This is a genomic window from Streptomyces sp. NPDC042100, from assembly GCF_055582325.1.
The window spans coordinates 1-115,343 of sequence record NZ_JBVJDK010000017.1 but is presented as its reverse complement, the minus strand read 5'-3'; the positions used below and the strand labels follow the sequence as shown (position 1 = coordinate 115,343).

Here is a 115,343-nt window from a genome sequence, read left to right as displayed (position 1 = left end):
CGGACCCGGCGCAGACCTGGTGGTTCACCCCCGGCGGCGGCCTGGAGGGCGACGAGACCAGGGAGCAGGCCGCGCTGCGCGAGCTCGCCGAGGAGACCGGCATCACCGAGGTCGAGCTGGGGCCCGTGCTCTGGCGGCGCTTCTGCTCCTTCCCCTTCGACGGACGGCGCTGGAACCAGGACGAGTGGTACTACCTCGCCCGCACCGCGCGGACCGCCACCCACCTCGCCGGGCTCACCGCGCTGGAGGCCCGCAGCGTCGCGGGCCTGAGGTGGTGGACTTCCGCCGAACTGTCGGCGGCCCGTGAGACGGTGTACCCCGACAGACTGGCCGAGCTGCTGCGCACGCTGCTCGACGAAGGACCTCCCAGCGCGCCGCTCGATCTCGCCCCGGAAATCGTTCAGGGGCTCGTGTGACCGGCGCGCAAGAGGGGGACGCACGGCTGAAGGGGAACATGCCATGAGTGCCGAGGACCTCGAGAAGTACGAGACCGAGATGGAGCTCAAGCTCTACCGGGAGTACCGCGATGTCGTCGGGCTGTTCAAATTCGTGATCGAGACCGAGCGGCGCTTCTACCTCACCAACGACTACGAGATGCAGGTGCACTCGGTCCAGGGCGAGGTGTTCTTCGAGGTCTCGATGGCCGACGCCTGGGTCTGGGACATGTACCGGCCGGCCAGGTTCGTCAAGCAGGTCCGCGTCCTGACCTTCAAGGACGTGAACATCGAGGAGCTCAACAAGAGCGACCTGGAGCTCCCCGGCAGCTGACGGTCCACCAACCCGCTCACCCTCACGAGTGAGCGGGTTGTCCACAGCGGGCCCCTCGTCCACAGCCCCGCACACGGGTCGTGGCCGGTGCGTCACAGTCGGTGCCGGAGGTGGTACCGAATGAACGCGACCCGAGCACTCGGGCGGTACGGGGAAGAGCTCGCCGCCCGCCGGCTGTCCGACACCGGCCTGCGCGTCCTCGCCAGGAACTGGCGCTGCGGCCGGACCGGAGAGATCGACATCGTCGCCCGCCAGGACGACACCCTCGTCGTCTGCGAGGTGAAGACCCGCCGCGAAGGGGTCTTCGAACACCCGATGGCCGCGGTGACCCCGCGCAAGGCCGAGCGGCTGCGGCGGCTCGCCGCCTGCTGGCTCGACCGGCACGGCGGCCCGCCCGGCGGCGGCGTCCGCATCGACCTCGTCGGCGTCCTGCTGCCCCGCCGGGGCGCCCCCGTCCTCACCCACGCGCGGGGGGTGGCCTGATGGGATTCGCCCGCACCTGCTCCGTCGCCCTGGTCGGCGTCGAAGGCGTCGTCGTCGAGGTCCAGGCCGACCTCGAAGCCGGGGTCGCCGCCTTCACCCTCGTCGGACTGCCCGACAAGAGCCTCGTCGAGAGCCGCGACCGGGTCCGCGCCGCCATCGTCAACTCCCAGGCCGAATGGCCCCAGAAGAAGCTCACCGTCGGCCTCAGCCCCGCCTCGGTCCCCAAGGGAGGCTCGGGATTCGACTTGGCCGTGGCGGCCGCGGTCCTCGGCGCCGCCGAGCGCATCGACCCGCGCAGCATCGCCGACCTCGTCCTCATCGGCGAGCTCGGACTCGACGGACGGGTCCGCCCCGTCCGAGGCGTGCTGCCCGCCGTCCTCGCCGCCGCCGAGGCCGGCTACCGGCAGGTCGTCGTCCCCGAACGGACCGCGGGCGAGGCCGCCCTGGTCCCCGGCGTCTCCGTCCTCGGCGTCCGCAGCCTGCGCCAGCTCATCGCCGTCCTAGCCGACGAACCCGTCCCCGACGAGGAGCCGCTGGAGGCCGGCCGGCCCGACCCCATGCTCGCCGGGCTCCTCGTCCCCGGCGCCGGCGTCGGCACCGGACTCGCCGCCGACCCCGCCGACGGCCCCGACCTCGCCGACGTCGCCGGACAGCACCCGGCTCGCCGCGCCCTGGAGATCGCCGCCGCCGGCCGCCACCACCTGCTGCTCTCCGGACCGCCCGGCGCGGGCAAGACCATGCTCGCCGAGCGGCTCCCCGGCATCCTGCCGCCGCTCACCCGCCGGGAATCCCTCGAAGTCACCGCCGTCCACTCGGTCGCCGGGATCCTTCCGCCCGGCGAACCCCTCGTCCACCGCCCGCCCTACTGCGCGCCCCACCACTCCGCGACCATGCAGTCCCTCGTCGGCGGAGGCAACGGACTGCCCCGCCCCGGCGCGGTCTCGCTCGCCCACCGCGGCGTGCTCTTCATGGACGAAGCGCCCGAATTCTCCGCGAAGGCCCTCGACGCCCTGCGCCAGCCCCTGGAGTCCGGGCACGTCGTCGTCGCCCGCGCCGCCGGAGTCGTCCGGCTTCCCGCGCGCTTCCTCCTCGCCCTCGCCGCCAACCCCTGCCCCTGCGGCCGGCACACCCTCCACGGGGCCGGCTGCGAATGCCCCGCATCCGCCGTCCGCCGCTACCAGGCCCGGCTCTCCGGCCCCCTGCTCGACCGCGTCGACCTGCGCGTCGAGGTCGAGCCCGTCACCCGCTCCGACCTCCTCGGCCAAGGCGGCCGGGGTGAGACCAGCGACGCCGTCGCCGACCGCGTCCGCGAGGCCAGGGCCCGCGCCGCCACCCGGCTCGCCGGCACCCCCTGGACCGTCAACAGCGAGGTCCCCGGCCAGGAGCTCCGCACCCGCTACGTCACCGAGCCCGGCGCCCTCGCCGCCGCCGAACGCGACGTCGAGCGGGGCCTGCTCACCGCCCGAGGGCTCGACCGGGTCCTCCGCGTCGCCTGGACCGTCGCCGACCTCGCGGGCCACGACCGGCCCCGCGCCGACGACCTCGCCCTCGCCCTCGAACTGCGCACCGGCATCGCCCGGGGCGTCCCCGCCGGAGCGGGGGAGCGGCGGTGACCGCGCCGCCGGGCGACCGGCTCACCCGCGCCGCCCTCAGCCGGATCGTCGAGCCGGGCGACGAGCACGCCGGCCGCGCCCTGCGCCGCCACGGGCCCGCCGGACTCCTCGGGCTGCTGCGGGCGCCCGGCGGGGCCGGACCCGACGCCTTCCCCGGCACCGGGCCCCGGCGCGTCGAGGGCTGGCGGCACCGGGCCCGCACCGCCGACCCCAGCCGGGACCTCGACCTCGTCGCCCGGATCGGCGGACGCTTCCTCGTCCCCGGCGACCCCGAGTGGCCCCGGCAGCTCGACGACCTGGAGGACGCCCGCCCCGTCGGCCTCTGGGTGCGCGGACCCGCCGACCTGCGCGGCTGGGCGCTGCGCTCCGTCGCCGTCGTCGGCGCCCGCGCCTGCACCCCCTACGGGGCGCACGCCGCCGCCGTCCTCGCCGCCGGGCTCGCCGAGCGCGGCTGGGTCGTCGTCTCCGGAGCGGCGTTCGGCGTGGACGGCGCCGCCCACCGAGGCGCCCTCGGCTCCGGCGGCGCCACCGTCGCCGTCCTCGCCTGCGGCGTCGACGTGCCCTACCCCCGGGGCCACGCCGGACTCATCGGACGCATCGCCGAACAGGGCCTCGTCATCGGCGAGCTCCCGCCCGGCGCCCACCCCACCCGTCCCCGCTTCGTACTGCGCAACCGCGTGATCGCCGCCCTCACCCGCGGCACCGTGGTCGTCGAGGCCGAGTACCGCAGCGGCTCCCTGGTCACCGCCCGCGTCGCGGCCCGGCTCGGCCGGCACACCATGGGCGTCCCGGGACCCGTCACCAGCGGACTCTCCGCCGGGGTCCACGAACTCCTGCGCGGCGAGGCCACCCTGGTCACCGACGCCGCCGAGGTCGTCGAGCTGGTCGGCGCCGTCGGCCAGCTCGCCCCGCCGCGCCGGGGCCCCGTGCTGCCCCGCGACCTGCTCGCCCCCGGTACCGCCCGGGTCCTGGAGGCGCTCCCCGGCCGAAGTCCCGCGGCCCTGTCGGAGATCGCCGTCCGCGCCGGCGCCCACCCCGACCACGCCCTCGCCAAGCTGTACGAACTCCACTCCCTGGGCTTCGTCGAACGGTGTGGGGACGACTGGCAGTTGACGAACACGCGGGGAGAAGGCTCGAACACCCGGCATGGCGGTACTTGACCTGGAGCATTCGGGTGAAAGGGTGCTGAGGATGAGCAATCGAGTTCTCTCGGTCACACCCGAGGGGCCGACGCGCGCCACGGCCCCCGTTCGAAGGTGTGGCCGACGGTGCCCACCCGGACCGGCGCGATCCGCCGACGTTCGCTCACCGCGACAGCCCACTCACGCTACGCTCACGAGGATCCCCCTCCCGACAGACGGAACCGCTCCCCACCCGACAGCAGCGACAGCAGAACGGCTCAAGGCGACCCATGCCCCAGCACACCTCCGGGTCTGACCGCGCTGCGGTGCCCCCAGCAGCCCGGGGCACCGTGCGACCGCCCGCACCGACCTCGCTCGACGAGCTGTGGCGCTCGTACAAGGACACCGGCGACGAGCGGCTGCGGGAGCAGCTGATCCTGCACTACTCGCCCCTCGTGAAGTACGTCGCCGGGCGCGTCAGCGTCGGCCTGCCGTCCAACGTCGAGCAGGCGGACTTCGTCTCCTCCGGGGTCTTCGGACTCATCGACGCGATCGAGAAGTTCGACGTCGAACGGGCCATCAAGTTCGAGACGTACGCCATCACCCGCATCCGCGGCGCGATGATCGACGAGCTCCGGGCCCTGGACTGGATCCCCCGCTCCGTGCGCCAGAAGGCCCGCAACGTCGAACGGGCCTACGCCACGCTGGAGGCGCAGCTGCGGCGCACCCCCACCGAGCCCGAGGTCGCCGCCGAGATGGGCGTCACCCTGGAGGAACTGCACTCGGTCTTCAGCCAGTTGTCCCTGGCCAACGTGGTCGCCCTGGAGGAGCTGCTGCACGTCGGCGGCGAGGGCGGCGACCGGCTCTCCCTCATGGACACCCTGGAGGACACCGCCGCCGACAATCCCGTCGAGGTCGCCGAGGACCGCGAGCTGCGCCGGCTGCTGGCGCGGGCGATCAACACCCTCCCCGAGCGGGAGAAGACCGTCGTCACGCTCTACTACTACGAGGGCCTCACCCTGGCCGAGATCGGACACGTCCTCGGCGTCACCGAGAGCCGGGTCAGCCAGATCCACACCAAGTCCGTCCTCCAGCTCCGCGCCAAGCTGGCCGACGTGGGCCGCTGACCGGGCGGGCCGTTCCCGCCGTACAGTGGGTCCGTGCCAAGGATTCGAGCGGCCTCCGTGGCCGAGCACCGGACGATGCAGCGCGGCGCCCTGCTGGACGCCGCGCGCTCCCTGCTGTCCGAAGGCGGGACGGAGGCGCTGACCTTCCCCGCCCTCGCCGAGCGCACGGGCCTGGCCCGCTCCTCGGTCTACGAGTACTTCCGCTCCCGCGCCGCGGTGGTCGAGGAGCTGTGCGCGGTCGACTTCCCGGTCTGGGCCGCCGAGGTCGAGGCCGCCATGGCCGGCGCCGCGACCGCCGAGGGCAAGGTCGAGGCCTATGTCCGCAGCCAGCTCGACCTGGTCGGCGACCGGCGGCACCGCGCGGTGGTCGCGATCTCCGCGAGCGAGCTGGACGACGGCGCCCGCGAGAAGATCCGCGCCGCGCACGGCGGCCTCGTCACCATGATCGTCGACGCCCTGACCGCCCTGGGCCGCCCGCAGCCCCGGCTGGAGGCCATGCTCCTCCAGGGCGTGGTGGACGCGGCGGTCCGCCGGATCGAGCTCGGCGCGGCCGAGGAGCCCGGCGCCATCGCCGACGCGGCGGTCTCCATGGCGCTGGGCGGCGTCCGGGGCGTCTGAGCCCCCCGGCCGGGAGCGGCGGGCACCGGCAGCAGCCGGGAGCGGCCGCCGCGCAGCAGCCGCAGCGGGTCCAGATAGGCCCCGCCGCGCAGCAGCCCCCAGTGCAGACACGAGCGCGGACAGTGCCCGCCGGGCGCGACCCGCGCCACCACCTGGCCGGCCCGGACCTCCGCGCCCGCCCGGACCAGCGGCTCCACCGGCCCGAACGTCGTGCGCAGCGCGGGCGGGCCCGTCCCCGCCAGGGTGATCGTGAGGACGCCCCGGCCGCCGACCGGGCCCGCGAAGGCCACCGTGCCCGCCCCGGGCGCCCGCACCGGGGTGCCCGGCGGGGCCGCCAGGTCGACGCCGCGGTGACCGGCCGCGTACGGCCCGGGCGGCGGTGCGAAGCCGCGCAGCAGCTCGGGCCGGGGCGGTCCGACCGGCCAGACCGCCGTGAGCAGCGAGAGCAGGGGAAGCAGCAGGAGCGTGACAGGGCGCATGGCGACAGGCTGCCCGCCCCCGCGCCGCCGTGCCGGGGCCCGGCCGGATCTGTGGACAACCGTCCGGTTGTGGACAGGCCCGTCACCCGCCGCCTCCGGGGTCCCGTACACTTTCCATGGCGACCCGGGTCACCGGGTCGACTTCGCACGCCCCGCCATCGGTCTCCGTGACGGATGGCAGCGCCTTTCGGTCCCTCGTGGCACGGCGCGTCCGGGGCGTCAGGAAAACAACCGAGAAACCACAAGGAGATGGCCATGGCCGTCGTCACGATGCGGGAGCTGCTGGAGAGCGGCGTCCACTTCGGTCACCAGACCCGTCGCTGGAACCCGAAGATGAAGCGCTTCATCTTCACCGAGCGCAACGGCATCTACATCATCGACCTGCTCCAGTCGCTGTCGTACATCGACCGCGCCTACGAGTTCGTCAAGGAGACCGTCGCGCACGGCGGCTCCATCATGTTCGTCGGCACGAAGAAGCAGGCGCAGGAGGCGATCGCCGAGCAGGCGACGCGCGTGGGCATGCCCTACGTCAACCAGCGCTGGCTCGGCGGCATGCTGACCAACTTCTCCACCGTCTACAAGCGCCTCCAGCGCCTGAAGGAGCTGGAGCTCATCGACTTCGAGGACGTGGCCGCGTCGGGCCTCACCAAGAAGGAGCTCCTGGTCCTCTCGCGCGAGAAGGCCAAGCTGGAGAAGACCCTCGGCGGTATCCGCGAGATGTCGAAGGTCCCCAGCGCCGTCTGGATCGTCGACACCAAGAAGGAGCACATCGCCGTCGGTGAGGCGCGCAAGCTCCGCATCCCGGTCGTCGCGATCCTCGACACCAACTGCGACCCCGACGAGGTCGACTACAAGATCCCGGGCAACGACGACGCGATCCGCTCCGTCACCCTGCTCACCCGCGTGATCGCCGACGCCGTCGCCGAGGGCCTCATCGCCCGCTCCGGCGCCGCGACCGGCGACTCGAAGCCGGGCGAGAAGGCCGCCGGCGAGCCCCTCGCCGAGTGGGAGCGCGACCTGCTGACGGGTGAGAAGAAGGCCGACGAGGCCGAGGTCCAGACCTCCGCCGAGACCGAGAAGGTCGCGGACGCCGAGGCTGCCGACGCCGCCGCCGAGGTCGAGGCCCCCGCCGCCGAGGCCCCGGCCGCCGAGCAGGCCTGACCCTTCAGGAACCTGAGGACCTTCGGGTGACGACGGCGGGGGCCCACGAAGCCCCCGCCGTCCACCCGTGGACCCGCCCGATCTTTCAGACTTCGAGAGAGAAACAGACTCATGGCGAACTACACCGCCGCTGACGTCAAGAAGCTCCGCGAGCTCACCGGCGCCGGCATGATGGACTGCAAGAAGGCCCTGGACGAGGCCGACGGCGACGTCGACAAGGCCGTCGAGGCGCTCCGTATCAAGGGCCAGAAGGGCGTCGCCAAGCGCGAGGGCCGCTCTGCCGAGAACGGCGCCGTGGTCTCCCTCATCGCCGAGGACCACACCTCGGGCACCCTCGTCGAGCTGAAGTGCGAGACGGACTTCGTCGCCAAGGGTGACAAGTTCCAGGCCGTCGCCGCCGAGCTCGCCAAGCACGTCGCCGCCACCGCCCCGGCGGACCTCGACGCCCTGCTCGCCTCCGAGATCGAGGCCGGCAAGACCGTCCAGGCGTACGTCGACGAGGCCAACGCCAACCTCGGCGAGAAGATCGTCCTCGACCGCTTCGCGCAGTACGCCGACGGCTTCGTCTACGCGTACATGCACCGCACGATGCCCGACCTGCCCCCGCAGATCGGTGTCCTCGTCGAGTTCGACAAGGCCGACGCCGAGGTCGCCAAGGGTGTCGCGCAGCACATCGCCGCGTTCGCCCCGAAGTACCTCACCAAGGAAGACGTGCCGGCCGAGGTCGTCGAGACCGAGCGTCGCGTCGCCGAGGAGACCACCCGCGCCGAGGGCAAGCCCGAGGCCGCGATCGCCAAGATCGTCGAGGGTCGCGTCAACGGCTTCTTCAAGGACGCCACGCTGCTCGGCCAGCCGTACGCCCTGGACAACAAGAAGTCCGTCCAGAAGGTCCTGGACGAGGCCGGTGTCACCCTGAAGCGCTTCACCCGCATCAAGGTCGGCATCTGAGTCCGTCAGCAACGGACACCGGACCCCGGTAGGGTCTGAAGCAGCCGCTCGCGCTCGCGCGGGACGGCCGCAGATCTGACGAGGAGGCCATTGCCGTACGGGAAGCCGCAAGGACCCCAGGCAATGGCCTTCTTCGTATGTGCACGAGGAGACCTCCATGAATCAGGGCGCCGCACAGGGCGACGACAACATCGGCAAGAAGACCGGCCGCTACATGCTGAAGCTGTCCGGGGAAGCCTTCTCCGGCGGCACCGGGCTTGGGGTCGACCCGGACGTCGTGCACGCCATCGCGCGTGAGATCGCCGCCGTGGTCCGCGACGGCGCGGAGATCGCCATCGTCATCGGCGGTGGCAACTTCTTCCGTGGTGCCGAGCTCCAGCAGCGCGGCATGGACCGGGCCCGTTCGGACTACATGGGCATGCTCGGCACCGTGATGAACTGCCTCGCCCTCCAGGACTTCCTGGAGAAGGAGGGCATCGACTCCCGCGTGCAGACCGCCATCACCATGGGCCAGGTCGCGGAGCCGTACATCCCGCTGCGCGCCGTGCGCCACCTGGAGAAGGGCCGTGTGGTCATCTTCGGCGCCGGCATGGGAATGCCGTACTTCTCCACCGACACCACCGCCGCGCAGCGCGCGCTGGAGATCGACGCCGAGGCCCTGCTCATGGGCAAGAACGGTGTCGACGGGGTCTACGACTCCGACCCGAAGACCAACCCCGACGCGGTCAAGTTCGACGCGCTGGAGTACGGCGAGGTGCTCTCCCGCGACCTCAAGGTCGCCGATGCCACCGCCATCACGCTCTGCCGGGACAACAACCTCCCGATCCTCGTCTTCGAACTGCTCGCCGAGGGCAATATCGCGCGCGCGGTGAAGGGTGAGAAGATCGGCACTCTCGTGAGCGACCAGGGCACCCGGGCCTGACCCGAACCGGGAACCGCCCCGCGAGGGGATGGACAGAGCCCTGCCGGTCGTACAGCCGTGCAGGACACAACGCGACGACACGCAGGAGCAAGTGGTGATCGAAGAGACCCTCCTCGAGGCCGAGGAGAAGATGGAGAAGGCCGTCGTGGTCGCCAAGGAGGACTTCGCCGCGATCCGCACCGGCCGTGCGCACCCGGCGATGTTCAACAAGATCGTGGCGGACTACTACGGAGCCATCACCCCGATCAATCAGCTGGCGTCGTTCTCGGTGCCGGAGCCGCGCATGGCCGTGGTGACCCCGTTCGACAAGACCGCGCTGCGCAACATCGAGCAGGCCATCCGCGACTCGGACCTGGGCGTCAACCCCAGCAACGACGGCAACATCATCCGTGTGACGTTCCCGGAGCTGACCGAGGAGCGCCGCCGCGAGTACATCAAGGTCGCCCGCGGCAAGGCCGAGGACTCCAAGGTCTCCATCCGCGCCGTGCGCCGCAAGGCCAAGGACGCCCTCGACAAGCTCGTGAAGGACAAGGAGGCCGGCGAGGACGACGTGCGCCGCGCCGAGAAGGAGCTCGACGACCTCACCGCGAAGTACGTCGCGCAGGTGGACGAGCTGCTGAAGCACAAGGAAGCCGAGCTCCTCGAGGTCTGATGAACGACTCTTCCTGGGGGGCCCCGGCCACAACCGGCTTCGGGGGACCCGACCAGGGGCCTGCCCCGGCGGGTCCCGCCTACGAAGGGCGGCGGGCGGCGCAGACTCGGCCCATGCCCATCGTGTCCGACGACGTTCCCGCCGACGGCAACCAGGACGATCACGATCGGGGGGCCGCCCAGCAGGGCGGTCCCCCGTTCCGTGACGTGACGCCGCACGAGCACCCGCAGGAGCCCATGTCCAGCCCGTCCCAGCCCGCGTCCGCGCCTTCGCCCCGGCAGCAGCCGCGGCAGAAGAAGAGCGCGGGGCGAGACCTGGGCGCTGCCATAGGGGTCGGGGTCGGGCTCGGCGCCGTCGTCATCGCGTCGTTGTTCGTCTGGAAGCCCGCGTTCGTCGGCGTGATAGCGGTCGCCGTGGTCGTCGGCCTGTGGGAGCTCACCTCCCGCCTGCAGGAGCGGAAGGGCATCAAGGCCCCGCTGGTCCCGCTCGCGGTCGGCGGCGCCGCCATGGTCGTCGCCGGATACGTGCGCGGCGCGGAGGGCGCCTGGGTCGCGATGGCCCTGACCGCGCTCGCCGTGCTCGTCTGGCGGATGACCGAGCCGCCGGAGGGCTATCTCAAGGACGTCACCGCGGGGGTCTTCGCCGCGTTCTACGTGCCGTTCCTCGCGACCTTCGTCGCGATGCTGCTGACCGCCGCCGACGGCCCGCAGCGGGTGCTGACCTTCCTGATCCTCACGGTGGTCAGCGACACCGGCGCGTACGCCGTGGGCTGGCGCTTCGGCAAGCACAAGCTCGCCCCGCGGATCAGCCCCGGGAAGACCCGCGAGGGGCTCTTCGGCGCGGTGGCCTTCGCCATGGCGGCCGGCGCGCTGTGCATGGAGTTCCTGATCGACGGCGGAACCTGGTGGCAGGGCCTGCTGCTCGGCCTCGCGGTCGCGGCCAGCGCCACCCTGGGCGACCTGGGCGAGTCGATGATCAAGCGCGATCTCGGCATCAAGGACATGGGCACCCTGCTGCCCGGTCACGGCGGCATCATGGACCGGCTGGACTCCCTGCTGCCGACGGCGCCGGTGGTCTGGCTGCTGCTCGTGCTGTTCGTGGGCAGCGGCTGAGCCCCGCCACCCGCCCGTGAGGGCCCGCCGCCGACACCGGTGGCGGGCCCTTCGCCGTTGCGCCGGACGGGGGACCTGGGCGCGGGGCGCAGGGACCGCACGGCCCGCGCGGGCAGGATCCCGGCATGACGAAGGCTCGCTCGGCCGGGAAGCCCCCGGGTTCGCTGACCGTCCTGCTGACCCTCGCGTCGGGGCAGTTCCTGATGGCGCTCGACAGCTCCGTCATGAACGTGTCCATCGCGACCGTCGCCGACGACGTCGGCACCACGGTCACCGGCATCCAGGGCGCCATCACCGCGTACACGCTGGTCATGGCGATGTTCATGATCCCCGGCGGCAAGGTCGGGGTGCTGATCGGCCGCAAGCGCGCCTTCATGGTCGGCTGCTGCGTCTACGGGATCGGCTCGCTCACCACCGCCCTGGCGCCCAGCCTCCCGGTGCTGCTGCTGGGCTGGTCCTTCCTCGAAGGCATCGGGGCGGCGCTCATCATGCCCGCGATCGTGGCCCTGGTCGCCGGGAACTTCCCCACCGATCGGCGCCCCTACGCGTACGGCGTCGTGGCCGCCGCCGGAGCCGTCGCCATCGCGCTCGGCCCGCTCATCGGCGGCGTCGCCACCACCTACTTCTCCTGGCGCTGGGTCTTCGCCGGGGAGGTCCTGCTGGTCCTCGTCATCCTCGTGTGCGCCCGCTCCATCGCCGACGCCGCCGCCGAGGAGCGCCCGCGCATCGACCTCGTCGGCGCGCTGCTGTCCGCCGCCGGGCTGGGGATCTTCGTGTACGGGGTGCTGCGCTCCGACGAGTGGGGCTGGGTCCGGCCCAAGACCGGCGCGCCCGCCTGGCTCGGCGTGTCCCTGGTCGTGTGGACGGCGCTTGCGGGGCTGCTCCTGCTCTGGCTCTTCCTGCGCTGGGAGTCCCGGCTCGCCGCGCGCGGCAAGGAACCGCTCGTCGATCCGGCGATGCTGCGCAACCGGCGGCTCACCGGCGGTCTGACGATGTTCTTCTTCCAGTACCTCGTCCAGATGGGTGTCTTCTTCGTCGTCCCGCTCTACCTGTCCGTCGCCCTCGGCCTGTCCGCGCTGGCCACCGGCGCGCGCATCCTGCCGCTGTCGCTGACCCTGCTGGCCGCCGCGCTGCTGATCCCGCGCTTCCTTCCGGACGTCTCCCCGCGCCGGGTGGTGCGCTGCGGGGTGCTCGCGCTGCTCGCCGGCGCGGTCGTCCTGATGGCCGCGCTCGACGCCGACGCGGGCGCCGAGATCGTCACCCTGCCGCTGCTGCTCATCGGGCTCGGCATGGGCGCGCTCGCCTCCCAGCTGGGCGCGGTCACCGTCTCCGCCGTGCCGGACCGGCAGAGCGCGGAGGTCGGCGGCATCCAGAACGCCGTCACCAACCTCGGCGCCTCCATCGGCACGGCCCTGGCCGGCTCACTGATGATCGCGGCGCTCACCACCTCGTTCCTGACCGCCGTCGAGCAGAACCCGGCCGTCCCGACCGAGGTCAAGAGCACCGCCTCGGTCGAGCTGGCCGGCGGCGTCCCGTTCCTCTCCGACGCCCAGCTCACCACCGCCCTCGACCAGGCGGGAGTCGCCCCGGAGGTGACCGACGCCGCCCTGGAGGCCAACGCCGCCGCCCGGCTCGACGGCCTGCGCGCCGCCCTCGCGATCCTGGCCGGCGCCTCGGTCGTGGCCCTGTTCTTCACCTCCCGCGTCCCCGGCACCCAGCCGGGCGCGGCGGCCCGCTGACCCGGGCGGCCCGCGCATCGGGCGCACCGGCCCGCGTCTGCGACACTGGTAGGACCATGCCCAAGCCCGGAGAACTCACTTTCGTCGCCCCGCGCGGAGCCAAGCAGCCCCCGCGGCACCTCGCCGACCTCACGCCCGCCGAGCGCAAGGAGGCGGTCGCCGCGATCGGCGAGAAGCCGTTTCGCGCCAAGCAGCTGTCCACGCACTACTTCGCGCGCTACGCGCACGACCCGGCGGAGTGGACCGACATCCCCGCCGCCTCGCGCGAGAAGCTGGCGGGGGAGCTGCTGCCCGATCTGATGTCGGTCGTGCGGCACATCTCCTGTGACGACGACACCACCCGCAAGACGCTGTGGCGGCTGCACGACGGCACGCTCGTCGAGTCGGTGCTCATGCGCTACCCGGACCGGGTGACCATGTGCATCTCCTCGCAGGCGGGCTGCGGGATGAACTGCCCGTTCTGCGCCACCGGCCAGGCGGGGCTCGACCGCAACCTGTCCACCGCCGAGATCGTGCACCAGATCGTCGACGGGATGCGCGCCCTGCGCGACGGCGAGGTGCCCGGCGGGCCGGCCCGGCTCTCCAACATCGTCTTCATGGGCATGGGCGAGCCGCTCGCCAACTACAAGCGGGTCGTCGGCGCCATCCGCCGGCTCACCGACCCCGAGCCCGACGGCCTCGGCCTGTCCCAGCGCGGCATCACCGTCTCCACCGTCGGGCTCGTCCCGGCGATGCTGCGGTTCGCCGACGAGGGCTTCAAGTGCCGCCTCGCGGTCTCGTTGCACGCCCCCGACGACGAGCTGCGCGACACCCTGGTCCCCGTGAACACCCGGTGGAAGGTCCGCGAGGTCCTCGACGCCGCCTGGGAGTACGCGGAGAAGTCCGGCCGCCGGGTCTCCATCGAGTACGCGCTGATCCGGGACATCAACGACCAGGCCTGGCGCGGCGACCTGCTCGGCAAGCTGCTCAAGGGCAAGCGGGTGCACGTCAACCTGATCCCGCTGAACCCGACGCCCGGCTCCAAGTGGACCGCGTCCCGTCCCGAGGACGAGAAGGCGTTCGTCGAGGCCATCGCGCGCCACGGCGTGCCCGTCACCGTCCGCGACACCCGGGGCCAGGAGATCGACGGTGCCTGTGGACAGCTGGCCGCCGCCGAGCGCTGACCTTGTAGTCTGAGGTCGAACACATCTTCATATTCCGACAGGGGAGCGCCACAGCGCTGAGAGTGCGGCACCGTCAGGCCGCAGACCCTCTGAACCTCGCCCAGGTCATTCTGGGTAGGAAGTTCGGTCGTAACTCAAGCTGTTGCGCCCTGCCCGCGTCCGGTGTCCCCGGCCGCGGGCGGGGCCGCGTCTCTTCCTGGACACCCCCAGGAGGACATCCACGTGAACACCAAGAAGGCGGCCGCCGCCGCGCTCGTCGCGGCGCTCGGCGTCACCACCCTCGCCGCCTGCGGCGGCGGGGACACCGGCAAGGACAAGGCCACCGGCACCCCCGCGCCGAAGACCGTCACGCTCGTCAGCCACGACTCCTTCAACGCCTCCAAGGAGGTGCTGGCGGACTTCACCAAGCAGACCGGCTTCACGGTCAAGGTCCTCAAGAGCGGCGACGCCGGCGCGGCCGTCAACAAGGAGATCCTGACCAAGGGCTCCCCCCAGGGCGACGTCTTCTTCGGCGTCGACAACACCCTGCTCTCCCGCGCCCTCGACAACGGCATCTTCACCCCGTACGAGGCCAAGGGCCTGGACCGGGTCCCCGCCGCGCTCCAGCTCGACAAGGAGCACCGGGTCACCCCGATCGACTCCGGCGACATCTGCGTCAACTACGACAAGCAGTACTTCGCCGACAAGAAGCTCGCCCCGCCGGTGACCTTCGACGACCTGGCGAAGCCCGCGTACAAGGACCTCCTCGTCGTGGAGAACCCCGAGCGGTCCTCCCCGGGCCTCGGCTTCCTGCTCGGCACCGCCGCGAAGTACGGTGACGGCGGCTGGCAGGACTACTGGAAGAAGCTCAAGGACAACGGCGTCAAGACCGTCGACAGCTGGGAGCTCGCCTACAACCAGGAGTTCTCCGGCTCCGCCGGCGGCAAGAAGGCCAAGGGAGACCGCCCGCTCGTCGTCTCCTACGCCTCCAGCCCCCCGGTCGAGGTGCTCTACGCCGAGCCCCAGCCGAAGGCGGCCCCCACCGGCGTCTCCACCGGCACCTGCTTCCGCCAGACCGAGTTCGCCGGCCTGCTGAACGGGGCGAAGAACCCCGAGGGCGGCAAGGCGCTGATCGACTTCCTGATCTCCAAGAAGTTCCAGGACGACATGCCGCTCCAGATGTTCGTCAACCCGGTGACGAACGACGCCACCCTCCCCGAGCTCTTCACCAAGCACGGCGTGGTCGTCGACAAGCCGGAGACCATGGCGCCCGACAAGATCGCCGCCCACCGTGACCAGTGGATCCAGCAGTGGACCTCGCTCGTCGTGAAGTAGCCGCGCCGGCCCGCCAGGGCCGCCCCGGCCGTACGGGGAACGCGGCGCGGCTCGCCCTCATGGCGCTGCCCGCCGCGTTCTTCGCGGTCTTCTTCGCCTGGCCCGTCGTCTCCATCGTCGAGCGCGGGCTGCGGCCGGACGGGCACTGGGAGCTCGGCCGCTTCACCGAGACGCTCGGCAGCCCCGAGATCCTCGACGTGCTGTGGTTCACGCTGTGGCAGGCGCTCGCCTCCACCGCGCTCACCCTGCTGATCGCCCTCCCCGGCGCGTACGTCTTCGCCCGCCTCGACTTCCCCGGCAAGGGCGTCCTGCGGGCCGTCGTCACCGTGCCCTTCGTGCTGCCCACGGTCATGGTCGGCACCGCCTTCCTCGCCCTCGTCGGGCGCCGCGGACTCCTCGACGAGCTGTGGGGCGTCCGGCTCGACACCGGCGTCTGGGCCATCCTCATCGCCCACGTCTTCTTCAACTACGCGGTCGTCGTCCGCACCGTCGGCGGCCTCTGGGCACAGCTCGACCCGCGCCAGGAGGAGGCCGCCCGGGTGCTCGGCGCCTCCCGGTGGCGCGCCTTCCGCACGGTGACCCTGCCCGCCCTCGGGCCGTCCGTCGCCGCCGCCGCGCTCATGGTCTTCCTCTTCACCGCGAGCTCCTTCGGCATCGTGCAGATCCTCGGCGGCCCCGCGTACTCCACCCTGGAGACCGAGATCTACCGGCAGACCGCCGACCGGCTCCAGCTCTCCACCGCCGCCGTCCTCACGATCGTGCAGTTCCTCGCCGTCGGCGCGATCCTCGCCGTGCACGCCCGGATGGTCCGCCGCCGCGAGACCGCGCTGCGGCTGGTCCCCGCCGAGCGGACCGCCGCCCGCCCGCGCGGCGCGGGGCAGTGGCTGTTGCTCGCCGCCGTCCTGCTGTCGATCGGGCTGCTCATCCTCGCGCCGCTCGGCGTCCTCGTCGAACGCTCCCTCGCCACCCCCACCGGCTACGGCCTCGACTACTACCGGGCGCTCCAGACCGTCGACGAGACCGGCACCTTCCTCGTGCCGATGACCGACACCATCGTCAACTCCCTCCAGTACGCGCTCGCCGCCACCGCCATCGCCCTCGTCATCGGCGGGCTCGCCGCCGCCGCGCTCACCCGGCGGGCCGGGCGGCTGGTCCGCGGCTTCGACGCGCTGCTCATGCTGCCGCTCGGGGTGTCCGCCGTCACCGTCGGCTTCGGCTTCCTCATCACCCTCGACGAACCGCCGCTCGACCTGCGCGCGAGCTGGATCCTCGTGCCGCTCGCCCAGGCACTGGTCGGCGTCCCCTTCGTCGTACGGACCATGCTGCCCGTGCTCCGCGCGGTCGACGAACGGCTCCGCGAGGCCGCCGCCGTCCTCGGCGCCTCCCCGTGGCGCGCCTGGCGCGAGGTCGACCTGCCGCTCGTGCGACGGGCGCTGCTCATCGCCGCCGGCTTCGCCTTCGCCGTCTCGCTCGGCGAGTTCGGCGCCACGGTCTTCATCGCCCGCCCCGACAACCCGACCCTCCCGGTGGCCGTGGCCCGCCTGATCGGCCGGCCCGGCGAGCTCAACTACGGCCAGGCCATGGCCCTCTCGACGATCCTCATGGTGGTGTGCGCGGTGTCCCTGCTGCTCCTCGAACGGCTTCGCACCGACCGGACCTCGGGGGAGTTCTGATGCTGACGCTCCACGACGCCACCGTACGGTTCGGGGACCGCGCGGTGCTCGACGCGGTGGACCTCGCGGTCGCCGAGCACGAGACCGTGTGCGTGCTCGGCCCCAGCGGCAGCGGCAAGTCCACCCTGCTGCGGGCCGTCGCCGGACTCCAGCCGCTCACCGCGGGCCGGGTGCTCCTCGGCGGCGCCGACCAGACCGGGGTGCCCGCGCACCGGCGCGGGGTCGGCCTGATGTTCCAGGACCACCAGCTCTTCCCGCAGCGGGACGTCGCCGGGAACGTGGCCTTCGGGCTGCGGATGCACGGCGTGCCCCGCGCGGAGCAGGGCCCGCGCGTCGAGGAGCTGCTCGACCTGGTCGGGCTGCCCGGCGCGGGCCGCCGCGCGGTCTCCGCGCTCTCCGGCGGCGAACAGCAGCGGGTCGCCCTCGCGCGCGCCCTCGCCCCCCGCCCCCGGCTGCTCATGCTCGACGAGCCGCTCGGCCAGCTCGACCGGGGGCTGCGCGAACGGCTCGTGGTCGAACTCCGCGACCTCTTCGCCCGCCTCGGCACCACCGTGCTCGCCGTCACCCACGACCAGGGCGAGGCCTTCGCGCTCGCCGACCGGGTCGTCGTCATGCGGGACGGGCGGATCGCCCAGACCGGCACGCCCCTGGACGTCTGGCGGCGGCCCGCCTCCGAGTTCGTCGCCCGCTTCCTCGGCTTCGACAACGTGGTCGCCGCCACCGTCACGGGCACCTCCGCCGCCACCGTCTGGGGCCCGGTCCCCGTCCCGGGCGGCTCCCCCCAGGGGGCCGCGCGCCTCCTCGTCCGCCCCGGCGGCGTCCGCCTCGTCGCCCCCGGCGAGGGCCTGAGCTGCCGCGTCGCCTCCCGCACCTTCCGGGGCAACCATGTCGCCGTCCGCCTCGCCCCGGCCGAGGGCCCGCCCCTGGAGGCGGAGTTCCCGCTGCGGGACGCGCCGGACGAGGGCGCCGAGACGGGGGTCGCGTTCCGCGCGGAGGACGTGGTGGTCCTCCCGGAGTGAGCCGGGGGCGGCCCCGGCCGCTCAGCCCCGCAGGGGTACGGCCGCCAGTTCGCCGACCGTCCAGGTCAGCGGCACGAAGACGGCCAGCAGGACGCCCGCGCGCAGCAGGGCCGCCGAGCGCAGGGCGGTCGGCGGGGCGCCGATCCGCAGCAGCGCCTCGGTGGTGCGGGCCCGGGACTGGCGCGACTCCAGGGCCGCCGTCAGGAGCGTCGCGGACGTGCAGCCCACCACCAGCGCGGCGCCCAGGCCGGCCAGCGGCCCGAAGCCGGTGCCGAGGGCGAGCGCCGCCACCGCGCCGGAGCCGACCGCGCAGACCACGCCCAGGGGGCGCCCGATCCGGCGCGCCTCGTTCATCAGGACCCGGCCGGCGAGCAGCCGCACGGCGCCGGGGCGGACGAGCTGGAGCAGCCGCCCGCAGGCGTGGGTCAGGCCGGGGCCGGCCATCGCGAGGCCCGCCGCGGTGAGGATCCAGCCGGCCAGGACCCCGCCGCCGCCCTCGCGGCCCGCGTACGTCTCCAGGGCGAGGCCGATGGCGAGGAGGGACACGCCCCAGGGGAGCCCGGAGGGCGGCGCGGAGGCGCGCGGCGCGGGGGCGGGCGTGGCGCGGGGGCGCAGCGAGAGCCCGGCGGCGGTGGCGGCGACGACGGGCAGCACCGCCAGCAGGGTGAGCGCGGCGGGCACCGGCATCGGCTGGTCGGCGGCGAGCAGTTCGGCCGCCGCCCCGTCGAAGGGGAGTCCGGTGATGTCGCCGCGCAGGTGGAGGTAGAACAGCAGCGCCACGGCCGAGCCGAGGGTGCAGGCGACCGCCGTGGAGGCGGCGGCGAGCGCGGTGAGCCGGGCGGGGCCGAGGCCGACGGCGTCGAGGCCCTGCCGGGGCCGGGTGCTGGGGTCGGTGCGGGCGACGGCGACCGCGAACTGCGCCGTCGCGGCGAGCGGCAGCACGCACCACAGCAGGCGGACGGCGGAGGCGGCGGAGCGGTCGGGGTGGCCGACCGCGTAGCCGAGGGCGCACAGCAGGAGGAAGCCCACCCCGGCGGCGGCCGCCGCCACCGCGAGGCGGCGGAGCTGGACGAGGGGGTGGGTGCCGCGGACTAGACGGAGAGCGAGCACGCGGCGACGCCCTCCGCCCCGGTGGCCGGCGGTACGGAGCCGACGCGGCGTCCGTCGAGGAGGGCGACCGAACGGTCGGCGAGGGCGGCGACCTCGGGGTCGTGGGTCGCGAGCAGCACGGTGATCCGGTGCGAGCGGGCGGCGGCGGTGAGGGTGCGCAGCACCTGGGCGCCGTCGGCGCGGTGCAGGGTGGCGGTCGGCTCGTCGGCGAAGAGCACCGAGGGGGTGGTGACGAGTGCGCGGGCGATGGCGATCCGCTGCCGCTGGGAGTGGTTGAGGGCGCCGGGGCGGCGGCGCGCGGCGGCGCCGATGTCGAGGCGGTCGAGCCATTCCAGGGCGCTGGTCTTGGCGGCCCGGTGCGAGATGCCGCGCAGCAGCAGCGGCAGGGCCGCGTTCTCCCAGCCGGTGAGCTCGGGGACCAGGCCGGGCTCGGGGTCGATCCAGCCGAAGCGCTCGCGGCGGACCCGTTCGCGCCGGGCGGCGCCGAGGGTGTGCAGGGGTGCGCTGTTGAACCAGACCTCGCCCTGCTGGGCCACGGTCTGGCCGGAGAGGCAGCGCATCAGGGTGGTCTTGCCGCTGCCGCGCGGTCCGGTGAGGGCGAGGATCTCGCCCTCGCGCACGCCGAGGGAGACGCCGGTCAGGACGTCGGTGCCGCCCAGGGTGCAGTGCAGGGAACGCGCCCAGAGCACGTCGTTGTCCGGTGGGGCCATCGCGTACACCTCGATGCTGAATCCGACGGGGTCCGTTCCCCCGTCCGGGGGAACGAGGGGAGGGGCCTGTCGGTCACCGTAAGGATTCAGATCAGCTTGTACGGACAGCACGCGGCCCGGGGCGCCGCCATCCACTCGGATGGCCGCACACCCGGGCCGGGGTCACGCCGTGAGGGCGGCGTGGCGCACGTCGAGACTTACAGCTTCGCCCAGGCCTCGGTGAGGGTGGTCCGGAGGATCTGCTCGATCTCGTCGAACGTGGACTGGTCCGCGATCAGCGGCGGAGCCAGCTGGATGACCGGGTCGCCACGGTCGTCGGCGCGGCAGTAGAGGCCGTTCTCGTACAGCGCCTTGGAGAGGTAGCCGTAGAGGACGCGCTCCACCTCCTCGTCGTTGAAGGACTCCTTGGTGACCTTGTCCTTGACGAGCTCGATGCCGTAGAAGAAGCCGTTGCCGCGGACGTCGCCGACGATCGGCAGGTCGTGCAGCTTCCGCAGCGTCGAGAAGAAGTTGCCCTCCTGGTCCAGCACGTGCTGGTTCAGGCCCTCCTTGTCGAAGATGTCGAGGTTCGCCAGGGCCACGGCGGAGGACACCGGGTGGCCGCCGAAGGTGTAGCCGTGCAGGAAGGTGTTGTCGCCCTTGTAGAACGGCTCCGCGATGCGGTCCGAGACGATGCAGGCGCCGATCGGGGAGTAGCCCGAGGTCATGCCCTTGGCGCAGGTGATCATGTCCGGCACGTAGCCGAACTTGTCACAGGCGAACATCGTGCCGAGGCGGCCGAAGGCGCAGATCGTCTCGTCGGAGACGAGCAGCACGTCGTACTGGTCGCAGATCTCGCGGACGCGCTGGAAGTAGCCGGGCGGCGGCGGGAAGCAGCCGCCGGCGTTCTGCACCGGCTCCAGGAAGACGGCCGCGACGGTGTCGGGGCCCTCGAAGAGGATCTGCTGCTCGATCTGGTCGGCGGCCCAGCGGCCGAAGGCCTCGGGGTCGTCGCCGTGGATCGGGGCGCGGTAGATGTTGGTGTTCGGCACCTTGTGCGCGCCGGGGACCAGCGGCTCGAAGGGGGCCTTCAGGGCCGGCAGACCGGTGATGGACAGGGCGCCCTGCGGGGTGCCGTGGTAGGCGACCGCACGCGAGATGACCTTGTACTTGGTGTGCTTGCCCTGCAGCTTGAAGTACTGCTTGGCGAGCTTCCAGGCGGTCTCGACGGCCTCGCCGCCACCGGTGGTGAAGAAGACCTTGTTCAGGTCGCCGGGCGCGTAGTCCGCCAGACGCTCGGCGAGCTCGACGGCCTTGGGGTGCGCGTACGACCACACGGGGAAGAACGCGAGCTCCTGGGCCTGCTTGTACGCGACCTCGGCCAGCTCCTTGCGGCCGTGACCGGCGTTCACCACGAACAGGCCGGCGAGGCCGTCGAGGTAGCGCTTGCCCTTGTCGTCGAAGATGTAGGTGCCCTCACCGCGGACGATGGTGGGGACGGGGTTGTTCTCGTACGACGACATGCGGGTGAAGTGCATCCACAGGTGGTCGTAGGCGGTTTTCGAGAGGTCCTGGCTCACGGCTATCGGGTTCCCCACATATAGGTCTGCTTCTTGAGCTTCAGGTAGACGAAGCTCTCGGTGGAGCGCACCCCGGGGAGGGTGCGGATGCGCTTGTTGATCACATCCAGGAGGTGGTCGTCGTCCTCGCAGACGACTTCCACCATCAGGTCGAACGAGCCCGCGGTCATCACCACGTACTCACATTCGGCCATGGCGGTCAGCGCCTCCGCCACCGGATCCAGGTCACCCTCGACGTTGATGCCGACCATCGCCTGGCGCCGGAAGCCCACGGTGAGCGGGTCGGTGACGGCGACGATCTGCATGACGCCCTGGTCGAGCAGCTTCTGGACGCGCTGCCGTACGGCGGCTTCGGAGAGGCCGACGGCCTTGCCGATGGCGGCGTAGGGACGGCGACCGTCCTCCTGGAGCTGTTCGATGATCGCCAGGGAGACGGCATCGATCGTCGGGGACGAACCGGTTCCGGTTCTGGAGTCTGTGCTTCGACTGGCCACCACCTCACTGTGCACCGAACCTCGTCGTTCTGGCAACCCCAGACCGATGAAATTCGTTGTCCAAGGGTCCTTACTGAACGGAATCCGAAGTTGACGGGGGGTAGGTCTATTGAAAACGGAAGCAAACCGACTAGGCTGAAGTGTCTCGTCCACCGGGACGCCGCACGATGGAGTGCGGGAACAGAACGTGACAGGAGGGGTGGCACGTGACCACCGAGCTGCGGCGGCTGCGCAACTACATCAACGGGGAGTTCCGGGACGCGGCCGACGGCCGCACCATCGACGTGATCAACCCTGCCACCGGTGAGGCGTACGCGACCTCCCCGCTGTCCGGCCAGGCCGACGTCGACGCCGCCATGGAGGCCGCCGCGGCGGCCTTCCCCGCCTGGCGCGACACCACGCCGTCCGAGCGTCAGAAGGTCCTGCTCAAGATCGCGGACGCCTTCGAGGAGCGGGCCGAGGACCTGATCGCCGCCGAGGTCGAGAACACCGGCAAGCCGATCGCCCTCACCGCGAGCGACGAGATCCCGCCGATGGTGGACCAGATCCGCTTCTTCGCGGGTGCCGCCCGGCTGCTGGAGGGCCGCTCGGCCGGCGAGTACATGGAGGGCATGACCTCCATCATCCGCCGCGAGCCGGTCGGCGTCTGCGCCCAGGTCGCGCCGTGGAACTACCCGATGATGATGGCCGTGTGGAAGTTCGCCCCGGCCCTCGCCGCGGGCAACACGGTCGTCCTCAAGCCTTCCGACACGACCCCCGCGTCGACCGTCCTGATGGCCGAGATCATCGGCCAGATCGTCCCCAAGGGCGTCTTCAACGTCGTCTGCGGCGACCGCGAGACCGGCAAGGCCATGGTCGAGCACCCGACCCCGGCGATGGCCTCCATCACCGGCTCCGTGCGCGCCGGCATGCAGGTCGCCGAGTCCGCCGCCAAGGACGTCAAGCGCGTCCACCTGGAGCTGGGCGGCAAGGCTCCGGTCGTCGTCTTCGAGGACACCGACATCGAGAAGGCCGTCGAGGACATCTCCGTCGCCGGCTTCTTCAACGCTGGCCAGGACTGCACCGCCGCCACCCGCGTGCTGGTCCACGAGTCCATCCACGACGAGTTCGTCGCCGCGCTCGCCAAGGCCGCCAGCGAGACCAAGACCGGTCAGCCGGACGACGAGGACGTGCTCTACGGCCCGCTGAACAACGCCAACCAGCTGAAGCAGGTCAGCGGCTTCATCGACCGCCTGCCGGCGCACGCCAAGGTCGAGGCGGGCGGCCACCGGGTCGGCGACAAGGGCTACTTCTACGCCCCGACCGTCGTCTCCGGCCTCAAGCAGGACGACGAGATCATCCAGAACGAGGTCTTCGGCCCGGTCATCACGGTCCAGTCCTTCACGGACGAGGCCCAGGCGCTGGAGTTCGCCAACGGCGTCGAGTTCGCCCTGGCCTCCTCGGTCTGGACGAAGGACCACGCCCGCGCCATGCGCATGTCGCGCTCGCTCGACTTCGGCTGCGTGTGGATCAACACCCACATCCCGCTGGTCGCCGAGATGCCGCACGGCGGCTTCAAGAAGTCCGGCTACGGCAAGGACCTGTCGGCGTACGGCTTCGAGGACTACACGCGCATCAAGCACGTCATGACCTCCCTGGGCTGACCGAACCCGCTCCACCGGCCCCGGCACCCCGGCCGCCTGCGCGTCAGGTGATCGACAAGGTGTCGGGGCCGCGCCGTCCCGGTCGACGTACCGTCCATTGCCGCTGGTCGCCCCGGGCGACCATGCTGTCCGGGTGAGAGCCAGAGCATTCGACCCCGCCCGCCTGAACCCGACCCGCCGCGCCCTGCTGCGGGGCCTCGGCGGCGCCGGCGCCGCCGCGCTCCTCGCCGGATGCGGGGTGCCCGCCGCCTACGTCGACCCGGAGGACCGGGCCGGGCGGGACCTGTCCGACCGGGACCGGGTGCTGCACTTCGCGAACTGGCCGCTCTACATCGACACCGATGACGACGACAAGTCGAAGCGGCCCACCCTGGACGCCTTCCGGAAGCGGACCGGGATCTCCGTGCGCTACACGGAGGAGATCAACGACAACGACGAGTTCTTCGGCAAGGTCGGCCCGGCCCTGATGAACCACCAGGAGACCGGCCGGGACCTCATCGTGATCAGCGACTGGATGGCCGCCCGCTACGTGCGCCTCGGCTGGGTCCAGGAGATGGACCGGGCCGCGCAGCCCCACGTCGCGAAGAACCTCGACCCGCTGCTGCGCAACCCCGCCTTCGACCAGGGCCGGCTGCACTCGGTGCCCTGGCAGTCCGGGATCACCGGCATCGCGTACAACCGCAAGAAGCTCGGCCGCGAGATCCGCTCCACCAAGGAGCTGTGGGCCGACGACCTGCGCGGCAAGGTCACCCTGCTGTCCGGGCTCGACGAGTCCTTCTCGCTGCTCATGCAGGGCATGGGCGTCGACGTGACCCGCTGGACCGCCGACGACTTCCACGCGCTGTGCGAGCAGATCGAGGGCCTGGTCCGCCGCAAGCACATCCGCCGCTTCACCGGCAACGACTACATCAAGGACCTGTCCACCGGCGACGTGCTCGCCTGCCAGGCGTACTCCGGCGACATCATCCAGCTCCAGGCCGACAACCCGGACATCGAGTTCGTCGTGCCCGAGGAGGGCGCCGAGCTCTGGGCCGAGTCCCTGATGATCCCCAACCTGGCCCAGCACAAGCGCAGCGCCGAGAAGCTCGTCGACTACTACTACGAGCCCGAGGTCGCCGCCGAGCTCGCCGCCTGGGTCAACTACGTCTGCCCGGTCCCCGCGGCCCAGGCCGTCCTCGCCGACTCCGGCGACGAGGAGCGGGCGGCGCTCGCCGAGGACCCGCTGATCTTCCCGGACGACGCGATGCGGGCGCGGCTCGCCATCGCGCGGGACATCAACGCGGACGAGCGGGCCGAGTTCACCAAGCGCTGGAACGCGATCGTCGGCCTGTGAGGACGGGACCCACTTTTTGAACATGTTCATGAGGGGCGTACGCTGCCCCCATGAGCGACACGAACGGGCCCAGAGCCCTTCTCGCGCGTATCCGCGTCTGGCTGGTCGTCTTCATCGTCTGCCTGGTGCTCAGCGGCGCCACGGCCTTCCCGCTCGTCACCGAACTCCGCCTGCTCGACGAGGCCCTGGGCTCCTGGGCCGCCCCCGTCGCCGACGCCCTCCCCGGCCTCGCCGAGTGGATCTCCCGCGTCCGCGACGGCGTCGAGGGCGCCGACACGACGGCCCCGTACCTCCTCTACGGCACCGACTGGCTGGCCTTCGCCCACCTCGTCATCGCCGTCGCCTTCTACGGGCCCTACCGCGACCCGGTCCGCAACATCTGGGTCGTCGAGTTCGGCATGATCGCCTGCGCCGGCGTCATCCCGCTCGCCCTCGTCTGCGGACCGGTCCGGGGCATCCCCTTCTGGTGGTCCGTCATCGACATGTCGTTCGGCGTCATCGGCGTCCTGCCGCTCCTCGCCGTCCGCCGGCTCATCAAGCGGCTGGAAGCCCTCCAGCAGGCCGCGCCGGTGCTCACTTCGACGGCGGGCCGTACGTCGCCAGCATGAGGTTCAGCGCCGTCCGGTTCATGTCCTGGCCCTTGGCGTCCGTCGCGTTGACGCTGTACACCAGCGTGCGGGCGCCGTCCCGGGTCGAGGCGATCGCGGTGGTGTAGCCCCAGCGGCTGCCCGTCTTGCCCCACACCTCGCGGCCGCCCAGCCGCATCATCGACAGGCCGACCGAATACGCCGCCGGGGCGCCGGAGGCGGCGTCCGCGACCTTCGGCAGGGTGAACATCTCCTCCAGCAGCGGCCCGCGCACCACCCGGCCCGCGAACAGGGCCTTCGTGAAGCGCTCCAGATCCGCCGTGGTGGAGATCAGGTCCCCGGCCGCCCAGCCCTCCGTCGGCCCCCACTCCGTCACGTCCCGCAGCTCTGTCGTCCCGTCCGCCCGCGTCATCACCTGGTAGCCGTGGTTGTGCCGGCCCTCGATCCGGGGGCTCCGGCCCGGCAGATACGTGTCGCGCAGCCCCAGCGGGCGCAGGATCCGGGAGCTCACCTGGTGCTCGTACGAGTCGCCCGTCACCCGCTCGACGACCAGACCCGCGATCGTGTAGCCGATGTTCAGGTAGTGCTGCTTCTCGCCCGGCGCGAACTCCCTCGGCCGCGCGGTCGCCGAGCGGACCAGGTCCCTCGGGTCGTGCCGCACGAAGCGGTTCGCGTACCACTCCTCGACCGTCTCGCCGGGCAGCTCCGCCGCCGGGATGCCGTGCGTGTGGTCGAGCAGCTGGCGCACCGTCACCTCGCCGTACGCCGCCGGGATCAGCTCCGGCAGATACGAGCGGGCCGTCCGGTCCAGATCGAGGCGGCCCTCGGCCGCCAGCTGCAGCGCCACCGCCGCCGTGAACACCTTCGTCACCGAACCCGCCCGGAAGCGGGCCCCCGGGTCCGCCGGACGGTTCGTCACCAGGTCGTGCACGCCCGCGGTGCCCTGCCAGGCGCCCTCCGTGCCGCCGACCCGGACCAGCGCCGCCGTCGAGTCCTTCGACGGGAGGGCGGTGATGGCCCGCTCCAGGGCGGCGGTGTCCAGGGGTGTGGTGGCAGCTGTCCTCGTCTGCGTCTGCGTCCGCGTCTGCGCCGGTGCCGCCGTCGCCGGGAGGACCGACGGGCCCGCCGCCACTCCCAGGACCAGCGCGGCGGCCAGCAGCGTGCGAGTGGTGTTCCTCATGGTCAACTCCGGTGGTGTGAGCCGTTGTTCTCGATGGCTCCATCCTGCTGACCAGCGGCGATTCACGGATCGCCCGTGGTGGGGGTTCCTTCGCCCCGGCTTCCTCGCCGGTGCGGGGGAGTCAGGTCCGCCGCGGCTCCCCCGCACGGGGGAGGCCCGCCGCCACCAGACCCGTCTCGTACGCGCAGATCACCGCCTGCACCCGGTCCCGCAGCCCCAGCTTCGCCAGCACGTTCCCCACGTGCGTCTTCACCGTGTGGTCGCTCACCACCAGCTCCGCCGCGATCTCCGCGTTCGACAGGCCCCGCGCGAGCAGCAGCAGCGTCTCCCGCTCCCGGCCCGTCAACGCGTCCAGGCGCCCGTCGGCCGGCGCGTCCGGGCGGCGCCCCGGGCCCGCCGTGTACTGCTCCACCAGCCGCCGCGCCACCGACGGCGCCAGCAGCGCCTCGCCCGCCGCCACCACCCGCACCGCGTGCACCAGATCGTCCCGGCGCACGTCCTTCAGCAGGAAGCCGCTCGCGCCCGCGTGCAGCGCCTCGTACACGTACTCGTCCGCGTCGAAGGTCGTCAGGATCACCGTCCGGCACGCCGACTCCGCGCTGATCACCCGGCACGCCTCGATCCCGTCCATCACCGGCATCCGGATGTCCAGCAGCGCCACGTCCGGCCGCAGCCGCCGCACCGCCTCCACCGCCGCCGCCCCGTCGCCGACCTCCGCGACCACCTCGATGTCCTCCTGCACGTCCAGGATCAGCGCGAAACCGCTCCGCACCAGCTCCTGGTCGTCCGCGACCACCACCCGCAGCGTCATCCCCGTACTCCCCGTGCTCCCCGTACTCCCCGTGCCTCTCGTGCTCCTTGTGCCCCTCGCGCCTCCAGCGGGAGCACCGCCCGCAGTTCGAAGCCGCGCCCGCCCGGGCCCGGGCCCGCCGACGCCGTGCCCCCGTGCGCCGCCGCCCGCTCCCGGACGCCGACCAGGCCGTGCCCGCCCGGACCCCCGGGACGCGGGCCCCGGCCGTCGTCCGTCACCCGGACCTGCACCTCGTCCCTCCCGTACCCCAGGCACACCGACACCGTCGACGCCCCCGCGTGCTTCACCACGTTCGTCAGCGCCTCCTGCACGATCCGGAAGACCGTCGCCCCCGTCGCCGCCGGCAGCGGGCGCACCGTGCCGTCCGTCGCGTACCGCACGTCCAGGCCCCCGCCCCGCACCCGCGCGACCAGCTCCGGCAGCCGGTCCAGACCCGGCTGCGGGTCCCTCGGCGCCGGGCCGCCGTCACCGTCGTCCTCCCGCAGCACGCCCAGCATCCCGCGCAGTTGCCGCATCGCGTCCCGGCCCGTCTCCGAGATCGCCTCGAACGCCGCCTCCGCCCGCTCCGGCGCCCGGCGCACCGCCAGCGGGCCCGCCTCCGCCTGCACCACCATCAGGCTCACCGCGTGCGACAGGATGTCGTGCATCTCCCGCGCGATCCTGGCCCGTTCGCGCGCCGCCGCCTGCTCCGCCTCCACCCGGTTCGCCCGCTGCCGCGCGTCCGTCAGGCGCCCGAACGCGTACGCCGCGCCGAACACGAAGAGCGAGAAGGTCAGTTCGCGCGCCGACTGGGTGTTCAGCCACACCGACACCGGCACCGCCACGAACAGCAGCACCCCCGTCACCAGCCGCTTCCACGGCGCCGACAGGACCGCCACCGAGTAGACCGACACCAGCCCCTGGTACGGCAGCGGCTGTCCCGGGCCCTCCAGCGCCAGCTTGTACAGCGCGCTCGTCGCCAGGACCGCGAGCAGCACCGCCATCGGCGCCCGGCGGCGCCACACCAGCGGCACCACCGTCAGCGTCGTCAGCCCGTACGCCGGCCAGGTCGCCGGCTCCAGCTCCGGACCGCGCGGCACGACGAACGGCATCGTCATCGCCGCCTGCACCAGCAGCGCCAGGGCGATGTCCACCGCCCACGGGTTCGCCGTCGCCCAGGTCCTGAGGCGCTCGCCGTTGTCCCGGATGTCCATCGTCTTCGGTTCCCCCCCCGTGCTTCCCTCTTTTCAGTTCTTGCGGGCCACCGCCCCGTACTGCGCCACCTCCGGCGCCTGGGGCGCCCGCCACCGCGCGCACGACACGATGCCCGGCTCCAGCGGCTCCAGACCCTCCAGGAACGAGGCGAACTCCGCCCGGCTCCGCGCGGTGATCGGCGGCGTCGCGTGCGCGTTCCAGAACTCCATCGCCGCCACGTTCGCCTCGCCGCCCAGCTCCGCGTCGTACGTCGGATGCGTCAGCACCAGATGGCTCCCGGGCGGCAGCGCCCCCATCACCGTGCGCACGATCCGCCGGGCCTCTTCCGTGTCCAGCACGAAGTTCAGGATCCCCAGCATCAGCACCGCCACCGGGCGCCCGAAGTCCAGCGTCCGGCCCGCCGCCGCCAGGATCTCCTCCGGGTCGTGCGCGTCCGCGTCCACGTACTCCGTCACGCCGCCCGGCGCGCTCGTCAGCAGCGCCCGCGCGTGCGTCAGCACGATCGGGTCGTTGTCGACGTAGACCACCCGGGCGTCCGGCGCCACCCGCTGCGCCACCTCGTGCGTGTTGTCCGCCGTCGGCAGCCCCGTGCCGATGTCCAGGAACTGGCGGACCCCCGCCTCCGCCGCCAGATACGTGACCGCCCGGCCCAGGAACGCCCGGTCCGCGCGCGCCACTTCACCGATGCCCGGGTGGAAGGACGTCACCCGGTCGCCGACCTCGCGGTCCACCGGGTAGTTGTCCTTGCCGCCCAGCCAGTAGTTCCACACGCGCGCGTTGTGGGCGATGTCGGTGCGGATCCTGTCGTTCATTCACGGCCCTTTCGCAGCACGCCCGCGAGGGTGTCGATCCGGTTGGTCGTGATCGAGTCCACCCCAGCGCGGATCAGCTTACGCATCGACCGCGCGGTGTCCGGCGTCCAGGCCGACATCAGGAGGCCGTCCTTGTGCACCCGCTCCACCAGCTCCGGGCCCGCCAGGCCGAAGCGGTAGTTGAGCCAGCGCGGGCGCACCGCCTCCAGCAGCGTCCGCCGGGGCGGGACCAGCGTGTTCCACGTCAGCGCGATCTCCGCCGCCGGGTCCGCCGCCCGCACGTGGAGCATCGCGACCGCGCCCGCGCAGTAGTACACCCGCTCGCCCGCGCCCGACTCGCGGACCGTGCCCACGATCCTGCGCACCGAGCGCTCGTTCCCGCCCGGCAGGTCCAGCATCAGGCGGTGCGGTCCCGCCGCGATCAGCGCCTCCCGCAGGGTCGGGACGCCGCCCTCCGTGAGCTCCTCCACGTCCGTCGCCGTCAGCGAGGACAGTGGCTGGTCGACGCCCCACAGGCGCTTCAGGGTGTCGTCGTGGAGGAGGACCGGGACGTCGTCCCGGGTGAGCCGGACATCGATCTCCACCGCGTCCGCGCCCCGCTCGATCGCCGAGACGATCGAGGGGACGGTGTTCTCGCGGACGCGGTACGGGTCGCCGCGGTGGCCTACGACAGTGACGGGGTTCATGCCGTCCATTCTGCTCGGGCCCCCGGCCGGCTCATGGGTCAGCGCGCCAGCCACTGCTCCGTGTACGCGTCGATCTCCTCGGTGATCCGCGCCTTGCCGGCCTCGTCCAGGAACGAGGCCTCCACCGCGTTCTTCGCGAGGGCCGCGACGCCGCGCTCGTCCAGGTCGAGCAGACGGGCCGCGACCGCGTACTCGTTGTTCAGGTCCGTGCCGAACATCGGCGGGTCGTCGCTGTTGATCGTGACCAGCACGCCCGCCTCCACCATCCGCTTGACCGGGTGGTCCTCCAGGCGCTCCACGGCCCGGGTGGCGATGTTCGAGGTCGGGCAGACCTCCAGCGCGATCCGGTGCTCGGCCAGGTGCTTCAGGAGCTCCGGGTCCTGCACCGAGCTCGTGCCATGGCCGATGCGCTCGGCGCCCAGGTCGTTCAGGGCGTCCCAGACCGTCTGCGGGCCCGTCGTCTCGCCCGCGTGCGGGACCGAGCGCAGGCCGGCCTCGCGGGCGCGGTCGAAGTACGGCTTGAACTGCGGGCGCGGCACGCCGATCTCCGGGCCGCCGAGGCCGAAGGAGACCAGGCCCTCCGGGCGCAGCTCGACCGCCAGGCGCGCGGTCTCCTCCGCCGCCTCCAGGCCCGCCTCGCCGGGGATGTCGAAGCACCAGCGGAGGATCACGCCGAGCTCGCTCTCGGCGGCCTTGCGGGCGTCCTCGATCGCGGCCATGAACGCGTGCTCGTCGATGCCGCGGCGGGTGGAGCTGTACGGGGTGATCGTCAGCTCCGCGTAGCGGATGTTCTGCCGGGCCATGTCCCGGGCGACCTCGAAGGTCAGCAGGCGCACGTCCTCCGGGGTGCGGACCAGGTCCACCACCGACAGGTACACGTCGATGAAGTGCGCGAAGTCCGTGAAGACGAAGTAGTCGCTCAGCGCCTCCGGGTCCGTGGGGACCTTGGAGTCCGGGTGGCGGGCGGCCAGCTCGGCGACGATGCGGGGCGACGCGGAGCCGACGTGGTGGACGTGGAGCTCGGCCTTGGGGAGGCCGGCGATGAAGGGAAGCAGGTCGGTCATCAGGTCATCGTAGGCCGGGGCGGTCCACCGGAAGAGGGAGGTCGTAGCATGGATTGACCACGACGGGGGAGGCCCTATGTCCGAAAACAGCGATCAGCCGGTGGACCCGTGGGCTCCGCCCGGCCCGGACGGCGTGCGGTTCGGCAAGTCCGCGACGCCCCCGGTCCATGACCAGAACACCGTGATCTCGATGCCTGGCGCCGGTGTCGGCGCCGGCGAGGTCGCGCCGCCGCCGGTGGCGCCCGGTGGCGCCTTCGGGTATCCGGCGCCTCCCGCGCCGCCCTCGTACGGCTATCCGCCCTCCTCGCCCTACCCGGCGTACGGGCAGCCCGGCTGGCAGCAGGCGCCCGCCAACGGGATGGGCACCACCGCGATGGTGCTCGGCATCGTCGCCGTCGTCGGCTTCTGCTTCTACGGGCTCGGGGTCGTGCTGGGCGTCCTGGCGCTGGTCTTCGGCATCATCGGGCTGAAGAAGGCGAACCGGGGCGAGGCGAACAACCGGGGGATGGCCATCGCCGGGATCGTGCTCGGGGCCGTGGGCGTGGTCGTGAGCGCCGTCTTCCTCGGGTTCATCATCTGGGCCATCGCCACGGATTCCGGGTCCATGGAGGGCGCCGACGATCCCTTCGCCACCTCGCTCGTCGTGGACGGACTGGGGCGGTAACCCCGCCTTGCCTTGAGCCGGCTGCCTGTGGGGGGCGCGGGGGACGGGCCGGGGCCGCGTTCCTGACCGCGTGAGGTGCGGCGCGGGCCGGTTCGTCGCGGCGGCTCCCCCTGTTCCGCGCCGCACATCACGCTTCACGTCTGGAACGCGGCCCCCGCCCGTCCCCCCGCTCCTGTCAGCGCAGGCGCTCCCTCGCCGCCATCAGGGCGAAGCCCAGGAGGTTCTCGCCGCGCCAGCGGGCCGGGTCCTGCGCCCTCGGGTCGTCCGCCGTCAGGCCGATGCCCCATACGCGGTCCATCGGGCTCGCCTCCACCAGGACGCGGTCGCCTGTGCCCAGGAGGTAGGTGCGCAGGGCGTGTGTGGAGGAGAACTTGTGCACGCTGCCGGTCGTGACGATCTCCAGGCGGCTCTCTTCCCAGACCCGCTCGTCGAAGTTCCGGACCAGGCGGCCCGCGTTCTTCGCCTCCGCGGGGGTGCGGGCGGAGAGGATTGCCGCCTCGGCCGTCGCGTCGCCGAACAGGCGGGCCTTCTCCGCCATCATCCAGTGCTCCGCCGTCGCGTAGGGTATTTCGCCGATCACGAAAGGCGACGGCCACCATTGGCTCAGACAGCTTGCCGAGAGCCGTCCCGTGGGGTGCGGACGGTGGCCCCAGAAGTGCAGCCACTTGACCCGCTCACCCCTTCTGACCTGGTCAATCAGGTCCTCCAGATCCTTCATGCATGTCACCCTTTCACCCGCCACTGACACTCCGTACGGCAATTTCCTGTTGTTCTCGACACATGGTCGACCGATTCCGTCGCGTAACCAAAAGGCAACAACGGAATCACTTGTTGCACCCGTATGTCTCTGTCAGGATCGGCACTCAATTCGAGCTGGAACTACGGAGAGCGTCATGGGCAACCGCTTCCAGGTGTCGGACCGTTTCGCGGACGGCGCGCAGTACATCGGGGGGCGGCTCCGCCCCGGAACCTCAGGGCAGGAGCACAGCGTCATCGACCCCGCCACGGGGGAGAGTGTCTTCACGTACGAGCTGGCCTCGGTGGGGGACGTGGACCTCGCCGTCGCCGCCGCCAAGGCCGCCTTTCCGGGCTGGGCCGCCACCACTCCGGGGGAGCGCTCCGAGGCGCTGCACCGGTTCGCCGGTGTCCTCGCCGCGCGGGCCGAGGAGTTCGCCCTCGTGGAGTCCCTCCAGTGCGGCAAGCCCGTCAAGCTGACCACCGAGTTCGACGTGCCCGGCACGATCGACAACACCGCCTTCTTCGCCGGTGCCGCCCGCCATCTCCAGGGGCAGTCCGCCGCCGAGTACGACGGTGACCACACGTCCTACATCCGGCGTGAGCCGATCGGGGTCGTCGGGTCCATCGCGCCCTGGAACTATCCGCTTCAGATGGCCGCCTGGAAGATCCTCCCGGCGGTCGCCGCGGGCAACACCATCGTCCTCAAGCCGGCCGAGCTCACCCCGCTGACCTCCCTGATGTTCGCCCAGGCCGCCACCGAGGCCGGGATCCCCGACGGGGTCATCAACGTCGTCAACGGGGCCGGGCGGGTCGTCGGCGAGCACCTGGTGGGGCATCCGGATGTCGTGATGACCTCGTTCACCGGGTCCACGCCCGTGGGCAAGCGGGTCGCCGAGGTCGCCACCGCCACCGTCAAGCGGCTCCACCTGGAGCTCGGCGGCAAGGCCCCCTTCGTCGTCTTCGACGACGCCGACCTGGAGGCCGCCGCGCACGGCGCCGTCGCCGCCTCGCTCATCAACAGCGGGCAGGACTGCACCGCCGCCACCCGCGCCTATGTGCAGCGGCCCCTCTTCGACGCCTTCGTGGCGCGGGTCGCCGAGCTCATGGAGAGCGTGCGGCTCGGGGATCCGTTCGACTCGTCGACCGACCTCGGGCCGCTCATCAGCCATGCGCAGCGGGACCGGGTCGCCGGGTTCGTCGAGCGGGCGCGGGCGTACGCCACCGTCGTCACCGGCGGCGAAGCCCCCGGTGGCGTGCTGAAGGACGGGGCGTACTATCGGCCCACCCTGATCACCGGCGCGGCGCAGGACAGCGAGGTCGTGCAGTCGGAGATCTTCGGGCCGGTTCTGGTGGCCCTGCCCTTCGACAGCGACGACGAGGGCATCCGGCTCGCCAACGACACCCCCTACGGCCTCGCCGCCTCCGCCTGGAGCCGTGACGTGTACCGGGCCAACCGGGCCACCCGCGAGATCAAGGCCGGCTGCGTGTGGGTCAACGACCACATCCCGATCATCAGCGAGATGCCCCACGGCGGCACCAAGGCCTCCGGGTACGGAAAGGACATGTCGGCGTACTCCTTCGAGGAGTACACGCAGGTCAAGCACGTGATGTTCGACAACACCGCGGTCGCCGCGAAGGACTGGCACCGCACGATCTTCGGGGACCGATAGCAGTCAGCCGTCCGACCAGCGGCGAACCCATCCCGAAAGGGCACAGCGCATGGAGCAGTACCAGCCCGACCCCCTGTCCGCCGCGCAGATCGCGGCGATGCGGCGCAGTCTGACCAGCGGCCGGGCCGCGCTCACCCGCCGTTCGGTGCTGCGGGCGGGTGGCGTGGGAGCGCTCACGGTCGGCGGGCTCGCCGGCCTGAGCGCCTGCGGCATCCCGCCGGCCAAGCGGGAGGGGCAGGGGCCGGCGGCCGCGGACTTCTCGGCCAAGGAGAAGAGCCTGAACTTCTCCAACTGGACCGAGTACATGGACGTCAGCGAGGACGAGAAGTCCCGGCCCACCCTGGAGGCCTTCGCCAAGCGCACCGGGATCAAGGTCAAGTACACCGAGGACATCAACGACAACGTCGAGTTCTTCGGGAAGATCAAGCCGCAGCTCGCCGCCGGGCAGGACACCGGGCGTGACCTGATCTGCGTGACGGACTGGCTCGCCGCCCGGATGATCCGGCTCGGGTGGGCGCAGCGGCTGGACGCCTCCAACCTGCCGAACGCCTACGCCAACCTGTCCGCGCAGTTCCGGCGGCCCGACTGGGATCCGGGGCGGGCCTACTCGTACCCCTGGACCGGCATCTCCACCGTCATCGCGTACAACTCCAAGGCGACCGGCGGCAAGAAGGTCGACTCCGTCAGCCAGCTCCTCGACGACCCCTCGCTGAAGGGGCGGGTCGGCTTCCTGACGGAGATGCGCGACTCGGTCGGCATGACCCTGCTCGACCTCGGCAAGGACCCCGGCTCCTTCACCGACGCCGACTACGACGCGGCCATCGGGCGGATCCAGAAGGGCGTCGACAAGAAGCAGATCCGGCGCTTCACCGGCAACGACTACACGTCCGACCTCTCCAAGGGCGACCTGGCCGCCTGCCTCGCCTGGGCCGGTGACGTCATCCAGCTCCAGGCCGACAACCCGGACATCAGGTTCGCCATCCCGGCGGCCGGCTACATCACCTCCAGCGACAACCTGATGGTCCCCGCCCAGGCCCGGCACAAGACCAACGCCGAGAAGCTCATCGACTACTACTACGAGCTTCCGGTGGCCGCGCAGCTCGCCGCGTACATCAACTACGTCTGTCCGGTCGACGGGGTGAAGGACGAGCTCGCCAAGATCGACCCCGAGCTGGCGAACAACACGCTGATCGTCCCCGACAAGGCGATGGCCCGGAAGTCGCACGCCTTCCGCTCGCTGAGCAGCGCTGAGGAGACGGCGTACGAGGAGAAGTTCGCCAAGCTCATCGGTGCCTGACCGCCGCCCCTTTCCTTACGACCCTCCGGGACCGCAACCCATGACTGACAAGACTGCTCACACCGCACAGAACGCCGGCGGCGGCGACGTCCGTCTCTCCGGCATCAGCAAGACCTACGGCTCCTTCCACGCCGTCCGCCCGCTCGACCTGACGATCCCGCAGGGCTCCTTCTTCGCCCTCCTCGGCGCCTCGGGCTGTGGCAAGACCACCACGCTGCGCATGATCGCCGGCCTGGAGGACCCGACCACGGGCACCGTCTTCCTCGGCGACCGCGACGTCACCGACCTCCCCCCGTACAAACGGCCCGTCAACACGGTCTTCCAGTCCTACGCGCTCTTCCCGCACATGACCATCTCCGAGAACATCGCCTTCGGTCTGCGCCGGCGCGGCGTCAAGACCGTGAAGCCGCAGGTGGACGAGATGATCGAGCTGGTGCAGCTCGGCGAGCACGCCCACAAGAAGCCGCACCAGCTCTCCGGCGGCCAGCAGCAGCGCGTCGCCGTGGCCCGCGCGCTCATCAACCACCCGCAGGTCCTGCTGCTCGACGAGCCGCTGGGCGCGCTCGACCTCAAGCTGCGCCGGCAGATGCAGCTGGAGCTGAAGCGCATCCAGACCGAGGTCGGCATCACCTTCGTGCACGTCACCCACGACCAGGAGGAGGCCATGACCATGGCCGACCAGGTCGCGGTCATGAACGGCGGCCGGGTCGAGCAGCTCGGCGCCCCCGCCGACCTGTACGAGAACCCGCGGACCACCTTCGTCGCCAACTTCCTCGGCACCTCCAACCTGATCGAGGCCGAGGTCGTCGAGGCGGCCGGCGCGGACGTCCTGGCCACGGCCGGCGGCGGCAAGCTCCGGGTGCCCCGCGAGCGCTGTACGGACGCCGTCCGCACCGGCGGCAAGGTCCTCGTCGGCGTGCGGCCGGAGAAGATCTCGATCGCCCACGCGGACGACGCGGGCACCCTCGCCGACGGCCGCAACCGGGTCACCGGGCGGATCGTCGACTCCTCCTTCATCGGCGTCTCCACCCAGTTCGTGGTGAACTCGCCGGCCGGTGCCGGGCTCCAGGTCTACGAGCAGAACATCGAGCGCGACGCGCGTCTGGTCCCCGGGGCCGAGGTCGTCCTGCACTGGAACCCCGCCCACACCTTCGGGCTCGACGCGGCCCAGGACATCGACGCCGGCGTGGAGACGGTGGAGGACGCCGCGTGAGCACCGCCACCCTCGTCAAGGAGGAGACGGCCCCGCCGGAGCCGCGCAAGCCCTCCACCCGCAAGCGGCTCGTCCCGTACTGGCTGCTGCTGCCCGGCATCGTCTGGCTGCTCGTCTTCTTCGCGCTGCCGATGGTCTACCAGGCCTCCACCTCGGTGCAGACCGGCTCCCTGGAGAAGGGCTTCGAGGTCACCTGGCACTTCCAGACCTACTGGGACGCCTTCCAGGAGTACTGGCCGCAGTTCGTCCGCTCGCTGCTGTACGCGGGCACCGCGACCCTGCTGTGCCTGCTGCTCGGCTACCCGCTGGCGTATCTGATCGCCTTCAAGGCCGGACGCTGGCGCAACGTGCTGCTGGTGCTGGTCATCGCCCCGTTCTTCACCAGCTTCCTCATCCGTACGCTGGCCTGGAAGACGATCCTCGCCGACGACAGCCTCGTCGTGGACGTGCTGAACGCGCTGCACGTCCTCGACGTGACGAGCTGGCTCGGCTGGACCGAGGGCAGCCGCGTGCTCGCCACGCCGATGGCGGTCGTGTGCGGTCTCACGTACAACTTCCTGCCCTTCATGATCCTGCCGCTCTACACCTCGCTGGAGCGCATCGACGGGCGGCTGCACGAGGCGGCGCAGGACCTGTACGCCTCGCCGGCGACCACCTTCCGCAAGGTGACCTTCCCGCTCTCCATGCCGGGCGTCGTCTCCGGCACCCTGCTCACCTTCATCCCGGCGAGCGGCGACTACGTCAACGCCGAGCTGCTCGGCTCGACCGACACCAAGATGGTCGGCAACGTCATCCAGTCGCAGTTCCTGCGCGTGCTCGACTACCCGACGGCCGCCGCGCTGTCCTTCATCCTCATGGCGATCGTGCTGCTCATGGTCACCGTCTACATCCGCAAGGCGGGAACGGAGGACCTGGTCTGATGCGTTGGATACGACGGAATCTTGTCGTCATCGCGGGGCTGCTGACGCTCGCGTACATGATCCTGCCGAACGTCGTCGTGATGGTGTTCTCGTTCAACAAGCCGAACGGGCGCTTCAACTACGCGTGGCAGCGGTTCTCCCTGGACGCCTGGAAGGACCCCTGCGGCGTCGCCGACATGTGCGGCTCGCTCTCCCTCTCGCTCCAGCTCGCCGCGTGGGCCACGGTCGGCGCGGTCGTCCTCGGCACGATGATCGCCTTCGCGCTGGTCCGCTACCGCTTCCGGGCGCGCGGCGCGATCAACTCGCTGATCTTCCTGCCGATGGCGATGCCCGAGGTCGTCATGGCCGCCTCGCTGCTCACCCTGTTCCTGAACATGGGCGCCGAGCTGGGCTTCTGGACGGTCCTGATCGCCCACATCATGTTCTGTCTGTCGTTCGTCGTGACGGCGGTCAAGGCGCGCGTGATGTCCATGGACCCGCGCCTGGAGGAGGCCGCCCGCGACCTCTACGCGGGGCCGGTGCAGACCTTCCTGCGGGTGACGCTGCCGATCGCGGCGCCCGGCATCGCGGCCGGCGCGCTGCTCGCCTTCGCCCTGTCGTTCGACGACTTCATCATCACCAACTTCAACGCGGGCTCGACCGTGACCTTCCCCATGTTCGTCTGGGGCTCGGCTCAGCGCGGTACGCCCGTCCAGATCAACGTCATCGGTACGGCGATGTTCGTCATCGCGGTCCTGGTGGTAGTGGCCGGTCAGATCGTCACCAACCGGCGCAAGAAGACAGCAACAGCCTGACCGAAAGCCGGTCAGGCACCGAAGGAGTTGGAAACCATGGCCCCAGTCGCCATGCGTCTCGCTGCACAATCTCTCTCCGACGCCCAGCCCGTCCCCTTCTGGCTGGAAGACCCCGGCAAGCCGGGAGCACTGCCCGCACTCACCGGCAGTGAGCGCTGCGACCTGCTGGTCGTGGGCGGCGGCTACAGCGGTCTGTGGACCGCGCTGATCGCCAAGGAGCGCGACCCCTCCCGGGACGTCGTGCTCATCGAAGGCCGCGAGGTGGGCTGGGCCGCCTCGGGCCGCAACGGCGGCTTCTGCGCCGCGTCCCTCACGCACGGCCTGGGCAACGGGCTGGCCCGCTGGCCGGGCGAGCTCGCCACCCTGGAGCGGATGGGCGAGCGGAACCTCGACGCCATCGAGGAGGCCGTCGGCCGCTACTCCCTGGACTGCGACTTCGAGCGCACCGGCGAGATCGACGTGGCCACCGAGGCCTACCAGGTGGACGAGCTCCACGAGCTGTACGAGGAGGCCGCGCGGCTCGGTCTCGCCGAGGGCCTGGAGCTCCTCGACGGGGAGGCCGTCCGGGCCGAGGTCGCCTCGCCGACCTTCAAGGGCGGCCTGTGGGACCGCCGGGGCGTCGCCATGCTGCACCCGGCCAAGCTGGCCTGGGGGCTCAAGCGGGCCTGTCTCGACCTGGGCGTGCGGATCTTCGAGAACACCCCGGCGCTCGACCTGGTCTCGGCGGGCGGCGCGGGCGGCGGCATGACCGTGCGCACCCCGTACGGCCGGGTCGCGGCCCGCCGGGTCGCCCTCGGCACCAACGTCTTCCCCTCGCTGGTCAAGCGGCTGCGGCACTACACCGTCCCGGTCTACGACTACGCGCTGATGACCGAGCCGCTCTCCGCCGAGCAGCTCGCCTCCATCGGCTGGAAGAACCGCCAGGGCCTGGGCGACAGCGCCAACCAGTTCCACTACTTCCGGATCACCGCGGACAACCGCATCCTGTGGGGCGGCTACGACGCCATCTACCAGTTCGGCGGCAAGGTGACCGCCGAGATGGACCACCGGCCGGAGACCTACCTGAAGCTGGCCGAGCACTTCTTCACCTGCTTCCCGCAGCTGGAGGGACTCCGCTTCAGCCACGCCTGGGGCGGCGCGATCGACACCTGCACCCGCTTCTCGGCCTTCTTCGGCACCTCGCACCAGGGCAAGGTGGCGTACGCGCAGGGCTACACGGGCCTCGGCGTCGGCGCCACGCGCTTCGGCGCGGACGTGATGCTGGACCTGCTGGCGGGGGAGCGGACCGAGCGCACCCGGCTGGAGATGGTGCGGTCCAAGCCGCTGCCGTTCCCGCCGGAGCCGATCGCCTGGGCGGGCATCGGCGTGACCAAGTGGTCGCTCGCCCGCGCCGACGAGAACGGCGGCCGGCGGAACCTGTGGCTGAAGACCATGGACAGGCTGGGGCTCGGCTTCGACAGCTGACCCTGACCCGGCCCACCCTCCCCTGCCTGTGATCCAAATCACAACTCGCGAGTAGGGAACCCGCGTAAGAGCGGGGCCGGAGCGCGCTCTCTCCGTACGACACCGCGACCGCGGTGCCCGTAGGGAGAGAGGGGATCGTCGCGATGACTGGTTCGGGGGCCGCTGGGGCCAGGACCGCCGTGGAGTGGCTGGCCTCGGTCGCGCCGGATCCCGACGCCTGCCGGTGGGAGTGGGAGCGCAACCCGCACGGGATCGCCCTGCTGCCCGCCGGCCGGCGCTGGGACGTGCTGATCCTGCCGGCCGGGCTCGGCTATCCGACGCTCGACGTGCTGAGCCGTCTGGTGGACCGGCCGGGCCCGGTGCTCGCCGACTTCGGCGACACCCGGATGGGCTTCTTCGTGCCGCCGGGCACCGCCGCCCGCTGGCTCGGCACCGGGGTGCGCGGCGCGGGCCGGGGTACCTGGATCGTCGTCCCGTATCCCGGCCGGGTGACCGGCGGGGTGCGCTGGCTGGTGGCCCCGGACGCGGCCGGCACGCTCACGGACGCCGCGCTGCTGGAGCTCGCGATGCACGAGGCCGCGGGCCGGCTGGCCAGGGGGGAGCGGGAGCCGGGGGGAGGGTGAGGCGCCTTGGCGGTGAGGTCTGACGCCGTGTCATGCCGGACAGAGGTCTTGACCACTCAATTGGTCTGGACCATGCTGTGGCGCGCTCCACCTCGATTCCCCCCACTCCCGGAGGCAGTTGTGGACCGCAGAAGACCCCTGACCCTGCTCCTGGCGGGCGCCCTCGCCGCCGGCGGCCTCGCGGCGCTCACCCCGCTCGCACACGCCGCCGACACCGAACTCGCCCGCAACGGCGGTTTCGAGGCCGGCCTGGACGGGTGGAGTTGCACGGCCGGCAGCGGGGCCGCCGTCTCCGCGCCCGTCCACGGCGGGACCAAGGCCCTCCAGGCCACGCCCGCCGGCAGCGACAACGCCAAGTGCTCCCAGACCGTCACCGTCAAGCCGAACTCCACCTACCAGCTCAGCGGCTGGGTCCGCGGCAGCTACGTCTACCTCGGCGCCTCCGGCACCGGCACCACCGACGTCTCCGCCTGGACCCAGTCCGCCCCCGACTGGCAGCGGCTCGCCACCACCTTCACCACCGGCGCCTCGACGACCTCCGTCACCGTCTACACCCACGGCTGGTACGGCACCGGCGCCTACCTCGCCGACGACCTGTCCCTGCTCGGCCCCGGCGGCGACCCGGTCCAGATCCCCGCCACCCCGACCGGCCTCACCGCGGGCGGCGCCACCGCCTCCTCGGTCACCCTGAGCTGGCCCGCCGTCTCCGGCGCCACCTCCTACAAGGTCTACAAGGACGGCGTCCTCCTCGCGACCGCCGCCGGCACCTCGTACACCGCGACCGGCCTCGCCGCCGCCACCTCGTACAGCTTCCAGGTCACCGCCGTGAACAGCGCCGGCGAGTCGGCCCGGTCCACCGCCGTCACCGGCACCACCACCAGCGGGGGCGGCGGCAACCCCGGCGGGCAGCTCCCCGCCCACGCCCTCGTCGGCTACCTCCACGCCAGCTTCGCCAACGGCTCCGGCTACACGCGGATGGCCGACGTCCCCGACTCCTGGGACGTCATCAACCTCGCCTTCGGCGAGCCGACCTCCGTCACCTCCGGCGACATCCGCTTCAGCCTCTGCCCCGCGACCGAGTGCCCGGGCGTCGAGTCCGTCGCCGACTTCAAGACCGCCATCAAGGCCAAGCAGGCCGCCGGCAAGAAGGTCCTGATCTCCATCGGCGGCCAGAACGGGCAGGTCCAGCTCTCCACCACCGCCGCCCGCGACACCTTCGTCTCCTCCGTCTCGAAGATCATCGACGAGTACGGGCTCGACGGCCTCGACATCGACTTCGAGGGCCACTCCCTCTCGCTCCAGACCGGCGACACCGACTTCCGCAACCCGACCAGCCCGGTCATCGTCAACCTGATCTCGGCGGTCAAGACCCTCAAGGCCAGGTACGGCGCCAAGTTCGTCCTCACCATGGCCCCCGAGACCTTCTTCGTCCAGCTCGGCTACCAGTACTACGGCTCCGGCCCCTGGGGCGGCCAGGACCCGCGCGCCGGCGCCTACCTCCCGGTCATCCACGCCCTGCGCGACGACCTGACCCTGCTGCACGTCCAGGACTACAACTCGGGCTCGATCATGGGCCTCGACAACCAGTACCACTCCATGGGCGGCGCCGACTTCCACATCGCCATGACCGACATGCTCCTCACCGGCTTCCCCGTCGCGGGCAACACGGACCGCGTCTTCCCGGCCCTCCGCCCCGACCAGGTCGCCATCGGCCTGCCCGCCTCCACCCAGGCCGGCAACGGGCACACCACGCCGGCCGAGGTGAACAAGGCCCTGGACTGCCTCACCAGGAAGCAGAACTGCGGCTCCTACCAGACCCACGGCACCTGGCCCGGCCTGCGCGGCCTGATGACCTGGTCCATCAACTGGGACCGCTACAACCAGTGGGAGTTCAGCCGCAACTTCGACGCCTACAACTGGAGCTGACGCACCGCCGCGTCGAACGCCGAGTCGCGGTCCGCCGCGAACTCCTCCTCCGTGAAGACCGGGGTCCACACGTGCGGCGGGATCCCGGTCCCGTCGAAGGTCCGGCCCGAAGGGGTCAGGAACTCCTCGTTCGGCAGCCACACCTCCATCCCGCCGGGGAGCCCGCGCGTCAGGGTGTCCGAGAAGACCCCCTGGGTGGGCTGCCCGATCCGCACCGCGCCGCCGGGCCGGTCGATCAGCGCCTGGGTGAACGACTCGCCCGCGCTGAACGTCGTCCCGGCGGTGAGCACGGCGACCGGACCGGCGTACCGCGCCGCACCCCGCTGCGGGACCACCCGCACCGGCTCCGGCGCGGTGTACCGGGTCCGCTTGCGGTAGGCCGTGTACGGGCGGTCCGTGAGCCGCCCGGCCACCCGCAGGCCCAGCGCGTCCGAGCCGCCGCCGTTGATCCGCACGTCGATCACCAGCCCCCGCAGCGAGGCCGCCCGCTCCGGCGTGAGGACCGCGTCCAGCGCCCGGTCCAGCTCCGCGAGCTGCGCGGCGTACGAGGGGTCCCGCCGGTCGTAGCCGGCGAAGCCCGAGATCCGCAGGTAGCCCAGTCCGTCCGGCAGGTCCGCGTAGCCGATCCGCCCGTTCGCGAACTCCGTGAGCGGCCGCCCGCCCAGGTCCCGGCGCACGACGTGGGCCTTGGCGCGGGCGTCGAGCTCCGGCCCCGGCGCCGTCGTCCCGGGCCGCACCCCGGCGAAGTAGCGGTCGCCTTCGAACACGGCCACATGGGCGTCGTGCAGCGGCCGCACCATGTCGGAGAAGATCCCGAACAGCTCGTCGCGGCTCGTCCCCGCGTGCACCCGGGGCCGGTACGCGTCCCGCACCGCGTGCCAGTCGATCCCCTTGGCGGCGAAGAAGGGGTAGTTCTCCTCGAACGACTGCCAGAACACGTCGAAGGCCGTCAGCGGATCCGCCGGCAGCGGGTGCCGGCAGGCCTCCGGCAGTCCGGGCAGCCGCCGCAGCTCCCGCGTGCCGGCCGACCCGGCGACCGTCAGCCGCCCGTCGGGGCGCAGCGTGAACACGGTGCCGTCGTCCGTGCGGTAGGCCCCGGGCGCCGTCCGCCGGGCCGTGAAACCCGGCACGCACCCGGCGGCCGAGGTCTGGTACTCCCGCAGCACGCCGTCGGCCGCCGAGAGCACCGTCCCGTACCCCGTCACCCGCCAGACGCCGCCCTCGGCGCCGCTGCCCCGCTCCCGCGCCGCGGCGCCGGGCGCCAGGGCCCCGCCCGCGAGCAGCAGCGCCAGCGCGACGACCGTGACCTTCGATCCTCTGTGGAACACCCGTCCGTCCTTCCCCGTAGCACGGCGGTACCGCTCGTACCGCTCGTACCGCTCGTATCCTCACTGGTAACGATCATGGGCGCGGCGAGCGGCCGGGACCATCCGGCGAACCGGTGGTACGGGGCGGGGGACAGCCCCCGTGACCTGCCCCGGGGACAGTCCCGTGACCTCCCCCGTGACCTGCCCGTCGTCTACGGAGCGGGCCGGTCCCGTCCGAAGCGCGCGGCCAGGACCGGCCAGCGCAGCAGCGGCACGCACAGGGCCACCGAGGCCAGCACGTCCAGCGGCCAGTGGAAGCCGCGCAGGACCAGTCCGGCCGCCGTGAGCGCGGTGAGCAGCGCGGCGAGGGGGAGGAGGCGCCGGGACACCAGGAGGGCGGCGCTCGTGTAGGCGATCAACGCGGTGGCCGTGTGGCCCGAGGGGTAGTAGCCGGTGGCCCACGGCTCCAGCGGGCCGGGCCGGGCGGTCCACGCCTTCAGGGAGACCACCAGGAGCGGCACGGCGGCCATCGCGAGGCCCGCGCAGACGGCCTGGGCGCGGCGGCCCCGCCACAGGGCGTACGCCATGGCGAGGAGGAGCACCGGGAGCGCGACGGTCAGGTTGCCGAGGTCGGAGGCGGCTTCGCTCAGCCCGCGCGGGACGGTGTCGACCAGGGCGTGGGAGAGGCGTTCGTCGAGGCGGGCCAGGGGGCCGTGGACGAGGACCTGCCAGGTGGTCGCGGTGAGGACGACCAGGGCCCAGAAGACAGCCGGCCGCCCCGGAACAGGGGGGGTTGTTCCGGGGCGGCCGCCTGGACCGGGCTGCCGCGCGCCCCGGGGGGTGTGGGGCGGGCGGCCATCCGATCGGTGAGGAGTTCCGGAGCCCAGGGCTCCAGCGGTGTGCGCCAGGGCGCGGTGTGGGCGGGGCTGGGGAGGCTCCGCCCGGGGTGTTTCTCTCATCTGCGGAAACCGTACGGCACGAAAAGGGGGACCGACAGCCGGATCTCCATCCCGCCATCGGCCCCCCACAGCTTCTTCACACCGGGTGCCGGAAGCCTCAGATCTGGGCGAACGCGCTCTCGATGACGTCCAGGCCCTCGTTCAGGAGGTCCTCGCCGATCACCAGCGGCGGCAGGAAGCGCAGCACGTTGCCGTAGGTGCCACAGGTCAGGACGAGGACGCCCTCGTTGTGGCAGAACTTGGCGAGCGCGGCGGCGGCCTCCGGGTTCGGCTCCTTGGTCGCCTGGTCCTTGACCAGCTCGATCGCGATCATCGCGCCGCGGCCGCGGATGTCGCCGATGGCCGGGAACTTCTCCTGCATGGCCGTCAGGCGGGCCTTCATGACCGACTCGATCTTCTTCGCCGCGGCGTTGAGGTCGAGCTCCTTCATGGTCTCGATGGCGCCGAGGGCACCGGCGCACGCGACCGGGTTGCCGCCGTAGGTGCCGCCGAGGCCGCCGCCGTGGACGGAGTCCATGATCTCGGCGCGGCCGGTGACGGCGGCGAGCGGCAGACCGCCCGCGATGCCCTTGGCGGTGGTGATGAGGTCGGGGACGATGCCCTCGTCCTCACAGGCGAACCACTGGCCGGTGCGGCAGAAGCCGGACTGGATCTCGTCGGCGACGAAGACGATGCCGTTGTCGTTCGCGAACTTCACGATCGCCGGCAGGAAGCCCTTGGCCGGCTCGATGAAACCGCCCTCGCCGAGGACCGGCTCGATGATGATCGCGGCGACGTTGTCGGCGCCGATCTGCTTGGTGATCTGGTCGATGGCCTGGGCGGCGGCCTCGGGGCCGCAGTTCTCCGGGCCGGTGGGCCAGCGGTAGCCGTAGGCGACCGGCACGCGGTAGACCTCGGGCGCGAACGGGCCGAAGCCCTGCTTGTACGGCATGTTCTTGGCGGTGAGCGCCATCGTCAGGTTCGTACGCCCGTGGTAGCCGTGGTCGAAGACGACGACGGCCTGGCGCTTGGTGTACGAGCGGGCGATCTTCACCGCGTTCTCGACGGCCTCGGCGCCCGAGTTGAACAGCGCGGACTTCTTGGCGTGGTCGCCCGGGGTCAGCTCGGACAGCGCCTCGCAGACCTCGACGTACCCCTCGTACGGCGTGACCATGAAGCAGGTGTGGGTGAAGTCGGCGAGCTGCGCGGAGGCGCGCCGCACGACGGCCTCGGCGGAGGCGCCCACGGAGGTCACGGCGATGCCGGAGCCGAAGTCGATGAGCTGGTTGCCGTCGACGTCCTCGATGATGCCGCCACCGGCCCGCTTGGTGAACACCGGAAGCGTGGAGCCCACGCCACCGGCGACCGCGTCGAGACGGCGGGCCTGAAGCTCCTGCGACTTCGGGCCGGGGATGGCGGTGACGACGCGCCGCTCCTGCGGGACAGCGTTCATGCGGGGCTCCTGGGGTGTTCTGGACGCACGTGCGGGGTTTCCTCCGCAGGCTAGGTGCGGGGGCGGGCCGGAGGCATGTGCCGATAGGGAGTGTTGCGGGGCGTGTCGTTGTCCGCGTTGGACATGACGGCACGGCTTTCGTCCGGCCGGGCGAAACGGCTCGGCCGGGGCGGATCACCACTAGATTGACGCTTGCACGGATGCGGCGACCTGGCTGGTCAGGGGGCAGGGGTTCATGGACACCGAAGGCACGTACGAGTCACGCGACCGGACGAGCGGCCCACCCGCACGCGACCCCGCCGCCCGGCCACCACTCCCACGCCCGTCCGGCCCCCCGCCCCAGCCCCCGACGGCCCCGTCACCCCCCCCTCCGACGGCCACCCCCCTCGTCCCGCCCCCGCCCCCCGCCACCCCACCCCGGCCGGGGCACGTCCCGGCCGCCCGGCATCCCGTGGCGGAGTGGCTGGACGCGCCGAGGCCGGAGGCGGGGCTGGGGATCTGGCGGCTGCGGTACGTGGCGGCGGCCGGGCCGGCCGAGCGGCTGGCGCCGGTGACGATCATCGGGATGCTGCTGCCGCTGGCCATCGGGCTGGTCGTCTGGTCCGTCTGGACCGCGGGCTACTTCCCGTACAAGACCGAGATCGTGTGGGTACTGACACCGGACGACTGGTTCTGGCCGGGCACCACCCAGTCGGTCGACTGGCACGGCGACGCGGCGCGGGTGATCGTCGACGGCCTGTTCTTCGCCCTGCTCGTGGCGTTGCTGGGATTCCTCGGCTCCTGGCGGAGGATCACCCTGTACTACATGGGCCGGCTGGCTGCGGCTCCGCGGGCGTTCCTCGCCGCCGTGATGGCACTCGGCGCCCTCATGCTCGTCTGGCCGGACTGGTTCGGCCTCGGCTGGGTGCCGCTGCCCCTGGCGCGGCCCCTGTTCTCGCTCATCGCGCTGATCACCGGCGGGTTCGAGGTGTTCACGTCGACCCTGCTCGTCTACACCGTCTATGTGCTGATCACGCTTCTCGTCGTCTGGCCGTTCGCCAGGCTCGGCGACTGGAGAGGAATCCTCCGCGACCGTCGCCGCCGCGCGGCCCCCGCCGCGCAGCCCGATCCCGTCGCCGCCGTGGTGCCGCCCTCCCAGTGGCCCGAACTCCGCGCCGCCGGTGAGCACCGCGCCGCCGACGTCCTCACCGGCGAGGTCGCCGCAGGGCGCATGAACGACCTGGACATCGCGCGGGTGCGACGTGCCTGGGCGGAGTCCGAACGGGACGGGACGCGCCGGGCCGCGTGCGCCGGCGCGATCGTCGAGCAGGGCGCGGCGGCGGGCACACACCCGTCCGGTGCCCGTGACCTGCCGCGCCGTTCGGCCCCGCACGACCTGCTGGCCGGCCAGGTCCGGGTCGGGACCTATCCGGTCGCCGACGGCACCCCGCACGCCTACCACGGCGCCGGGTTCGCCCTCGACGCCGGACTCCTCGCCACCTCCCTCCTCGCGGTGGGCCCGTCCGGGCAGGGCAAGAGCCGGACCCTCGTCGGCCCCGTCGTCGAGTCGCTCACCCTCCACGCCCTGACCGGCGCCTGCGCCGTCGTCGCCGTCGGCACGCCCGGCGCCCCGCTCGGCCCCGACGACGCCTACGACGTCGTCGTCCGGCTCGGCGACCGCACCTCGCCCTACGACCTGGATCTGTACGGCGGAGCCACCGACCCCGACGAGGCCGCCGCCGTCCTCGCCGAGGGCCTGGTGGGAGACATGGAGGGGGTGGAGACCCGGCGGGCCGCCACCGCCCTCGCCCAGCTCATCGGCCCCTACCGGACCGCGCACGGGCGCTTCCCGCACGTGCCCGTCCTCCGCGAACTGCTGGAGGGCCACCCCGACACCCTGCGGGCCGTGCTCGACCGCCTGCCGGCCGACGGCGCGCAGGCCATGCGGCGCGAGCTGGACTCGCGGATGCGCCAGGTCGGCACCCCGTCCGACGTCGGGCCGCTACTCGCCGACCGGCTCGCCGCCCTCGACCGGCCCGCCTTCGCCGAGTTCTTCGGCGGCGGGAGCGACGTGCGGCCCTTCTCGCTGCGCGCGGTCGCCCAGCATCCGATGCGGGTGCGGATCAGCCTGCCCGAGGGCGGCCACGAGGAGGCGGGCCGCCTGCTCAACCGGCTCGTGCTCGCCCAGTTCCAGGCCGTCACACGGAACCGGCCCGCTCCCGCCCCCTTCGCCTGCCTGGTCCTCGACGACGCCTCCGGCGCGCTCACCTCCGGGACCGTACGGGGCCTCCAGCGGCTGCGCTCGCAGAACGCCGGTGTCGTGCTCGCCCTGCGGACCTTCGCGGAGGTCGCCGAACCGCTGACGGGGCCGCTGCTCGCGGCCGTCGGGTGCCGTATGGCGTTCTCCGGCATCTCCACCTGGGACGGGCGGGCGTTCGCCGAGACCTGGGGCATCGAACGGGTCGAGGTCACCGAAGTGGCCCACCACACCGTCTTCGCCGACCAGCCGATGACCCGGGCCATCCACGCGGTGCGCAAGAAGATCACGGGCAAGGCCGTCACCACCGAAGCCGTCACCGTCCGAGAAGTCGAGCGCGAACGCTGGTCCGCCTCCGACCTCGCCCACTCCGTCCCCCCGGGCCACGCCGTCGTCTCCCTCACCCACGTGCACGGCGAGCAGACGCCCCCGCTCCTCGTGGACCTGCGCGGCTGAGCCCCGCCCGCGCCGAAGGCGCCCCCCTCGGCGGGCTGGCACAATCGGGAGGCGCCGCCCGACGGGCAGCGCCTCCCCTCCCCCCGAAGGTCCACCGGTCGCCAATGCCGCCCACCCTCGCCTCGCTCGTCCAGCACTCGGCGCTCAAACTCACCGTCCGAGCCGGTGAGGACCGCCTCGACACCCCGGTGCGCTGGGCGCACGTCAGCGAGCTCGCCGACCCCGTCCCCTACATGGAGGGCGGCGAGCTGCTGCTCACCACCGCGCTCACCCTCGACGCCGAGGACCCGGAGGCCATGCGCCGCTACGTCCGACGGCTGCTCGGCGCGGGCGTCGTCGGGCTCGGCTTCGCCGTCGGCGTCAACTACGAGGCGATCCCGCAGGGCCTCCTCGACGCCGCCCGCGAGGAGGCCCTGCCGCTCCTCGAAGTCCCGCGCCGCACCCCCTTCCTCGCCATCAGCAAGGCGGTGTCCGCGGCCATCGCCGCCGACCAGTACCGCGCCGTCACCGCCGGCTTCGAGGCCCAGCGCGAGCTGACCCGGGCCGCGCTCGCCGAGGGCCCCGACGCCGTCGTCGCCCGGCTCGCCGCGCACGTCGACGGCTGGGCCGCGCTCTACGACACCTCCGGCCGTGTCGTCGCCGTCTCGCCCGAGTGGGCCGCCCGCCGCGCCGCCCGGCTCACCGCCGACATCGAGCGCCTCCGCGAGCGCCCCGCGCCCGCCAGCGCCGTCGTCGGCGGCACCGACGACCGCGTCGAGCTCCAGTCCCTCGGCACCGGGCGCCGGGTCCGCGGCGCCCTCGCCGTGGGCACCGGGGCCCCGCTGGGCACGGCCGAGCGGTACGCCGTGCACTCGGCCATCGCCCTGCTCACCCTCACCACCGAACGCTCCCGCTCCCTCCAGGCAGCCGAACAGCGGCTCGGCGCGGCGGTGCTGCGGATGCTCCTCGCCGGGCAGCCCGACCACGCCCGCGCCGTCGCCGGCGACCTGTACGGCGGGCTGCTCGACGCGCCCTTCCGGCTGCTCATCGCCGAGCCCGCCACCGCCACAGCCACCGCCACAGCCACTGCCTCCGCTGCCGCCGAGCCGTCCGCCCCGGGCGAGTCGCCGCTGGCCGTGCTCGCCGAGTCCCTGGAGGCCGCCGCGGCCCGGGCCGGCGAGTCGGTCCTGACCGTGCCCGACGGCGAGGAGCGGCTGATCGTCCTCGCCGGGGACGGCGGCGCCGTCGTCACCGCCTGCGAGGGGTACGCCTCCCGCGAGGCCGAGGACGCCGGGATCGTCGTCGGGCTGTCCGCCCCGACCGGGCCCATCGCTGCCGCCGCGGCCTACAAGCAGGCCGAACAGGCGCTGTCGGTGGCCCGCCGCCGGGGCAGGGCGCTGGTCGAGCACGAGGAGCTGGCCGCCGGGTCCGTCCTGCCGCTGCTCGCCGACGACGCGGTGCGCGCCTTCGCCGACGGGCTGCTGCGCGCGCTGTACGAGCACGACGCGACCGGGCGCGGCGACCTCGTCGCCTCCCTGCGCGCCTGGCTCTCCCGGCACGGCCAGTGGGACGCGGCCGCCGCCGACCTGGGCGTCCACCGGCACACCCTGCGCTACCGGATGCGCCGCGTGGAGGAGATCCTCGGGCGCTCGCTCGACGACGCGGACGTCCGGATGGAGCTGTGGCTGGCGCTGAAGGCCACGGGGGACGGGACGGCGGGCGGGGCGGCGGGCGGGGCGGGGGCGTCGTCGGCCGGGAGCGGCCGGGGGGTCGGCCGAAGGGGCGGCCGAGAGGGTGAGTGAGGAGCCGTCCGAGGAACCGTCCGGGGAACAGTCCGAGGAACCGCCCGGGCGGTTCCCCGGGGTCGGTTCACCGCTCTGACCTGCCCGTTTCCGGGCAGAATCCATGGCGTTCGGTCCGATCGCCACCTAACCTCCTGCACATGACAACGCCCGCCGTCGATCCGGCACCCGAGCTCTCCTCTTCCTCCTCCGGCGCCGGTCACCCCCTGCCCGGTGCCGCCCCCGGCACGCGGCGGATACCCGTCGCCGTCTGGGCCGCGCTCGGGATCGTGTACGTCGTGTGGGGGTCCACGTACCTCGGGATCCGGATCGTCGTCGAGACCCTGCCGCCCTTCCTCTCCGCCGGCGCCCGCTTCGTCACCGCCGGGCTGCTGCTCGCCGGGATCATCGCCTGGCGCCAGGGGCCCGCCGCGCTCAAGGTCACGCCCCGGCAGCTCGGCTCCGCCGCCGGCGTCGGACTGCTGCTGATCCTCGGCGGCAACGGGCTCGTCGTGCTCGCCGAGACCTCCATCCCGTCCGGGCTCGCCGCGCTGCTCATCGCCGTCGTCCCCGCCTGGGTCGTGATCCTCAAGGCGCTCGCCGGGGACCGGCCGACCCGGGGCGGGCTCGCGGGCGTGCTGCTCGGGCTCGTCGGGCTCGGCGTGCTGACCCTGCCGGGGCTCAGCGGCGAGGTGCGGGTCGGCGGGGTCGTCCTCGTCGTCGCCGCGACGCTCTGCTGGTCGGTCGGCTCGTTCTCCTCGTCCCGGCTGCCGCTGCCCGGCAACCCGTTCACGGCCAGCGCGTACGAGATGGTCGCGGGCGGGCTCGCGGGGATCGGGGTGGGGCTGGTCCGGGGCGAGCGGCACGGGCTGGACCTGTCCGCCGTCTCCGGGCGCTCCTGGGGCGCCCTCGCGTACCTGATCGTCTTCGGTTCGCTGCTCGCCTTCACCGCGTACGCCTGGCTGCTCCAGGCCGCCCCGCTCTCGCTGGTCGCCACCTACGCGTACGTGAACCCCGTCGTCGCCGTCGCGCTCGGCGCGCTCGTCCTGGACGAGGCCCTGAGCTGGCCGATCGTGCTCGGCGGCCTGATCGTCGTGGGCGGGGTCTGCCTCATCGTCTCCACGGAGCGGCGGTCGAAGGGGTAGGCCGCCCCGCCCCGGTGACACGGCGTGGCCCGGGGCCAGTGCCCTCCGCCCCGGCTGCCCGCCGACCTGGCCGCCCGCCGACCTGGCTGCCTGGCCGCCCGGCCGCCCGTCGGGCCCGGCCGCCCGTCGGGCCCGGCCGCCCGTCGGGCCCGGCCGCCCGTCGGGCCCTGCCGCCCGCCGGGCCCGGCCGCCCGTCGGGCCCGGCCGTCCGTCGGGCCCGCCGCCCCGCCGCCCCCCCCGCTCCGCCTCGTTTCCCGTCCTGTCCGCCAAAGCGGACAGGATCCCCCGGCCATCACTCCGCCACGGACAAGCCCACGCGCGGCCCCTCGGCCCTAACGTGTCCCGAGAGCGATCGCTCGCACCCCCGATACGGAAAGGGCCGGGACGCTATGACGACCACCCACGGCTTCTGGCTCGCCGGCCGCGAGGCCACCGGCGAGGCCACCTTCGACGTCACGAACTCCTTCGACGGGCGTCTGGTCGGCAAGGTCAGCGTGCCCACCGAGGCCCAGGTCGAGGAGGCCGTCGCCGCCGCGCACGCCGTCGTCGACGAGTTCGCCGCCACCCCGGCGCACGTCCGCGCCGCCGCGCTCGACCACGTGTCGAAGCGGCTCGCCGAGCGCACCGAGGAGATCGCCCAGCTGATCTCCGCCGAGAACGGCAAGCCGATCAAGTGGGCACGCGGCGAGGTCGGCCGTGCCGTGTCGGTGTTCCGCTTCGCGGCCGAGGAGGCCCGTCGCTTCAACGGCGGCGAGGCCACCCGCCTCGACACCGAGGCCGGCGGCGTGGGGCGGCTCGCGCTGACCCGCCGTATCCCCAAGGGCGTCGTCCTCGGCATCGCGCCGTTCAACTTCCCGCTGAACCTGAGCGCCCACAAGGTCGCCCCGGCCATCGCCGTCGGCGCCCCGATCATCCTCAAGCCGGCTCCGTCGACGCCGATCTCCTCCCTGGTCCTGGGCGAGATCCTGGCCGAGACCGACCTGCCGGCCGGCTCCTGGTCGATCCTCACCGTGCCGAACGACCGGATGCCCGCCCTGGTCAAGGACGAGCGCCTCCCGGTCATCTCCTTCACCGGCTCCGACACCGTCGGCTACGCCATCCAGGAGTCCGTGCCGCACAAGCACTGCACCCTGGAGCTCGGCGGCAACGCCGCCGCCGTCGTGCTGCCCGACTGGTCCTCCGAGGCCGACCTGGACTGGGCGGCGGGCCGCATCGCCACCTTCTCCAACTACCAGGGCGGCCAGTCCTGCATCTCCGTGCAGCGCGTGATCGCCGACGCCTCCCTCTACGAGCGCCTGGTCCCGAAGATCGTCGCCGCCGTCGAGGCGCAGGTCACCGGTGACCCGGCGGACGACGCCACCGACGTCGGCCCGCTCGTCGACGAGAACGCCGCCAAGCGCGTCGAGGCCTGGGTGGACGAGGCCGTCGCGGCCGGCGCGAAGCTGCTCGCGGGCGGCAAGCGCGAGGGCGCGACCTACGCCCCGACCGTCCTCACCGAGCTCCCGGCCGACGTCACCCTGGCCCGCGCCGAGGTCTTCGGCCCGGTCCTGACCATCGCCAAGGCCGACGGCGAGGCCGAGGCGTTCGCCGCGGTCAACGACTCGGACTTCGGTCTCCAGGCGGGTGTCTTCACCCACGACCTGCAGGCCGCCTTCCGCGCCCACCGCGCCCTGGAGGTCGGCGGCGTGATCGTCGGCGACGTCCCGTCCTACCGCGCCGACCAGATGCCGTACGGCGGCGCCAAGCGCTCCGGCGTCGGCCGCGAGGGCGTCAAGTACGCGATGGACGACTACACGTACGAGCGGGTCCTGGTCCTCACGGGCCTGGCGCTGTAACCCGAACGTACGCGTCACGGACCGACGGCCGGAGCCCACTGTGCGGGGGCTCCGGCCGTCCCCGTTCCGCGTCCGCGGTCCGCCCGTACGGTCCGGCCGTCTTTCCGAACCCGCCGATATCGGGTACGACGGACAGACAGCCACTCAAGGCCCCCGACGAGCGGCGAGGTGAGCTCCTCATGTCCGCACCCACCCAGCGTCCGCCCAAGGTCTCCGAGCGCGAGGCACGGCAGGTCGCCGAGGCCGCGCGCCAGCAGGACTGGCACAAGCCGAGCTTCGCCAAGGAGCTCTTCCTGGGGCGCTTCCGCCTCGACCTGATCCATCCGCATCCGCTCCCCGCCGACGAGGACGTCCGGCGCGGCGAGGCGTTCCTGGCCAAGCTGCGGGAGTTCTGCGCCACCCGCGTGGACGGCGCCCGCATCGAGCGCGAGGCCCGGATCCCCGACGAGACGGTGACCGGGCTCAAGGAGCTCGGCGCGCTCGGCATGAAGATCGACCCCAGGTACGGCGGTCTCGGTCTCACGCAGCTGTACTACAACCGGGCGCTCGCCCTGGTCGGCTCGGTCAGTCCCGCGCTCGGCGCGCTGCTCTCCGCCCACCAGTCGATCGGGGTGCCGCAGCCGCTGAAGCTGTTCGGCACCCAGGAGCAGAAGGACGCCTTCCTGCCCCGGCTGGCCCGGGACGCGATCTCCGCCTTCCTGCTGACCGAGCCCGACGTCGGCTCCGACCCGGCGCGGCTCGCCACCACCGCCGTGCCCGACGGGGACGACGCGTACGTCCTCGACGGCGTGAAACTGTGGACCACCAACGGCGTCGTCGCCGACCTGCTCGTCGTGATGGCCCGGGTGCCCGCCTCCGAGGGCCACAAGGGCGGCATCACCGCCTTCGTCGTCGAGGCGGACTCGCCCGGCATCACCGTGGAGCACCGCAACGCGTTCATGGGGCTGCGCGGGCTGGAGAACGGCGTCACCCGCTTCCACCGGGTGCGGGTCCCCGCCGCGCACCGGATCGGGCCGGAGGGCGCCGGGCTGAAGATCGCCCTCACGACGCTGAACACCGGGCGGCTCTCGCTCCCCGCCGCCTGCGCGGGTGCCGGCAAGTGGTGCCTGAAGATCGCCCGCGAGTGGGCGGCGGAGCGGGAGCAGTGGGGCAAGCCGGTCGCCCGGCACGAGGCCGTCGGGACGAAGATCTCCTTCCTCGCCGCCACCGCCTTCGCGCTGGAGGCGGTCGTGGACCTGGCCTCGCAGATGGCCGACGAGGACCGCAACGACATCCGCATCGAGGCCGCCCTCGCCAAGCTGTACGGCTCCGAGATGGCCTGGCTGATGGCCGACGAGCTGGTCCAGATCCGCGGCGGCCGGGGGTACGAGACGGCCGGCTCGCTGGCCGCCCGGGGCGAGCGCGCGGTGCCCGCCGAGCAGCTCCTGCGCGACCTGCGGATCAACCGGATCTTCGAGGGCTCGACCGAGATCATGCACCTGCTGATCGCCCGCGAGGCCGTCGACGCCCACCTCGCCGTCGCCGGCGACATCATCGACCCCGACAAGAGCGTGGGCGACAAGGCGAAGGCGGGCGCCCGCGCGGGCGGCTTCTACGCCCGCTGGCTGCCGAAGCTCGTCGCCGGACCGGGGCAGCTGCCGGGCGCGTACGGGGAGTTCCGCGAGCTCGCGACGCACCTCAGGTTCGTCGAGCGGACCTCCCGCAAGCTGGCCCGCTCGACCTTCTACGCCATGTCCCGGTGGCAGGGGCGGATGGAGCTCAAGCAGGCCTTCCTCGGCCGGATCGTCGACATCGGCGCCGAGCTGTTCGCGATGAGCGCCGTCTGCGTGCGGGCCGAGCTGCTGCGGACCACCACGGACCACGGGCGCGAGGCGCACCAGCTCGCCGACGCGTTCTGCCGGCAGGCGCGGCTGCGGGTGGACGAGCTTTTCGGCCGACTCTGGGCCAACACCGACGACCTCGACGGCAGGGTCGTCGACGGCGTCCTCGCCGGCTCGTACACCTGGCTGGAGGAGGGCATCCTCGACCCGAGCGACGACGGGCCCTGGATCGCCGACGCCACGCCGGGGCCGTCGGCCGAGGAGAACGTGCACCGGAAGATCCCGTAGCACCGGTCCGCCTGCTCCCGCCCCGCGCGGAAGCCCGTCGTCCACTGGCCGAAACGGTCCGCCCCCCGTCCGCCCGCCACGGCAGACTGGGGGCCGTGACCGTCATAGACATCCCCGGTTCCAAGTCCGTCACCGCCCGCGCGCTCTTCCTCGCCGCCGCGGCCGAGGGCACCACCACGCTGCTGCGGCCGCTGCGCTCCGACGACACGGAGGGCTTCGCCGAGGGGCTGAAGGCCCTCGGCTACGCCGTCCGGCAGGAGCCCGGCGCCTGGCACATCGAGGGGCGGCCCGCCGGCCCCGGCGCGGAGGAGGCCGACGTGTACTGCCGCGACGGCGCCACCACCGCCCGCTTCCTGCCCGCCCTCGCCGCCGCCGGCCACGGCACCTTCCGCTTCGACGCCTCGCCCCAGATGCGCCGCCGCCCGCTCGGCCCGCTGACCACCGCCCTGCGCGAGCTCGGCGTGGAGCTGGCGCACGGCGAGCGCGAGGGGCACCACCCGCTCACCGTCACCGGCCGAGGCATCAAGGGCGGCGCGCTCCGCCTCGACGCCGGGCAGTCCTCCCAGTACCTGACCGCGCTGCTGATGCTCGGCCCGCTCACCGCCGACGGGCTCGCGATCACGGTGACGGACCTGGTCTCCGAGCCGTACGTGGAGATCACGCTGGCGATGATGCGGGCCTTCGGCGCCGAGATCGCCCGCGAGGACGGCCCCGAGGGCCGCACCTACACCGTCGCCCCCACCGGCTACCGGGCCACCACCTACGCCATCGAGCCCGACGCCTCCACCTCCAGCTACTTCTTCGCCGCCGCCGCGCTCACCCCGGGCGCCGAGGTCACCGTCCCCGGGCTCGGCGAAGGCGCCCTCCAGGGCGACCTCGGCTTCGTCGACGTGCTGCGCCGGATGGGGGCCGAGGTGACGGTCGCGGCGGACCGCACCACCGTCCGCAACACGGGCCCGCTGCGCGGCCTCACCGTCAACATGCGGGACATCTCGGACACCATGCCGACCCTCGCCGCGATCGCCCCCTTCGCCGACGGGCCGGTCCGCATCGAGGACGTCGCCAACACCCGGGTCAAGGAGTGCGACCGCCTCGACGCCTGCGCCGAGAACCTGCGCGCCCTCGGCGTCACCGTGGCGACCGGGCCCGACTGGATCGAGATCCACCCCGGCACCCCCGCCGGGCCCGTCGAGATCGCCACCCACGGCGACCACCGGATCGTCATGTCGTTCGCGGTCGCCGCGCTGCGCACGCCCGGCGTCACGTTCGACGACCCAGGCTGCGTACGGAAGACGTTCCCGGACTTCCACACCGTTTTCGAGGCGTTCGCCCGGGGGCTGTGAGGAGCCCACAGTCTTTGCGGCAAGAATGGGGGGCATGAGCGACCGCCCCTCTCCTCTCGCCGACCCGCACATCGCCTTCGACGTGTCCACCGGACGCCGCGACATCGTCGTGCTCGGCTCCACCGGGTCCATCGGCACCCAGGCCATCGACCTGGTCCTGCGCAACCCCGACCGGTTCCGGGTCACCGCCCTCGCCGCGTCCGGCGGCCGGATCGGGCTGCTCGCCGAGCAGGCGTTCCGGCTGCGGGCCGGCACGGTCGCGGTGGCCCGCGAGGAGGCGCTGCCCGAGCTGCGCGCGGCGCTGAAGGCGCTGTACGGCACGGAGCCGCTGCCCGAGCTCCTCGCGGGCCCCGACGCCGCCACGCGGCTCGCGGCCTCGCCGTGCCACACGGTGCTCAACGGCATCACCGGCTCCATCGGTCTGGCGCCCACGCTGGCCGCCCTGGAGGCCGGCCGGACCCTGGCGCTCGCCAACAAGGAGTCGCTGATCGTCGGCGGCCCGCTGGTGAAGGCGCTGGCGAAGCCGGGCCAGATCATCCCGGTCGACTCCGAGCACGCGGCGCTCTTCCAGGCGCTGGCCGCCGGCACCCGCGACGACGTCCGCAAGCTGGTCGTCACCGCCTCCGGCGGGCCCTTCCGGGGCCGGACCCGCGCCGAGCTGGAGGGCGTGACCCGCGAGGACGCGCTGGCCCACCCGACCTGGGCGATGGGCCCGGTGATCACGGTCAACAGCGCGACCCTGGTCAACAAGGGCCTGGAGGTCATCGAGGCCCACCTGCTCTACGACATCCCGTTCGACCGCATCGAGGTCGTCGTCCACCCCCAGTCGTACGTCCACTCGATGGTCGAGTTCACGGACGGCTCCACGCTCGCCCAGGCCACCCCGCCGGACATGGGCGGCCCCATCGCGATCGGCATCGGCTGGCCCGAGCGGGTCCCGGACGCGGCCCCCGCCTTCGACTGGACCAAGGCCTCCACCTGGGAGTTCTTCCCCCTCGACAACGAGGCCTTCCCCTCGGTGAACCTGGCCCGGCACGTCGGCGAGCTCGGCGGCACCGCCCCCGCCGTCTTCAACGCCGCCAACGAGGAGTGCGTGGACGCCTTCCTGGCCGGCCGGCTGCCGTTCAACGGAATCATGGATACCGTCACCCGAGTCGTCACCGAGCACGGCACCCCCGACCGGGGAACCCCGCTCACGGTGTCCGACGTCCTTGAAGCGGAGACCTGGGCCAGGGCCCGGGCCCGGGAACTCGCGGCGAAGGCAATCGCGGAGGCGCGCGCATGACCGTTTTCCTGTACGTACTCGGCCTGGTGCTGTTCGCCTTCGGCCTGCTCGTCTCCATCGCCTGGCACGAGCTCGGCCACCTCTCCACGGCCAAGCTCTTCGGCATCCGCGTGCCCCAGTACATGGTCGGCTTCGGCCCCACGATCTGGTCGCGCAAGAAGGGCGAGACCGAGTACGGCATCAAGGCGATCCCCGCGGGCGGCTACATCCGCATGATCGGCATGTTCCCGCCCGGCAAGGACGGGAAGATCGAGGCCCGCTCGACCTCCCCCTGGCGCTCCATGATCGAGGACGCCCGCGAGGCCTCCTTCGAGGAGCTCCAGCCCGGCGACGAGGACCGCCTCTTCTACACGCGCAAGCCGTGGAAGCGCGTCATCGTCATGTTCGCCGGGCCCTTCATGAACCTGGTCCTCGCCGTGCTGCTCTTCTTCGGCAGCGCCATGGCCATCGGCTTCGAGGCCCAGACCACCAAGGTCGCCGGCGTCCAGAAGTGCGTCATCCCGCAGTCCACCAAGCGCGAGGCCTGCCAGAGCGGCGACCCGGTCTCGCCCGCGTACGCCGCGGGACTGCGCCAGGGCGACAAGATCGTCGCCTTCAACGGCACCCCGGTCGAGGACTGGAACACCCTCTCCGACCACATCCGCGACACCATCGGCCCCGCCACCATCACCGTCCAGCGCGGCGACCAGCGGCTCGACCTCCACCCCACGCTCATCAAGAACGAGGTCTACAAGAAGGACGCCGACGGCCGGGTCGTCCAGCCGCTCCAGACCGTCCCCGCCGGCTACCTGGGCTTCGCCTCCAAGACCGAGGTCACCCCGCTCACCTTCGGCCAGTCCGTGACCCGCATGTCCGACCAGCTCCAGGCCGGCGTCGAGTCCGTGATCGCGCTGCCCGGCAAGATCCCCGCCCTCGCGGACGCCGCCTTCGGCGGCGGCGAGCGCGCCCAGGACTCCCCGGTCGGCGTCGTCGGCGCCGCCCGCATCAGCGGCGAGCTGATGACCCTGGAGGCGCCGCCGCAGACGATCCTGGTCTGGTTCATGAACCTGCTGGTCATGTTCAACGTGTCGCTGTTCCTGTTCAACATGCTCCCGCTGCTCCCGCTCGACGGCGGCCACATCGCCGGCGCCCTGTGGGAGTCCGTCCGCCGCAACGCCGCGCGGATCTTCAAGCGCCCCGACCCGGGCCCGTTCGACGTCGCCAAGCTGATGCCGGCGGCCTACGTGGTGGCGGGCGTGTTCGTCTGCTTCACCCTGCTCGTCCTCGTCGCCGACATCGTCAATCCGGTGAAGCTGACCTGAGCCGCCAGCGGCCGGATTCCGTACGGTGTCCGGCCGCCCGCCCGCGGGGCGGTAATCTCGAAGACCTGAGCCCGATGAACCACACCTTGGGGTTGTACAGCTGATGACCGCCATCTCTCTCGGAATGCCGTCCGTCCCGGCCAAGCTCGCTGAGCGGCGCAAGAGCCGCCAGATCCAGGTCGGATCGGTGGCCGTCGGCGGCGACGCCCCCGTGTCCGTGCAGTCGATGACCACCACCCGCACCTCGGACATCGGCGCCACGCTCCAGCAGATCGCCGAGCTCACCGCCTCCGGCTGCCAGATCGTCCGCGTGGCCTGCCCGACCCAGGACGACGCCGACGCCCTCGCGACCATCGCGAAGAAGTCGCAGATCCCCGTCATCGCCGACATCCACTTCCAGCCGAAGTACGTGTTCGCCGCGATCGACGCCGGCTGCGCCGCGGTCCGGGTCAACCCGGGGAACATCAAGCAGTTCGACGACAAGGTCAAGGAGATCGCCAAGGCGGCCGCCGAGACCCGCACCCCGATCCGCATCGGCGTGAACGCCGGCTCGCTCGACGCCCGCCTGCTCGCCAAGTACGGCAAGGCCACCCCCGAGGCGCTCGTCGAGTCCGCCCTCTGGGAGGCCTCCCTCTTCGAGGAGCACGGCTTCGGCGACATCAAGATCTCGGTCAAGCACAACGACCCGGTCGTCATGGTCAACGCCTACCGCCAGCTCGCCGCCGCCTGTGACTACCCGCTGCACCTCGGCGTCACCGAGGCCGGCCCCGCCTTCCAGGGCACCATCAAGTCCGCCGTCGCCTTCGGCGCGCTGCTCTCCGAGGGCATCGGCGACACCATCCGCGTCTCCCTCTCGGCCCCGCCGGTCGAGGAGGTCAAGGTCGGCAACCAGATCCTGGAGTCGCTGAACCTCAAGCCCCGCCGCCTGGAGATCGTCTCCTGCCCGTCCTGCGGACGGGCCCAGGTCGACGTCTACAAGCTGGCCGAGGAGGTCACCGCCGGCCTGGAGGGCATGGAGGTCCCGCTGCGCGTCGCCGTCATGGGCTGCGTCGTCAACGGCCCCGGCGAGGCCCGCGAGGCCGACCTGGGCGTCGCCTCCGGCAACGGCAAGGGCCAGATCTTCGTCAAGGGCGAGGTCATCAAGACCGTCCCCGAGTCGAAGATCGTGGAGACCCTCATCGAGGAGGCACTGAAGATCGCCGAGCAGATGGAGAAGGACGGCGTCGCCAGCGGCGAGCCGACCGTAGCCATCGGCGTCTGACCCCCGCGCGCCCGAAGCGGCGCGGGAAGCCGCCGCCGAAGCCCCTCCGCCCCTCCCGGGACGGAGGGGCTTCGCGCGCCCCGGGCGGCGGGGGACAGGGGTAAAGTGCGGAGACCAGCAGAAACCGCACGGTGAGGCCCCCTCGTGTTGACGCAGAATTCCACCCGGGTCCTCGAACCCGCCGACCTCGGCGCCGCGCTCGCCGTCCTGGACAGCGCCCCCGTCGAGAACGCCTTCGTGACCGCCCGCGTCCAGATGGCCGGGCTCGACCCCTGGCGCCTGGGCGGCGAGATGTGGGGCTGGTACGCCGACGGGCGGCTGCGCTCGCTCTGCTACTCCGGCGCCAACCTGGTCCCCATCTGCGCGACCCCCGAGGCCGTCCGCGCCTTCGCCGAGCGGGCCCGCCGGGTCGGCCGCCGCTGCTCCTCGATCGTCGGCCCCGCCGGGCCCACCGCCCGGCTCTGGGAGCTCCTGGAGCCCGGCTGGGGCCCCGCCCGCGACGTCCGCGCCCACCAGCCGCTGATGGTCGCCGACGGCCCCTCCGTCACCGTCGCCCCCGACCCGCTGGTCCGCCGGGTCCGCAAGGACGAGATGGAGGTGATCATGCCCGCCTGCGTGGCCATGTTCACCGAGGAGGTCGGCGTCTCCCCGATGGCCGGCGACGGCGGGCTCCTCTACCAGGCCCGGGTCGCCGAGCTGGTCGGCTCCGGCCGCTCCTTCGCCCGCATCGAGGACGGCAAGGTCGTCTTCAAGGCCGAGATCGGCGCCGCCACCCGCCAGGCCTGCCAGATCCAGGGCGTCTGGGTCGCCCCCGAGCACCGCGGCCGGGGCCTGTCCGAGACCGGCATGGCCGCCGTCCTCCAGTACGCGCTCGCCGACGTCGCGCCCCTCGTCAGCCTGTACGTGAACGACTACAACACCCCCGCCAGGGCCGCGTACCGCAGGGTCGGCTTCGACGAGGTCGGCGCCTTCATGAGCGTGCTGTTCTGAAGCGGGTTCGGAAGCCCCCGTACGGCTTGTAGGGTGCGGCGCATGGATGACACGAAGGTCGAGATCGGGCCCGTCAATCTCGCCGCGCGCGTGGACGAGGCGCTCGACGTGCAGGCCCGGGCCTTCGGGCTGGAGGCGGACGAGATCGCCGTGCGCCGCCACATCGTGCTGCGCCACCTGCTCAACCCCGGCGCCCGCGCGTACGGCGCGACCACCCCCGACGGGCGCCTGGCCGGCTTCGTGTACGGGATGCCCAACGACCGCGGCCACTGGTGGTCCACCATCGTCGAGCCCTGTCTGCGCGCCACCGGCAGCGAGGGCTGGCTGACCGACTCCTTCGTCATCACCGAGCTGCACGTCGACCCGGCCTTCCAGGGCCGGGGCATCGGCCGCGCGCTGATCACCACCATCACCGACGGCTCCGAGCTGCCCCGCTCCATCCTGTCGGCCATCGACACCGACAGCCCCGCCCGCGGCCTGTACGCCTCCCTCGGCTACCGGGACCTGGCGCGCCAGGTGCACTTCCCGAGCGCCCCCCGCCCGTACGCCGTGATGGGCGCTCCGCTGCCGCTCAGACGCGGGAACTGATTTCTCCGAGCCGCCCCCGCACGGCTAACCTCCTAGCCATCACCCTTACCCGGCAGGAGTACGAGAACCATGGCCAAGGCACAGGTCCAGCGCATGTCGAAGTTGATGGCGAAGACGCTGCGCGACGACCCGGCGGACGCCGAGGTCCTCAGCCACAAGCTGCTGGTCCGCGCCGGCTACGTGCGCCGCACCGCCGCCGGCATCTGGAGCTGGCTGCCGCTGGGCAAGAAGGTCCTCGCCAACGTCGAGCGCGTGGTGCGCGAGGAGATGGACGCCATCGGCGCCCAGGAGGTCCTGCTGCCGGCCCTGCTGCCCCGTGAGCCCTACGAGGCCACCGGCCGCTGGGAGGAGTACGGCGCCGAGCTGTTCCGCCTCCACGACCGCAAGGGCGGCGACTACCTCCTCGGCCCGACCCACGAGGAGATCTTCACCCTCCTGGTGAAGGACCAGGCGTCCTCCTACAAGGACCTGCCGGTCATCCTCTACCAGATCCAGACGAAGTTCCGCGACGAGGCCCGCCCCCGCGCCGGCATCCTGCGGGGCCGCGAGTTCCTGATGAAGGACTCGTACTCCTTCGACACCGAGGACGAGGGCCTGGCGCAGTCGTACGGCCTGCACCGCCAGGCCTACCAGCGCATCTTCGAGCGCCTGGGCCTCGACTACCGCATCTGCGCCGCCACCGCGGGCGCGATGGGCGGCTCGAAGTCCGAGGAGTTCCTGGCCCCGGCCGAGGCCGGCGAGGACACCTTCGCCGACTGCCCGAACTGCGACTTCGCCGCCAACACCGAGGCCGTCTACCAGGCCGTGAAGCCGGTCGACGCCACCGGCGTGCCGGCCGCCGAGGAGATCCCGACCCCCGACACGCCGACCATCGAGACGCTGGCCGCCTCGCTGGGCGTGCCGGCCTCCGCCACGCTGAAGAACCTGCTGGTCAAGGTCGACGGCGAGATCGTCGCCGTCGGCGTCCCCGGCGACCGCGAGGTCGACATGGACAAGGTCGAGGCGCACTTCGGCCCGGCCGCCACGGTCGAGCTGGTGACCGAGGAGGACTTCGCCGAGCGCGCCGACCTGGTCCGCGGCTACGTGGGTCCGCAGGGCCTGGAGAAGGTCACGTACCTCGCCGACCCGCGCGTCGCGCCGGGCACGGCGTGGATCACCGGCGCCAACAAGCCGGGCGTCCACACCAAGAACGTCGTCGCGGGCCGCGACTTCGAGGTCGAGGCGTACGTGGACGTCGTCGTCGTCGAGGACGGCGACCCGTGCCCGAAGTGCGGCACCGGCCTCAAGCTGGACCGCGCGATCGAGATCGGCCACATCTTCCAGCTCGGCCGCAAGTACGCGGACGCGCTCAAGCTGGACGTCCTCGGCCAGAACGGCAAGCCGGTCCGCGTGACCATGGGCTCGTACGGTGTCGGCGTCTCCCGCGCGGTCGCGGCCCTGGCCGAGCAGACCGCCGACGAGAAGGGCCTGTGCTGGCCCGCCGAGATCGCCCCGGCCGACGTGCACGTCGTCGCCGCCGGCAAGGCGCAGCAGATCGAGCTGGCCCTGGAGGTCTCCGAGCGGCTGTCCGCCGCGGGCCTGCGGGTCCTGGTCGACGACCGCGCGGGCGTCTCCCCGGGCGTGAAGTTCACGGACGCCGAGCTCATGGGCGTCCCGAAGATCCTGGTCGCCGGCCGGCGCGCCGCCGAGGGTGTCGTGGAGCTGAAGGACCGCCGCACCGGCGAGCGCGAGGAGCTCCCGGTGGACGAGGCGATCGCCCGCCTCTCCGCCTGACGCCGTCCACGTGTGCCCCCTCCCGGCGCCTTCGGGCGCCGGGAGGGGGCACACGCGTTCAGTCCCGGTCGGGCCGGTCGCCTCGGACGATCGGGACGAGGCTGCGCATCGCGAGTCCGGCGGCGATCAGGGTCGTGGCGGCCACGATGAGGCCGAGGACGGCGAGCGGGCTCAGCCCCGCTCCGGTGGCGGCGAGGCTCGCGCCCGTGCCGCCCACGGCGCTGGCTCCGATGGGTTTTCCGTACATGGGGGTTCCTTTCGGATCAGGTGGCGACCCAGCGCTCCTTGCGGCGCAGGACGAGGTCGACCAGGGACCGGGCGAAGACGAGCTGCCGGAACACGTCGTAGAGGAGCTCCGGGACGAGCGGCAGGGCCAGCAGTACGGCCCGGCGGCCCTGCCGGCGCACGGTGAGGGTGCGTTCCAGGACGAAGACGAGCGTGATCGCGCCCCAGAACAGCGAGAAGCCCTGCCAGCCGACGGTGGTCAGGACGAGCACGCTGAAGAGGGCGAACAGCGCCAGTGCCAGGGCGCCGAGGCCGAGCATGAGCTGCTGCCCGAAGTACGGCAGGGTGACCCTGGTCAGGCCGTAGTCGCGCAGGTTCTCCAGGGCGCCGCGCTGCCAGCGCATCCGCTGGTGCCAGAGCTTGGGCAGGGTCGGCATGACCTCGGTGACGAGCCAGCAGCCGTCGGGGGAGACGGTGCGGTGGCCGAGCGTCTTGACGGCCTTGGTGATCTCGTCGTCCTCGGTGAGCGAGGCGAGGCTGTAGTAGGAGTCCCCGCCGCCGATCCGGCCGGCGCGGCGGGCGTCGCGGACCTCGCGCAGCACACGTGAGCGGAAGACGGTGCCGGTGCCGGTGAGCACGGTGGCCTCGTTGCCCTTGCGGTGGATCTCCAGCGCGTACCGCTCGTACTCCATGCGCTGGAGCAGGCCGAGGAGTCCGCCGCCCTCCTCGCCGTAGAAGACGCCGCCGACGGCGCCGACGCGCCCGTCCTCGTCCAGGGCGTCCACGGCGCTGCGCACGAACCGGGGGTTGAGCACCGTGTCGGCGTCCTGGACCAGGACCAGGGAGTCCTCGGGGAGGGCGTCGAGGACGGCGGGCAGGGCCTGGTTGAGGGCGCCCGCCTTCTTGTCGCGGTTGCCGGCGGTGACGTGGACCTCGGCGCCGACGCGCTCGGCCACCTCGGCGGTGAGGTCGGTGCAGTTGTCCGCGACGACGATGATCCGGTCGGGCCGCACGGACTGCCGGTAGAGCCCGCCGAGGGTGGCGGTGATGCCGTGCTGCTCGTTGTGCGCGGGGATCACCGCTACCAGATCCGTCATCGTGCGCTCCGTCCGCTCCCGCCGGCCCGTCCGGTGCGCGGCCAGCACCTCGAAGGTCTCGCGGCGAGGTTGCGGTACGGGTGCGCGGAGGGTGCGGCGGCGGTGCCACCGGGCGCTCCGGGACCTTCGGCGGGCGGTTCGGGACCATCCACCCGGTCGGCGGCGGGCGGTCAGTCCGGGGGGCGGTAGCGGTAGCCGACGCCGCGGACGGTGGCGATGCCGGTCCGGCCGCCGGTCGCTTCGGCGATCTTGTGGCGCAGCCGCAGCACCGCGTACTTCACCCGGCGGGCGTCGGCTTTCTCGTCGTCGCCCCAGACCTCCCGGAGGAGCTGACCCCGGCTCAGCACCCGCTCGGGGCGGGAGACGAACGCGGTGAGCAGGTCGAACTCCAGCGCGGTCAGGTCGAGCGGGGTGCCGTCGGCGCGGGCGGTCCGGGTGGCGGGGTCCACCACGATCCGCTGCCCGGGAGCGCCCGGAGCGCCCGGAGCGCCCGGAGCGCCCGGAGCGGCGGCCGCTGGGCCCGGTCCGGTGGCCGGCTCCGGTCCCGGGCCGGTGCGGCTCGCGGAGCGCAGCAGGCGCCGGAAGCGGGCGGCGATCCGGGGCATCCCCTGGGCGCGGGAGAGGGCGTACGTGATGTAGTCGTCCGCGCCGAGGCGGTACGCGCGGGTGGCGTCGTCCTCGATGTAGACGGGGGCGGCCATGACGATGGGCAGGAGCCGGTCGCGCTCGCGGAGTTCGGCGAGGAGCCGCCAGGGGTCGCAGCCGGGCAGCTTGGTGCTGAGCACCAGGCCCCGCGACGGGCGCTCGCGGAGCGCGCGCCGCAGGGCGGGGCCGTCGGGCGTGTGCAGCACCTCGTAGCCCCGGACGCGGAGCATTCCGCCGACCTCGTCCGTGACCCGGGCGTCGGTGAGGGCGAAGAGGATGAGCGGCCGTGGGACAGGCGGTGACACATCAGGCATTCGCGGCATATACCAGCATCCTAGGGCCGGGTGGCGGTCCCGGCACACGATCTCCCGGCTCCCGGCTCCCGGCTCCCGGCACCCGGCACCCGGCACCCGGCACGCGGCCCTCGTGCCGAGCGGCCGGGCCGGCCCCTCAGGCGCCCGCCGTGTCCTCGTCCTGCCTCGGCGCCGGCTCCACGGAGGCGCCCGTCAGGTCCTCGACGCCCTCCGCCGCGTCCGCCACGCCCTTGAGGTACGCGTCGGAGAGGGGCGGCGGCGCCGGGGCGGCCGGCGGCTCCACGGCGGGGCGTTCCGCGTGCGGCTTCGCGGGCTGTTCGGCGGGCTGCTCCGGTCCGCCGCCCGCGCGCTCCAGGAAGCGCAGCAGCTCGACCGGGATCGGCAGCACCAGGGTCGAGTTCTTCTCCGCCGACACGGCCATCACCGTCTGCAGCAGCCGGAGCTGGAGCGCGGACGGCGTGTCCTCCATCTGGCGCGCCGCCTCGGCCAGCTTCTTCGACGCCTGGAGCTCCGCGTCCGCGTTGATCACCCGCGCGCGCCGCTCCCGGTCCGCCTCCGCCTGCCGGGCCATCGAGCGCTTCATCGTCTCGGGCAGCGACACGTCCTTGATCTCGACCCGGTCGATCGCGACGCCCCAGCCCATCGCCGGGCTGTCGAGCATCAGCTCCAGGCCCTGGTTGAGCTTCTCCCGGTTGGACAGCAGGTCGTCCAGGTCGCTCTTGCCGATGATCGACCGCAGCGAGGTCTGCGCCATCTGGGAGACGGCGAACTTGTAGTCCTCCACCCGCACCAGCGCGTCCGCCGCGTCCACGACCTTGAAGTAGACGACCGCGTCGACCCGCACCGTCACGTTGTCCCGGGTGATGCCCTCCTGGGCCGGCACCGGCATCGTGACGATCTGCATGTTGACCTTGTGCATCCGGTCCACCAGCGGCACGATCATCTGGAATCCGGGCTGGCGCTCCCGGTCGACGAGCCGCCCGAAGCGGAACACCACCCCGCGCTCGTACTGCTTGACCACGCGCGCCGCGGCCCCCGCGTACACCGCGACCGCCGCCCCCGCCCCCACGGCCGCCATCAACAGCTCTTGGATCATGACGGGCTCCCTGACAAAGGGTTACAAGAAGGGTATTCCCTTACAGCCAGCCCGCGAACTCCAGCAGCAGCTCCGCGTCCGCCGGGCGCCCCGCGTCGAGCGCCCGGGCCGCCGACTCGACCGCCCGGAAGAGCGTCCAGCCGCGCAGCCGCTCCCGGTCCAGGTCCAGCGCGTCGGCCAGCTTGTTCACCCGCCGCCGGGCCGCCGAGGCGCCCGAGGAGGCGGCCACCAGGTCCTCGACCCGGTCCCGCACCAGCCGCGCCAGGTCGTAGGCCCGCTCGCCGACCAGCGGATCGGGGCCGACGGCCAGCCAGGGCGCCCGGTCGCCCGCCAGGACCTTGCCCTGCCGGAAGCAGCCGTGCAGCAGCACGGTCTCCGCCTCGCCCGCGAGCAGCTCCTCGCGGGCCGCGAGCGCCGCCGCCACCAGCGGGCCGGCCTCCCCGTCGGACCGGTGCGCGGCCATCGCCAGGGCCTGCCGGCCGGTCCGCTCGGCCACCGGCTCGAAGCCGTGGCCGGCCGGCGGCTCGACCCACAGCCGCCGGACGGTCCCGGCGGCCTCCAGGAGCGCCTTGGCCTCCGGCAGCGAGCGCAGCGAGACCTCCGGGTGCAGCCGCTCCAGGAGCAGTCCGTCCCCGGCCGGGCCGTCGAGCAGGCGCACGGCGCCCCAGCCGTCCCAGTGCGCGAGCGCGGCCCGCTCCAGGTCCGGGCGGGCGACGGCGGGCGCCAGTTTCAGGGCGGCGCCCGGGACGAGGACGACGAGGCTGCTGCGACCGCCGGGGGCCATCACCCGTTCGGCGGCCAGACCGGCGTCCGCCAGCGTGCCCCGGGTCAGCTCGGGGAGCTCCCCGAGCCACTCGGCCGCGACGGCCTCCCCGTAGGTCTCGCCGAGCGCCCGCACCAGTCGCTGCGGCGGTTCGTAACCCATACGTGCCTTGTTTCCTTCGTTTCCTCGGTGGCGGGCGGCTTCTACGCCCGTTCGGCGAGCCCTGGAAAGGTTACGTCGCTGCCGCGCCAGCGCACCGCCCGGACCGCCGCCTCGCGCAGCGCGGCCGCCGCCTCGCCGCGCAGCGGGCCCTCGGCGGAGCGCACCAGATCGGAGTAGACCCCGGCGACCCGGTCCTCCAGGACGGCGGCCAGGCGCACCGCCGCCGCCGGGTCCGGCACGGTGAACGGCAGGGCGTAGCCCGCGGCGGCGGCGACCGGCTCGCCGCCGAGGTCGCGGACGGTGCGCCGGAGCGCGTCCCGGCGGGCCCGGTGGGCCTGGTGGGCGGCGGTGGCCTCGGCGCGCCGGGCCTCGCCGACGCGGGCGCCGACGACCCCGTACCCGTACACGGCGGCGTGCTCGGCGGCGAGTGCGGCCTGGGCCGCGTCGAGCGCGGTCATCCCCGGGCCCTTTCGGTCAGCAGATAGGCGTGGGCGGCCCCGGCGGCGGCGACGGAGGCCAGCAGCCGGGCGTACTCGGGCGGCGCCGTCCGCAGCGTCGCCGTGTGGGTGTCGGCGGTCGCCCGTTCGGCGGCGGCCAGTTCGGTGAGCGCCGCCGCCGGGTCGGCGGGTACGGAGGCGGGCGCGGGGGAGCCGGGGGCCGAGGGGGCGCTCGGGCGCCCGGCCGAGGAGGCCGCCGTGGTCGGCGTGGCCGCCGGGCTCGTGGCCGCCGGGCTCCCCGGGGCCGCCGTGCCCTCGCCGAGGGCCGCGACATGGGCCGCGACCGAGGCCCGCAGCGGGGCCAGCCGGCCGCCGAGCGCGGGATGGGCGGCGAGCACCGCGTCGTAGCGGGCGAGCAGGGTGCGGCCGGTCGCGGCGGACCGGGCCCGCAGCACGGCCTCGGCGCGCGCGGCGCGCTCGGCCGCGCTGGGGGGCTCCGGGCGCGTGTCGCCGGGGGATCCGCAGCCGGCGAGCGCCACCGCGCCGCCGGTCACGCCCGCGGCCAGGAGCGCGCGCCTTCCGATGCCTGTCACGCCTTCTCCCTCACGCTCAGGTATTCGAAGATCACCGCAGGCGAGCGTACCCGCGGGGCCCGGCCCGGTGGACGGCAACACCCTCCTGGACCGGATACCCTTTGATCTGACACGCGACAACCCACAACAGCACACGCGGCCGAGGAGTCACCCGGATGAGCACCACCCAGAGCGAACGGCTGCGCGGTCTTCTGGAGCCGCTCGTTCACGCGAAGGATCTCGACCTCGAGGAGATCGAGGTGTCCCGGGCCGGTCGCCGCGGACTGCTGAGGGTCATCGTCGATTCGGAGGAGGGTGTCGAGCTCGACGCCTGCGCCGAGCTGAGCCGCGTCATCTCCGAGAAGCTGGACGAGTCCGACGTGATGGGCGAGGGCGAGTACGTCCTCGAAGTCAGCTCCCCGGGCGCCGACCGCCCCCTGACCCAGCACCGCCACTACGTGCGCGCCGTCGGCCGCCTCGTGAAGCTCCAGCTGACCCCCGAGGCCGGGGCCGGCGAGCTGGTCACCCGGATCCTCGCGGTGGACGAGGACGGTCTGGACACCGAGGTGCCGGGCGTGAAGGGCCGCAAGGCCACCGCCCGCCGGGTGGAGTTCGCCGAGATCGCGAAGGCGCGTGTCGAGATCGAGTTCAACCGCAAGGACAAGAAGGAAGAGGAGGCGTAGCCGTGGACATCGACGTGAAGCTCCTGAAGGGCTTGGCGCAGGAGAAGGAAATCTCCTTCGAGATGCTGGTCGAGGCGATCGAGTCGGCCCTCCTCATCGCCTACCACCGCACCCCCGACGCCCGCCGCCACGCCCGCGTGGAGCTGGACCGGGCCACCGGGCACGTGACGGTGTGGGCGAAGGAAGACCCGGCCGACCTGGAGGAGGGCCAGCAGCCCAAGGAGTTCGACGACACGCCGTCGGACTTCGGCCGGATCGCCGCGAGCACCGCCCGCCAGGTCATCCAGCAGCGGCTGCGGGACGCCGAGAACGACGTCACCTTCGGCGAGTACGCCCGCCGCGAGGGCGACATCGTGGCCGGCATGGTGCAGCAGGGCAAGGACCCGAAGAACGTCCTGGTCAGGCTGGACGACAAGCTGGAGGCCATCCTCCCGGTGCAGGAGCAGGTGCCGGGCGAGGAGTACACGCACGGCCTGCGGCTGCGCACGTACGTCGTCCGGGTGGCGAAGGGTGTGCGCGGTCCGTCCGTCACCCTTTCGCGTACGCACCCCAATCTGGTGAAGAAGCTCTTCGCCCTGGAGGTGCCGGAGATCGCCGACGGTTCGGTGGAGATCTCCGCCATCGCCCGTGAGGCCGGTCACCGCACCAAGATCGCCGTCCGCTCCACCCGTTCGGGCCTGAACGCCAAGGGCGCCTGCATCGGCCCGATGGGCAGCCGGGTGCGCAACGTGATGGCCGAGCTGCTCGGCGAGAAGATCGACATCGTCGACTGGTCGGACGACCCGGCCGAGATGGTGGCGAACGCGCTCTCCCCGGCGCGGGTGTCCAAGGTCGAGGTCGTGGACCTGGCCGCCCGTTCGGCCCGGGTGACGGTGCCCGACTACCAGCTGTCGCTGGCGATCGGCAAGGAGGGGCAGAACGCCCGTCTGGCCGCGCGCCTCACCGGCTGGCGGATCGACATCCGTCCGGACACCGAGGTCTCGGGTCCCCAGGACTGAGACCGAATTTGGCTAACAACTGTTCGATTTTTACCCCGAACGGGTGAGGTCGGTACGGGGAGGTAGACTTATCGTGTCTGGCCGGACGCATGCCCGCGCGTGCCCTGAGCGAACCTGTGTGGGATGCCGGGAGCGAGCGGCCAAGAGCGACCTGCTGCGGATCGTGATGAATAAGGGCGAGTGCGTCCCCGATCATCGCGGTACGCTGCCCGGCCGGGGTGCGTACGTGCACCCCGCCGTGGTCTGTCTCGACCTGGCGGTTCGCCGCAGGGCGTTCCCCAGGGCCTTCCGGACCCAGGGACCGCTCGACACCGTGGCTCTCCGCCACCACGTCGAGCGGACGGCACCGCAGTGAAGAAGTACGGCACGGAATCCCGTGCGGTCAGGTACCTCGCGAGTTGGAAGTAGGTCGAGATTGCGATGAGCACTCGATGAGTACGCGATGAGTACGCCCATGAAGTAGCGACGGTCCGGCGGTAACCGGACCTAAAAGGAGCGAAGTGGCTAAGGTCCGGGTATACGAGCTCGCCAAGGAGTTCGGTGTAGAGAGCAAGGTCGTCATGGCCAAGCTCCAGGAACTCGGTGAATTCGTCCGTTCGGCGTCCTCGACGATCGAGGCGCCGGTCGTGCGCAAGTTGACTGACGCTTTGCAGGGTCCCGGCGGCAACGCCGGCAAGACCGCTGCCAAGCCCGGCGCGCCCCGCAAGGCGGCGCCCTCCCCCGCGAAGCCCTCGGCGCCGTCCCCGGCCGCCGCGGCTCGCCCCGCTGCCCCCAAGCCCGGCGCACCGGCCCCCAAGCCGGCCCCCGCCGCGCCCGCGGCCCCGGCCACCCCGGCCGCGCCCGCGAGCAGCACCCCCTCTCCGGCTCCGGCCGCCTCCGGCCCGCGTCCGGGTCCGAAGCCGGCCCCGAAGCCCGCGCCCGCCGCGCCGGCTCCGACCACCCCGGAGTTCACGGCCCCCCCGGCCGCCCCGTCGGCCCCGGCCGCCGGTCAGCGTTCCGGTGGCGCCACCCCCGGCCCGCGTCCCGCCGCTGCCCGTCCGGGCCAGCAGGCGCCGCGTTCGGGTCAGCAGGCCCCCCGTCCCGGCCAGCAGGCCCCGCGTCCGGGCGCCCGCCCGGCCGGCCCGCGTCCGGGCAACAACCCCTTCACCTCCGGCGGCTCCACCGGCATGGCGCGCCCGCAGGCGCCCCGTCCGCAGGGTGGCGCGCCGCGTCCCGGCGGCCCCGGTGCCCCCGGTGGCGCTCCGCGTCCGCAGGGCCAGGGCGGCGTTCCCGGCGCCCCGCGCCCCCAGGGCGGCGCTCCGCGTCCGACCCCCGGTGGCATGCCCCGTCCGCAGGCTCCCCGTCCGGGCGGCGCGCCCGGCGGTAACCGTCCGAACCCGGGCATGATGCCGCAGCGTCCCGCTGCCGGCCCGCGTCCCGGCCCCGGCGGTCGTGGCCCCGGTGGCCCCGGCGGTCGTCCGGGCGGTCCCGGCGGCGGCGGTGGCGGTCGTCCCGGCTTCGCCGGTCGTCCGGCCGGTCCCGGCGGTGGCGGCGGCGGCTTCGCCGGCCGTCCCGGTGGTCCCGGTGGCGGTGGCGGCGGTCGTCCGGGCGGTCCCGGCGGCGGTGGCGGCTTCGGCGGTCGTCCCGGCGGCTTCGGCGGTCGTCCCGGTGGTCCGGGTGCCCGTGGTGGCACGCAGGGCGCCTTCGGCCGTCCCGGTGGTCCCGCGCGTCGCGGTCGCAAGTCGAAGCGTCAGAGGCGCCAGGAGTACGAGGCCATGCAGGCCCCGTCCGTGGGCGGCGTGATGCTGCCCCGCGGCAACGGCGACGCCATTCGCCTGTCGCGCGGTGCCTCCCTCACCGACTTCGCCGAGAAGATCGGCGCCAACCCGGCGTCGCTCGTCGCGGTGATGATGAACCTCGGTGAGATGGTCACGGCCACGCAGTCGGTCTCCGACGACACGCTGACCATGCTCGGCGAAGAGATGAACTACGTCGTTCAGATCGTCTCGCCGGAGGAGGAGGACCGCGAGCTCCTCGAGTCCTTCGACATCGAGTTCGGCGAGGACGAGGGCGGCGAAGAGGCTCTGGTCTCCCGTCCGCCGGTCGTCACCGTCATGGGTCACGTCGACCACGGTAAGACCCGACTGCTCGACGCGATCCGCAAGACGAACGTCGTCGCGGGCGAGGCCGGCGGCATCACGCAGGGCATCGGTGCCTACCAGGTGGGCACCGAGGTCAACGGCGAGGACCGCAAGATCACCTTCATCGACACCCCGGGTCACGAGGCGTTCACCGCCATGCGTGCCCGTGGTGCGAAGTCGACCGACATCGCGATCCTCGTGGTCGCGGCCAACGACGGCGTCATGCCGCAGACGATCGAGGCGCTCAACCACGCCAAGGCCGCCGGCGTCCCGATCGTCGTCGCGGTCAACAAGATCGACGTCGAGGGTGCCGACCCGGTCAAGGTGCGCGGTCAGCTCACCGAGTTCGGTCTGGTGGCCGAGGAGTACGGCGGCGACACGATGTTCGTCGACATCTCCGCCAAGCAGGGTCTGCACATCGACTCCCTGCTGGAGGCCGTCGTCCTCACCGCCGACGCCTCGCTCGACCTGCGGGCCAACCCGAACCAGGACGCGCAGGGCATCGCGATCGAGTCCCACCTCGACCGCGGTCGCGGTGCCGTCTCGACCGTCCTGGTCCAGCGCGGAACGCTGCGCATCGGCGACACCGTGGTGGTCGGCGACGCGTACGGCCGCGTCCGGGCGATGCTCGACGACAAGGGCAACAACGTCGAGGAGGCGACCCCGTCGACTCCCGTCCTGGTGCTCGGTCTCACCAACGTGCCGGGTGCCGGCGACAACCTCATCGTCGTCGACGAGGACCGTACGGCCCGTCAGATCGCCGAGAAGCGCGCCGCGCGTGAGCGCAACGCCGCCTTCGCCAAGCGCGTCCGCCGGGTGTCCCTCGAGGACCTCGACAAGGTGCTCAAGGCCGGTCTGGTCCAGGAACTCAACCTCATCATCAAGGGCGACGCGTCCGGTGCGGTCGAGGCTCTCGAGTCCTCGCTGCTCCAGCTCGACGTCGGCGAAGAGGTCGACATCCGCGTCCTGCACCGCGGTGTGGGTGCGGTCACCGAGTCCGACATCGACCTGGCGATGGGCTCCGACGCCATCGTCATCGGCTACAACGTCCGTGCGGCCGGCCGTGCCGCGCAGATGGCGGAGCGCGAGGGCGTCGACGTCCGGTACTACTCGGTGATCTACCAGGCCATCGAGGAGATCGAGGCGGCCCTGAAGGGTCTCCTCAAGCCGGAGTACGAAGAGGTCGAGCTCGGTACGGCGGAGATCCGCGAGGTCTTCCGCTCGTCCAAGCTGGGCAACATCGCCGGTGTCCTCATCCGCTCGGGCGAGGTCAAGCGCAACACCAAGGCGCGCCTCATCCGCGACGGCAAGGTCATCGCGGAGAACCTCAACATCGAGGGTCTGCGCCGCTTCAAGGACGACGTCACCGAGATCCGCGAAGGCTACGAGGGTGGTATCAACCTCGGAAACTTCAACGACATCAAGATCGACGACGTCATCGCGACGTACGAGATGCGCGAGAAGCCGCGCGCCTGACGTACAGCGTTGATCCGGGGCCGGTCGGCGGGAAGGAATTCCGTCGATCGGCCCCGGCCGTTCCGTGTACGGTTCTGATGTCCCTGCCAAGCGGTTGGCGGGGCCCATGAACCCGAACCGGCGGGACATCCGGGCATACATGTATGTGGGGACGCTGTCCTTCGATCTGCTCCTCGGCGACGTACGGTCGCTGAAGGAGAAGCGCTCCGTCGTCAAGCCGATCGTCGCCGAGCTCCAGCGGAAGTTCTCCGTGAGCGCGGCGGAGGTGTCGGGCCAGGACCTCCACCGGCGGGCCGAGATCGGCGTCGCGATGGTGTCGGGCGACCCGGGGCACCTCAGTGACGTACTGGACCGGTGCGAGCGCCTGGTCGCCGCCCGGCCGGAGGTGGAGCTGCTGTCGGTTAGACGCAGGCTCCACACCGACGAAGACTGAACTCAGCAGGCAACGCAAGAAAAAGGCAAGAAAGAGGAGAAGGACCAGTGGCCGACAACGCGCGGGCGAAGAAGCTGGCGGACCTCATCCGGGAGGTGGTCGCCGAGAAGCTGCAGCGCGGCATCAAGGACCCGCGCCTGGGTACGCACGTGACCATCACGGACACCCGCGTCACCGGTGACCTGCGGGAGGCCACGGTCTTCTACACGGTCTACGGGGACGAGGAGGACCGGGCCAGCGCCGCCGCCGGCCTGGAGAGCGCCAAGGGCGTCCTGCGGTCGGCCGTCGGCCGGGCCGCGGGCACCAAGTTCACCCCGACGCTCACCTTCGTGGCGGACGCCCTCCCGGAGACCGCCAAGAACATCGAGGACCTCCTGGACCAGGTGCGCGCCTCGGACGCGAAGGTGCGCGACGCGTCCTCGGGCGCCGCCTTCGCCGGTGACGCCGACCCGTACAAGAAGCAGGGCGAGGACGAAGCCGCCGAATGAGCAAGACAGCCAGCACGCCCGACGGCCTTGTCATCGTCGACAAGCCGTCGGGCTTCACCTCGCACGACGTCGTGGCCAAGATGCGCGGGATCGCCAAGACCCGCCGCGTCGGCCACGCCGGGACGCTCGACCCCATGGCGACGGGCGTCCTCGTCCTCGGCGTGGAGCGGGCGACCAAGCTCCTCGGTCACCTCGCGCTGACCGAGAAGGAGTACCTGGGCACCGTCCGGCTCGGGCAGACCACGATCACCGACGACGCCGAGGGCGAGATCACGGCGTCGGTCGACGCGTCGAAGGTCACCCGCGAGCAGATCGACGCGGGGGTCGCGGAGCTGACCGGCGCCATCATGCAGGTGCCGTCGAAGGTCTCCGCCATCAAGATCGACGGCAAGCGGTCCTACGCGCGGGTGCGCGGCGGCGAGGAGTTCGAGATCCCGGCCCGGCCGGTGACCGTCTCCTCCTTCCGCGTGTACGACGTGCGCGAGGACACCGCGGCGGACGGCACCCCGGTCGTGGACCTGGTGGTCTCCGTCGTCTGCTCCTCCGGCACGTACATCCGGGCGCTCGCCCGCGACCTGGGCGCCGGTCTCGGCGTGGGCGGGCACCTGACCGCGCTGCGCCGCACCCGGGTCGGCCCGTACAAGCTGGACTCCGCGCGCACCCTGGACCAGCTCCAGGAAGAGCTCACGGTCATGCCGGTCGCCGACGCGGCCGACGCGGCGTTCCCCCGCTGGGACGTCGACGAGAAGCGGGCCGGGCTGCTGCTGAACGGCGTGCGCCTGGAGATGCCGGAGTACCCGGCGGGCCCGGTCGCGGTCTACGGGCCGGACGGGCGGCTGCTCGCGCTGGTCGAGGCGCAGCGGGGCAAGGCGAAGAGCCTGGCCGTCTTCGGCTGAGGCCCGGAGCCGCCCGATGCCGAGCGGAATGCCTCGTGGGGCGGTCACGCACGCGTGACCGCCCCACGAGGCATTCCGCCTCCCCACCCCTTCCCCTTCTCACCCGTTCGGGCAGGCGCTCGAAGCGGACGGGGGGCGTGTGAGGGGGCGCGTTCGGCCTTGAGCTGTTCCCGGTGATCACCGGGAACCTACGGTCGGAGGATGGGGAGCGGGGACCTGGCGGAGCTGGTGCGGATCGAGGATCCGGCCGGCCGGCCGTGCGGCACCGGTTTCCTCGCCGACCACCAGGGCACCGTGCTCACCGGCCACGAAGTCGTCCGGGGCCGCGCCGCCCTCCTGCTGCGCACCCCCGACGGGCGCAGCCACCGGGTCGGCCCCGCCGACCTCACCCTGCTGCCCGACAGCGGGCTCGCGCTCGTCCGCGCCGAGGGGCTGACCGCCCGCCCGCTGCCGCTCGCCGCCCGCCAGGGCATCGAGCCCGGGACGTACGTACGGATCGCCGCGCACGGCTGGCGCGAGGCCCGGGTGCTCGGCGCCACGGCCGGGTCCGCCCTGGAGCTCGCCATCGGCACCGAGGGCGCCGAGGCCCTGCACGAGGGCGGACCGGCCGCCGGCGGGCCCGTCCTCGACCCCGACACCGGCGCCGTCCTCGGCGTCCTCGGCACCGCCCTGCACGGCGACCGGCGCGCGGCCGGGCACGCCCTGCCGGTGCCGCCCACCGGACCGCTCGCCGCCCTGCTGCTGCGCAACGCCGCCACCGTCCCCGCCTACGGCCGCGACCTCAACCTGGCCGGGGTCCTGGAGCTGACCGCCACCACCACCGGCACCCGCGAGGAGCCGCCCGCCGCGCGGGTCCGGGACGACGGCGAGGCCCTCGTGCTCGCCGTCGTCGGCGCCCCCGGCACCGGCCGCACCACGGCGCTCGCCGGCCTCGCCGCGCTGCGCGCCCGGGGCCCGGCCCCCGCGCCCACGGTGTGGCTGCGCGGCGCGGACCTGCGCGCCGACGACCGCTCCGTCGCCGACGCCGTCGGGCGGGCCCTGTACCGCGCCGGACGGGTCGCCGCCGCGTCCGGCACCCCCGGCGACCCCGCCGGGGCGACCCCCGAGCAGGCCGCCGCGCTCGCCCGCGCCGCCCACCGCCCCCTGCTGCTCCTGCTCGACGGCCCCGAGGAGATGCCGCCGCTGCTCGCCCACCGTCTCGGGCCCTGGACCACCGCCACCGAGCAGTGGCTCGCCGCGCACGGGGCGCGGCTGGTGACCGCCTGCCGCGCGGAGCACTGGGAGCAGGCCGGACCGCTGTACGTCACCGGGCCGAGGACCGTCGTCCTGGGCGACCTCGGCGAGGCCGCCGCCCGCGAGGCCCGGCGGCTGCACGCCGTCCCCGACGACGCGATCGACCCGGAGGACGCCCGGCACCCGCTGGCGCTGCGGCTGCTCGGCGAGGTCCGGGCCGCCACCCGGGGCGAGGCGGCGGGGCGGCCGGGCCGGGACGAGGTGTTCGCCGCGCACCTGGCCCTGATGTGCCTGCGGGTCGCGGTGCGGATCGCCGCCGGCAGCCGCCCCGTGGCGCGCGGCACGGCCGTGCGGCGGCTCGCCGCCCGGGTCAGCGGCCGGGTCCACGAGGCCGCCCGCCGCTGCCTCGGGCCCGGACAGGGCGAGCTGGACCGGGAGTCCTTCGAGGAGCTGTTCCCCTGGCCCGAAGGCTGGGCCTCCGCCGTCCTCACCGAGGCCCTGCTCGTCCCCGCGGGCGCCGGCTACCGCTTCGCCCACGAGGAGCTCGCCGACTGGCTCCAGGGCGCCCATCTGGACGTCGACCGCGCCCTGGACGTCCTGGTCCACCACCCGCCCCCGCCCGGCGGCCTCCCGGTGCCCCGCCACCGCATCGGCCCCGTCCTCCAGGCCCTCCACCACCTCCACCACGACCAGGGCCCAGAGGCCCTCGCCACCCGCCTGACGTCCCTGGCCGACGCGCTCGCGGCCTTCGCCGACGGGGCGGGCGGCCCGCCCCCCGGCGTCCCCGAAGGGGTCTGGTGGGCCTCGCGGCTGCTCGGTGGGGTGCTCGGAGGGGTGCGGGATCTCCGGCCGTTCCTGCCCGTGCTGCGGCGGCTCGCCGGGCGGATCGGGGCGCGGCCCGGGGCCGCCGACGCCTTTCCCGGGTTCGGCGCCGGGTTCTGGGCCGGGCTGCGGCTGCCCGAGGGGGAGCGGGTCGACCTGCTGCGGCGGCTGGTGCCCGCCGACCCGGCGCCCGGGCCCGGGACCCCGCCGCGCTTCCTCGACGCGGTCGCCGGGCTGCTCGCCGCCGACCCGCGGGGGGTGCAGCCGCTGCTCTGCCGCTGGTTCGGGGACGAGCGCCCGCTGGCCGCCGCGCCCGGCGCCACCGTCGGCACCGCCGCGCAGGCCGTGCTGCACACCCACCGGCGGCTCGCCGTCGACGACCTGTGCGAGGCCCTGGTCGCCACCGCCCACCCGCTCGCCGAAGGACTGCTCGGCGCGCTCGCCGAGGACGAGCCCACGGCGCTGTGCCGGGCCGTCGACCGCTGGGCCCACGACGACGGGCGGCCCGAGCGGCGCACGGCGGCCGCCGCGTACGGACGGCTCGTCGCCCCGCACGCCACGGACGAGGCCGACCGCGCCACCCTGCGCTTCGCCGCCCTCGCCCTGCTCGCCCGGCCCGCCGACCGCGCCCTGCACGGCCCCGCGCTCGGGCTGCTGGTCCGCGACCCGGAGTCCCGCGCCCGGCACCTGCCGCGCGCCCTCACCGAGCCCGGCGTCCCCGTCGACGCTCTCGGCGCCGCGCTCGCCTCGCACCCCGGAGCCGTCCTGGGCGCGCTGCGCGCCCGGCTGCACGGCGACGAGCCCGCCGCCGTGCTGCGGCTGCTCGCCCGCGTCCCCACCCCGCGCCTCGCCCGCCGCGCCGCCGAGCTCGTCGCCGAGTACGCCGAGCGGCACCCGGAGGGCGCCGGACTGGTCGCCGGCTTCGTCGACACCCGCCTCGAAGAGGGGCCCGTCGCCCGCTGTGTCCTGCACCCGCTGGTGCTGCGGCTGCTGACCGGACCGCAGCCGGCCGTGCGCGCCGCCCTCGTCCCCGTCCTCGCCGCCCCCGGCACCGGCGCCTCCCGCTTCCTGCGCGCCGAACTCCTCGACGCGCTGCGCGCGGACCCGCGCCCCCGGCCCCCGGCCGTAACGAAGGTCACCTCGCCCGTGCCGATGCCGATGCCGATGCCGACGTGGCCTGCCGCGCATGGCAGTCTTAGACCTGCGCCAACAGGCGTACACGCGGACATGGGTACAGGCGGACGAGGAGCGGTCACAGTGCAGCGCTGGCGTGGCTTGGAGGACATCCCCCAGGACTGGGGGCGCAGCGTCGTCACCATCGGCTCCTACGACGGGGTGCACCGCGGGCACCAGCTGATCATCGGGCGGGCCGTGGAGCGCGCCCGCGAGCTCGGCATCCCCTCGGTCGTCGTCACCTTCGACCCGCACCCCTCCGAGGTGGTGCGCCCCGGCAGCCACCCGCCGCTGCTCGCCCCGCACCACCGGCGCGCCGATCTGATGGCGGAGCTGGGCGTGGACGCGCTGCTGATCCTGCCGTTCACCGCCGAGTTCTCGCAGCTGTCCCCGGCCGACTTCATCGTGAAGGTGCTCGTCGACAAGCTGCACGCCAAGCGGGTCATCGAGGGCCCCAACTTCCGCTTCGGCCACCGCGCCGCGGGCAACGTGGCGGTCCTGGCCGAGCTGGGCGCCACCTACGACTACGACGTCGAGGTCATCGACCTGCGGGTGACGGGCGCGGCGGGCGGTGGGGAGCCGTTCTCCTCGACGCTCACCCGGCGGCTGGTCGCCGAGGGCGACATGACCGGCGCCGCCGAGATCCTGGGCCGCCCGCACCGTGTGGAGGGCATCGTCGTGCGCGGCGCCCAGCGCGGCCGGGAGCTGGGCTTCCCGACGGCCAACGTCGAGACCCTGCCGCACACCGCGGTCCCCGCCGACGGCGTCTACGCGGGCTGGCTGACGGCCGACGGCGAGCGGATGCCCGCCGCGATCTCGGTCGGCACCAACCTGCAGTTCGACGCCACCGAGCGGACCGTCGAGGCGTACGCGATCGACCGCGAGGGCCTCGACCTGTACGGCCTGCACGTGGCCGTCGACTTCCTGGCGTACGTGCGCGGGATGCTCCGCTTCGACACCCTGGACGACCTGCTCACGGCGATGGCCGACGACGTCAAGCGCAGCCGCGAGCTCACCGCCGTGTACGACCGGGGCTGAGCCGGCCGCGCCCGTCACCAGCGGACGAGCAGCTCCCGAGGCCCCCGGATCAGGCCCTTGGACTGGAACGGGGTGTCCTCGGGCCGGCCCGCGAGCCGCAGCCGCGGGTAGCGGGCCAGCAGCGTCCCGAGCATCACCTCGGACTCCATCCGGGTCAGCATCGCGCCCATGCAGTGGTGCGGCCCGTGCCCGAAGGAGACGTGCCCGGTCCCGGTGCGGTCGAAGTCGACCGTGTGCGGGTCCGGGAAGGCCGCGGGTCGCGGTTGGCGGCCAGATAGGACGCGTACACCGCCTCGCCCGCGCGGATCAGCACCCCGCCCACCTCCACGTCGGCCAGCGCGATCCGGGGCAGCCCCACCCCGTTGCGGTGCGGGATCCAGCGCAGCAGCTCGTCCACCGCCCGCGGCAGCAGCTCCGGTGCGTCCCGCAGCCGGTCCGCGAGCTCCGGCCGGGTCAGCAGCAGCCACACCATGTTGGCGCTGTTGTTCCGTACCGCGTGGGCGCCGCTGATCAGGATCGCCATCGCCAGCGACACCGCCTCGTCGGCGTCGATCCGGCCCTCGGCGAGCGACTCGGCGAGCGCCCCGCCCAGATCGTCGGCCGGCTCCGCCCGGCGCCGCTCCAGGTGCCGGACGACGCAGGCGCGGATCCGGGCCTTCGCGGCCCGGCTCTCCTCCGGCCCGGGGCCCGAGGACAGGATCAGGTCGGGCCAGGAGGCCAGCTCCGCCCGGTCCTCCTCGGGGACGCCCAGCAGATCGCAGACGACGGCCATCGGCAGCGGGCCGTGCAGGTGCCGCATCAGGTCGGCCGGGGCGCCCACCGCCTCCATCGTGTCGAGCAGCCGGTCCGCGGTCGCCTGGGCGAGCGGGCGCAGCCGTTTGGTGGACTGCCCGGTGAAAGCTTTCGTCACGGCCTTCCGCAGCCCGGTGTGGTACGGGGGGTCGGCGTAGTTCAGCGCGGCCCTGGACGCGACCATGTGGCCGGTCATCCCGGTCACCGGGCGCTCCAGGAGCGCCGTCCGGCTGAACCGGGGGTCCGAGGTCACCGCGCGTACGTCCGCGTACCGGGTGACCAGCCAGGCCTCGTGCTCGGCGCCGAACGGCAGCCGGATGCGGGCGACCGGCTCCTCGGCGAGCAGTTCGGTCAGCAGCGGGTCGAAGTCGAGCGCGGGCAGGTCGGCGACCGGCCAGGCACGCACGGGCCGGGGGCCGGCCGTGGGGGATTCGGTGGTCATGAGGGGCCTGTTCCCGGGCCCGCCCGGCCGCGACACGCCGGACGCCGACAGCCCCCTGAACGGAGGACGCGCACCCGCCCCGCACGGTGACGCTCCGCAGCCGGTCCGTGGTCCGCGCGGTTGCGGGCTCGCCGCGCCGGGGCGAGTGTGGGCCGCAGTTCACGGCGGACGAGACGAAGGAGTGCCTGTCGTGGTGACTCTGTGCAAGCCGGCGGTGGCCGTACCCGAGTACGTGATCACGATGGAGGAGACGCTCGACCTCGCCCGCGCACGCCATGCCGACCATCCCCAACTGCCGCTCGCCCTGCGGCTGATCGGGAACACCGGGGTCACCCGACGGCACATCGTGCAGCCGATCGAGCAGACCCTGGAGCACCCCGGCTTCGAGGAGCGCAACGCGCTGTACGAGGCGGAGGCGAAGGCCCGCGTCCCGGCCGTGGTCAGGGAGGCGCTGGCCAACGCGGGGCTGGGCCCCGGGGACATCGACATGATCGTCTACGTGTCCTGCACGGGCTTCATGATGCCCTCGCTCACCGCCTGGCTGATCAACACCATGGGCTTCCCCAGCCACACCCGGCAGCTCCCCATCGCCCAGCTCGGCTGTGCCGCCGGAGGTGCCGCCGTGAACCGGGCGCACGACTTCTGCACCGCGTACCCGGACGCCAACGTCCTCATCGTGGCCTGCGAGTTCTGCTCGCTCTGCTACCAGCCCACCGACCTCGGTGTCGGCTCGCTGCTCTCCAACGGCCTGTTCGGCGACGCCGTCGCCTCCGCCGTGGTGCGCGGGCGCGGCGGCACCGGCATCGTCCTGGAGCGCAACGACGCCCACCTGGTGCCCGACACCGAGGACTGGATCGCCTACAGCGTGCGCGCCACCGGCTTCCACTTCCTCCTCGACAAGCGGGTCCCGGGCACCATGGAGCCGCTCGCCCCGGCGCTGCGGCAGCTCGCCGGAGCGCACGACTGGGACGCGGGCGAGCTCGACTTCTACATCATCCACGCGGGCGGCCCGCGCATCCTCGACGACCTCAGCCACTATCTCGAAGTGCCGCCGGAGGCCTTCCGGTTCAGCCGGTCCACGCTCACCGAGTACGGCAACATCGCCTCCGCCGTGGTGCTGGACGCGGTCCGCCGCCTCTTCGACGAGGGCGGGCTCGCGGAGGGCGCCCGAGGCATCCTGGCCGGCTTCGGCCCGGGCATCACCGCCGAGATGTGCCTGGGCCGCTGGACCAACGGGGAGGCCGAGCGGGAGCCCGACCTGTCCGCCCGCCGGATCGTCGGCTACGCGCCCCGCCACCCGGAGCCGGCCCGCACCCGGGCCTGAGCTCAGCCCGCCGCCGGCTCCCGCTCCGCCCAGTGGCAGGCCGTCGCCCGCCCGCCGCCGCCCGGCAGGACCGCCGGGTCCGCCGTACGGCAGCGGTCGGCGAGCTCGGCGGGCAGGCCCCCGGCGAGGACCTGGCAGCGGGCGTGGAAGCGGCAGCCGGACGGGACGCGCGCCGGGTCCGGGGGCTCGCCGGTGAGCACCACCGGCTCGCCCCCGGACTCCGGGAGCACCGACAGCAGCGCCCGGGTGTACGGGTGCCGGGGGTCGGTCAGCACGGACTCCACCGGGCCGGTCTCCACGATCCGGCCCAGGTACATCACCGCCACCCGGTCCGCGATGTTCCAGGCCAGCCCCAGGTCGTGCGTGACGACCAGCGCCGAGAGGCCCAGCTCGTCGCGCAGCCGCAGCAGCAGCGCCAGGATCTCGCCGCGCACCGAGGCGTCCAGCGAGGCCACCGGCTCGTCCGCCACGATCAGCTCCGGCTCCAGGACCAGCGCGCCCGCGATGACCACCCGCTGCCGCTGTCCGCCGGACAGCTCGTGCGGATAGCGCAGCAGGAAGCGCTCCGGCGGGCGCAGCCCCGCCCGCGCCAGCGCCGCGCAGACCGCCGCCCGCTCGTCGCCCGCGTGGCCGTGGATCCGCAGCCCCTCCGCCACCGCGTCGTACACCGTGTGCCGAGGGTTCAGCGAGCCGCTCGGGTCCTGGAGGACGAGCTGGGCGCGCCTGCGGTACGCCTTGAGGGCCTTCCCCGTGTACGCGAGCGGCGCCCCCGCGAACGCCACCTCGCCGCCGCTCGGCCGGACCAGGCCGAGCAGCGAGCGGGCCAGCGTGGTCTTGCCGCAGCCCGATTCGCCGACCAGGGCCACGATCTCGCCCGCGCCGATGTCCAGGTCCACCCCGTCCACGGCCCGCGCGGCGGGGCCGCCGCGCCGCCCCGGGAAGGCCACCCGCAGTCCCCGCGCCGACAGCAGCGGTGCCGTGCTCATGCTGTGCTCCCCACGTGTACGCAGGCCGCCCGGCGCCCCGCGCCCGCGTCCCGCAGCTCCTGGTCCCGCTCCGCGCACTGCTCCAGCGCCACCGGGCAGCGCGGGTGGAAGGCGCAGCCGGACGGCAGCGCCGCCGGGTCCGGCGGATCGCCCGGCAGGCCGCGCGGGGCCCGCCGGGAGGCGGGGTCGCCGATCCGGGGGAAGGCCCCGGACAGCGCCCGCCCGTAGGGGTGCGCGGCGGCCTCGTACACCGCCTTCGCCGGCCCCTCCTCGACCACCCGGCCCGCGTACATCACCGCGAGCCGGTCGCAGGTGTCGGCGAGCACGGCGAGGTCGTGGCTGATCATCAGCAGCCCGATGTCCTGCTCGGCGACCAGCCGCTCGATCAGCCGCAGGATCTGCGCCTGGATCATCACGTCGAGCGCGGTCGTCGGCTCGTCCGCCACGATCAGCCGAGGCTCGCAAGCCAGCGCCATCGCGATCATCACGCGCTGCCGCTGCCCGCCGGACAGCTCGTGCGGATAGGCCGCCGCCCGCGCGGCCGGCAGCCCCACCTGTTCGAGGAGCTCCCCTGCGCGGGCGCGGGCCGCCGCCGGGGTGGCCCGGCCGTGCACGAGCAGCGGTTCGGCGATCTGGTCGCCGATCCGCCGGACCGCGTTCAGCGAGTGCATGGCGCCCTGGAAGACGATCGACGCCCCCGCCCAGCGCACCGCCCGCAGCCGCCCCCACTTCATGGTGAGGACGTCCTCCCCGTCCAGCAGGATCTCCCCGGTCATCCGGGCCGTGGCGGGCAGCAGCCGCAGCAGCGCCAGCGCCATCGTGGACTTGCCGCAGCCGGACTCGCCGGCCACCCCGAGCTTGCTGCCCGCCGGGAGGCTCAGGTCCACCCCGCGCACGGCGGGCACGGCCGCCGTCCCCGTGCCGTAGGTCACGCGCAGGTCCCGCACTTCCAGGAGGCTCATCGCCCCACCCCCAGCTTCGGGTTGAGCACGGACTCCACGGCCCGCCCGCACAGCGTGAACGCGAGCGCGACCAGCGCGATCGCGATGCCGGGCGGGGCCAGGTACCACCAGTGGCCGGAGGAGACGGCGCCCGCCTCGCGCGCGTCCTGGAGCATCCCGCCCCAGGAGACCACGGTGGGGTCGCCGAGCCCGAGGAAGGCCAGCGTCGCCTCGGTGAGGATGGCCGTCGAGATCCCGAGCGTGGTCTGCGCGAGGACCAGCGGCATCACGTTCGGCAGCACGTGCCGGGACATGACGTGCCGGTGCCCGCCGCCGAGCGCGGTCGCCCGCTCGATGTACGGGCGGGACTCCACGGCGATGGTCTGCGCCCGCACCAGCCGCGCGGTGGTCGGCCAGCTGGTCACGCCGATGGCCAGGATCACCGTCCACATCGAGCGGGACATCACGGTCGCCAGCACGATCGCGAGGACCAGCGTCGGCATCACCAGGAACCAGTCGGTGATCCGCATGACCACGGTGGAGAACCAGCCGCCGTAGTGCCCGGCGACGATCCCCACCAGCGTCCCGATGGCGACGGACAGCGTCGCCGCGAGCAGCCCGACCAGCAGCGAGATCCGCGCCCCCCACACCAGCAGGCCGAGCAGCGAGCGCCCGAACTGATCGGTGCCCAGGGGGAACGCGGCGCTCGGCGGCTCCAGGGCGGTGCCCGGCGCGTTCGTCACCGACTGCACGTCGGCGCCGACCGTCCAGGGGGCGGTGAGCGCGATCAGCCCGATCAGGGCGAGGCCCAGCAGGCCGTACAGCCCGGCCCGGTGGCCCCGGTAGGAGCGCCAGAAGCGGGCGACGGTGCCGCGCCTGCGCTCCCAGGCCAGCGAGGCGGCCGACGAGGAGGCCGGTGACGAGGTCGGTGAAGAGGTCATCGGCCCACCCGGGGGTCGAGCAGCGGATAGAGGAGGTCGGCGAGCAGGTTCATCACGATCATCGCGCCGGCGAAGACCACGAACAGCCCCTGCACCAGCGGCAGGTCGGGCACGCTGAGGCCCTGGTAGAACAGCCCGCCGAGGCCCGGCCAGGAGAAGACCGTCTCCACCAGGATCGAACCGGCCACCACGTGCCCGAGGTTGATGAAGACCATCGTCACGGTCGGCAGCAGCGCGTTCGGCACGGCGTGCCGGCGGCGGACCAGGTCGTCGCGCAGCCCCTTCGCGCGGGCGGTGGTCAGATAGTCGCCGCCCATCTCGTCGAGCAGCGAGGAGCGCATCACCAGCAGCGTCTGCGCGTAGCCGACGGCGACCAGGGTCAGCACCGGCAGCACCATGTGGTGCGCCACGTCCAGCGCGTACGCGAAGCCGGTCTCGCCGGTGCCGGACTCCATGCCGCCGGTCGGGAAGAGCCCCGGCACCGGGCCCACGCCCACCGAGAGCACGATGATCAGCAGCAGCCCGAGCCAGAACGAGGGCACCGACCACAGGGTCAGCGCCACCCCGGTGTTCAGCCGGTCGCCGAGGCTGCCGTGCCGCCAGGCGGACCGGGTGCCCAGCCACAGCCCGAGCGCCGAGTAGAGCACCACGGCGGTCCCGGTGAGCAGCAGCGTCGCGGGGAGCTTCTGCGCGATCAGCTCGCCGACCGGGGCGCGGAACTGGAAGGAGGTGCCGAGGTCGCCGCTCAGCGCCTTGGCGCAGTAGTCGCCGAACTGCTGCCACAGCGGCAGGTCGAGGCCGAACTGGTGCCGCAGCGTGGCCAGTTGCTCGGCCGAGGTGGGCAGCCCATGGGTCATCGCCTTGACCGGGTCGCCGGGGATGATCCGGAACAGGAAGAAGCTCGTGACGAGCACGGCGAGGAGGGAGACGGCCGCGCCGGCCACCTTCCCCGCCGCGTGGCGCAGATACGCGCCCGCCGTGGCCGACCGTGGTGCGCCGCCCTCCGCGGCCCGGACCGGCTCGGTCCGGGCCGCGGAGGCGGGGGTGCTCGCGCTCGTCATCGGCTACTCGCGGTCGTCGGAGGTGGAGCGGCGGCGCATCCCCAGGAAGATCCCGATCCCGACGACCACCACCACGGCGGCGCCGATCCCGACGACCACCCCGGTGGAGGAGGAGCCGGATCCCCCGTCCGAGGCCCGGGCGGCGGGCACGGCCGACCACCAGCTCCAGTAGCCGTCCTGGCCCCAGAGGTTGCCGGCCGCCGAGGGCATGGTGGTGATGGAGCCGATCTGGTCGGTGCGGTACGCCTCCAGGGCGTTGGGGTACGCGAGGACGTTCATGTAGCCGGTGTCGTACAGCCGCGACTGCAACTGCTTCACCAGGTCCGCGCGCTTGGCGGCGTCGTACTCGACGGCCTGTCGCGCGTAGAGCGCGTCGAAGCGCGGGTCGCAGATGAAGTTGTCGGTGGCGCCGGAGTCCTTCGGGGTCGCGGGCAGCGCGTCACAGGTGTGGATCGACAGCACGTAGTCCGGGTCCGGGTTGACCGACCAGCCGTCGAAGGCGAGGTCGTAGTCGCCCTTGACCCACGGGTCGGAGACGCTGTCCAGGCACTCGACCTTCAGCCCGATGCCCAGCCCGCCCCACCACTCCTGGAGGTACTTGCCGACCGCCTTGTCGTTCGGGTCGGTGGCGTGGCACAGGATGCGGAGGTCGAGCGGCTTGCCGTCCTTGCCGAGCCGCTTGCCCTCGCCGTTCTTCCGGTAGCCGGCGGCGTCCAGCACCCGCGCCGCCTTCGCCGGGTCGTAGCCGCGCTCCTGCCCGGCGGCGGGCTGCCAGAAGTACGAGCCGAAGCGCGGCGGGATGTAGCCCTCGCCCTCGACGGCGTGTCCCTGGAAGACCTTGTCGACCAGGGTGGCGCGGTCCACGGCGAGGAAGAGGGCCTTGCGCACCTCCGGGTCGAGGAGCGCCTTGTTCCCGTTGCCGAAGGTCCTGCCGTCCTTGGCCCGCGCGCCCGGGTTGGTGGCCAGCGCGAAGAAGCGGCGGCCGGGGGCGTCGTTGACCTTGATGTCCGGCTGCGTCTTCAGGGCCGCCGCCTGCGCGGGTGTCAGGTTCGGTACGAAGGACACCTCGCCCTTCTGGAGGGCGGCGACGGCCGCGTCGCCGTCCTTGTAGTACTTGAAGACCAGCTCGTCGAACTTGGGCGCGCCGCGCCAGAAGTCCTTGTTGGGCTTGAGCTTGATGTACTGGTCGACCTTGAAGTCCGTGATGACGAAGGGCCCGTTGCCCACGATCGGGAACTGCTTGTCGTTGTTGAACTTCGAGAAGTCGCCGACCTTCTCCCACACGTGCTTGGGCACGATCGGCACGTCCAGCGCCGTCATCGTCGCCTGCGGCTTCTTCAGCTCGATGACCAGGGTGCGCGGGTCGGGCGCGCTGACCTTCCTGAAGTTGGCGGTGAAGCTGCCGTTGGCGGTCGCCGCGTTCGGGTCGGTCATCATCTTCTGGAACGTCCACGCCGCGTCCTCGGCGGTGGCCGGCTGCCCGTCGGACCACGTGGAGTCCGAGCGGATCGTGTACGTCCAGGTCAGCTTGTCCGGCGAGGACGTCCAGGCGGTGGCGAAGCCCGGGACGGTGTGCGCGTCCTTCGGGTCGTAGTTGGTCAGGTACTCGTAGGCCAGCCGGTGGATGCTGGTGGAGACCAGCTTCTGGGCGAGGAAGGGCGAGAGGGAGTCGACGCTCTGCGAGACGGCGACGGTGAGCGTGGTGCCCGAGCCCGTCTTGTCGTCCTCGGCCCCGCCGGCCCCGGCGGCCTGGGCCGCGTGCGGGACGGCCACGAGGGAGGCGGCGGCGACCCCGTGGGCGACGAGCAGGCGCAGGGCCCGGTGGACGGGAGCTCTGTGGGCGGGTGCCGGAGGGGGTGGAGCCTTCGTGACCATGACCATGGGGCGTGACCTCGCGTCGGGATGCGTGCGTCGGGGGAAGTGCCGTGGATCTTGGGCTGACGATGGATGAAGCGAAGGTGTATCAGCGGTGGTCTGCCGTCGTCAACGATGTCTCAAACCCCGTGTGGACTGCGGGAATGCCAAAAGCCCCCGTACCGGAACACCGGTTCGGGGGCTCATTGGTCTACTCCTGTGACGCCTTACTGCTGAGGGGCTGGCGGAGCCTGCGGAGGCTGCTGCGGCGGCCAGTTGGGCGGCGGGACCTGCCCCTGCGGATCGGCCTGCGGCGGGAGCGGCTGCGCGGGCGGCTGCTGCTGCCAGCCCTGCGGCACCGGCGGCTGGCCCGGCTGGACCCCGTACGCCTGACCGGGTGCGGGCGGTGCTCCGTACGGCTGACCCGGCTGGCCCTGGTGGGGATAGGGCGCCTGCGGGTACGGCTGCCCCGGCACCGGCCCGCCCTGCGGCGGGTACGGCTGCGGCGGATAGGGCTGGCCGGGCGCGGGCGGGGCCGGGGGAGCGGCCGGGGCGGGGTACGGCTGCCCGGGCACCGGCTGGCCCGGCACCTGGCCGTGTCCCGGCATCGGCGGGGCCATGTGCGGGGGCAGCCCGCCCTGGGCGTCGCCGGTCCACAGCCCCTGCGCCTGCTGCGCGCGGACGAAGTCCTCGGCGACCATCGCCGAGAGGTGGAAGTACGCCTCCCGGGTCTTGGGCCGCATCATGTCGAGGTCGACCTCGGCGCCCGCCGCCAGGTGCTCGTCGAAGGGCACCACGACGACCCCGCGGCAGCGGGTCTGGAAGTGCTGCACGATGTCCTCGACCTTGATCATCTTGCCGGTCTCGCGGACCCCCGAGATGACGGTGATCGAGCGCTGCACCAGCTCCGCGTAGCCGTGCGCGGAGAGCCAGTCCAGCGTCGTGGAGGCGCTGGAGGCACCGTCCACGGACGGCGTGGAGATGATGATCAGCTGGTCGGCCAGGTCGAGCACCCCGCGCATCGCGCTGTAGAGCAGCCCGGTGCCGGAGTCGGTCAGGATGATCGGGTACTGCTTGCCGAGGACGTCTATCGCCCGCCGGTAGTCCTCGTCGTTGAAGGTCGTCGAGACCGCCGGGTCCACGTCGTTGGCGAGGATCTCCAGACCGGACGGCGCCTGCGAGGTGAACCGCCGGATGTCCATGTACGAATGCAGGTACGGGATCGCCTGCACCAGGTCGCGGATGGTCGCCCCGGTCTCGCGGCGCACCCGGCGCCCGAGCGTGCCGGCGTCCGGGTTGGCGTCGATCGCAAGGATCTTGTCCTGCCGCTCGGTGGCCAGGGTCGCGCCGAGGGCGGTGGTGGTCGTGGTCTTGCCGACGCCGCCCTTGAGCGAGATGACCGCGATCCGGTAACAGGAGAGCACCGGCGTGCGGATCAGCTCCAGCTTCCGCTGCCGCTCGGCCTCCTCCTTCTTGCCGCCGAGCTTGAAGCGGGCCGAAGCACCGGGATTGCGGCTGGACTTGGCCTTCTGCTTGCTGTTGCGCAGCAGCCGGTCGGAGGAGAGCTCGACGGCCGCGTTGTAGCCGAGCGGGGCGCCCGGCACGGACCGCTCGCGCTGGTCGTGGGTCACGGCCGTGGGCCAGGCGGCACCGGTCCGGGGATCCACCGGCGGGGCGGGCACCGCGTAGTCGGGCGGCGGACTCCCGGGCTGCGGGGCCTGCGGAGGCACGGGCGCGGGCTGACCGGGGTGCGGGAAGCCGTAACCGCCCTGGGGCGGCTGGGCCTGCGGCGGTACGGGCGCGGGCGCGGGCTGTCCCGGGTGCGGGAAGCCGTAGCCGCCCTGCGGGGGCTGGGGCTGCGCCGGGAAGGGCTGGGGCTGCGGCTGGCCGGGCCCCGGCTGGCCGGGGTAGGGCTGGCCGGGCGCGGGCTGGCCGGGCTGGGGGAAGCCGTAGCCGCCCTGCGGGGGCGCCGGGGCGGGCGCGGGCGGGGCGGGCCAGGACGCGGCGGCGGGCGGCAGCGGGGCGGCGGGCGGCTGCTCGCCGGGCGCCGCCTGGGCGGGCCACTGCGGGGCCGTCGCGGGTGTCGCGGGCTGGAACGAGGGCGGCAGGGGCGGCAGCGCACCCGCGCCGGGCAGCGGCTGCGCGGGCGGCAGCCCGGCCCCGGGCACGGCGTCCTGCGGCTCGAAGGGCGCGGGGGCCGGTACGGGGGCGGGGGCGGGGGCGGGCGCGGGGAACGGCGGCTCGGGCTCGGTGGGGGCGGAGGCGGGCGCGGGAGTCGCGGCGGCGGGGACCGGCGGCTCCGGCTCGGCGGGCGCGGGGGCGACGGCCCACGGCTCCGTCTGGGCGTCCGTACCGGTCTCCGTACCGCTCTCCGTACCGGTTGTGCCGGGGGCCCCGGCGGGCGGTTCCCCGGGAGTCTCGTCCGCGCGGTCCGCCGCCGGGGCCTCGGCGCTCGCCTCGGGCCCGGCCCCGGTCTCGGCCGCCGCTCCGGCCTCCGCGGCCTCCGCGTCGGACCCGTCCCGCGCGGCGGCTTCGACGACGGGCTCCACGGGCTCCACGGGCCCTTCGGGCGCCACCGGTGCGGCCGGAGCCGCGGGCGCGGGCGCGGCGGCCTCGGCGGCGTGCTGCTCGGCCGGGGGCGCGGCCGGAGCCGGCTGCCCGCCGGACGGCTCGCCCAGCTCGCGCTTCAGCGCGGCGGGGGAGAAGCGCATGGTCGCCCCGCTCTCCACGTCCCCGCCCCCGAAGGGCGCGGGCGCCACCGGCGCGGGGGGCACGGGCGCCGGAGCCACGGGCGCGGGCGCCGGCGGCGGCGTCCAGGTCGGCTCGAAGCCGCCCGTGGCCGGCAGACCGGGAACGGACACCGGCGCACCGGTCGGCGGCGGAGGCGTGGGCGCGGCGGCGGCCGGACCGCCCGAGGCGTTCTGGGTGTACCAGGCCGGAGGGGTGTAGTCGATCGTGAACTCACCCGTCATCTCGGCGGCGTCCGTGTCGGACTGGTCGGACTGATCGTCGACGGGCGGGTTCCAACCCCCCTTGATCTCGTCCCGATCGCCGTTCACTTTGCCTCCTGATGTGGTCGCGCACCCTTGTGCCGTCATGGGCGGGCCCTTCCCACCCTAAACGCCAACCGCGCCCGCCGGGCAGGGCCGACGGCCCCCCGCCGCGCCCCGCGCGGAACACGCCCGGGCCCCAAGTGACCCACGCGTACCGGAGCGTGAAACCCCCGGTGAATGAAATACGGAGATAAGCGGACAGTTCAGTCCGCTCAGTCCATCCGGCGCGCGCCGCCCAACAATCCGGTCTCGGCGTCGGTGGCCTGCGTCATGACGAACTGCCGGTCGTTCGGGGTGCACCACAGGGTGACGCCGTCGGCCAGCGTGGACAGCGCCTCCGACTCGGTGCGCTGGAGCCCCATGATCCGCCCGATCCGGGCGGCCTCGTCGGGGGACACCCGCTGGACCCCGACCAGCGAGGACTTCTCCAGGAGCCGGGGGGCGACCGGGCTCAGATAGGGGAGCAGGGTCACGACCGACTGCCAGGGCGCGGACACCACCCGGCCGCGCGGCGGACGCATCCCGCAGTCGCGGACGACCACGACGGGACTGCCGGCGGAGGCGCCCTGGGGCGGCACCCGCCCCACGTCGTGCAGGGTGACGCAGGGCTGCCCGCCGCCCGCCGCCTGCGCCAGCGCGGTCCACGCCTGCGCGCGGCCGGTCTCGACGGCGATCCGGGCACCGGTCGCCGCCGCGCGCAGGGCGAGGACCTGCGCGGTCCACAGGCCGCCGATGAGCGTGACGTCGTAGGGGCTGGGCCGGTTGATGCCGAGCACGGCCGGGCGGCCCTCGGCGTCGACGCCGACGACCAGGCCGTCGTCGCCCACCGGCAGGGCCAGCGCGCCGAGTTGGTCGAGGGGGACGGAGTGCCGGTCCCGGCGCGGGCCGATCAGCCCGAAGCCGAAGCGGGGCTTGCCGCCGCGCCCCGTACGCCGTGCGGCGGCGCGCGCGGCGCCGCCGGTCCGCCGCGCGGGCGCCCCGGCGGGACGCCCGCCGGAGACCCCTTCGGCGCCGCCGGCGGCGTGCGCGGGCGGGCCCGCGAGGGCCCCGCCACCGGGCTGCCCGGCGGGGGGCTGCCCGTACCCCGGCCCGGCCGCCTGCCCGGCGGAAGGCCCGCCCGGCTGCCCGTACGCCTGCCCGGCCGGTCGTCCCGTGGCCTGTCCCATCGCGTTCCCGTGCCCCGTCCCGTATCCCTGCGGCCGCGCCGGGCCGTTCGCCGGAGTGGACATCAGCGCGCACCCCCCAGCGGCAGCGTCGCCAGCATGCCCGGGACCTGCTCGCGGTCCAGCCGCACCAGGCCCGTCTTCACGCCGCGCGCCGCCCGCTCCAGTTCGTGCCGGGCCGCCACCAGCTCCTCGTCGCTGCGCCCGGTGATCCGTACGTGGCCGGTGACCGTCACCTCCTGGCGGTCACCGCCGCTCAGCGTCAGGCTGAACGTCGTCGCCAGCGCCGGCAGCGAGGTCAGCAGCGCCACCAGCTGCGGCATCGACGCCCCCGCGCCGCCCGCGCCGCCCAACTGGGGCCAGCGCCCCACCCAGTACGTGGTGTGCCGCCGGTCGTCCACCCGCCAGGTCCGCGCCGTCTCCTGGGTCCGCCGCGCCTGCGCCTGCCCTCGGCCCGCCTGCGCTATGGCCATCGGGCTGGCGCAGGTCGAGGTGGCGAGCGCGGCGGTGAGCTCCTGCTCGGTGAGGACGGTGGCGGTGAAGCCCGCGCCGGCCAGTCGGCTCGCCAGCTGGTCCGCCGCCCGCACCAGACACTTCTGCGCGCCCTCCAGGCCGCCGCCGCGCGCCTCCACCGCCTCCGGGCACAGCTCGGGGTCGAGCTTCAGGGCGATCCAGGTGATCCGGAGCGCCGGAGAACCCGTCTGCGCCTGGAGCGGCGCGTAGTTGCGGGCCGCCATCGACTGCGCGGGCAGGTGCGGCGCGGGCGCCGGCTGGGTGTGCTGGACGATCTGCGCCGACTCCAGCCGGATGCCGTCCACCGCCAGCACGTCCCGCACCAGGCCGACCGGCAGCGGGCGCGCCGAGCGGTCCGGGCGCAGCGCCGTGGCCTCGGACTCGACCCGGACCACCGCGGTGAGGAAGGTGCCGTCCCCGATCATCCCGATCGGCCGCCGGTCGCGGTCGCTGTACGCGTAGGTCCGCAGCGCCGGGTCGCACTCGACGACCGGGGCCAGCCCCGGCTCGGTGCCCTCGGGCACGGTCAGGGAGGCGGCCCGGCGGGTCCGCGCCCGCAGCGCGAGGAAGGTGCCCAGCCACTCCGGCAGCGAACGCCGGTGCCGGCGCACCAGCGCGAGCAGCACCAGCAGCGCGGCGAGCACGCCCGCGGGGACCAGCATCAGCTTGTCGACGACCGCGGCCACGAGCAGCAGCGCCGCCGCGACCTCGATCAGTACGAGCTGTTGCAATCGGAACGCACCGAAGTGTCCGGGGCGGGACTGGAGTCGGGGCGCCACGGAGGACGGAACGGACGAACCGGGCCCCGCGGAGGGGGAGACGGGGGGCGCCGAAGAGGGCGCGGCGGCAGCGGGCCGCGCCCGCGTCGCGGAAGCCATGATTGGAGAATCCCCCTCAATTCATCCCGATCACCCTGGCCCGCCAGGCCATTGGCGGCTGGATCACCCTACCCGCCCCCTGAGCACGGGCGGACAGCAGGCATAGTAGGGGGCCGGTCCGGCAGCCGGGGCCCGGGCGCCCTGCTTCCCGGACTCCCGAGCGACGACTGCGCCTGACGAAAATGGGGACTCATGGCATCACGGCGGGACGAGCTCAACGCGTACACCTTTGCGAAGAAGCGCACCATCGCGGCATTCCTCCAACCCTCTCCCTCGGGTACGGAGGAGGGGGCGCCCAGGCCGCTGCGCGCGGTCGTCCCCGGCCTGATCGTCGGGGCGCTCGTGGTGGCCGGCTTCGGCGCCTGGGGCATGTTCAGTCCCACCGCCCCCAAGGGCTGGGACACGCCCGGCACCAAGGTGATCGTCGGCAAGCAGTCCACCACCCGCTACGTCGTGCTGACCACCGGTACGGGCAAGGACAAGAGGACCCTGCTCCACCCGGTGCTCAACCTGGCCTCCGCCCGGCTGCTGTTGAACCCCGACGACTACGCCGTCATCCAGGTCGCCGACAAGGAGCTCGACAAGGGCGACCCGCCGCGCGGCCCGATCCTCGGCATCCCCTACGCCCCCGACCGGCTGCCCGCCCCCGAGGACGCGGGCACCGCCAAGCGCTGGGCGGTGTGCGAGCAGCCCGGCGGCGGCAACGGCGGCGGGGTGCAGAAGGCCGCCTTCCTCTTCGCCGAGCGCGACCTCAAGCGCACGGACGACAAGTACCGGCTGGGCCCCGGCGAAGTCCTGTACGTGAAGGGGCAGCAGGACGGCGCCCAGTACCTCGTCGACCACACGGGCACCAAGTACCGGATCGACGAGACGGCGAAGAACCTCACCACGACGCTGTTCGGCGAGGGCCGGAAGCCCCAGCAGGTGACCGACGACTGGCTGAAGACCCTGAAGACCGGCTCGACCGTCACCTACCCGAAGGTCCCCGGCGTGCTCGGCGCCGACGCGGGCGTCAACGGCGGCCTCTCCCAGGCCCAGGACCGGGTCGGCATGGTGCTGGTCGCCCAGACCGGCTCGGGCCCCCAGCACTACGTCGTGCTCCAGGGCAAGGTGCGGCCGGTGTCCCCCTTCACCGCCCGGCTCATCATGAACTCCCCCGACTCGGCCGAGGCGCACCTCGGGATGAACGGTCAGGCGAGCGCGGTCGACATGGGTCAGCTCAGCCTCGACGGAGTCGACTTCGGCGCCGGACTGACCTGGCCCAAGGCGCAGTCGAAGCTGGTCAACTCCGTCGGCGGAGCGGGCGCCCGCGACACCGTCTGCTCGGTCCTGCGCGGCGTCAGCCCCAAGGGCGAGACGACCCTGGGGACCTGGGCCGGCACCGCGTACCCCGCCGAGATCACGGCCGGCGGCACCAGCACGTACGTCACCCCCGGCACCGGCCTGCTCTACACCCAGGTCCAGGGCCGCCAGTCCGCGCCCGGCGGCTCCCTCTTCCTCGTCACCGACACCGGGCTGCGCTACGCCGTGCAGGCCAACGGCGACAGCGACAAGAAGCGTTCCGGCATCGGCGCGGGCGAGCAGCCGCAGGGCGACGGACGCCCGGAACCCTCCGACGCGCAGAAGCGTCTGGGCTACGAGAAGGTCACTCCGGTGCTCGTCCCGCAGGAGTGGTCGGACTTCCTGTCCAAGGGCCCGCGCCTCGACACCAACAGCGCGCGCCAGCCGCAGGGTTCGTGAGGGAGGTGACGCGGATGACGAAGTACCGCACGGGGGCCCTGCTCGGCGCCGCGGCTCTCGGCTGGCTGCTGGCGGTGCCGCCCGCCGCGTCCGCCGAGGGCGTCGCGCGCCCCGCCGGGCTGGACGGCGGCGGCGAGTGCACCTTCCCCATGAAGAAGCAGATCGAGGGCATCCCCTGGCCGCTCCAGCGGGTGCTGCTCGACGAGCTGTGGCAGGACACCAAGGGCGCGGGCGTCCGGGTCGCCGTCATCGACACCGGGGTCGACATCAAGAACCCGCAGCTCACGAAGGCGGTCGACGTCAAGGCGGGCAAGGACTACCTGAAGCCCGACAAGAAGAACCCGGGCATCGGCGACGAGAACCGAGGCAAGACCGGCGGCGTCGTGGACGAGGTCGGCCACGGCACCAAGGTCGCCGGCATCATCGCCGCCCGCCCCGTCCCCGGCACCGGCTTCGTCGGTCTCGCGCCCGACGCCACGATCATCCCGATCCGGCAGAACGACGAGAAGAACAGCGGCAAGTCCGACACGATGGCGCAGGCGATCGACCACGCCGTCGCCCAGCGCGCCGACGTCATCAACATCTCCCAGGACACCGCCCAGCCGCTCCGGCCGGACTCCCCGATGGGCAAGGCCGTGGCGCGGGCCATCGCCGCGAACGTGGTCGTCGTCGCGTCGGCGGGCAACGACGGCGTCGACGGCGAAGACAAGTACACCTACCCCGCGGCCTTCCCCGGAGTGCTCGCCGTCGCCTCCTCGGACCGCAACAACGAACGCGCCGCGTTCTCCCAGTCGGGCCCCTTCGTCGGGGTCGCCGCCCCGGGCGTCGACATCGTCTCCACCGTCCCCGGCGGCGGCCAGTGCGTCGACAACGGGACCAGCTTCTCCGCCCCGTACGTCGCCGGGGTCGCGGCCCTGCTGCGCGCCAAGCACAAGGACTGGAGCGTGGCGCAGATCGTGACCAGGATCGAGCAGACCGCCGTCCGCCCGGTCAACGGGCGCGACCGGTACGTGGGCTGGGGTGTGGTGGATCCGGTGCGGGCGCTCGCGGACAGCCCCGACGACACGGCCCCGGCGAGCAGTCCGACGCCGGACCCGGGACCGCCGAAGGCCACGGCGCCCGAACCGGCCGCCATGGCGCTGTCGGAGACCCCCCGGGAACGCTCCGAACGGCTCGCCACCTACGCCCTGGGAATCGGCGCGGTGCTGGTGGCCGTGGTCGCCGGAACCGCCGCCGTGATGCGTGACGGCCGACGCCGGAGAACGCTCCGGTGACGGCCCTGGGAACGGCCGCGGGAACGGCCCCGGAAACGGCCCGCCGGGCCAAGTATCCGGTCCGTACTTTGCAGTTGGAACTACCGTCCCCAATGGCTAGAGTGACCGGCGGGGGCACGGCAGTGCGACCCCAGCACGGGGGCGGCATCAAGAGATACCCGTCCGTATCGCGTTCGGAAGGCCCGGCGGCCTGACCGCCGCCGCCACCACCGAAGGAAGAAGGGGCAAGATGTCGAAAGACCTGAACGTAACCAGTGCCGAACAAGTCAAGCTCGCCGGCCGGATCCAGGACTTCCACGACGAGCTCCAGGCCCGCATCACGTCCCTCAACGGCGTGGTGGACCGCATCCAGGCGGGCTGGCAGGGCGCTGCGAGCAAGGAGTACGACCGGGTTCAGAACGACCTGAACCAGCGGCTGCGCAACATGCGCGTCGAGCTCGTGAAGCTCGAAGAGGTCATGCGCATGAGCGCCGACGGCTTCACGCGCGAGGAGGAGGACCGGATCCGGTCCTTCCGCAAGATGGACGACACGTCGAGCGGCCAGAGCGCCATCCTCGGCATGGCCTGAGCCTCGCCCACCTCCCGCGTCTCTACACTCCAGGAGCCACGAAGATGACTACTGCGGTCAATTACGACACCGTGACCCAGGCGGCGGGCGATGTCCGCCTGACGTCCAGCCAGCTCAGCCAGAAGCTGGAGGACCTCATGACCGAGGTCAACCGCGTCGCCTCCAACTGGGAGGGCGAGGCGAAGATCGCGTACCGCGAGAGCCAGGACCGCCTCACCAAGGACATGGCGGGCATGAACCAGGACCTGGCGCGCATCGCCCAGCTCCTCGACGAGTCGGTCGTCGGCTACCAGGACACCGACAAGGGCAACGCCGCCCGCTTCCGCATGATGATGTGATCCCGCGTCACTGACGCGAGAGGGGGTGGCCCGTTCCCACGGGCCACCCCCTCTCGCGTCCGCGCGGACGCTACTTCAGGTCGAACTCGCCGTCGCGCGCCCCGAGTACGAAGGCGTCCCACTCCGCCTTCGTGTAGCGCAGCACGGTCTCCTTGTCGAGCGAGGAGCGCATCGCCACCGCGCCGTCCGGCAGATACGCGATCTCCACCCGCTCCTCGTCCGGACTGGTCCCCGGCGCCCCCTGCCACTCGGCCCCGGAGATGTCGAGGGCGTAGAGCTCTTCCTTCACGCGTTCCCGGTCCTGGGCGTCCGTCATCGGCGGGGTCCTTGTCTGTGCTGGTCAGTCCTGTGAACGAGCCGCGGGCCAGCCTATCGACGCCGAAGCCCGCCCCGGGACCGTACGGCGAAACGGTCCCGGGGCGGGCTCCGGAGCTGCTACGTACGATCCGGCAGCCAGCCCAGCTGCACCAGCGGCGTCCCGCGCTTGCGGGAGACGAAGGTGCCCCGGCCCGGAGGCATCGGCCGGGCCCGCACGTTGCCGAGGATGTCGCCCTCGCCCGGGTCGCCGGAGAGGATCACGCCCTGCGCGCCGAGCTCCTTCGCGCGCTGCATGAACGGCTCGTACATCGCCCGCGAGGCGCCGGCCGCGCTGCGGGCCACGATGAAGCGGATGCCCACGTCCCGCGCGAACGGCAGGTTCTCCACCAGGACCTGGAGCGGATTCGCCGAGTTCGTCGCCACCAGCTCGAAGTCGTCGATCAGCACGTACAGCTGCGGACCCGTCCACCAGCTCCGGTCCCGCAGCTGCTGCGGGGTGATGTCCGGCTTCGGGGCGCGCTTGGTCATCACCGTGTTGATCGCGTCCATGTGCATCTGCATGGCCGACGCCATCGGCGCGTACTCCAGCAGGTGCGAGGGCGCCACCGCCTCCAGCATCGTGCGCCGGTAGTCGCCGACCACGATCCGCGCCTGCTCCGGGGTGTACCGCTCGCACAGCTGCTTGGCGATCAGCCGCAGCAGCGCCGTCTTGCCCGACTCGCTCTCGCCGAAGACCAGGAAGAACGGGTCCGACTCGAAGTCGACGAACACCGGCTCCAGGTTCGTCTCGTCGATGCCGATCGCGATGCCGTGCTGCGGGTACTCGAAGCCCTTCGGCAGCTGCTCCGCCGGCAGCTTGCGCGGCAGCAGCCGCACCGCCGGGGCCGGGGCGCCCGCCCAGGCCGCCCGCACGGCCCGCACGAACGCGGCCGTCCCCTCCGACAGGTCCTCCGCCGAGCTCGACCCGTCGATCCGCGGCAGCGCCCCCATGAAGTGCAGCTTCTCCGGCACCTGGCCGCGCCCGGGCACCCCCGGCGGCACGTTCGCCGCGACCTTGCGGTCGAACTCCGAGTCCATGACGTCGCCGAGCCGCAGTTCGAGGCGGCCCAGCATCTGGTCCTTCAGCGCCGCCCGCACCTCCATGTACCGGGCCGCGGTGATCACCACGTGGATGCCGTAGCCCAGACCGCGCGCCGCGATGTCCGAGACGACCGGCTCCAGCATGTCGTAGTCGTTGCGGAAACCGCCCCAGCCGTCCACCACCAGGAAGACGTCGCCCCAGGCCTCGCCCGGCAGCTCGCCCGCCGCGCGCTTGCGGCGGTAGGTCGCGATCGAGTCGATGTCGTGCGCGCGGAAGAACTCCTCCCGCCGGTTCAGCACCCCCATCACCTCGGCGACCGTCCGCCGCACCCGCTCCGGGTCCAGCCGCGAGGCCACCCCGCCGACGTGCGGCAGCCCGGCCAGCGAGGACATGCCGCCGCCGCCGAAGTCCAGGCAGTAGAACTGCACCTCGGCCGGGGTGTGGGTGAGCGCGAACGACGACACCAGCGCCCGCATCAGCGTCGACTTGCCCGACTGCGGGCCGCCGACCACCATCATGTGGCCCGCCGCCCCCGAGAAGTCCCGGTACAGCACCTCGCGCCGCTGCTCGAAGGGCTTGTCGATCAGGCCGAGCGGCACGGTCAGCCCGCCGGGACGGGTGTACTCCGTCGCCGTCAGGCCCCGCTCCGCCGTCTGCGCGAGACCCGGCAGAAGCTGGTCCAGCGTCGGCGCCTGGTCCAGCGGCGGCAGCCACACCTGGTGCGCCGGCACCCCCTGCCCCTCCAGGCGCCGCACGATCACGTCGAGGACGGTGTCCGCGAGCGCGTCGTCCTCCTCGGCGCGCCGCGCCGTCAGATAGGCCGGGTCGGGCGCCGCGTACACCACCGGCACCGGCGAGGCCGTGAACAGCGCGGGCCGCCGCTCGACCGGCAGCTGCCCGGCCGCCAGCCGAGGCCCGCCCGTGCGGTACGTCCCGGACACGTACGCCGCCTTGAAGCGGGTCATCTCGTCCGTGCCGAACTTCAGATAGCCCGAACCCGGCACCGACGGCAGGTGGTAGGCGTCCGGCACGCCGATCGCCGTCCGCGACTCCGCCGCCGAGAAGGTCCGCAGGCCGATCCGGTACGAGAGATACGTGTCCAGACCGCGCAGCCGGCCCTCCTCAAGGCGCTGCGAGGCCAGCAGCAGATGCACGCCCAGCGAGCGCCCGATGCGGCCGATCTGGATGAACATGTCGATGAAGTCGGGCTTGGCGGTGAGGAGTTCGGAGAACTCGTCGATCACCAGGACCAGCGAGGCCAGCGGCTCCAGCGGAGCCCCCGCCGCCCGCGCCTTCTCGTAGTCGTGGATGTTCGCGTAGTTGCCCGCCGACCGCAGCAGCTCCTGCCGCCGCTGCAGCTCGCCGCGGATCGCGTCGCCCATCCGGTCGACCAGCGTCAGGTCGTCCGACAGGTTGGTGATGACCGCCGCCACGTGCGGCATCTGCGACATGCCCGCGAAGGTCGCGCCGCCCTTGAAGTCCGCGAGGACGAAGTTCAGCGTCTCCGACGAGTGCGTCACCGCCAGACCCAGCACCAGCGTCCGCAGCAGCTCCGACTTGCCGGAACCCGTCGCACCCACGCACAGCCCGTGCGGGCCCATGCCCTCCTGCGCGGCCTCCTTCAGGTCCAGCATGACCGGCTGCCCGTCCTCGCCGACGCCGATCGGCACCCGCAGCCGCTCCGCCACCGAGCGGGGCCGCCAGGTCCGGGCCACGTCCACCGAGGCCGCGTCGCCCAGGTTCAGCAGATCCGTGAAGTCCAGGTTGGCCAGCAGCGGCTCGTCGTCGTCCCCGCCGCCCATCCGCAGCGGCGCGAGCTGCCGGGCCAGCGCCTCCGCCGCCGGCAGCGACATCACGTCCGGCAGCCCCTCGTACGCGAAGCCGCCGCCCGACTCCAGCCGCAGCCGCCCCGGACCCACCACCACCGACAGACCGCCGCGCGGCTCGTCCAGCTCACCGGAGACCACCTCGACGATGGTCACGCCCTGCAGGCCCTCGGCCGCCGCGAACAGCGAGTCCGGCGGCACCATGCCGCCGTCCAGGACCACCACCACGTGCGGCTGGTCCAGCACCGGCTGGTTCTCCCGGCTGAACCGCGGCCGGCCGTCCAGCCGCGAGCGGATCAGCTGCTCCAGCTCGCCCAGGTCGTCACCGAACAGGCGCTTGGTGCCCGCCCCGTCGACCGTCCCCGGCACCTGCGTGTGCGGCAGCCACTTCGTCCAGTCCCACCGCTCCTGCGCCCCGCGCGCCGCGACCACGGCCAGCATCAGGTCGTCGGGGGAGTGCAGGGTCACCAGCTGCGCCACCAGACCGCGCGCGGCGGACCGCGCCGACTCCGGATCACCGGAGACCGTCACGTGGTAGAACGCCCGCATCGACACCGCCATCGGCAGCCCGTCCAAGGTGCCGTGCACCGCGAGGAACTGCTGCATCGCGCCCGCGCACAGCGGCTCCAGCTCGTCCACCGGCGCCGTGTCCGGCGCCACCAGGGGAGTGGACAGCTGCTGCGCGCCGAGACCGATCCGCGCCTGCGCGAAGTCGTGGTCGCCGACCCGCCGCTCCCACAGCCGCGAACCCTCCGCCACCACCGACCACAACTGCTCCGGCGCCGGGTGCAGATAGAGCTGAGCGTCCCGCTGACGACGGGCCGTGCGGCGCACCGTACGCCGGGTCTGCGCGAGGTATTTGAGGTAGTCCCGCCGCACATCGGCCATTTGCCCCTGCGTACCGCGACGGAAGCGCACGAACTGCGCGATCGCCATCGCGACCGTCGACGCCAGCATCAGGACGCCCATGATCCGCATGATCGGCGAGGGCGTCATGAAGAAGAAGACGACCGACGAACCCATGCCCAGCATCGGCAGGAGCTGCATCAGCGCGGACTCCTGCTGCCCGCGCGGAAGTTCCGGCGGAGACTCCAGGACCAGTTCCTCACCGGGTACTTCCGGAGGAAGCGACCTCGGCGGGCGTTTGACGACGATCTGGCTCACCGGCGCATCAATCCCTCGTTACGGGCGGGCTCGTGAGGAAGCTGCCGCACCCGCGCCCCCGTCGGCTGTGTTCCGTGCGGACTCCCCCGTGAGTGCAGGATCCTACTTGCAGCCACCCGAGGGGTACCCCGGTAGGGTGGCGCCGCACTGTGCGCAACCGCGAATCAGGGGGACCAGACACGTGAGTACGACCGCAGCGACCGGCTTCTGCCGCGTCACCGTCGTCGCGCCGGACAGCCGCATCGACGTCGCCCTCCCCGAGGACATCGCCGTCGCCGACGTCTACCCGGAGATCCTCCGGCTCACCGGGCAGACCCAGCCGGCCGGCGCCCCCACCGGCTACCACCTGGTCCGCCGCGACGGCTCCGTCCTCGACGGCGCCCGCACCCTCGCCGCCCAGCAGGTCCTCGACGGCGAGGTCCTCTCGCTGCGGCCCTTCGCGCAGTCCCTGCCGCCCGCCGTCTTCGACGACGTCTCCGACGCCGTCGCCTCCGCCGTCACCCGCGACCGGCACCTGTGGAGCGACGAGCTGCTGCGCGGCGCCGGACTCGCCGGGGGAGTCCTCCTCCTCGTCCTCATGGGCTTCGTCCTCTGGTACGCCGATCCCCTCCGGCACGACATGCACAGCCTGCCCGGCGTCATCGCCGGCGCCGTCGGCCTGCTGCTCACCGCCTTCGCGGGTGTCCGCGCCCGGATCTACGGAGACCGCGCCACCGCCGTCGCGCTCGGCCTCGGCGCGCTGCCGCTGCTGCTCATCGCCGGCTCCGGCATCATCGCGCCCGACGCGGGCCAGGGCCCCGGCCGGCTCCAGTTCCTGCTCGGCTGCGTCACCGTCCTGGTCGCCGCCGTCGCCCTGGTCGCGCTCACCCCCAGCGGCGACGCCCCCTTCGTCGCCGCGACCTTCCTGGCCACCGTCGGCACCCTCGCCACCTTCCTGGCGATCCTCACCGACGCGTCCGCCACCGGCACCGCCGCCGTCTGCGTCCCCGTCGCCATCGGCCTGGTCGCCTTCCTGCCCGGCCTCTCGGCCCGCTTCGCCCGGCTCCCCATCGGCTACGCCGCCCCGCGCGGCGCCGCCGAGGACGAGTTCCTGCCCGACCCGCGGCAGGCGGCCCACCACGAGGCCCAGCCCGTCGACGGGGACCGGATCGCGCTCCAGGCCCGCCGAGGCCACGAGATGCTGCTCGGCCTGGTCGGCGGCTGCGCGGCCGTCGTCGTGGGCTCCGCCGCGGTCCTCGGCTTCACCGGCAACGTCTGGGGCCAGCTCCTCGCCCTCGCCGCCGGCCTCGCGATGCTGCTGCGCGCCCGCCTCTTCCGCTACACCTCGCAGGTCGCCTGCGTGCTGGTGGCCGGCCTCGCCGCGATCGCCCTGTTGATCCTCGGGCTCTCCCTGAACCCGCCGGTCGACCTGGTCCAGGACCTCGTCCTCTACGGGGACCGGGGCGGCCTCGACGTCCGTACGATCTGGCTCACCGCGGCCGTCGCCGCCGGGGCCGCGCTGGTCACCGCCATCGGCCTGATCATCCCGCGCAAGGGCCTCTCGCCCTTCTGGGGCCGGCTGCTCGACCTCACCGAGGGCTTCGTCCTGCTCGCCCTGGTCCCGCTCTGCCTCGCCGTGCTGGACGTGTTCATGGCAGCCCGCTCGCTGACCGGCTGAGCCGCGCCCGGCGGCCCGCCCCGCGGCCCCGCCGGGATCACCCGAACGGCCTCACCGGCGAGCTGGTACGCTGTGTGACGGCCGTTTGTGTACGCGCTCCCGGAAACACCCTGTTCAGGGCTCGGGGAGCAGCGCTCATCGGACCTTCGCCCGCGAGTCACGGAAGATTCCCCTGAGATCCAGACCAGGGGCACTCGTGGGCGCACGAACACCAAGAGGAGACCAGCGTGGCTCTCGACGCCGCTGTCAAGAAGCAGATCATGACCGAGTTCGGCACCAAGGAGGGCGACACCGGCTCCCCCGAGGTCCAGGTCGCGATGCTGTCCCGCCGCATCTCGGACCTGACCGAGCACCTCAAGACCCACAAGCACGACCACCACTCCCGTCGTGGTCTGCTGATCCTGGTCGGCCAGCGCCGCCGCCTGCTGCAGTACCTGGCCAAGAAGGACATCCAGCGCTTCCGTACGCTGGTCGACCGCCTCGGCATCCGCCGCGGTGCGGCCGGCGGCGCCAAGTAAGGACGCCGTGAAGGGAGCGGTTCCCACATTCAGGGGGCCGCTCCCTTTGCTGTACGTGCGAAAGGTGCACGGCGGACCGTAGGCTGGTGCCACAACCGCACGCACAACAGCACAGACGAAGAGCGAGGAGCCGCCTGCCCGCCGCCGGTCCTCGGTAGTGGCCCCCGGGCGAGAGACCCGGGAGCTTCGATCGAAGACCGGCCCGCATAGAGCGCGCTTCTCCGCCTCCGTCGACACCGTCTCCGGCCACACGGGCCGATGGACGCAAAGACGAACACGTAGGAGAAACCGCTAGTGGAGAACGAGACCCACTACGCCGAGGCCGTCATCGACAACGGCACCTTCGGCACCCGCACCATCCGCTTCGAGACCGGCCGTCTGGCCAAGCAGGCCGCCGGCTCCGCCGTCGCCTACCTGGACGACGACACGATGGTCCTCTCGGCGACCACCGCCTCGAAGCGCCCCAAGGACCAGCTCGACTTCTTCCCCCTGACGGTGGACGTCGAGGAGCGGCAGTACGCGGCCGGCAAGATCCCCGGCTCGTTCTTCCGCCGTGAGGGCCGGCCCTCCGAGGACGCGATCCTCACCTGCCGCCTGATCGACCGCCCGCTGCGCCCCTCCTTCAAGAAGGGCCTGCGCAACGAGATCCAGATCGTCGAGACGATCATGGCCCTCAACCCCGAGCACCTGTACGACGTGGTCGCGATCAACGCGGCCTCCGCGTCGACGATCCTCGCGGGCCTGCCCTTCTCCGGCCCCATCGGCGCCACCCGCGTCGCCCTGATCAAGGGCCAGTGGGTCGCGTTCCCGACGCACACCGAGCTTGAGGAGGCCGTCTTCGACATGGTCGTCGCGGGCCGCGTCCTGGAGGACGGCGACGTCGCGATCATGATGGTCGAGGCCGAGGCCACCGAGAAGACCATCGAGCTCGTCAAGGACGGCGCCGAGGCGCCGACCGAGGAGGTCGTCGCCGCCGGTCTCGAGGCCGCGAAGCCCTTCATCAAGGTCCTCTGCAAGGCCCAGTCGGACCTCGCCGCCAAGGCCGCCAAGCCCACCGGCGAGTTCCCGGTCTACCTCGACTACCAGGACGACGTCCTGGAGGCGCTGACCGCCGCCGTCAAGGGCGAGCTCTCCAAGGCGCTCACCATCGCGGGCAAGCAGGAGCGCGAGGCCGAGCTCGACCGCATCAAGGAGATCGCGGCCGAGAAGCTCCTCCCGGCCTTCGAGGGCCGCGAGAAGGAGATCGGCGGCGCCTACCGCGCGCTGACCAAGAAGCTGGTCCGCGAGCGCGTCATCAAGGACAAGGTCCGCATCGACGGCCGTGGCCTGACCGACATCCGTACGCTCGCGGCCGAGGTCGAGGCCATCCCGCGCGTGCACGGCTCGGCGCTGTTCGAGCGTGGCGAGACCCAGATCCTCGGTGTCACCACCCTCAACATGCTCCGCATGGAGCAGCAGCTGGACACCCTCTCCCCGGTGACCCGCAAGCGCTACATGCACAACTACAACTTCCCGCCGTACTCCGTCGGCGAGACCGGCCGCGTGGGCTCGCCCAAGCGCCGCGAGATCGGCCACGGCGCGCTCGCCGAGCGCGCCATCGTGCCGGTGCTGCCGACCCGCGAGGAGTTCCCCTACGCGATCCGCCAGGTGTCCGAGGCCCTCGGCTCCAACGGTTCGACGTCGATGGGCTCGGTCTGCGCCTCCACCATGTCGCTGCTGAACGCCGGTGTGCCGCTCAAGGCCGCCGTCGCCGGCATCGCCATGGGCCTGATCTCCGAGGAGATCGACGGCCAGACGCACTACGTCGCCCTCACCGACATCCTCGGTGCGGAGGACGCCTTCGGCGACATGGACTTCAAGGTTGCCGGCACCAAGCAGTTCGTGACCGCGCTCCAGCTCGACACCAAGCTCGACGGCATCCCCGCCTCGGTCCTGGCCGCCGCGCTGAAGCAGGCCCGCGACGCGCGTCTGCACATCCTCGACGTGATGAACGAGGCGATCGACGTTCCGGACGAGATGTCCCCGAACGCGCCGCGCATCATCACCGTCAAGATCCCGGTGGACAAGATCGGTGAGGTCATCGGCCCCAAGGGCAAGATGATCAACCAGATCCAGGAGGACACCGGCGCCGAGATCACGATCGAGGACGACGGCACCATCTACATCGGTGCCCAGCAGGGCTCGCAGGCCGAGGCCGCCCGCGCCACGATCAACGGCATCGCCAACCCGACCATGCCGGAGGTCGGCGAGCGCTACCTGGGTACGGTCGTCAAGACCACCACCTTCGGTGCCTTCGTCTCCCTGCTCCCGGGCAAGGACGGCCTGCTGCACATCTCGCAGATCCGCAAGCTCGCCGGTGGCAAGCGCGTGGAGAACGTCGAGGACGTGCTGGCGATCGGCTCCAAGGTCCAGGTCGAGATCGCCGAGATCGACCAGCGCGGCAAGCTCTCCCTGATCCCCGTGATGGCGGACGAGGACGGCGCCGAGGGCGACAAGGACGACGCTGCCAAGTGACGTCCCGTAGTTCCCGCGCGACGGCCCGCCCCTCTTCGGAGGGGCGGGCCGTCGCCCGTACCCAAACGCTTCTCCCGGGCAGGGACGGCATCGGCACGGTCCGGCGCACCACCCTCCCCGGCGGCCTCAGGATCGTCACCGAGACCCTTCCCTCGGTGCGCTCCGCCACCTTCGGCATCTGGGCCCACGTCGGCTCCCGCGACGAGACCCCCACGCTGAACGGTGCCACCCACTACCTGGAGCACCTCCTCTTCAAGGGCACCGGCAAGCGGACCGCCCTCGACATCTCGGCCTCGATCGACGCGGTCGGCGGCGAGATGAACGCCTTCACGGCGAAGGAGTACACCTGCTACTACGCCCGGGTCCTCGACACCGACCTGCCGCTGGCGATCGACGTCGTGTGTGACATGCTCACGGACTCGCTCATCCTCGACTCCGACGTGAACGCCGAACGCGGCGTGATCCTCGAAGAGATCGCGATGACCGAGGACGACCCCGGCGACATGGTGCACGACCTGTTCGCGCAGACCATGTTCGGCGACACCCCGCTGGGCCGCCCGGTCCTCGGCACCGTCGACACGATCAACGCGCTCACCCGGGACCAGGTCGCCCGCTTCTACAAGAAGCACTACGACCCGACCCACCTGGTCGTCGCCGCCGCGGGCAACGTCGACCACGCCGCGGTGGTACGGCAGGTCCGCGGCGCCTTCGAGAAGGCCGGCGCCCTCACCCGTACCGACGCCGTCCCGATCGCCCCGCGCGACGGACACCGCACCCTGCGCACCGCCGGCAAGGTCGAGCTGCTCGGCCGCCGGACCGAGCAGGCCCATGTGGTCCTCGGCATGCCGGGCCTGGCCCGCACCGACGAGCGCCGCTGGGCGCTCGGCGTGCTGAACACGGCCCTCGGCGGCGGCATGTCCTCCCGCCTCTTCCAGGAGGTGCGGGAGAAGCGCGGCCTGGCGTACAGCGTCTACTCGTACACCTCCGGCTTCGCCGACTGCGGCCTCTTCGGGGTCTACGCGGGCTGCCGCCCCAGCCAGGTCCACGACGTGCTGCGGATCTGCCGGGACGAGCTCGACAAGGTCGCCGCCGACGGGCTCACCGACGACGAGATCGCCCGCGCCATCGGGCAGCTCTCCGGCTCGACCGTGCTCGGCCTGGAGGACACCGGCGCGCTGATGAACCGCATCGGCAAGAGCGAGCTGTGCTGGGGCACCCAGATGTCGGTCGACGACATGCTGACCCGGATAGCGGCCGTCACCCCGGACGAGGTACGGGAAGTGGCCCGCGATGTACTGGAGCGGCGGCCCTCGCTCGCGGTGATCGGCCCGCTGAAGGACAAGCAGGCCGACCGCCTCCACCAAGCGGTCGTCTGACCCGCCTTTCCCTCGTCACCTAAAGGAACCAGAGCAATGAGCAAGCTGCGTGTGGCGGTCCTCGGAGCCCAGGGCCGCATCGGCTCCGAGGCGGTCAAGGCCGTCCGGGCCGCCGAGGACATGGAACTGGTCGCGGCCCTCGGCCGCGGCGACAAGCTGGAGACCCTGGTCGAGGCGGACGCCCAGGTCGTGGTCGAGCTGACCACGCCCGCCTCGGTCATGGAGAACCTCGAGTTCTGCGTGGGCCACGGCATCCACGCGGTCGTCGGCACCACCGGCTGGACCGAGGACCGCCTCGCGCAGCTCGACGGCTGGCTCGCCGCCTCCCCGGAGACCGGCGTCCTGATCGCCCCGAACTTCTCCATCGGCGCGGTCCTCACCATGAAGTTCGCGCAGATCGCGGCGCCGTACTTCGAGTCCGTCGAGGTCGTCGAGCTGCACCACCCGCACAAGGTGGACGCCCCCTCGGGCACCGCCACCCGCACCGCCCAGCTGATCGCCAAGGCCCGCGCCGAGGCCGGCCTGGGGGCTCAGCCGGACGCCACGGAGACCGGGCTTGAGGGTGCCCGCGGCGCCGACGTCGACGGGGTGCGCGTGCACGCCGTGCGCCTGGCGGGCCTGCTGGCCCACCAGGAGGTGCTGCTGGGCGGCGTGGGCGAGACCCTGACGGTCCGCCACGACTCGCTGCACCACTCCAGCTTCATGCCGGGCATCCTGCTGGGCGCCCGCCGGGTGGTGGACACCCCGGGCCTCACGTTCGGCCTGGAACACTTCCTGGACCTGGGCTGAGGTCATGGGCGGAAAGATCACGTACGTCTTCCTCGCCACCGTCCTCGTCCTCGTCTTCGGCGTGGTCGGCATGGAGGGCGTCCTGCTCCTGCTGACGGGCGAGCCGGCCGCGATGGGCATGGGCGCCGTGGCGTTCCTGCTCCCGCTGGTCGGCGCCTGGTTCCTGTGGAAGAACACCCGCTTCGCGCGCCGGGCCAACCGGCTGGCCGCGGAGCTGGAGGCCGAGGGCGGACTGCCCGTCGACGAGCTGAAGCGCACCGAGGGCGGCCGGATCGACCGCGACTCGGCCGACGAGGTCTTCGCCCGCCGCAAGGCCGAGACGGAGGACTCGCCGGACGACTGGCGCTGCTGGTTCCGGCTGGCGGTGGCGTACCACGACGCCCGCGACACCCCGCGCGCCCGCCAGGCGATGCAGCGGGCGATCACCCTGCACGAAGCGGCCTGAGCCGCCGCCTCTAACGGGCGGCGGCCCCCGCGTACTCCGCGTTCCAGGCCTCGACCGTGTCGGCGGCCCGGTCGAAGGCCTCGACGCGCGAGAGGAAGTCCGAGTTGTGGTCGGTGAGCAGCTGCGTCTGCTCGCCGCCATGGCGTACGAGCATGAGGGCCTGACCCTGGACGGTGCGGGGGAGTCCCAGCCAGCGCACCGGCTGCTGGGCCGTGCGCACCGCGGAGACCTTGGGCCACGGCACGGTCCGGGTGCGGAGGAAGCCGATCCGGCGCACCCCGGCGCGGCTCACCCACACGCCCATGCGCAGCAGGCGCAGGGCGGCGGCGATGATCAGCACGGCGACGCCGAGGGTGAACACGGCACCGCCGAGCGCTCCGGCGGCGGCGATGATGACGGCCGCCAGCAGCACGAACGAGGCGAGCAGCAGGGCGAGCGCCGCCATGCCCACCCGCCACGGTCCGGGACGGTACGGACGACGCCACTGATCGTGGTCGTCGAACGGCAGCGCGATGTCGTCGTTCGCGTCGAATGCACGGTCGGCCGTCAGGAAGGGCAGGGGCACGACAGGTCCTCACTCACAAGCACGTTCGGTGGGCTGTGCCCGGTGAGGCTACCTCAGCGTCCGTCGGAAGCCTCGGACTGCTGCTGATGGGAGCCCGTGCTCCCGGACTGCAGGGAGGGCATCCCGAAGACGAGCGACCCGACGAGGCCCGCCACCACCGTCAGCCCGATCAGCGTACGGCCCAGCACCTGTGACGGGGTGAGGCGCTCGCGCGGCGGCGGAGTGACGTTACTGCGGAAGCGGTCGGACTCCGCGACGAACGCGAACGGAACGGCCTCTCGCCGGCGCAACATCAGGGTCACTCTCCTCGGATTCGGTGGTGATGACGTCTGTCACAGGTACAGACGAGCGAATCGAGGGTTTGGTGCCTCTATTTCATCAAAGCGGCGGAATCTCCTCCTTGAGGAGGACGGGACTCCCACGGGACTACAGTGGACGACTGCAACGCCCCGACTGGAAGGACCGCCGGTGACCGACAGCCCCACCGAGAACCAGAAGATCGACTTCCGGAGCGACGTCACCGTCGACCTGGTCAAGAGCGCGGCCGGCGACTCGGACGTGCTCTGGGCGGCGCGGGTGTCCACGGCGGGCGAGCAGTCCCTCGAAGAGCTCCAGAAGGACCCGGAGCGCTCCAAGGGCCTGATCAACTACCTGATGCGGGACCGCCACGGCAGCCCTTTCGAGCACAACTCGATGACCTTCTTCATCAGCGCCCCGATCTTCGTCTTCCGCGAGTTCATGCGGCACCGGGTGGGCTGGTCGTACAACGAGGAATCGGGCCGCTACAGGGAGCTCCAGCCGGTCTTCTACGTCCCCGACACCTCCCGCAAGCTGGTCCAGGAGGGCCGTCCGGGCAAGTACGTCTTCGTCGAGGGCTCCGAGGCCCAGCACGAGCTCGTCGGCCGCTCCATGGAGGACTCGTACCGCCAGGCGTACGCCACCTATCAGGAGATGCTGGCGGCGGGCGTGGCCCGCGAGGTCGCCCGTTCGGTCCTCCCGGTCGGCCTGTTCTCGTCGATGTACGCCACCTGCAACGCGCGCTCGCTCATGCACTTCCTCGGCCTGCGCACCCAGCACGAGCTCGCCGCGGTCCCCTCGTTCCCGCAGCGTGAGATCGAGATGGTGGGCGAGAAGATGGAGGAGCACTGGTCGCGGCTCATGCCGCTGACCCACGCCGCCTTCAACAAGAACGGCCGTGTGGCCCCGTAGAGCACATAAGTACGAACTTCTCCCGCGAAGTGTCCGTATTGCGACGTTTCACGAAGTTCATCTAGGCTGATCAAACGGACCCGGCACTGCTTGAACCCCCGAGCAGGCAGTGCCGGGCTCCCTTTCTCACGTCCCCCTAGGGGGCACCCGGCGCTGAGCAGCGAGTAGCGTGTTACCCATGGCTCCGATCTCCACTCCGCAGACCCCCTTCGGGCGGGTCCTCACCGCCATGGTCACGCCCTTCACGGCGGACGGCGCACTCGACCTCGACGGTGCCCAGCGACTCGCCTCCCACCTCGTGGACGCAGGCAACGACGGCCTGATCGTCAACGGCACCACCGGCGAGTCCCCCACCACCACCGACGCGGAGAAATCGCAGCTCGTACGGGCCGTACTGGAGGCGGTGGGCGACCGCGCCCACGTCGTCGCCGGCATCGGCACCAACGACACCCACCACACGCTGGAGCTCACCCGCGCCGCCGAGCGCGACGGCGCGCACGGCCTGCTCGCCGTCACGCCGTACTACAACAAGCCCCCTCAGGAGGGCCTGTACCGGCACTTCTCGGCCATCGCCGACGCCACCGAGCTCCCGGTGATGCTCTACGACATCCCCGGCCGCAGCGGCGTCCCGATCGACACCGAGACGCTCGTCCGGCTCGCCGAGCACCCCCGGATCGTCGCCAACAAGGACGCCAAGGGCGACCTCGGCCGAGCCAGCTGGGCCATCGCCCGCAGCGGCCTGGCCTGGTACTCCGGCGACGACATGCTGAACCTGCCGCTGCTCTCCGTGGGCGCCGTCGGCTTCGTCTCCGTGGTCGGCCACGTGGTCACCCCGGAGCTCCGCTCCCTCTTGGAGGCCCACCTGGCCGGCGACGTCCAGAAGGCCACGGAGATCCACCAGCGGCTGCTCCCGGTCTTCACCGGCATGTTCCGCACCCAGGGCGTCATCACCACCAAGGCCGCCCTCGCCCTCCAGGGCCTCCCGGCCGGCCCGCTGCGGCTCCCGCTCGTGGAGCTCGGCGACGAGGAGACCGCGCAGCTCAGGCTGGACCTCGCCGCCGGCGGGGTAGAGCTCTGAGACCAGACTTCACAACTGAAGACACGTAACTGAACACACACATATAGCAAGTGCACGAATGTCATGCGCGCCACGTGCCCGAGCCGGCACGTGGCGTGTGTGGTGAGGAGAGACTTTGAGCCATCCGCATCCCGAACTCGGCACCCCGCCGAAGCTGCCCAAGGGCGGCCTTCGCGTCACCCCGCTCGGCGGCTTGGGTGAGATCGGCCGGAACATGACGGTCTTCGAGTACGACGGCCGTCTGCTGATCGTCGACTGCGGCGTCCTCTTCCCCGAGGAGGAGCAGCCGGGCGTCGACCTGATCCTGCCGGACTTCACCACCATCCAGGACCGCCTCGACGACATCGAGGGCATCGTCCTGACCCACGGCCACGAGGACCACATCGGTGGTGTGCCGTACCTGCTCCGTATGAAGCAGGACATCCCGCTCATCGGCTCCAAGCTGACCCTGGCCCTCATCGAGGCCAAGCTCCAGGAGCACCGGATCCGCCCGTACACCCTTGAGGTGGCCGAGGGCGACCGCGAGCGGCTCGGCCCCTTCGACTGCGAGTTCATCGCCGTCAACCACTCCATCCCCGACGCGCTGGCCGTCGCCATCCGCACCCCCGCGGGCATGGTCGTCCACACCGGCGACTTCAAGATGGACCAGCTGCCGCTGGACAACCGCCTCACGGACCTGCACGCCTTCGCGCGCCTGAGCGAGGAGGGCATCGACCTCCTGCTCACGGACTCGACGAACGCCGAGGTCCCGGGCTTCACGGCGCACGAGCGGGACATCTCCAACGTCCTGCGCAACGTGTTTGCCAACGCCCAGAAGCGCATCATCGTGGCCAGCTTCGCCAGCCACGTGCACCGCATCCAGCAGATCCTGGACGCCGCCCACGAGTACGGCCGCAGGGTCGCCTTCGTCGGCCGTTCCATGGTCCGCAACATGGGCATCGCCCGTGACCTGGGCTACCTGAAGGTCCCCGCCGGCCTGGTCGTGGACGTCAAGACCCTCGACGACCTCCCGGACGACGAGGTCGTGCTGGTCTGCACGGGCTCCCAGGGCGAGCCGATGGCCGCCCTCTCCCGGATGGCCAACCGCGACCACCAGATCCGGATCGTCCCCGGTGACACGGTCATCCTGGCCTCGTCGCTCATCCCGGGCAACGAGAACGCGGTCTACCGCGTGATCAACGGCCTGACCCGCTGGGGCGCCAACGTCGTCCACAAGGGCAACGCCAAGGTCCACGTCTCGGGCCACGCCTCGGCCGGCGAGCTGCTGTACTTCTACAACATCTGCAAGCCGAAGAACCTCATGCCGGTCCACGGCGAGTGGCGCCACCTGCGCGCCAACGCCGAGCTCGGCGCGATGACGGGCGTCCCCAAGGACCACATCGTCATCGCCGAGGACGGCGTCGTCGTCGACCTGGTCGACGGCCGCGCCCGGATCACCGGCAAGGTCCAGGCGGGCTACGTGTACGTGGACGGCCTCTCGGTCGGCGACGTCACCGAGTCCTCCCTGAAGGACCGCCGCATCCTCGGCGAGGAGGGCATCATCTCGGTCTTCGTGGTGGTCGACTCCTCCACGGGCAAGATCGTCAGCGGCCCGAACATCCACGCCCGGGGCTCCGGCATCGAGGACGCCGCGTTCGACGCGGTCCTCCCGAAGGTCGGCCAGGCCCTGAACAAGTCCGCCCAGGACGGCGTGATGGAGCCGCACCAGCTCCAGCAGCTGATCCGGCGCACGGTCGGCAAGTGGGTGTCGGACACCTACCGCCGCCGTCCGATGATCCTCCCGGTGGTCGTGGAGGTCTGACCGGACCGGCACGCACCAGGAGCGGGGCGCCTCGATTTGCATCGGGGCGCCCCGCTCCAGTACGTTTACGGCTCCGCCAGAACGGGAACCGCCGAGCGCCGCAGTGCGCCGGGACGGAAACCGGGAGGCGGGAAACTCCGACTCAGAACTTCTGATAAAGTCGGAACATGCCGGAAGGCCCCGAAAAACAAATTCGGGACCGGAAAGCACCGAGGAAATCGGGTCGGAAAGATCTGATAGAGTCGGAAACGCAAGAACGAAGGAAGCGCCCGGAGGAAAG

At 72.8% G+C, this 115,343-nt stretch carries 96 protein-coding genes and 3 pseudogenes (1 of these 99 running past the window's edge); 64 read left to right on the top strand and 35 right to left on the bottom strand.

Features of this window, described 5'->3' with window-relative positions; translation table 11 throughout:
* The 7 genes from ACZ6J5_RS31145 to ACZ6J5_RS31115 all read left to right on the top strand — a co-directional run.
* Positions 1-416 carry the 3' portion of an NUDIX hydrolase gene (locus ACZ6J5_RS31145; protein ID WP_469397044.1) on the top strand. 181 nt of this gene lie to the left of the window's left edge, so the window shows 416 of its 597 coding nt (coding positions 182-597); the start codon falls outside the window, past its left edge; its stop codon occupies positions 414-416.
* A 43-nt stretch (positions 417-459) separates the two neighbouring features.
* Positions 460-768, top strand: a complete 309-nt coding sequence (locus ACZ6J5_RS31140; RefSeq protein ID WP_056791138.1) for a DUF2469 domain-containing protein — start codon at positions 460-462, stop codon at positions 766-768.
* A gap of 120 nt (positions 769-888) precedes the next feature.
* Positions 889-1,251: a YraN family protein gene (locus ACZ6J5_RS31135; RefSeq protein ID WP_469397043.1), complete on the top strand. Its 363-nt coding sequence runs from the start codon at positions 889-891 to the stop codon at positions 1,249-1,251.
* On the top strand, positions 1,251-2,864 hold the full coding sequence (locus ACZ6J5_RS31130) for a YifB family Mg chelatase-like AAA ATPase (protein ID WP_469397041.1): 1,614 nt from the start codon (positions 1,251-1,253) through the stop codon (positions 2,862-2,864). The genes ACZ6J5_RS31135 and ACZ6J5_RS31130 overlap by 1 nt, the downstream gene beginning before the upstream one ends.
* Positions 2,861-4,024: a DNA-processing protein DprA gene (gene dprA / locus ACZ6J5_RS31125; protein ID WP_469397039.1), complete on the top strand. Its 1,164-nt coding sequence runs from the start codon at positions 2,861-2,863 to the stop codon at positions 4,022-4,024. Before ACZ6J5_RS31130 ends, dprA begins: the two co-directional genes overlap by 4 nt.
* A gap of 251 nt (positions 4,025-4,275) precedes the next feature.
* Positions 4,276-5,112: an RNA polymerase sigma factor WhiG gene (whiG, locus tag ACZ6J5_RS31120; RefSeq protein ID WP_362475624.1), complete on the top strand. Its 837-nt coding sequence runs from the start codon at positions 4,276-4,278 to the stop codon at positions 5,110-5,112.
* 57 nt (positions 5,113-5,169) lie between these two features.
* Positions 5,170-5,730 carry a TetR/AcrR family transcriptional regulator gene (locus ACZ6J5_RS31115; protein WP_469397098.1) on the top strand — a complete coding sequence of 187 codons (561 nt, stop codon included), beginning with the start codon at positions 5,170-5,172 and terminating at the stop codon, positions 5,728-5,730.
* Positions 5,731-5,855: 125 nt separating this feature from the next.
* Here ACZ6J5_RS31115 and ACZ6J5_RS31110 read toward each other — a convergent pair.
* Positions 5,856-6,209: pseudogene (locus ACZ6J5_RS31110) on the bottom strand (peptidoglycan DD-metalloendopeptidase family protein); the annotation flags it as partial.
* A gap of 255 nt (positions 6,210-6,464) precedes the next feature.
* Between ACZ6J5_RS31110 and rpsB the strand changes: the two are divergent.
* The 10 genes from rpsB to ACZ6J5_RS31060 all read left to right on the top strand — a co-directional run bounded on the left by rpsB (position 6,465) and on the right by ACZ6J5_RS31060 (position 17,912).
* Complete coding sequence (rpsB, locus tag ACZ6J5_RS31105) at positions 6,465-7,370, top strand: 30S ribosomal protein S2 (RefSeq protein WP_469397038.1); 906 nt, start codon at positions 6,465-6,467, stop codon at positions 7,368-7,370.
* A 111-nt stretch (positions 7,371-7,481) separates the two neighbouring features.
* On the top strand, positions 7,482-8,318 hold the full coding sequence (gene tsf / locus ACZ6J5_RS31100) for a translation elongation factor Ts (protein WP_469397036.1): 837 nt from the start codon (positions 7,482-7,484) through the stop codon (positions 8,316-8,318).
* Positions 8,319-8,475: 157 nt separating this feature from the next.
* Positions 8,476-9,240 carry a UMP kinase gene (gene pyrH, locus ACZ6J5_RS31095; RefSeq protein ID WP_362475618.1) on the top strand — a complete coding sequence of 255 codons (765 nt, stop codon included), beginning with the start codon at positions 8,476-8,478 and terminating at the stop codon, positions 9,238-9,240.
* A gap of 94 nt (positions 9,241-9,334) precedes the next feature.
* On the top strand, positions 9,335-9,892 hold the full coding sequence (gene frr, locus ACZ6J5_RS31090; protein ID WP_469397034.1) for a ribosome recycling factor: 558 nt from the start codon (positions 9,335-9,337) through the stop codon (positions 9,890-9,892).
* A complete protein-coding gene (locus tag ACZ6J5_RS31085) occupies positions 9,892-11,004 on the top strand; it encodes a phosphatidate cytidylyltransferase (protein ID WP_469397032.1) in 1,113 nt (370 codons plus the stop codon). The genes frr and ACZ6J5_RS31085 overlap by 1 nt, the downstream gene beginning before the upstream one ends.
* Before the next feature lie 125 nt (positions 11,005-11,129).
* A complete protein-coding gene (locus ACZ6J5_RS31080) occupies positions 11,130-12,743 on the top strand; it encodes an MFS transporter (RefSeq protein WP_469397031.1) in 1,614 nt (537 codons plus the stop codon).
* A gap of 56 nt (positions 12,744-12,799) precedes the next feature.
* Positions 12,800-13,906, top strand: a complete 1,107-nt coding sequence (gene rlmN / locus ACZ6J5_RS31075; RefSeq protein WP_469397029.1) for a dual-specificity RNA methyltransferase RlmN — start codon at positions 12,800-12,802, stop codon at positions 13,904-13,906.
* A gap of 222 nt (positions 13,907-14,128) precedes the next feature.
* Positions 14,129-15,220, top strand: coding sequence for a thiamine ABC transporter substrate-binding protein (locus ACZ6J5_RS31070; protein ID WP_469397027.1), 1,092 nt, complete (start codon positions 14,129-14,131; stop codon positions 15,218-15,220).
* 59 nt (positions 15,221-15,279) lie between these two features.
* Positions 15,280-16,893, top strand: coding sequence for an ABC transporter permease (locus ACZ6J5_RS31065; RefSeq protein ID WP_469397097.1), 1,614 nt, complete (start codon positions 15,280-15,282; stop codon positions 16,891-16,893).
* On the top strand, positions 16,893-17,912 hold the full coding sequence (locus tag ACZ6J5_RS31060) for an ABC transporter ATP-binding protein (protein ID WP_469397025.1): 1,020 nt from the start codon (positions 16,893-16,895) through the stop codon (positions 17,910-17,912). The genes ACZ6J5_RS31065 and ACZ6J5_RS31060 overlap by 1 nt, the downstream gene beginning before the upstream one ends.
* 21 nt (positions 17,913-17,933) lie before the next feature.
* Here the strand turns inward: ACZ6J5_RS31060 and ACZ6J5_RS31055 are convergent, their stop codons facing one another.
* The 4 genes from ACZ6J5_RS31055 to ACZ6J5_RS31040 form a co-directional block, all read right to left on the bottom strand.
* The gene (locus tag ACZ6J5_RS31055) at positions 17,934-19,022 is read right to left on the bottom strand and encodes a hypothetical protein (protein WP_469397024.1); all 1,089 of its coding nucleotides are present in this window, start codon (positions 19,020-19,022) and stop codon (positions 17,934-17,936) included.
* Positions 19,004-19,732 carry an ABC transporter ATP-binding protein gene (locus tag ACZ6J5_RS31050; protein ID WP_469397022.1) on the bottom strand — a complete coding sequence of 243 codons (729 nt, stop codon included), beginning with the start codon at positions 19,730-19,732 and terminating at the stop codon, positions 19,004-19,006. The genes ACZ6J5_RS31055 and ACZ6J5_RS31050 overlap by 19 nt, the downstream gene beginning before the upstream one ends.
* A 197-nt stretch (positions 19,733-19,929) precedes the next feature.
* Positions 19,930-21,309, bottom strand: a complete 1,380-nt coding sequence (locus tag ACZ6J5_RS31045) for an aspartate aminotransferase family protein (RefSeq protein ID WP_469397021.1) — start codon at positions 21,307-21,309, stop codon at positions 19,930-19,932.
* Positions 21,294-21,800 carry an Lrp/AsnC family transcriptional regulator gene (locus tag ACZ6J5_RS31040; protein ID WP_132918998.1) on the bottom strand — a complete coding sequence of 169 codons (507 nt, stop codon included), beginning with the start codon at positions 21,798-21,800 and terminating at the stop codon, positions 21,294-21,296. Before ACZ6J5_RS31040 ends, ACZ6J5_RS31045 begins: the two co-directional genes overlap by 16 nt.
* A 191-nt stretch (positions 21,801-21,991) precedes the next feature.
* Between ACZ6J5_RS31040 and ACZ6J5_RS31035 the strand changes: the two genes are divergently transcribed.
* The 3 genes from ACZ6J5_RS31035 (at position 21,992) to ACZ6J5_RS31025 (ending at position 25,369) form a co-directional block, all read left to right on the top strand.
* Positions 21,992-23,428: a gamma-aminobutyraldehyde dehydrogenase gene (locus ACZ6J5_RS31035; protein WP_469397019.1), complete on the top strand. Its 1,437-nt coding sequence runs from the start codon at positions 21,992-21,994 to the stop codon at positions 23,426-23,428.
* A gap of 133 nt (positions 23,429-23,561) precedes the next feature.
* Complete coding sequence (locus tag ACZ6J5_RS31030) at positions 23,562-24,761, top strand: polyamine ABC transporter substrate-binding protein (protein WP_469397018.1); 1,200 nt, start codon at positions 23,562-23,564, stop codon at positions 24,759-24,761.
* Positions 24,762-24,811: 50 nt separating this feature from the next.
* Positions 24,812-25,369, top strand: a complete 558-nt coding sequence (locus tag ACZ6J5_RS31025) for a hypothetical protein (RefSeq protein ID WP_469397016.1) — start codon at positions 24,812-24,814, stop codon at positions 25,367-25,369.
* Here the strand turns inward: ACZ6J5_RS31025 and ACZ6J5_RS31020 are convergent.
* The 6 genes from ACZ6J5_RS31020 to ACZ6J5_RS30995 all read right to left on the bottom strand — a co-directional run bounded on the left by ACZ6J5_RS31020 (position 25,335) and on the right by ACZ6J5_RS30995 (position 31,095).
* On the bottom strand, positions 25,335-26,528 hold the full coding sequence (locus ACZ6J5_RS31020) for a serine hydrolase domain-containing protein (protein ID WP_469397015.1): 1,194 nt from the start codon (positions 26,526-26,528) through the stop codon (positions 25,335-25,337). The genes ACZ6J5_RS31025 and ACZ6J5_RS31020 overlap by 35 nt on opposite strands.
* Before the next feature lie 121 nt (positions 26,529-26,649).
* On the bottom strand, positions 26,650-27,339 hold the full coding sequence (locus tag ACZ6J5_RS31015; protein ID WP_469397014.1) for a response regulator: 690 nt from the start codon (positions 27,337-27,339) through the stop codon (positions 26,650-26,652).
* Positions 27,336-28,532, bottom strand: a complete 1,197-nt coding sequence (locus ACZ6J5_RS31010; RefSeq protein WP_469397013.1) for a sensor histidine kinase — start codon at positions 28,530-28,532, stop codon at positions 27,336-27,338. The genes ACZ6J5_RS31015 and ACZ6J5_RS31010 overlap by 4 nt, the downstream gene beginning before the upstream one ends.
* A 33-nt stretch (positions 28,533-28,565) precedes the next feature.
* On the bottom strand, positions 28,566-29,345 hold the full coding sequence (locus ACZ6J5_RS31005; protein ID WP_469397011.1) for an SAM-dependent methyltransferase: 780 nt from the start codon (positions 29,343-29,345) through the stop codon (positions 28,566-28,568).
* Complete coding sequence (locus ACZ6J5_RS31000) at positions 29,342-30,031, bottom strand: glycerophosphodiester phosphodiesterase (RefSeq protein ID WP_469397009.1); 690 nt, start codon at positions 30,029-30,031, stop codon at positions 29,342-29,344. Before ACZ6J5_RS31000 ends, ACZ6J5_RS31005 begins: the two co-directional genes overlap by 4 nt.
* Before the next feature lie 38 nt (positions 30,032-30,069).
* Positions 30,070-31,095 (bottom strand): adenosine deaminase, encoded by a 1,026-nt coding sequence (locus ACZ6J5_RS30995; RefSeq protein ID WP_469397007.1) that lies wholly within the window; start codon positions 31,093-31,095, stop codon positions 30,070-30,072.
* Between the two features lie 76 nt (positions 31,096-31,171).
* On the opposite strand from ACZ6J5_RS30995, the gene ACZ6J5_RS30990 reads away from it, so the two are divergent.
* On the top strand, positions 31,172-31,759 hold the full coding sequence (locus ACZ6J5_RS30990; RefSeq protein WP_469397006.1) for a DUF4190 domain-containing protein: 588 nt from the start codon (positions 31,172-31,174) through the stop codon (positions 31,757-31,759).
* A 175-nt stretch (positions 31,760-31,934) separates the two neighbouring features.
* Here ACZ6J5_RS30990 and ACZ6J5_RS30985 read toward each other — a convergent pair whose 3' ends face one another.
* Entirely contained in the window at positions 31,935-32,477 is a 543-nt protein-coding gene (locus tag ACZ6J5_RS30985; RefSeq protein WP_469397004.1) for an NADAR family protein, read from the bottom strand.
* Positions 32,478-32,652: 175 nt separating this feature from the next.
* Between ACZ6J5_RS30985 and ACZ6J5_RS30980 the strand changes: the two genes are divergently transcribed.
* The 8 genes from ACZ6J5_RS30980 to ACZ6J5_RS30945 all read left to right on the top strand — a co-directional run bounded on the left by ACZ6J5_RS30980 (position 32,653) and on the right by ACZ6J5_RS30945 (position 42,404).
* The gene (locus ACZ6J5_RS30980) at positions 32,653-34,167 is read left to right on the top strand and encodes a gamma-aminobutyraldehyde dehydrogenase (protein ID WP_469397003.1); all 1,515 of its coding nucleotides are present in this window, start codon (positions 32,653-32,655) and stop codon (positions 34,165-34,167) included.
* Positions 34,168-34,216: 49 nt separating this feature from the next.
* On the top strand, positions 34,217-35,464 hold the full coding sequence (locus tag ACZ6J5_RS30975; RefSeq protein WP_469397001.1) for a polyamine ABC transporter substrate-binding protein: 1,248 nt from the start codon (positions 34,217-34,219) through the stop codon (positions 35,462-35,464).
* Between the two features lie 40 nt (positions 35,465-35,504).
* Entirely contained in the window at positions 35,505-36,677 is a 1,173-nt protein-coding gene (locus ACZ6J5_RS30970; protein ID WP_469396999.1) for an ABC transporter ATP-binding protein, read from the top strand.
* Complete coding sequence (locus tag ACZ6J5_RS30965) at positions 36,674-37,597, top strand: ABC transporter permease (RefSeq protein ID WP_469396997.1); 924 nt, start codon at positions 36,674-36,676, stop codon at positions 37,595-37,597. Before ACZ6J5_RS30970 ends, ACZ6J5_RS30965 begins: the two co-directional genes overlap by 4 nt.
* Positions 37,597-38,391, top strand: a complete 795-nt coding sequence (locus ACZ6J5_RS30960; RefSeq protein ID WP_469396996.1) for an ABC transporter permease — start codon at positions 37,597-37,599, stop codon at positions 38,389-38,391. The genes ACZ6J5_RS30965 and ACZ6J5_RS30960 overlap by 1 nt, the downstream gene beginning before the upstream one ends.
* A 36-nt stretch (positions 38,392-38,427) precedes the next feature.
* On the top strand, positions 38,428-39,855 hold the full coding sequence (locus tag ACZ6J5_RS30955; RefSeq protein ID WP_469396994.1) for an NAD(P)/FAD-dependent oxidoreductase: 1,428 nt from the start codon (positions 38,428-38,430) through the stop codon (positions 39,853-39,855).
* 143 nt (positions 39,856-39,998) lie between these two features.
* Positions 39,999-40,478: a hypothetical protein gene (locus ACZ6J5_RS30950; protein WP_469396992.1), complete on the top strand. Its 480-nt coding sequence runs from the start codon at positions 39,999-40,001 to the stop codon at positions 40,476-40,478.
* Positions 40,479-40,598: 120 nt separating this feature from the next.
* Positions 40,599-42,404 carry a chitinase gene (locus ACZ6J5_RS30945; protein ID WP_469396990.1) on the top strand — a complete coding sequence of 602 codons (1,806 nt, stop codon included), beginning with the start codon at positions 40,599-40,601 and terminating at the stop codon, positions 42,402-42,404.
* Here the strand turns inward: ACZ6J5_RS30945 and ACZ6J5_RS30940 are convergent.
* The 3 genes from ACZ6J5_RS30940 to gabT all read right to left on the bottom strand — a co-directional run bounded on the left by ACZ6J5_RS30940 (position 42,389) and on the right by gabT (position 46,102).
* The gene (locus tag ACZ6J5_RS30940) at positions 42,389-43,732 is read right to left on the bottom strand and encodes a S41 family peptidase (RefSeq protein ID WP_469396988.1); all 1,344 of its coding nucleotides are present in this window, start codon (positions 43,730-43,732) and stop codon (positions 42,389-42,391) included. The two genes, ACZ6J5_RS30945 and ACZ6J5_RS30940, sit on opposite strands and share 16 nt — an antisense overlap.
* 191 nt (positions 43,733-43,923) lie before the next feature.
* Positions 43,924-44,670, bottom strand: coding sequence for a phosphatase PAP2 family protein (locus ACZ6J5_RS30935; RefSeq protein WP_469396987.1), 747 nt, complete (start codon positions 44,668-44,670; stop codon positions 43,924-43,926).
* A gap of 97 nt (positions 44,671-44,767) precedes the next feature.
* On the bottom strand, positions 44,768-46,102 hold the full coding sequence (gabT, locus tag ACZ6J5_RS30930) for a 4-aminobutyrate--2-oxoglutarate transaminase (RefSeq protein ID WP_469396985.1): 1,335 nt from the start codon (positions 46,100-46,102) through the stop codon (positions 44,768-44,770).
* Positions 46,103-46,553: 451 nt separating this feature from the next.
* Here gabT and ACZ6J5_RS30925 point away from each other — a divergent pair, with 451 nt between their 5' ends.
* The 12 genes from ACZ6J5_RS30925 to ACZ6J5_RS30870 all read left to right on the top strand — a co-directional run bounded on the left by ACZ6J5_RS30925 (position 46,554) and on the right by ACZ6J5_RS30870 (position 64,183).
* Positions 46,554-48,794, top strand: coding sequence for a type IV secretory system conjugative DNA transfer family protein (locus ACZ6J5_RS30925; RefSeq protein ID WP_469396983.1), 2,241 nt, complete (start codon positions 46,554-46,556; stop codon positions 48,792-48,794).
* 104 nt (positions 48,795-48,898) lie between these two features.
* The gene (locus tag ACZ6J5_RS30920; protein WP_469396982.1) at positions 48,899-50,575 is read left to right on the top strand and encodes a PucR family transcriptional regulator; all 1,677 of its coding nucleotides are present in this window, start codon (positions 48,899-48,901) and stop codon (positions 50,573-50,575) included.
* Between the two features lie 140 nt (positions 50,576-50,715).
* Positions 50,716-51,699, top strand: a complete 984-nt coding sequence (locus ACZ6J5_RS30915) for an EamA family transporter (protein WP_469396980.1) — start codon at positions 50,716-50,718, stop codon at positions 51,697-51,699.
* Between the two features lie 389 nt (positions 51,700-52,088).
* Complete coding sequence (locus ACZ6J5_RS30910) at positions 52,089-53,534, top strand: aldehyde dehydrogenase family protein (protein WP_469396979.1); 1,446 nt, start codon at positions 52,089-52,091, stop codon at positions 53,532-53,534.
* 179 nt (positions 53,535-53,713) lie between these two features.
* Positions 53,714-55,642 (top strand): acyl-CoA dehydrogenase family protein, encoded by a 1,929-nt coding sequence (locus tag ACZ6J5_RS30905; protein ID WP_469396977.1) that lies wholly within the window; start codon positions 53,714-53,716, stop codon positions 55,640-55,642.
* A gap of 95 nt (positions 55,643-55,737) precedes the next feature.
* Entirely contained in the window at positions 55,738-56,985 is a 1,248-nt protein-coding gene (aroA, locus tag ACZ6J5_RS30900; protein WP_469396975.1) for a 3-phosphoshikimate 1-carboxyvinyltransferase, read from the top strand.
* Positions 56,986-57,019: 34 nt separating this feature from the next.
* Positions 57,020-58,270, top strand: a complete 1,251-nt coding sequence (gene dxr / locus ACZ6J5_RS30895; RefSeq protein ID WP_469396973.1) for a 1-deoxy-D-xylulose-5-phosphate reductoisomerase — start codon at positions 57,020-57,022, stop codon at positions 58,268-58,270.
* Positions 58,267-59,571, top strand: coding sequence for a M50 family metallopeptidase (locus ACZ6J5_RS30890; RefSeq protein ID WP_469396972.1), 1,305 nt, complete (start codon positions 58,267-58,269; stop codon positions 59,569-59,571). Before dxr ends, ACZ6J5_RS30890 begins: the two co-directional genes overlap by 4 nt.
* A gap of 103 nt (positions 59,572-59,674) precedes the next feature.
* The gene (gene ispG, locus ACZ6J5_RS30885) at positions 59,675-60,832 is read left to right on the top strand and encodes a flavodoxin-dependent (E)-4-hydroxy-3-methylbut-2-enyl-diphosphate synthase (protein WP_469396970.1); all 1,158 of its coding nucleotides are present in this window, start codon (positions 59,675-59,677) and stop codon (positions 60,830-60,832) included.
* Positions 60,833-60,976: 144 nt separating this feature from the next.
* Entirely contained in the window at positions 60,977-61,822 is an 846-nt protein-coding gene (locus tag ACZ6J5_RS30880) for a GNAT family N-acetyltransferase (protein WP_469396969.1), read from the top strand.
* 42 nt (positions 61,823-61,864) lie between these two features.
* The gene (locus ACZ6J5_RS30875) at positions 61,865-62,410 is read left to right on the top strand and encodes a GNAT family N-acetyltransferase (protein WP_469396968.1); all 546 of its coding nucleotides are present in this window, start codon (positions 61,865-61,867) and stop codon (positions 62,408-62,410) included.
* Positions 62,411-62,479: 69 nt separating this feature from the next.
* Positions 62,480-64,183, top strand: a complete 1,704-nt coding sequence (locus ACZ6J5_RS30870; RefSeq protein WP_469396966.1) for a proline--tRNA ligase — start codon at positions 62,480-62,482, stop codon at positions 64,181-64,183.
* A gap of 58 nt (positions 64,184-64,241) precedes the next feature.
* On the opposite strand, the gene ACZ6J5_RS30865 is transcribed toward ACZ6J5_RS30870, so the two are convergent.
* The 7 genes from ACZ6J5_RS30865 to ACZ6J5_RS30835 all read right to left on the bottom strand — a co-directional run bounded on the left by ACZ6J5_RS30865 (position 64,242) and on the right by ACZ6J5_RS30835 (position 69,515).
* Positions 64,242-64,430 carry a hypothetical protein gene (locus ACZ6J5_RS30865; protein ID WP_469396965.1) on the bottom strand — a complete coding sequence of 63 codons (189 nt, stop codon included), beginning with the start codon at positions 64,428-64,430 and terminating at the stop codon, positions 64,242-64,244.
* Positions 64,431-64,446: 16 nt separating this feature from the next.
* Positions 64,447-65,505, bottom strand: coding sequence for a glycosyltransferase family 2 protein (locus ACZ6J5_RS30860; protein ID WP_469396964.1), 1,059 nt, complete (start codon positions 65,503-65,505; stop codon positions 64,447-64,449).
* Positions 65,506-65,675: 170 nt separating this feature from the next.
* The gene (locus ACZ6J5_RS30855; RefSeq protein WP_469396962.1) at positions 65,676-66,455 is read right to left on the bottom strand and encodes a response regulator transcription factor; all 780 of its coding nucleotides are present in this window, start codon (positions 66,453-66,455) and stop codon (positions 65,676-65,678) included.
* A gap of 145 nt (positions 66,456-66,600) precedes the next feature.
* A complete protein-coding gene (locus ACZ6J5_RS30850) occupies positions 66,601-67,560 on the bottom strand; it encodes a slipin family protein (protein ID WP_469396960.1) in 960 nt (319 codons plus the stop codon).
* A gap of 40 nt (positions 67,561-67,600) precedes the next feature.
* A complete protein-coding gene (locus ACZ6J5_RS30845; RefSeq protein WP_469396958.1) occupies positions 67,601-68,485 on the bottom strand; it encodes an aminoglycoside phosphotransferase family protein in 885 nt (294 codons plus the stop codon).
* Between the two features lie 41 nt (positions 68,486-68,526).
* Positions 68,527-68,943: a ferritin-like domain-containing protein gene (locus tag ACZ6J5_RS30840; protein WP_362483954.1), complete on the bottom strand. Its 417-nt coding sequence runs from the start codon at positions 68,941-68,943 to the stop codon at positions 68,527-68,529.
* The gene (locus ACZ6J5_RS30835) at positions 68,940-69,515 is read right to left on the bottom strand and encodes a hypothetical protein (protein WP_469396956.1); all 576 of its coding nucleotides are present in this window, start codon (positions 69,513-69,515) and stop codon (positions 68,940-68,942) included. The genes ACZ6J5_RS30840 and ACZ6J5_RS30835 overlap by 4 nt, the downstream gene beginning before the upstream one ends.
* Positions 69,516-69,670: 155 nt before the next feature.
* On the opposite strand from ACZ6J5_RS30835, the gene rimP reads away from it, so the two are divergent.
* The 9 genes and pseudogenes from rimP (at position 69,671) to ACZ6J5_RS30790 (ending at position 80,854) form a co-directional block, all read left to right on the top strand.
* Complete coding sequence (gene rimP, locus ACZ6J5_RS30830) at positions 69,671-70,177, top strand: ribosome maturation factor RimP (protein ID WP_469396954.1); 507 nt, start codon at positions 69,671-69,673, stop codon at positions 70,175-70,177.
* Positions 70,178-70,179: 2 nt separating this feature from the next.
* Positions 70,180-71,175 carry a transcription termination factor NusA gene (gene nusA, locus ACZ6J5_RS30825; protein ID WP_469396952.1) on the top strand — a complete coding sequence of 332 codons (996 nt, stop codon included), beginning with the start codon at positions 70,180-70,182 and terminating at the stop codon, positions 71,173-71,175.
* A 73-nt stretch (positions 71,176-71,248) separates the two neighbouring features.
* Positions 71,249-71,530 carry a YlxR family protein gene (locus ACZ6J5_RS30820; protein WP_469396951.1) on the top strand — a complete coding sequence of 94 codons (282 nt, stop codon included), beginning with the start codon at positions 71,249-71,251 and terminating at the stop codon, positions 71,528-71,530.
* 145 nt (positions 71,531-71,675) lie between these two features.
* Entirely contained in the window at positions 71,676-74,771 is a 3,096-nt protein-coding gene (gene infB, locus ACZ6J5_RS30815) for a translation initiation factor IF-2 (RefSeq protein WP_469396950.1), read from the top strand.
* Between the two features lie 139 nt (positions 74,772-74,910).
* The gene (locus tag ACZ6J5_RS30810) at positions 74,911-75,204 is read left to right on the top strand and encodes a DUF503 domain-containing protein (protein ID WP_469397095.1); all 294 of its coding nucleotides are present in this window, start codon (positions 74,911-74,913) and stop codon (positions 75,202-75,204) included.
* Between the two features lie 47 nt (positions 75,205-75,251).
* Complete coding sequence (gene rbfA, locus ACZ6J5_RS30805) at positions 75,252-75,692, top strand: 30S ribosome-binding factor RbfA (RefSeq protein WP_469396948.1); 441 nt, start codon at positions 75,252-75,254, stop codon at positions 75,690-75,692.
* Positions 75,689-76,588, top strand: a complete 900-nt coding sequence (gene truB / locus ACZ6J5_RS30800) for a tRNA pseudouridine(55) synthase TruB (RefSeq protein ID WP_469396946.1) — start codon at positions 75,689-75,691, stop codon at positions 76,586-76,588. Before rbfA ends, truB begins: the two co-directional genes overlap by 4 nt.
* A gap of 201 nt (positions 76,589-76,789) precedes the next feature.
* A pseudogene (locus tag ACZ6J5_RS30795) lies at positions 76,790-77,185 on the top strand (trypsin-like peptidase domain-containing protein); the annotation flags it as partial.
* A gap of 2,715 nt (positions 77,186-79,900) precedes the next feature.
* A complete protein-coding gene (locus ACZ6J5_RS30790) occupies positions 79,901-80,854 on the top strand; it encodes a bifunctional riboflavin kinase/FAD synthetase (protein ID WP_469397094.1) in 954 nt (317 codons plus the stop codon).
* A 14-nt stretch (positions 80,855-80,868) separates the two neighbouring features.
* Here ACZ6J5_RS30790 and ACZ6J5_RS30785 read toward each other — a convergent pair.
* A pseudogene (locus tag ACZ6J5_RS30785) lies at positions 80,869-82,088 on the bottom strand (cytochrome P450).
* A gap of 190 nt (positions 82,089-82,278) precedes the next feature.
* Between ACZ6J5_RS30785 and ACZ6J5_RS30780 the strand changes: the two are divergent.
* Positions 82,279-83,412 (top strand): type III polyketide synthase, encoded by a 1,134-nt coding sequence (locus tag ACZ6J5_RS30780; RefSeq protein ID WP_469396944.1) that lies wholly within the window; start codon positions 82,279-82,281, stop codon positions 83,410-83,412.
* Positions 83,413-83,414: 2 nt separating this feature from the next.
* Here the strand turns inward: ACZ6J5_RS30780 and ACZ6J5_RS30775 are convergent, their stop codons facing one another.
* From ACZ6J5_RS30775 to eccE, 8 genes are all read right to left on the bottom strand, one after another.
* Positions 83,415-84,398 (bottom strand): oligopeptide/dipeptide ABC transporter ATP-binding protein, encoded by a 984-nt coding sequence (locus ACZ6J5_RS30775; RefSeq protein WP_469396943.1) that lies wholly within the window; start codon positions 84,396-84,398, stop codon positions 83,415-83,417.
* Entirely contained in the window at positions 84,395-85,360 is a 966-nt protein-coding gene (locus ACZ6J5_RS30770) for an ABC transporter ATP-binding protein (RefSeq protein WP_469396941.1), read from the bottom strand. The genes ACZ6J5_RS30775 and ACZ6J5_RS30770 overlap by 4 nt, the downstream gene beginning before the upstream one ends.
* Positions 85,357-86,280 carry an ABC transporter permease gene (locus ACZ6J5_RS30765; protein ID WP_469396939.1) on the bottom strand — a complete coding sequence of 308 codons (924 nt, stop codon included), beginning with the start codon at positions 86,278-86,280 and terminating at the stop codon, positions 85,357-85,359. The genes ACZ6J5_RS30770 and ACZ6J5_RS30765 overlap by 4 nt, the downstream gene beginning before the upstream one ends.
* Positions 86,277-87,341 (bottom strand): ABC transporter permease, encoded by a 1,065-nt coding sequence (locus tag ACZ6J5_RS30760; protein ID WP_469396938.1) that lies wholly within the window; start codon positions 87,339-87,341, stop codon positions 86,277-86,279. Before ACZ6J5_RS30760 ends, ACZ6J5_RS30765 begins: the two co-directional genes overlap by 4 nt.
* A 3-nt stretch (positions 87,342-87,344) precedes the next feature.
* Entirely contained in the window at positions 87,345-89,222 is a 1,878-nt protein-coding gene (locus ACZ6J5_RS30755; protein WP_469396936.1) for an ABC transporter substrate-binding protein, read from the bottom strand.
* Positions 89,223-89,422: 200 nt separating this feature from the next.
* Entirely contained in the window at positions 89,423-92,254 is a 2,832-nt protein-coding gene (locus ACZ6J5_RS30750) for an SCO5717 family growth-regulating ATPase (protein WP_469396934.1), read from the bottom strand.
* Between the two features lie 206 nt (positions 92,255-92,460).
* Positions 92,461-93,141, bottom strand: coding sequence for a hypothetical protein (locus ACZ6J5_RS30745; RefSeq protein ID WP_469397092.1), 681 nt, complete (start codon positions 93,139-93,141; stop codon positions 92,461-92,463).
* Positions 93,142-93,476: 335 nt separating this feature from the next.
* Positions 93,477-94,802, bottom strand: coding sequence for a type VII secretion protein EccE (gene eccE / locus ACZ6J5_RS30740; RefSeq protein WP_469396932.1), 1,326 nt, complete (start codon positions 94,800-94,802; stop codon positions 93,477-93,479).
* Positions 94,803-94,994: 192 nt separating this feature from the next.
* On the opposite strand from eccE, the gene eccB reads away from it, so the two are divergent.
* The 4 genes from eccB to ACZ6J5_RS30720 all read left to right on the top strand — a co-directional run bounded on the left by eccB (position 94,995) and on the right by ACZ6J5_RS30720 (position 98,722).
* On the top strand, positions 94,995-96,542 hold the full coding sequence (gene eccB / locus ACZ6J5_RS30735) for a type VII secretion protein EccB (RefSeq protein ID WP_469396930.1): 1,548 nt from the start codon (positions 94,995-94,997) through the stop codon (positions 96,540-96,542).
* Between the two features lie 14 nt (positions 96,543-96,556).
* On the top strand, positions 96,557-97,816 hold the full coding sequence (gene mycP / locus ACZ6J5_RS30730; RefSeq protein WP_469396928.1) for a type VII secretion-associated serine protease mycosin: 1,260 nt from the start codon (positions 96,557-96,559) through the stop codon (positions 97,814-97,816).
* A 229-nt stretch (positions 97,817-98,045) separates the two neighbouring features.
* On the top strand, positions 98,046-98,384 hold the full coding sequence (locus tag ACZ6J5_RS30725) for a WXG100 family type VII secretion target (RefSeq protein WP_362483979.1): 339 nt from the start codon (positions 98,046-98,048) through the stop codon (positions 98,382-98,384).
* Positions 98,385-98,428: 44 nt separating this feature from the next.
* Positions 98,429-98,722, top strand: a complete 294-nt coding sequence (locus ACZ6J5_RS30720; protein ID WP_469396926.1) for a WXG100 family type VII secretion target — start codon at positions 98,429-98,431, stop codon at positions 98,720-98,722.
* 70 nt (positions 98,723-98,792) lie between these two features.
* Here ACZ6J5_RS30720 and ACZ6J5_RS30715 read toward each other — a convergent pair whose 3' ends face one another.
* Positions 98,793-99,038, bottom strand: a complete 246-nt coding sequence (locus tag ACZ6J5_RS30715) for a DUF397 domain-containing protein (RefSeq protein WP_469396924.1) — start codon at positions 99,036-99,038, stop codon at positions 98,793-98,795.
* 119 nt (positions 99,039-99,157) lie between these two features.
* Positions 99,158-103,111: a type VII secretion protein EccCa gene (eccCa, locus tag ACZ6J5_RS30710; protein ID WP_469396922.1), complete on the bottom strand. Its 3,954-nt coding sequence runs from the start codon at positions 103,109-103,111 to the stop codon at positions 99,158-99,160.
* 181 nt (positions 103,112-103,292) lie between these two features.
* On the opposite strand from eccCa, the gene eccD reads away from it, so the two are divergent.
* From eccD to ACZ6J5_RS30680, 6 genes are all read left to right on the top strand, one after another.
* On the top strand, positions 103,293-104,768 hold the full coding sequence (gene eccD / locus ACZ6J5_RS30705) for a type VII secretion integral membrane protein EccD (RefSeq protein WP_469396920.1): 1,476 nt from the start codon (positions 103,293-103,295) through the stop codon (positions 104,766-104,768).
* A gap of 227 nt (positions 104,769-104,995) precedes the next feature.
* A complete protein-coding gene (gene rpsO / locus ACZ6J5_RS30700) occupies positions 104,996-105,286 on the top strand; it encodes a 30S ribosomal protein S15 (protein ID WP_043230508.1) in 291 nt (96 codons plus the stop codon).
* A gap of 294 nt (positions 105,287-105,580) precedes the next feature.
* Positions 105,581-107,800 carry a polyribonucleotide nucleotidyltransferase gene (locus ACZ6J5_RS30695; RefSeq protein ID WP_469396918.1) on the top strand — a complete coding sequence of 740 codons (2,220 nt, stop codon included), beginning with the start codon at positions 105,581-105,583 and terminating at the stop codon, positions 107,798-107,800.
* Entirely contained in the window at positions 107,797-109,176 is a 1,380-nt protein-coding gene (locus tag ACZ6J5_RS30690; protein ID WP_469396917.1) for a M16 family metallopeptidase, read from the top strand. The genes ACZ6J5_RS30695 and ACZ6J5_RS30690 overlap by 4 nt, the downstream gene beginning before the upstream one ends.
* A 36-nt stretch (positions 109,177-109,212) precedes the next feature.
* Positions 109,213-109,965, top strand: a complete 753-nt coding sequence (dapB, locus tag ACZ6J5_RS30685; protein WP_469396915.1) for a 4-hydroxy-tetrahydrodipicolinate reductase — start codon at positions 109,213-109,215, stop codon at positions 109,963-109,965.
* 4 nt (positions 109,966-109,969) lie between these two features.
* On the top strand, positions 109,970-110,410 hold the full coding sequence (locus ACZ6J5_RS30680) for a hypothetical protein (protein WP_469396913.1): 441 nt from the start codon (positions 109,970-109,972) through the stop codon (positions 110,408-110,410).
* 10 nt (positions 110,411-110,420) lie between these two features.
* Here the strand turns inward: ACZ6J5_RS30680 and ACZ6J5_RS30675 are convergent, their stop codons facing one another.
* Both ACZ6J5_RS30675 and ACZ6J5_RS30670 read right to left on the bottom strand, forming a co-directional pair.
* Complete coding sequence (locus ACZ6J5_RS30675; protein WP_469396911.1) at positions 110,421-110,975, bottom strand: hypothetical protein; 555 nt, start codon at positions 110,973-110,975, stop codon at positions 110,421-110,423.
* 53 nt (positions 110,976-111,028) lie between these two features.
* Positions 111,029-111,268 (bottom strand): hypothetical protein, encoded by a 240-nt coding sequence (locus ACZ6J5_RS30670; RefSeq protein WP_362483991.1) that lies wholly within the window; start codon positions 111,266-111,268, stop codon positions 111,029-111,031.
* Between the two features lie 175 nt (positions 111,269-111,443).
* Between ACZ6J5_RS30670 and thyX the strand changes: the two genes are divergently transcribed.
* From thyX to ACZ6J5_RS30655, 3 genes are all read left to right on the top strand, one after another.
* On the top strand, positions 111,444-112,184 hold the full coding sequence (gene thyX, locus ACZ6J5_RS30665) for an FAD-dependent thymidylate synthase (protein ID WP_469396910.1): 741 nt from the start codon (positions 111,444-111,446) through the stop codon (positions 112,182-112,184).
* A 178-nt stretch (positions 112,185-112,362) separates the two neighbouring features.
* Positions 112,363-113,262 (top strand): 4-hydroxy-tetrahydrodipicolinate synthase, encoded by a 900-nt coding sequence (gene dapA, locus ACZ6J5_RS30660; protein ID WP_469396908.1) that lies wholly within the window; start codon positions 112,363-112,365, stop codon positions 113,260-113,262.
* A gap of 115 nt (positions 113,263-113,377) precedes the next feature.
* Positions 113,378-115,063 carry a ribonuclease J gene (locus tag ACZ6J5_RS30655; protein ID WP_469396906.1) on the top strand — a complete coding sequence of 562 codons (1,686 nt, stop codon included), beginning with the start codon at positions 113,378-113,380 and terminating at the stop codon, positions 115,061-115,063.
* Positions 115,064-115,343: the final 280 nt, after the last annotated feature.

Excerpts from the sequence above, each read along its gene's own strand:
- ACZ6J5_RS30955 (WP_469396994.1), top strand. The coding sequence starts at position 38,428 with ATGGCCCCAGTCGCCATGCGTCTCGCTGCACAATCTCTCTCCGACGCC.
- ACZ6J5_RS31050 (WP_469397022.1), bottom strand. The coding sequence starts at position 19,732 with ATGGCCCCACCGGACAACGACGTGCTCTGGGCGCGTTCCCTGCACTGC.
- ACZ6J5_RS30960 (WP_469396996.1), top strand. The coding sequence starts at position 37,597 with ATGCGTTGGATACGACGGAATCTTGTCGTCATCGCGGGGCTGCTGACG.
- ACZ6J5_RS30680 (WP_469396913.1), top strand. The coding sequence starts at position 109,970 with ATGGGCGGAAAGATCACGTACGTCTTCCTCGCCACCGTCCTCGTCCTC.
- ACZ6J5_RS30995 (WP_469397007.1), bottom strand. The coding sequence starts at position 31,095 with ATGACCGACCTGCTTCCCTTCATCGCCGGCCTCCCCAAGGCCGAGCTC.
- rpsB (WP_469397038.1), top strand. The coding sequence starts at position 6,465 with ATGGCCGTCGTCACGATGCGGGAGCTGCTGGAGAGCGGCGTCCACTTC.
- pyrH (WP_362475618.1), top strand. The coding sequence starts at position 8,476 with ATGAATCAGGGCGCCGCACAGGGCGACGACAACATCGGCAAGAAGACC.
- ACZ6J5_RS30850 (WP_469396960.1), bottom strand. The coding sequence starts at position 67,560 with ATGATCCAAGAGCTGTTGATGGCGGCCGTGGGGGCGGGGGCGGCGGTC.
- ACZ6J5_RS30865 (WP_469396965.1), bottom strand. The coding sequence starts at position 64,430 with ATGTACGGAAAACCCATCGGAGCCAGCGCCGTGGGCGGCACGGGCGCG.
- eccB (WP_469396930.1), top strand. The coding sequence starts at position 94,995 with ATGGCATCACGGCGGGACGAGCTCAACGCGTACACCTTTGCGAAGAAG.
- ACZ6J5_RS30770 (WP_469396941.1), bottom strand. The coding sequence starts at position 85,360 with ATGAGCCTCCTGGAAGTGCGGGACCTGCGCGTGACCTACGGCACGGGG.
- ACZ6J5_RS30980 (WP_469397003.1), top strand. The coding sequence starts at position 32,653 with ATGGGCAACCGCTTCCAGGTGTCGGACCGTTTCGCGGACGGCGCGCAG.
- ACZ6J5_RS31020 (WP_469397015.1), bottom strand. The coding sequence starts at position 26,528 with ATGAGGAACACCACTCGCACGCTGCTGGCCGCCGCGCTGGTCCTGGGA.
- ACZ6J5_RS31005 (WP_469397011.1), bottom strand. The coding sequence starts at position 29,345 with ATGAACGACAGGATCCGCACCGACATCGCCCACAACGCGCGCGTGTGG.
- ACZ6J5_RS30720 (WP_469396926.1), top strand. The coding sequence starts at position 98,429 with ATGACTACTGCGGTCAATTACGACACCGTGACCCAGGCGGCGGGCGAT.
- ACZ6J5_RS31080 (WP_469397031.1), top strand. The coding sequence starts at position 11,130 with ATGACGAAGGCTCGCTCGGCCGGGAAGCCCCCGGGTTCGCTGACCGTC.
- ACZ6J5_RS30915 (WP_469396980.1), top strand. The coding sequence starts at position 50,716 with ATGACAACGCCCGCCGTCGATCCGGCACCCGAGCTCTCCTCTTCCTCC.
- gabT (WP_469396985.1), bottom strand. The coding sequence starts at position 46,102 with ATGAACGCTGTCCCGCAGGAGCGGCGCGTCGTCACCGCCATCCCCGGC.
- ACZ6J5_RS31015 (WP_469397014.1), bottom strand. The coding sequence starts at position 27,339 with ATGACGCTGCGGGTGGTGGTCGCGGACGACCAGGAGCTGGTGCGGAGC.
- ACZ6J5_RS30840 (WP_362483954.1), bottom strand. The coding sequence starts at position 68,943 with ATGACCGCGCTCGACGCGGCCCAGGCCGCACTCGCCGCCGAGCACGCC.
- ispG (WP_469396970.1), top strand. The coding sequence starts at position 59,675 with ATGACCGCCATCTCTCTCGGAATGCCGTCCGTCCCGGCCAAGCTCGCT.
- dapB (WP_469396915.1), top strand. The coding sequence starts at position 109,213 with ATGAGCAAGCTGCGTGTGGCGGTCCTCGGAGCCCAGGGCCGCATCGGC.
- mycP (WP_469396928.1), top strand. The coding sequence starts at position 96,557 with ATGACGAAGTACCGCACGGGGGCCCTGCTCGGCGCCGCGGCTCTCGGC.
- rimP (WP_469396954.1), top strand. The coding sequence starts at position 69,671 with ATGAGCACCACCCAGAGCGAACGGCTGCGCGGTCTTCTGGAGCCGCTC.
- ACZ6J5_RS30725 (WP_362483979.1), top strand. The coding sequence starts at position 98,046 with ATGTCGAAAGACCTGAACGTAACCAGTGCCGAACAAGTCAAGCTCGCC.
- dxr (WP_469396973.1), top strand. The coding sequence starts at position 57,020 with ATGAGCGACCGCCCCTCTCCTCTCGCCGACCCGCACATCGCCTTCGAC.
- ACZ6J5_RS30760 (WP_469396938.1), bottom strand. The coding sequence starts at position 87,341 with ATGACGAGCGCGAGCACCCCCGCCTCCGCGGCCCGGACCGAGCCGGTC.
- eccE (WP_469396932.1), bottom strand. The coding sequence starts at position 94,802 with ATGGCTTCCGCGACGCGGGCGCGGCCCGCTGCCGCCGCGCCCTCTTCG.
- ACZ6J5_RS30875 (WP_469396968.1), top strand. The coding sequence starts at position 61,865 with ATGGATGACACGAAGGTCGAGATCGGGCCCGTCAATCTCGCCGCGCGC.
- ACZ6J5_RS31085 (WP_469397032.1), top strand. The coding sequence starts at position 9,892 with ATGAACGACTCTTCCTGGGGGGCCCCGGCCACAACCGGCTTCGGGGGA.
- ACZ6J5_RS30970 (WP_469396999.1), top strand. The coding sequence starts at position 35,505 with ATGACTGACAAGACTGCTCACACCGCACAGAACGCCGGCGGCGGCGAC.
- ACZ6J5_RS30765 (WP_469396939.1), bottom strand. The coding sequence starts at position 86,280 with ATGACCTCTTCACCGACCTCGTCACCGGCCTCCTCGTCGGCCGCCTCG.
- ACZ6J5_RS30910 (WP_469396979.1), top strand. The coding sequence starts at position 52,089 with ATGACGACCACCCACGGCTTCTGGCTCGCCGGCCGCGAGGCCACCGGC.
- ACZ6J5_RS31065 (WP_469397097.1), top strand. The coding sequence starts at position 15,280 with ATGGCGCTGCCCGCCGCGTTCTTCGCGGTCTTCTTCGCCTGGCCCGTC.
- ACZ6J5_RS30975 (WP_469397001.1), top strand. The coding sequence starts at position 34,217 with ATGGAGCAGTACCAGCCCGACCCCCTGTCCGCCGCGCAGATCGCGGCG.
- ACZ6J5_RS30810 (WP_469397095.1), top strand. The coding sequence starts at position 74,911 with ATGTATGTGGGGACGCTGTCCTTCGATCTGCTCCTCGGCGACGTACGG.
- ACZ6J5_RS31025 (WP_469397016.1), top strand. The coding sequence starts at position 24,812 with ATGAGCGACACGAACGGGCCCAGAGCCCTTCTCGCGCGTATCCGCGTC.
- ACZ6J5_RS30905 (WP_469396977.1), top strand. The coding sequence starts at position 53,714 with ATGTCCGCACCCACCCAGCGTCCGCCCAAGGTCTCCGAGCGCGAGGCA.
- ACZ6J5_RS31135 (WP_469397043.1), top strand. The coding sequence starts at position 889 with ATGAACGCGACCCGAGCACTCGGGCGGTACGGGGAAGAGCTCGCCGCC.
- ACZ6J5_RS31130 (WP_469397041.1), top strand. The coding sequence starts at position 1,251 with ATGGGATTCGCCCGCACCTGCTCCGTCGCCCTGGTCGGCGTCGAAGGC.
- ACZ6J5_RS30755 (WP_469396936.1), bottom strand. The coding sequence starts at position 89,222 with ATGGTCATGGTCACGAAGGCTCCACCCCCTCCGGCACCCGCCCACAGA.
- ACZ6J5_RS31010 (WP_469397013.1), bottom strand. The coding sequence starts at position 28,532 with ATGGACATCCGGGACAACGGCGAGCGCCTCAGGACCTGGGCGACGGCG.
- ACZ6J5_RS30870 (WP_469396966.1), top strand. The coding sequence starts at position 62,480 with ATGGCCAAGGCACAGGTCCAGCGCATGTCGAAGTTGATGGCGAAGACG.
- ACZ6J5_RS30990 (WP_469397006.1), top strand. The coding sequence starts at position 31,172 with ATGTCCGAAAACAGCGATCAGCCGGTGGACCCGTGGGCTCCGCCCGGC.
- tsf (WP_469397036.1), top strand. The coding sequence starts at position 7,482 with ATGGCGAACTACACCGCCGCTGACGTCAAGAAGCTCCGCGAGCTCACC.
- rlmN (WP_469397029.1), top strand. The coding sequence starts at position 12,800 with ATGCCCAAGCCCGGAGAACTCACTTTCGTCGCCCCGCGCGGAGCCAAG.
- ACZ6J5_RS31000 (WP_469397009.1), bottom strand. The coding sequence starts at position 30,031 with ATGAACCCCGTCACTGTCGTAGGCCACCGCGGCGACCCGTACCGCGTC.
- ACZ6J5_RS30935 (WP_469396987.1), bottom strand. The coding sequence starts at position 44,670 with ATGAGAGAAACACCCCGGGCGGAGCCTCCCCAGCCCCGCCCACACCGC.
- ACZ6J5_RS30845 (WP_469396958.1), bottom strand. The coding sequence starts at position 68,485 with ATGGGTTACGAACCGCCGCAGCGACTGGTGCGGGCGCTCGGCGAGACC.
- truB (WP_469396946.1), top strand. The coding sequence starts at position 75,689 with ATGAGCAAGACAGCCAGCACGCCCGACGGCCTTGTCATCGTCGACAAG.
- dapA (WP_469396908.1), top strand. The coding sequence starts at position 112,363 with ATGGCTCCGATCTCCACTCCGCAGACCCCCTTCGGGCGGGTCCTCACC.
- ACZ6J5_RS30985 (WP_469397004.1), bottom strand. The coding sequence starts at position 32,477 with ATGAAGGATCTGGAGGACCTGATTGACCAGGTCAGAAGGGGTGAGCGG.
- ACZ6J5_RS30775 (WP_469396943.1), bottom strand. The coding sequence starts at position 84,398 with ATGAGCACGGCACCGCTGCTGTCGGCGCGGGGACTGCGGGTGGCCTTC.
- ACZ6J5_RS30890 (WP_469396972.1), top strand. The coding sequence starts at position 58,267 with ATGACCGTTTTCCTGTACGTACTCGGCCTGGTGCTGTTCGCCTTCGGC.
- ACZ6J5_RS30860 (WP_469396964.1), bottom strand. The coding sequence starts at position 65,505 with ATGACGGATCTGGTAGCGGTGATCCCCGCGCACAACGAGCAGCACGGC.
- ACZ6J5_RS30715 (WP_469396924.1), bottom strand. The coding sequence starts at position 99,038 with ATGACGGACGCCCAGGACCGGGAACGCGTGAAGGAAGAGCTCTACGCC.
- whiG (WP_362475624.1), top strand. The coding sequence starts at position 4,276 with ATGCCCCAGCACACCTCCGGGTCTGACCGCGCTGCGGTGCCCCCAGCA.
- ACZ6J5_RS31140 (WP_056791138.1), top strand. The coding sequence starts at position 460 with ATGAGTGCCGAGGACCTCGAGAAGTACGAGACCGAGATGGAGCTCAAG.
- ACZ6J5_RS30670 (WP_362483991.1), bottom strand. The coding sequence starts at position 111,268 with ATGTTGCGCCGGCGAGAGGCCGTTCCGTTCGCGTTCGTCGCGGAGTCC.
- ACZ6J5_RS30920 (WP_469396982.1), top strand. The coding sequence starts at position 48,899 with ATGCCGCCCACCCTCGCCTCGCTCGTCCAGCACTCGGCGCTCAAACTC.
- ACZ6J5_RS31060 (WP_469397025.1), top strand. The coding sequence starts at position 16,893 with ATGCTGACGCTCCACGACGCCACCGTACGGTTCGGGGACCGCGCGGTG.
- ACZ6J5_RS30950 (WP_469396992.1), top strand. The coding sequence starts at position 39,999 with ATGACTGGTTCGGGGGCCGCTGGGGCCAGGACCGCCGTGGAGTGGCTG.